This window comes from Aeromonas sp. 5HA1 (assembly GCF_029237245.1).
Classification (GTDB): domain Bacteria; phylum Pseudomonadota; class Gammaproteobacteria; order Enterobacterales; family Aeromonadaceae; genus Aeromonas; species Aeromonas salmonicida.
On sequence record NZ_JAACFW010000007.1, the window covers coordinates 1 to 111,670 of the forward strand.

A 111,670-nucleotide genomic window follows, 5' to 3' on the forward strand; every position below is an offset into this window, starting at 1 on the left:
CTACCGACTGAGCTAACGACCCATCTAAATCATTTTTTTTACAAACTGGTGGTCGTTACTGGGATCGAACCAGTGACCCCCTCCTTGTAAGGGAGGTGCTCTCCCAGCTGAGCTAAACGACCTGGGAATGCTTGTTGCCAAACTGGTGGGTCGTGCTGGGTTCGAACCAGCGACCAATTGATTAAGAGTCAACTGCTCTACCAACTGAGCTAACGACCCCCACCTTTGCCTGGCACTGTTCGCCTTCGGCAAACAGTTTCAACTCTACTCACAAATCTGGTGGTCGTTACTGGGATCGAACCAGTGACCCCCTCCTTGTAAGGGAGGTGCTCTCCCAGCTGAGCTAAACGACCTGGGAATTCTGTCTCCACCTAGTGGAGAAATGGTGGGTCGTGCTGGATTCGAACCAGCGACCAATTGATTAAAAGTCAACTGCTCTACCGACTGAGCTAACGACCCTCACCACGACCAGGACCGGCTGCAATACTGCTCCGGCTCTGACGGCGGCCTATATTACGGATTTATCATCCTGGCGCAATAGAAAATTCTTAAATTAAATCTGTTTGTTCACTGCGCATACAAAGCAGGGCCGTATTTACAAGATTGTTACGAAAACAGTGACCTACGGCAATGTTACAACTTGCTCAGACTCTGCTTGGCCAATTGGGCTGGCGAGGTATTGGGGTAGCCCTTGATCACCTGCTCATAGAAGGTTTTGGCTTCCGCTTTCTTGCCATCGAGTTGTGCCAGCATACCCAGTTTCAGCAGGGCATCGGCCCGCTTGGGAGACTTGCTGAACTTGTTCGCTACCGTGGAGAACTGCGCCGCGGCACCGGTCCTGTCCCCCTTGTTGAACAGCAGTTGACCGAGCCAGTAGTGGGCATTCGGCACATAGCTCGAACTCGGGTACTGCTTGATGAACCCTTCGAAGGCGGGAATGGCCTTGTCGTAGTTCTTGTCCTTGAGCACCATGTTCACGGCCGCATCGTAGGCCTGGTTCTCATCCAGATTGGCAGAGTAGTTTGCCGCAGGGGCTGCACTCGCACCGGCCGCAGGCGTGGCGGGGGCAGCAGCAGGCTTGCTGTTGGCCACCTTGTCCAGCTCTTGATAGAGCTGACGCTGACGCTCTTGCGACTGTTCCATCTGGTAGGTTTGCTGCTCCAGCTGGCCACGCAGTTCAGAGACCTCCCCTTGCAGGGAATCCACCTGTTGCTGCAATTCGGCCTGCAGGCGCAGGCGGGCATTGAGGGTGCGCTCCAGCAAGGCAACCCTGTCTTCCAGGCTGCCTGTGGGCATGATGGCGCCATTGTTGCCGCTGAGGGCCACGCCACCACCGCCATTGCCACTGAGGTCGCTCACAGGCGCAGCCGCCTGAGCACTCAGTGCAAATAAGACGGCCATCACAATAGTCGCTTGCTTATACACGAGCTTCATTCGGAATAAACCTTAGCGTTTAGTGCAAATAAAACGGCCATCGAAATGGCCGCTTGCTTATATACGAATTAAATTCGGATCAAACCTTAGTAAACCAGAACCGCACGGCGGTTTTTGGCAAAGGCATCCTCGGTGTGAGACAGATCCAGCGGCTTCTCTTCGCCATAGCTGACGATGGAGAGCTGCTCAGCCTGCACACCCAGGGTTTGCAGATACTTGGCAACAGCCTTGGCACGACGCTCGCCCAACGCGATGTTGTATTCCGGAGTACCGCGCTCATCGGCGTGGCCTTCGATCAACACCTTGACGGACGGACGCTCACGCAGGTAGCTGGCATGTGCATCCAGCAGGTCGGCGTACTGACCCTGAATGTCATAACCATCAAACGGGAAGTAGATCACGTTGTCACGTTGCAGTGCTTCAAACTTCTGACGCATCTGCTCTTCCGGGGACAACATACCGTTGGCGCCACCGGTTTGTACACCGCCCATGCCGTCGGTCATACCTGACTCGGCGCCAGCGGCGTCAGAATCAGAAGAGGAGCTACAAGCGGCCAGGGTGAACAGTGGCAGTGCGATGGCCAAACCCTTGAGCAGTTTATTGAGTTGCATGCTATTTCCTTAAACCTTTATAACAAAACAAAAAACAATCGAATTTTTATCAATTCAAGAAGGGCGACCAAGCTGGTGCACGAATTTCACCGCTACTGGTCGGAAGGACCGCCTTGAAACGACCATCGGTCGATACCAACGCCAGGCTCTTGCGACCTTGATAGATGGTGGCATAAATGATCATGCTGCCATTGGGAGCCACACTTGGCGACTCATCCAGAGCACTCTGGGTCAATACCAACATTGCTCCGCTTTCCATATCTTGACGAGCGATGCGATATTGTCCCTGAACCCGGGTCACCATCACCATGGACTTGCCGTCCGGCGTGACAGAGGCACCCTGGTTGGATTCTCCTTCCCAGGTCATCCGGCGAGTGACGCCAGTCGCCAAATTTACGCTATAAATCTGGGGTTTGCCACCACGTTCAGAGGTGAAAATCAAAGTTTGCCCGTCAGGCATCCAGGCCGGTTCAGTATCGATCACCCGGGTATTTGTTACCCTTGTCAGCTGCTTGCTTGCAACATCAATGACATAGATATCAGGCTGACCATCTTTGGACAGCACAATAGCCAATCGACGACCATCCGGAGACCACTTTGGCGCCCCGTTGATACCGCGGAAACTGGAGATCAGGCTGCGCTGCTGGTTGTAGATGTCCTGCACATAGATTTCAGACTTCTGGTTCTCGAAACTCACGTAAGCCAGCTTGCTGCCGTCCGGCGACCAGGCCGGCGACATCAGCGGCTCGCGGGAGCGCAGCAGCGTCTTCTCGTTGTAGCCGTCGTAATCGGAGATACGCAGCTGATACGGGAACTGGGCCCCCTGCTCGATCGAGACATAGGCAATCCGGGTCAGGAAGGCACCACGCTCGCCCGTCAGACGCTCATAGACGATGTCGGAGATACGGTGAGCAAATTGGCGCATCTGGGCACCCGGTATGGTCGCCATCCGGCTGTCCAGAATGTAACCGTTGCTCTCCCCGCCCTGAGTCTTGGCCAGCTGGCCCTTCAGTACGTCGACCAGCTCGAAGTTGATCTTGTAAGTACCGTCGCCGACGGCAGCAATGGAACCGACCACGACGGCCTCGACCCCCTGGGACGCCCAGGGTGCGAAGTTGATCTCGCCACTTGAGCTAGGGGTTTGCGGCATCTGGCCACGGGCCAGCGGTTTGAACTTGCCACTGCGCATCAGGTCGTTGGAGACCACTTCCGCGATATCCTGCGGCAACTGGCCATTGCCTTCCCACTTGAAGGGTGCAATGGCAATGGGTCGCGCACTGTCGATACCGCCAGTGATGACGATGTCCAAGGCCGCCTGAGCACTCTGGCTCAGCAACAAGCAGCCAACCAAAGCAAAAAACACTTTTCTTATCATGGCTTAAATACTCGGTTCCAATAAAAATGAGAGGTTACATTCCATTCTCAGCAAGACACTGCCAACCACAGTATATGACCCCGTTTTCTCATGCCTAGATGTTCGGTTCCAACTTGAGGTTGAATTCCTTCAACATCTCGAAAGCCGCAGGATCCTTCGGTACCGGCAGTTGATTGGCCTTCAATACGGCCGCTTTGCCGGAACGACATACTGCCGGGTCACCCTGACCGTTATCTACCGAGATGACAAAACCAGTGCTGGCAAGCCGTACGCCGATAGTACATGTTTTGCCTCGCATGGTAGGGTCCAAAATCATATAACGCTCAACAGTGGCCTTGATGAGAGCCGCATATTTGTCGACCTCACCTTGCGCTGCCGCCGATGCCGCCTGACTGCGAGCATTGGCCTCAGCCGCCAGCTGCTGCTGCATCATGTCTTCCATCTCTTTTTGCAACTTGGCTTGCTCGGCTGCTTTACGCTTGCGCTCGGCCGCTATCTTGGCCTGTTTGTCGGCTTCAGCCTTGGCTTTCTTCTCTGCGTCAGCTTTTGCCTTCTTGGCAGCTTCTTCCTTGGCCTCCTTGGCTTTCTTGTCCGCTTCCGCCTTGGCCTTTTTCTCGGCCTCTGCTTTGGCTTTCTTGTCCGCTTCGGCCTTGGCTTTCTGCTCGGCCTCCTGCTTGGCCTTCTTGTCCGCTTCTGCTTTCTTGGCCGCCTCAGCCTTGGCTTGCTTCTCCTCGGCCTCTTTCTTCTCTTGTTCCTTTTTCTTCTTCAGCGCCAGCGCCTTGCTCTCGGCTTCTGCCGCCTTGCGTTCAGCCTCCGCTTGCTTGGTTTTCTGCTCTTCCAGCTTGCGGGTTTCCTCGGCTTTCTGCGCCCTCTCTTCCGCCAGCTTCTGCTCGGCGACTTTTTTCTGCTTCTCAGCCTCGGCCTTGCGGGTCGCCTCTTCGGCTTCCTTGCGCTTGGTCTCGGCGATACGCAGCCGCTCCTGCTGCTGGGCCAGCTCACGCTTGGCGAGGTCCGTGTCTTCCTTATCCTGCTCTTTCTCTACCTTCTGGGGCTTGGGCTGAGACTTCTGCTGCTGGATCTGCTTGGCCTGTTCGTTGAGGAAGTTCTCGTCAAGCATGACGGCATTGATGATCTGCCCCTTGGACTCTGGCCGCTTCGGTTTGCTGAAGTCGACCCCGACCAGCAAAATGATGCCGACGATCAGGTGCAGCAGCAGCGACGCGATGAGATAACCGGAAATACCACGCTTCACATCCATCTCCGTCAGTTCACCGGATCTGTCATCAGGCCAACCTGAGGCACGCCCGCATTCTTGAGGGCCACCATCAGCAGTATCACCTCTTCGTAGCGCACGGACTTGTCACCCGCCACCACGACGGGGGCGTTCTGGTTGATGGCCAGATAGCCCATGGCCTTTTCGGTGATGTATTGCTGCATCGCCTCGGGCGTTCCGGCAGGCACCGGCTCATCGTCGGCCTCACCGGCCTTGATGACGTACTCGCCTTCGGTATTGACGCTGACGATGAAGGGGGGCTTGGCATCTTCCGGCAACTGCTCGGATTCTGCCTGCGGCAGGTCAACCTTGACCCCTTGCGTGATCACCGGCGTCACCGCCATGAAGATGATAAGCAGCACCAGCATGACGTCGATATAGGGAACCACGTTGATCTCGCACACCTTCTTGCGCCGGATCCGCTGATAGGTTTGCATTACTGATCACCCTGCTGCTGTGCAATTTGACGGTTCAGTATGGTGGTGAACTCGTCCATGAAGTTGGCGTAGGCGTTCTCCAGCTTCTCTACCTTGTTGGTAAACCGGTTATAGAAAATAACCGCAGGAATGGCGGCAAACAGGCCCATGGCGGTCGCGATCAGCGCTTCCGCGATACCCGGTGCCACCATCTGCAAGGTAGCCTGCTGCACCTGGCCCAGGGCGATAAAGGCGTTCATGATGCCCCATACGGTACCAAACAGGCCGATATAGGGGCTGATGGAGCCGACGGTTGCCAGCACTGGCAGGTTGGATTCCAGCTCGTCCACCGCGCGGGAAAGCGATACCCGCATGGCACGATAGGTACCGTCCATCACCGCATCCTGGCCACGGGCGCCCGCCTTGAGCAGGCGAGCATACTCCTTGAAGCCGGAATAGAAGATGTCTTCCATGCCTTCGATATCATCGCGGCGGGAGGAAGACTCCTGATAGAGGCGGTTGAGATCGACACCGGACCAGAAGCGGTCTTCAAACTGCTCGGATGCCAGATTGGCCGCCTTGATGACCTTGGAGCGTTGAAAGATCAGCGCCCAGGAGACAACCGACATCCCCATCAGGGTCATCATGACCAGTTTTACCAACAGGCTGGCTTGCCAAAACAGGCCAATAAACGAAATTTCAGCGTGCACTTAACAGCACTCCCTTCACATTTTCTGGTATTGCAACAGGTTTCATATGCGGATGACTGACACAGGCTATCTGTACCATGGCCTGGGTGACCAGTCGTCCATCAGCCGCCAGGATCTGCTGTGAGAAGCGCATGGATGCACGTTTCACTTCAGTCACTTGCGTTATTACGGTCAACAATTCATTAAAACGGGCCGCCGAGCGGAAATCGATCTCTGTTCGACTCACCACAAACGCGAATCCGGCTTGCAGCAAGACATCCTGTTCGATGCCGCCGCTGCGCAGAAACTCGGTGCGAGCACGTTCCATAAACTTGAGATAATTGGCGTTGTAGACGATGCCCCCGGCGTCAGTGTCTTCGTAGTAGACACGTACCGGAAACTCAGAGACTTCCCCCATAAAAATCTGTGATCCATTCGACAGTCAGATGGGGGGCTATCATAGCGCAGGGCTGAATAGGAAAGAAGCAGGGGGAGACAGGGAAATCCTGCCTCCCCCCGTTTTTTATGAAAGGAAATAGCCTTGGGTCAACCAGAGCCCATACAACAAACTGGGCAAGGCGAGCCAGGGGCAAAACAGCACTCGGCCAATGAGGCTGCGGGGATGAAATCCCAGCCCGTGCATGACGCCGCAACAGACCGCCCACATCAGCCAGGGAGCGAGCAACAGCCCGTGCTCACTGGTGTTGGCGGCCACCAGGTTGGGGGCCTGTAAAATAGCGACGGCCAACAGGGCCGCCGCTACCAACATCAACCCCTGCCAGGGTTGGCGCTCCAGAGGAGCGGCCAACCGGGCGAGCCGATCACTTGTCTTCATCGATCTGACGATCCATGTTCTCGCTGTGTTCCAGCCAGAGCGCATTGATGATGCCAAATGAACACGCCAGCAACAGACCCAGGATCCAGGTGAAATACCACATATCAGGGCACCTTCTTAGTAGAGCGATTGTTGGTTGTCTTCGATGTGCTTGCTGGTCACCCGACCAAACATCTTGACGTAGGTCCAGATGGTATAAGCCAGCACAATCGGTACCAAGATAGCTGCCGCCACCGTCATCACCTTCAGGGTGTTGAACGATGCGGTGGCATCCCACATGGTCAGGCTCAGTGACGGCTCGAGGCTCGAGGGCATCACGAACGGGAACATGGAGAAGCCTGCGGTCAGGATCACGCCGGCAACCGCCAATGAAGAACAGGTAAACGCCACCCAGCCTTTATTCAGCTTGGCAAACAGCGCAGTGAGCAGGCTCATGGAGAGGCCCAGTAACGGCGCGGCTATCATCCAGGGATAGAGGGCGTAGTTGTTCATCCAGGCACCGGCCTGGCGCACCACTTCCTTGTTCATGGGATTGGAGACCGCATCGGTCGCAGCCGCCTTGACGACCACGTAGCCGTCCATGCCACTCACCCACCAGCCAGCCAGGCCGAACAGCACCAGGGTCAGCAGGGAGCAGATCATGGCAGCAGTGCGGGAACGCGCCAGCACCTCACCATCGGTCTTCATCATCAGCCAGGTCGCACCCTGAGTGACCAGCATGAACAGACTCACCAGACCTGCCAGAATGCCGAATGGATTGAGCAGGCCGAAGAAGTTGCCGTGATAGGTCAGCATCATGAACTGGTTGAATTCGAACGGCACGCCCTGCAGCAAGTTGCCAAAGGCCACCCCGAACACTATGGGGGGAACCGCACTACCGGCGAACAGTGCCCAGTCCCAGTTGCTGCGCCACTTGGCGTCTTCACGCAGGGAGCGATACTTGAAACCGACCGGACGGAAGAAGAGCGCCATCAGGGTCAGGATCATGGCGATGTAGAAGCCCGAGAAGGCCGCCGCATAGACCATGGGCCAGGCCGCGAACAGGGCACCGCCCGCCGTGACCAGCCATACCTGGTTGCCTTCCCAGTGCGGGCCCATGGTGTTGAGCATCACCCGACGCTCCACATCCTTCTTGCCGACGAAGGGGAGCAGTGCGCCCACCCCCATATCGAAACCGTCGGTGATGGCAAAGCCGATCAGCAAGACGCCAACCAGTACCCACCAGACCAGACGCAACATTTCGTAATCAAACATGGGTTACTCTCCTTATACCTTGCTCTGTTCGAAGTGGTACTTGCCCGTCTTCAGGCTGCTTGGGCCCAGACGCGCATACTTGAACATCAGGTACATCTCGATGATCAGCAGTACGGTATAGAACAGGAAGATCCCGATCAGGGAGAACCAGATCTCGGACGCAGGCACGTTGGATGCAGAGAGCGAGGTCGGCAGCACTTCGGCTATGGTCCAGGGTTGACGGCCATACTCGGCGACAAACCAGCCCGCCTCGATGGCGATCCAGGGCAGCGGGATACCCCACAGCAGGGCTTTGAGCAGCCACTTGCGCTCACCAATACGGTGACGAGCACTGTCATAGAAGGCCAGACCGATCAGTACCAGCATCAGCATGCCGCAGGCAACCATGATGCGGAAGGCGAAGAACAGCGGCAGAACCTGCGGGATGGAGTCATCCACGGCGGCCTTGATCTGTTCGTCGGTCGCGTCTGTCACATTGCTGGTGTAACGCTTGAGCAGCAGACCGTAGCCGAGATCCTGTTTCACTTCATCGAAGCGTGCCAGGGTATCTTCGGACTTGTCGCCGGATTGCAGCTTGGTCAGCAGGTCGTAAGCGTTCATGCCGTTACGCACACGCAGCTCGTGCTCGCTCTTCAGATCCTTGAGGCCGGTCACCTGGCCGTCCAGAGAGCGGGTAGCAATGATGCCGAGCGCATAGGGGATCTTGATGGCGTAATCGGTACGCATCTCTTCCTGATTCGGGATGCCGAACAGGGTAAATGCAGCCGGTGCAGGTTCTGTGTCCCACTCGGCTTCGATGGCCGCCAACTTCACCTTCTGCACTTCACCTGTCTCGTAGCCGGACTCGTCACCCAGGATCAGCACAGAGAGGATGGAGGCCATACCGAAGGCAGCTGCGATGGCGAAGGAGCGACGGGCGAAGGCCACATCACGATTCTTCAGCAGGTAGTAAGAAGAGATGCCCAGCACGAACATGGCGCCCGTGGTGTAGCCAGCCGCGACCGTATGGACGAACTTGACCTGAGCGACCGGGTTGAAGACCAGCTCGGCGAAGCTCACCATCTCCATCCGCATGGACTCGAAGTTGAACTCGGCACCGACCGGGTTCTGCATCCAGCCGTTGGCAACCAGGATCCAGAGGGCGGAAAGGTTGGTTCCCAGCGCCATCAACCAGGTTGCAGCCAGATGCTGACGCTTGGTCAGGCGGTCCCAACCAAAGAAGAACATGCCGACAAAGGTGGATTCCAGGAAGAACGCCATCAGCCCTTCGATGGCCAGCGGGGCCCCGAAGATATCGCCGACATAGTGGGAGTAGTAAGCCCAGTTGGTACCGAACTGAAACTCCATGGTCAGCCCTGTGGTAACCCCGAGGGCGAAGTTAATACCAAACAACTTGCCCCAGAACTTGGTCATGTCCCGGTAGACAGTGTTGTTGGTCATCACATAGACAGATTCCATGATCGCCAGAATGAAGGCCATTCCGAGCGTCAGGGGCACAAACAGGAAGTGATAAAGGGCCGTCGCAGCAAATTGGAACCGCGATAGGTCTACCACATGCTCAGCAATCATGATGTTTCCTCACCGATTATTGGCACGGCTATTTTAAGTTTTAAGGACAAAGCTTCCGTTGGAAGTCCCCGAATGATCGGTCATGTTCCAGTTTGCACTGACGACCGGTTTCGACTGCTACCAGCATTAACAATAAGGCAATATCGAGGAACAAAAAAAGCTAATGTTTAACAATTGCAAAACAATCTAGCTTGCTTTATTCCTGCCCATAATGACCGGTGTTTTATATCACCTTTATTTGATTGAAATCAATGTAAAACCACCATGAATACATGCCTTTTAAAGGCATTTTCACGCTCAATTCCATTTAATTTGGAGAGCTGTGTCACAAAAAACTGAAAATCACAAATCATTGATTTAAATCAATTTTATTCTCTCGATCAATAAGTGGCAGTTCTGTTAAAAAATGACTTCCAACGTGAATTTCATTATGTTTCCCTCGCCTGCCAGCGCTGCCAACCAACTCAATTTAAAACCAGTAAAAACGCATTTTCATGCTAATTGAACAGACCAGATAAATGATTAGTTAATCTAATCTGACATGCTCAATTTTTCTTGTTTGTCCGAGTCAGACAGAGCCCCTACAATGCGCCTCGCAGTGAGGGCATCCCCTTGGATACAGGCCGGTCAATCCGGGTTCCCGGCACGTATTCGATGAACATTTCGAACCTGTCTATTGGAATTTAAGATGAAAAAGTTTGTTGCTAAAACCATCCGTTACTACAAGCTTTCGTTCGTTCAGCTCTATCAAATGAACCGACTCTGAGGCCTCGCGACGGCTCCTCTGTTTTTTCCGGTCTGTGTCCAGACGCACTCACTGTCTGTGAACATCCATCCTGAATTGTCTTTGCCCACCGCCTGTGCCGTGGGCTTTTTTATGTCCGGATAACAAAAAACCGCCCTTGATGGCGGTTTTTTTGTTCAAACAGCTGTTTTCACCTTTCATCTGGCCGTTGCAGGCCAAAATGTGCATAAGCTCTTGGTGTCGCCATCCGCCCTCTGGGTGTACGTTGCAGGTAGCCCTGCTGGATCAAATAAGGTTCCAGTACATCCTCGATAGTATCTTTTTCTTCACCTATGGCAGCCGCCAGGTTATCGAGACCCACAGGGCCCCCCATAAACTTGTCTATGACAGCCAACAATAGCTTGCGGTCCATGAAGTCGAAACCTTCATTGTCCACGTCCAGCATGTCCATGGCACGGGCCGCTATGGGTCCATCGATCCGGCCATCAGACTTGACCTGGGCAAAGTCGCGCACCCGGCGCAACAAGCGGTTAGCAATACGCGGCGTACCGCGAGAGCGACGGGCCAACTCCAGGGCGCCGTCACCTGTCATCTCCAGTCCCAGACAGCGGGCACTGCGAGAGACGATATCGGTCAGATCCTTGACGTTGTAAAACTCCAGCCGCTGGACGATGCCGAAACGATCCCGCAGCGGGCTGGTCAGGGAGCCGGCCCGGGTGGTGGCCCCGATCAGGGTAAAGGGTGGCAAGTCGAGCTTGATGGAGCGAGCGGCAGGGCCCTCCCCTATCATGATGTCGAGCTGGTAATCCTCCATCGCCGGATAGAGTACCTCCTCCACCACAGGGCTGAGACGGTGGATCTCATCGATGAACAAGACGTCGTTCGGTTCGAGGTTGGTGAGCAGGGCCGCCAGATCACCGGCTTTCTCCAACACAGGGCCCGAGGTGGTCTTGATGTTGACCCCCATCTCGTTGGCGACTATGTTCGCAAGCGTTGTCTTGCCCAGACCCGGCGGGCCGAAGATCAACAGGTGATCGAGTGCCTCACCACGCTGGCGGGCCGCCTCGATGAAAATCTCCATCTGCTCGCAGACGGGATCCTGACCTGTGTAATCGGCCAGCATCTTTGGCCGTATGGCCCTATCGATGATCTCATCCTCACGCACGCCAGTGGCAGAAATGAGACGGTCCGCTTCAATCATTGCCTACCTCACACCAGACTACGCAGGGATTCACGGATGATATCTTCCACCGACATTCCCTCTTTGGCTATCTTGCTGACGATCTGGCTGGCCTGCTGCGGCTTGTAGCCAAGCGCCACCAGTGCACTGGCCGCCTCTTCGCTCGAATCCGGAGCACGCAGGACGCTCTCCCTGGCTGGCAGGCTGATCTCGGCCGGCGAGAAGAGATCGTGGCTGACCCAGCCCTTGAGCCTGTCCTTCATCTCCACCACCAGCCGCTCGGCGGTCTTCTTGCCCACGCCTGGCAACTTGATCAGGGAGCTTATCTCCTCACGCTCGACACTCAGCACAAACTGGGTGGCGGTCATGCCGGAGAGAATGGCCAGCGCCAGCTTGGGGCCGACGCCATTGGTTTTGATCAGCTCGCGAAACAGCGCCCGCTCCTGCTTGTGATTGAAGCCATACAGCAGCTGGGCATCTTCACGTACCACGAAGTGAGTGTGGATGGTCACTTCCTTGCCGATCTCGGGCAGATCATAGAAGCAGCTCATGGGCATCTGTACTTCATAACCCAGGCCCCCGACTTCCAGCAGCACCTCGGGGGGTTGTTTCTCAATGACTACGCCTCTCAAGCGACCAATCACGGCTCTCTCCTCGCCAAACCATCTATCTGTAAATTGGGTCATAGCATAAAGAATAACTGGATAAGTATCCAGCATAGGGCGGTGACGGATGACAGAGGATTCTCGGCATTCTGGCGCTTTCGGAGCCATGCTTGGATCGGATCTGGGCAGTAACTTTATTTTCCACCGGGAATGGCGGATCTTGGCCATTGATAGAACACTGAGTTGGGTTTGTTCGGAACCAAGGAAGGTCCTGCATCATGAAAATTGTCACTACATCGAATCTTGGGCTGACTATCCTGCTCAGTTGCACACTGGGCATGGGCGCGATCGGCTGGTATGGCAGCCAGCGGCTAGCCGACTTGCTCTCCTATGTATTGGGCGCCGCCTGGCAAACCGCCGATGGCGCCATGGAGGGATCCATCGAGCTGGGCAACCAGTCCCTGTATATCCAGAAAATGCTCAGAGGCATGCCCCTTGACGAGCCCGAGCTGCAGCGAGCCAAACAGGCAGCCACCGAGGCCCTGCAACGGGTTGAGGAAGGCAAGCTCATCGATGCGACGGCCATCAATGCCATGAACCAGCATGAGCAGACGTATCAGCAACAGCAGGAAAAACTGCTGACGCTCTACCGCACCTTTACCGGTATCGATCAGGCACTGCGCGCCAGTTCGGAGCGCATGTCACGCCTCTCAACCCAGCTGGAGGTGATCGGTGATGGCGCGGTCGAGAGCCTCACCCAGTCCCCTGATCAGGCCATCAGCTGGAACGGCGGCCTCTCCACCCGCTGGCAGGCGGCCGACGGCGGCATGGAGGCCAACATAGGTTTCCTGCGTCAGCTCTATGCCCTGGAGAAGATGCAGAGTGAAGGCCCCACCCCCGCCATCCAGGCCGAACTGGCGGAGGCAAACCGCTTCTATCAGGAAGCGGTGGACGGCATGCTGGCGACCGGCCTGTTCGATGTGCCCGGTGAAGGGGAGTTTGCCGGCCAGTCGCTCTCCACTCAGTACCGCGCCCTGCTGGCCGACAGCACGCGGCTGACAAGTGAGTGGATCGCGGCCCTGACCGATTACCAGCGCCAGCTGGCTCTTTATGAGAGCAGTGCCGAACAACTCAAACAGGCGCTGGTCGAGGTCGAGACCCAGGGCGATGCGACCGTCGAGGATCAGGTGAACCAGCTCAATACCATCATCGGTTATACCAAAAACCTGATCCTGAGCGGTCTGGTGCTGAGCCTGCTGATTGTCACTCTGTGTGGCTTCTGGCTGGTACGCACCATAGTCAACCCCCTGCTACAAGTTGACAAACGCATGCAGGACATAGCCGCGGGCGACGGGGATCTCAATGCTCGCATCAACCTCAAGCGGGACGACGAGCTAGGCTCGCTGGCGGGCAGCGTGGATCGCTTCATCGAAAAGCTGCAAAAGATGATCAGCTCCACCATGGACAACAATCAGCACATCAGCGACCACGTACACACCTCGGTCAACCGGGTCGAGGCCATCAGCCAGAGCAGCCGTCAGACCGCCGAGCATGCCCAGGCGTTGCACCACGACAGCGAGCAGATGGTACAGGTCGCCACCTCCATCTCGGATAACTGCAGTCTGGCCGCGCAAAATGCCAATCAGGTCCGTCAGCTGACCACACAGAGCAGTCAGTATGTGGCCTCTGCCAGCGCAGGCATGCAGCGAGTGGTGGTGGAAGTGGGGGAATGTGCCAATGCCATCAACGCCCTCAAGGAGCAGGCGGGCCAGATTGGCCAGATCATCTCCACCATCAGCAGTATCTCGGAGCAGACCAACCTGCTGGCCCTCAACGCCGCCATCGAGGCAGCCCGAGCCGGCGAAATGGGCCGGGGCTTTGCCGTGGTGGCGGACGAGGTACGCACCCTGGCCAACCGCACCGCCGCCTCCAGCGCCGAGATAACCGAGGTGATCAACAGCATTCAACAGCAGACCGAGAAAGCTTATCTGATGATGCAGCGCAACCTGAAAACCGTGGAATCGGGGATGGAGGACTCCGACAACACCAAGCAAATCCTGTTCAAGGTGGAGGAGGCCATCGACCATCTGGCCGACATGGTGCAGCAGGTGGCGGATGCCACAGGTCAGCTCTCCCACACCCTGAGCCACACCTCGGACAAGGTCTCCGGCATCAGCCTGCAGGCCCAGACAGGGGAGCAGGAGGCGCAGGAGTGCCTGCAGCTCGCCTCCTCCCTCCATCAGGCCAGCCTGCTGCAACAGCGACTGCTGTCGCAATTTCGGGTCTGACACAGGCGGGGGCCCCGCCCCCGCTTTCTCCCGCTGCGCTAAATTTAGCCCTTGGGCCACAGGGCCCTCCCTGTTAAAATTCCGCTCTTGAATTTATCCAGGGCCCCGCGGCCCGTCTTATCTAAGGTCACGAGCGATGCGTACCAGCCAATACCTGCTTTCCACTCTCAAGGAAACCCCGTCCGACGCCGAAGTCGTCAGTCATCAGCTGATGCTGCGCGCCGGCATGATCCGCAAACTGGCCTCCGGCATGTATGCCTGGCTGCCGTCCGGCCTGCGGGTACTAAAAAAGATCGAGAACATTGTTCGCGAAGAGATGAACAATGCTGGCGCCATCGAAGTCTCCATGCCGGTGGTACAACCCGCCGAGCTGTGGCAGGAGTCCGGCCGCTGGGACGACTACGGCCCCGAGCTGTGCCGCCTGACCGACCGCCACAACCGTCCCTTCGTGCTGGGTCCGACCCACGAAGAGGTGATCACCTCCCTGGTCCGTTACGAAGTGAACAGCTACAAGCAGCTGCCGCTCAACCTCTACCAGATCCAGACCAAGTTCCGCGATGAAGTGCGTCCCCGTTTCGGCGTGATGCGCGGTCGCGAGTTCCTGATGAAGGACGCCTACTCCTTCCACATCGACAAGGCCTCGCTGATCGAGACCTACGAGCGGATGCACGCCGCCTACTGCGCCGCTTTTACCCGCATGGGGCTGAACTTCCGTCCTGTACAGGCCGATACCGGCTCCATCGGCGGCACCGGCTCTCACGAATTCCAGGTACTGGCCGAGAGCGGTGAAGACTTGATTGCCTTCTCCGATACCTCAGATTACGCCGCTAACATAGAGATGGCCGAAGCGCTGGCACCCGTTGGCGCGCGTCCTGCCGCCACCGCAGCCCTGAGCAAGGTTGCCACTCCAAACGTCCACACCATCGACGACGTCGCTGCTTTCCTGAGCGTGGCCCCGACTGCCATCGCCAAGACCCTGCTGGTACTGGCCGAAGCGGACGAGCACGGCAAGCAGGCCGTCATCGCCCTGGTGCTGCGTGGCGATCACGAGCTGAACGAGATCAAGGCCGAGAAGCTCCCGGGTGTTGCCAACCCGCTGACCTTCGCCAACGACGAGCAGATCAAGGCTGCCGCCGGTTGCGATGCGGGCTCCATCGGTCCGGTCGGCTTTGCCGGTCGCATCATTGCCGATCGCAGCGCCGCCCATCTGGCGGACTTCGTCTGCGGCGCCAACGAAACCGGCTTCCACCTGACCGGTGCCAACTGGGATCGCGATATCGCCACCTTTGACGTTGCCGACCTGCGCAACGTGGTGGAAGGCGACCCGAGCCCGTGCGGCCAGGGCAAGCTGCTGCTCAAGCGCGGTATCGAAGTGGGCCATATCTTCCAGCTGGGTACCAAGTACTCCGAAGCCATGAAGGCGAGCGTGCTGAACGAAGGCGGCAAGTCCGTCACCATGGAGATGGGTTGCTACGGTATCGGGGTCTCTCGTCTGGTGGCGGCTGCCATCGAGCAGAACAACGACCAGTACGGCATCATCTGGCCGGACGCCATAGCCCCGTTCGAAGTGGCCATAGTGCCGATGAACATGCACAAATCCGAGCGCGTGGCCGAGCAGGCACAACAGTTCTACGCCGAGCTGAAAGCCGCCGGTGTGGACGTGCTGTTCGATGACCGCAAGGAGCGCCCGGGCGTGATGTTCGCCGACATGGAGCTGCTGGGTGTGCCACACGCCATCGTCATCGGCGATCGCGGTCTGGACAACGGCGTGGTGGAATACAAGTGCCGCCGCTCAGGCGAGAAGCAGGAAGTGGCGATCACAGAGATCATTGCCATGCTCAAGGCCAAGCTGGGTCGTTAATCCCACGCTGCCACTGCTGGTATAAAAAAGCGCGCCAATCGGCGCGCTTTTTGTTTTCTGCTGACCCTGAGCCTGACAGGCCGAAGGGCCATCAGATCCCCCTACGACTCAGGCGCGCAGGGCCGTCATCAGCTGGGTGACGACGCCATCGAGCAGGGCGCGGTCGGGGCGGCACTGGGCGAAGGTGACCAGCCCCTGGATATTGATCAGCAGGAAGGCGGTCAGAGTCGGGATGTCGCGGTCGGCCATCAGCTCCCTGCGCTGCTGGGCGAGAGTCAGGATCTGCGCCAGATCGGCGTCCAGCTCGGCATAGATGGCCTTGAGCCGCAGGTGCAGCTCTTCGTCCTGCTCCGCCAGCTCCATCAGGGTACGCGTCACCAAACAGGTGCCGCACAGGGCATCGTTCACTATCTGGCTGAGGTAGGCCTGTACCCCCGCCAGCGGGCTCTGGCCGGCAAAGAAACCACGGCGCAGCGCGCTTTTTTCCTGCACATAGTGATCGACCGCCGCCAGCAGCAGGCCGCGTTTGTTGCCAAACGCCGCGTAGAGGCTGCCCGGATGCAACCCGGTCGCCGCCACCAGCTCCTGCATGGTGGTCTTGGCGTAACCCTTGGCCCGAAATGCCTCCATGGCATTTCGCAAGACGTCGTCCCGGTTGAACTCGGCGCTGCGCATGGTTTCTCCGTTGAAAAAGCGATCATCGGCGCAGAGCCGATGAGGGGGAACAAAAAGGGCGGCAAGTTTACCCCAGCTGGCAGGCAAGACCAACCCATGTTGAATGCTCGTTCAAAAAAGACTTGCACACAAAACAAAAAACGTCTTGAATGCACGTTCAAGAACAACTCCCTCAGGACAGACGATCATGAATACCCTGTTTCAGCCCTATCGCCTCAACGACACCCTCACCCTCGCGAATCGCTTCATGATGGCACCGCTCACCCGTTGCATGGCCGGTCCGGGCCTGGTGCCCACCGAACAGATGGCCGCCTATTACGCCCGTCGTGCCGATATCGGCCTCATCATCTCCGAAGCCACCATCATTCGCCCGGATGGCCAGGGCTATCCCAATACCCCCGGACTCTACAGCCCGGAGCAGATCGAAGGCTGGAAAAAAGTCACCAGCGCCATACACGCCAATGGCGGCAAGATCTTCGCCCAACTGTGGCACGTGGGCCGCCTCTCCCACCCTTTCTTCCATCATGGCGAAGTGCTGGCACCGTCAGCCGTAGCCCATGAGGGGACTGTACCGCGCATGCGCGAGCTGGAGTATCAGGTGCCCCGTCCCCTGACCGTGGCCGAGATAGGCCAGCTGGCCGAGGATTACGCCCAGGCCGCTGCCAACGCCATTGAAGCAGGTTTTGACGGGGTTGAGATCCACGGTGCCAACGGCTACCTCATCGACCAGTTCCTGCACCATTCGAGCAACCTGCGTACCGATCAGTACGGCGGCAGCCCGGAAAACATGAGCCGCTTCGCACTGGAAGTAGTGGATGCGGTCAACGCCCGCATCGGGGCAGATCGAGTGGGACTGCGTCTCTCCCCCGGCGCCTATGTGCATCTGGAAGGTGACAAGCGGGATCGCGCCGTGTTCGATTATCTGCTGGCCGAGCTGAACCAGCGCGCCCTGGCCTATGTGCATCTGGGCATCTTCGATGACAGCCTCACCTTTGACTATCTGGATGGCCGCGCCTCCGACTACCTGCGCGCCCACTACGACGGTCATCTGGTCGGAGTTGGCAACTACAGCGCCGACACCGCTCTGGATGCCATCAAGGCCAACCGGTTCGACCTCATCGCCATTGGCCGCCCGCTGATCGCCAACCCGGACTATCTCGCCAAAGTGCAGAAGGGCGAGGTACTGACCCCTTATGCCGACGCCATGCTGACAGAGCTGGTGTAAACACGCCGGTTCATGACCAACCAAGGATGGGATCCGCGCCCACGGGCGCGGGTTTCCAATGTTTGGGCCCCTTTCGGGCCCTTTTTTATGTCCGGCCTCTCCTTGTCCGCCTCATGATCCACCACTCAACCCCCATAAAAAGGTTGCCAGTGACAACTAGTTGGCTATATTGGTTGTTGAAGACAACCAAATAGGAAGCCCTGATATGGATCCCCGTCCCCTGCGCGCCCTGTCGCGCGATCTGGTTCGCGAACTCGGCATGCTCTCCCAGCAGTGTGGCGAGCTGGCACTGACCCCGCTCGAAGCCCATCTGCTGATCGAACTGGAGAGCGGCCCCGCCACCAACCAGCAACTGGCCGAGCGGCTGCGCATCGACAAGTCCAATGCCAGCCGCCCGCTGGCCCGCCTCGCCGAACGGGAGCTCATCAGCTGGCACCCCCATCCGTCCGATGGCCGCAGCAAGGAGGCGCGCCTCACCATCGCCGGCCAGGCCCAACTGCTGGATCTGCATCAGGAGATGGACAGCGCCATGGAAGAGACCCTGGCCCAGCTCACCCTGAGCGAGCGCGAGCAACTGTGGGCCGGTCTGCGCCTCTATCGCAGCGCCCTCTCCCGCGCCCGCCGTCAGCAGGGCTACCGCATCCGTTCCATCACTGCCGCCGACAATCCCCATATCGCCGCTGTGGTGCGCGCTGTCTCCGCCGAATACGGCCTCACCGCCGACAAGGGCTACGGGGTGGCCGACCCTGACCTCGATCGGCTGTACGAGACCTATCTGGGCGAGAAGAGCCGCTACTGGGTGATCGAAGGGCCTGATGGCACCATCCTCGGCGGCGGAGGCATAGCGCCGCTGGCGGGGGAAGAGGAGCAGGTCTGCGAGCTGCAGAAGATGTACTTCATGCCCTCCCTGCGCGGGTTGGGGCTGGGTCGACGGCTGGTGCTGCAGGCGTTGGACGAGGCGCGCGCGCTCGGTTATCAGCGCTGCTACCTGGAGACCACCGCCGTGCTGCGCGAGGCCACCGCGCTCTACGAATCCCTCGGCTTCGAGCATCTGCCTGGGCCGCTTGGCTGCACCGGCCACGATGCCTGCGAGATCTGCATGGTGCTGGAGCTGATGCCGGCAGAGTAAATGTGAGCTCCTATCCCCCTCATCCCCAGCCCTTCTCCCGCGAGGGGAGAAGGGAGCAAACAAGTTGCCTATAAACGGTGCCCTCTGCCTCACCTAAACCCGTTGGGTGTAGTGATCAAAGGCGATGACCTTCTGATATCCCTCTGATTCGTAGAGCGATTTGGCAGGATGATTGGATACGGCTGTGGCCAGCTTTACAGTCAGCGCATCTGTCTCTTTGGCAAAACTTGCCACCCGTTTTAACAGGGCTCGCGCCACTCCCTGCTGGCGGGCTGACTCGATGACAAAGAGATCGTTGAGATACCACATCCACTTCATGGCAATGGAAGAGAATGCCGGGTAAAGCTGGGTAAAACCGATGCTTTCACCCATCTCATTGCGAGCAAGAAAGATAACTGAATCGGCATCCTCGAGGCGATCGGCGATAAACCCGGTTGCGGCACTCTGATCCGGCGCCTGCCCATAAAACTGCCGATAGGCATCAAACAGGCAACTGATTTCTTCAAGATGATCCGGGGTGGCCTGGATAATGTGCATTCAATGTCCTTATTGCAGTTTTTCCGAAATCCCATAACCAAGAGGAACCATATATTGGCGCCGTATGGAGAAATAGTTAGATATTCGTATCAAGAGGGGAAATAGAACCAGGCTGTCTGGATAAGGCCGTCCTTCACCTCGAACACCGCCACGCTCTCGATGGGCTCAGGGGAGAGACCATAAATCAGCTCGTGATCGAACACCTTGTTGCCGAGCAGGGTTCTGGAAAGCAGCTCGGCCCGCAAGGCCGGGTTGTTGAATCTGTGCTCGGCATAGAAGCTACGGAGCGCCCCCTTGCCGACTGTGCTCGGGGTCTCGGTCGGCATGCGATAGCCTTTGAAATCCTCGGCGAAACAGGCCAGGAAGGCGTCGAGGTCGTGGGCATTGTAGGCGGCAAACTGCGCCTCGACAGGCAGAGTGACGGACATATTCATCTCCATTAATGAAATTTAAATCACTTATCCGTTATTTTTATTCACACATCAAGCCCCGGATGGGGATAGCCTCCCGAAAGCGCACATAACAAAAGACCCCGCCGAAGCGGGGTCTCTCTTGTCATCAGCCACCCGCAGGGCGCGGGCGGGGTGATCAATGCTCGCGAGTCTGACGGAAGTGAACGTCCGGATGACGTTCCTGAGACAGACGCAGGTTGACCATGGTCGGTGCTATGTAGGTGAGGTTGTCACCGCCATCCAGCGCCAGGTTCAGCTCGTTCTTGCGCTTGAACTCTTCGAACTTCTTGACGTCAGTCCCTTCCACCCAGCGGGCAGTGGAAACGTTGACCGCCTCGTACAGGGCTTCGACGTTGTATTCGCTCTTCAGACGCGAAACTACTACGTCAAACTGCAGCACACCGACCGCGCCGACGATGAGATCGTTGCTGATGAGCGGACGGAACACCTGCACAGCCCCCTCTTCAGAGAGCTGGACCAGTCCCTTGAGCAGCTGCTTCTGCTTGAGCGGATCGCGCAGGCGGATGCGGCGGAACAGCTCGGGCGCAAAGTTCGGGATGCCGGTGAACTTGAGATCTTCGCCCTGGGTGAAGGTGTCGCCGATCTGTATGGTGCCGTGGTTGTGCAGACCTATGATGTCACCGGCACACGCCTCCACGGCCTGCTCGCGATCACCTGCCATAAAGGTGACGGCGTCGGAGATGTTCACATCCTTGCCGATGCGCACGTGGCGCATCTTCATGCCCTTGCAGTAAGTGCCTGACACTATGCGCATAAAGGCGATACGGTCCCGGTGTTTCGGATCCATGTTCGCCTGGATCTTGAACACGAAGCCGGAGAACTTCTCCTCGGTCGCTTCAACGATGCGGCTCTCGGCCTTGCGCGGCATGGGGGCCGGAGCCCAGTCGGTCAGGCCGTCCAGCATGTGGTCGACACCGAAGTTACCCAACGCAGTACCGAAGAAGACTGGCGTCATCTCGCCCGCGATGAAGGCCTCGTGATCGAACTCGGGAGAGGCGCCCTGCACCAGCTCCAGTTCACCACGCAGCTGGGCTGCCAGATCTTCACCGATGGCGGCGTCCAGATCCGGGTTGTGCAGGCCCTTGACCACCCGCTTCTCCTGGATGGTATGGCCCTGACCGGTCTGATACAGATAGGTCTCATCCTTGTAGAGGTGATAGACACCCTTGAAGGATTTGCCGCAGCCGATGGGCCAGGTGATGGGAGCACACATGATCTTCAGCTCGCGTTCCACCTCGTCCATCACTTCCATGGGATCGCGCACTTCGCGGTCCAGCTTGTTCATGAAGGTGAGGATGGGGGTATCGCGCAGCCGGGTCACTTCCATCAGCTTGCGAGTACGATCTTCGACACCCTTGGCGGCATCGATGACCATCAGGCAGCAGTCGACCGCCGTCAGAGTACGGTAGGTATCTTCGGAGAAGTCCTCGTGACCCGGGGTATCGAGCAGGTTGACCAGGCAATCCGCATAGGGAAACTGCATCACAGAGGTGGTGATGGAGATACCACGCTGCTTCTCCATCTCCATCCAGTCGGATTTGGCGTGCTGGCCCGAGCCACGGCCCTTGACGGTACCGGCGCGCTGAATGGCATGTCCGAACAGCAGGACCTTTTCGGTGATGGTGGTTTTACCCGCATCCGGGTGCGAGATGATCGCAAAAGTGCGTCTCTTGGAGACTTCACTCAGAAATTCAGCTGACATAATTCAACGTTCTTCTATTGGGCGGCGGCCTTGGCCACCGTGGGAATAAATACGGGATGCCGCTCACGGCACATGTATACGCAACAAAAGCCACGCCAGCTGGCGTTTTGCCAACCCGGTGGAGAGAGGGAGGAGGGCTGCGTTACATGGGTCTTCTCGCCTGAGTCAAAGCAAAATTGCGCGACATTATACCCGCGCGAGTGAAAAATACCCAGCCCGGCTTAGAGCCGTTCGCGAAGGGTGCCAGATCGCCCTATTCGGCCCGCATTACCTGGTTGCGACCGGCCTGCTTGGCTCTGTACATGGCCTCATCGGCCCGTTTGATCAGATCCCCCAGAGTCTCATCGAGCAGGCTGCATTCGGCACAGCCGATGCTGACATGCACCGGATGGCCCTCCGGCATCTCCTCTATGTGCAACCGGGAGACCTCATGACGGATCCGCTCAGCCACTTCGAGTGCCTCCTCCATACGGGTATCAGGCAGCAGCACCAGAAACTCTTCGCCACCGTGCCGCCCGACCCTGTCCAGATGACGCATCTGGGCGCCGATGCACCTGGCCACGGCAGTCAGCACCCTGTCTCCCATGTGGTGACCCAGGGTGTCATTGACCTGCTTGAAGTGGTCTATGTCCAGGATCAGCACGCACAGTGGCTTGCCATTGTCTCTGGCCTGCCTGAACCACACCTCTCCCTTGGCCTGGATCTGGCGACGATTGTGGATGCCGGTCAGCTCGTCGGTCATGGCAAGCTGACGCAGCTTGCGGGAGCGATTTAACAGGTAGAGCGCCAGCATCCCCATAACGACCAGCAACAGTACCACCACGATATATTGCCACTGGCGCCGTTCCTGCAACTGCTTCAACCGCTCGGCCTGAACCAGCTGCCGGGTCTTGAGGGTCTGGTTCTCCAGCTCCTTGCGCGCCAGATCGAACTCCAGACGGATCTGGGCCGAACGCTGTTCGTTCAGCAAGCGATCCAGCTCGCTCTTTATCTGCACATACTGCTGGAGCGCCGCCAGCGCACCATTGACCTGACCCTGCTGCTCAAGAATTCTGGCCCTTGCCTGATAGATCCAGGCGAGAAAGCGCTGGTTCTGCTCCTGACTGAAGATGGACTCGGCCCTGGCCAGATAGTGCAGGGCCTTGTCCCACTCCTTTTTGGCATCCAGCGTCAATCCCATCACCAGTTGCCATAGCCCCAGCGTCGCCTCGTCCGTATCTTTTTCATGTCGATACAGAACAGGTTTCGCCTGCTCCAGCTTGGTCAGCGCCTCGTCAACCCGCTTCAGATTCAGCAGGCACCAGGACAACTCGACCCTGAGCCAGGCGAGATCCATCTCTCTCTGCTGCTGACGGTAATAACGCTCCCCCGCTTCTAGCAGGGGCAGGGCTTGCTCGTAACGGCCCTGATCGGTATAGAGGATGGCCAGCTGGGTACCGACATCGATCAGGTTGCTCTGATCGTGCCGTTGCAGATAGGCCTCCATCAGCTCTTCAAAATACTCATGGGCTCGCGCGTATATCCCCATTCGCCGGTAGGTGTTGGCAATCTGGGCCAACACCTGCAGCCTCATCCCCTCCAGTCCCAGCGCAACATAGCCGTCATAGGCGGCGAGCAGGTCTATCAAGCCCTGTGCCAATGCCCCCTGATAGGCAAACATATCGCCCCGATAACTGAGTGCATCGCTCTTCAGACGAGGATCCTCGAGAGCCTCAGCCAGTACCAGGGCGGCATCATAATCCGCCTTGGCCTGGGTCATATTGCCCAGCATCTGCTGATTGAAGCCCCGGCAGATAAAGAGCCCGGCCTCCGTCTCTCTGTCCTGCTGCTTGCGAGCCGACGCCAACTGCTCACTGGCAAACGCAATGGTCGCCTCATATTCGCTGGTACGCTCGGAATCGCGCGCCCAGCACTGCAACCGGGCGATGCGTCCCTGCAACTGTGGTGAGTAGCTCTCCCTGTGGGCCGCCAAGGCGGCAACCCGCAACCGGAAGACTCGAGGGGGAAGAGCATCATTTTCCAACTGGCTCAGCTCCCCGACGAGCACAGGTTCCGGCAAGGGGCCACGGGCTGCCCACACCGGCGCGGCCCACCCTGCGAGCAGGAGCAGCGGCATCAGACAAAGTGAAGCCATTTTAGGAATCATGAGAGGAAACAAGCTCATTGCGGCGCAAACATGGACTTATCATATCGCTCCTTGGGTAGCTCGCCAGCAAAACCTGTCCATGCGGTACCACTCACGGGCGATCAGCCCCGACCAGAAGCTTTGCGGAGTGCAAGACGAGAGGAGGGTTGCATTATCGTTTTGTCGCACTTTACAGGCTCACAGTCAGCATCGACTATAGGCCGCAACGACCACAGGGAAGAACGAGTTCATGACATACGAGGAGCTGCAGGCCGCCTATGACAAGCTGCTGCAGGAGAATGAGCGCCTGAAGCGGGTGGCCGACGATGCGCGGGAGAAACTGGATGCCGCCATGGACGGCACTGGCCTGTGTATCTGGCAGAATCACCTTCCCACCGGCAAGCTCATCATCTTCAACCGACGCTGGGGGGCCATGCTCGGCTACCAGCCCAAGGAGCTGTCGGCCCACTTCGATGTGTGGCGTGAACACCTGCATCCGGAAGACAGGGAGCGGGTACTGCAGGCCTTCTTCGATCATCTGAGCGGCAAAAGCCCCTTCTATCAGGTGATGCACCGCATGATCGCCAAGGATGGCAAGACCACCTGGGTGCTGGACAGGGGCCGGGTGGTGGAGTGGGATGAGCAGGGCAAACCGCTGCGGGTGATGGGTACCCACATCGACATCACCCATGAGAAGGAGTACGAACAGCAGCTCGCCCAGCTCGCCCATCGGGATCCTCTCACTGGCCTGCTCAATCGCACTGCATTGCAACGCCAGTTCCCGCAGGAGTTCAGGGCCATCTGCTTCATCGATCTCGATAACTTCAAGCAGGTGAACGACAACCTGGGCCACAGGGCAGGTGATGAGCTGCTGATCGCCCTCACCCAGCGGATCAAGGCCTGTTGTGACGAAGGGGTGAAGCTGGGCCGCCTCGGCGGGGATGAGTTCGTGTTGCTGCTGCCCTGGCACAGTGACGATCCCCGCACCCATCACCTGGCCCACCAGTGCGTCAATGCCATCTCGACTCCGTTCGAGCTGCCCAACGGCGAGGCCGAGGTGGGATTGAGCATGGGGATAGCGCAGATCCGGCCACAGGATGACTTCAGCACGGCGCTGGCCAGAGCCGATCAGGCCATGTACCGGGTCAAGCGCAGCGGCAAGCGGGGTTTTTATGTCTCCCAGCCCAGCGGCCAGCCCCTGCTGGATCAGGATCAGGTCAACGAGCGGGGACTCGGCCACCAGCCCGGCGCCTGAAAAAGGTCAAATGGGCAGCGGCCCCATCACCTTGACCGCGCGAATGGCGAAGTGGCTGCTGATGTCATTGACCATGTCCTGGGACTGCAATCGTCTGATCCACTGCTCATAGGCGGGCAGATCCGGCACCACCACCTCCAGCAGATAGTCGTAATTGCCGGAGACGGTGTGGCAGCTGATCACCTCAGCCATGGCCGCCACCGCCTGCTCGAAGGCATCTACCAAGGGCTCCTTGTGCTGGCTGAGCCGCACGTTGACGAAGATGGTGATGCCAAGGCCCAGTTTCTCCCGCGCCAGCACGGCACGATACCCCTGAATGTGTCCCTCCCCCTCCAGTCGCCTCAGGCGCCGCGCACAGGGGGAGGCTGACAAACCAACCTGCTCCGCCAGCTCCACTGTGGAGAGGCGACCATCCTGTTGCAGCAACCGCAGCAGATGTAAATCAATTCTGTCGAGCATCTTGGCGATATCCGGTAAAAATCCCTGTTGGATTGGCTGAAACTAGCAACTACATCCGGATTTCTCAAACAGTTTGCCCTGAAACACCCTCCCTCCCGGCCGGATAATGGTGCAGGACATTCCATGGAGGGAGCTCTTATGTCATTCACCCTGTCACCCCGTTGCAGCGGCTGGGCCGCCGCCCTCGCCACTGTGCTGCTCTGGTCCGGTTTCTTCCTCTCCCTGCGCCTTGGTGCCGAGGAAAAACTCCCGCCACAGGCGCTGGCGCTGCTCCGATTTGGGATCCCCGCCTTGCTGCTGCTTCCCTACTACTGGCGCCACCGCACCCGGCTGCACAGCGTTCCCCTGCGTTGGCAGCTGGCCATGCTGACCGGGGCCGGTCTGCCCTTCTTCTGGCTCGGCGCCACCGGCATGCAGCTGGCTCCGGTCGCCCAGGGCAGCGCCCTGATACCGGGCACAGCCCCCCTCATGGTCAGCCTGCTGGGCCTGCTGCTGTGGCGCGAACCTTGCCCCGCCCAACGGCGCTGCGGGCTCTCCCTCATCGCCCTGGCCACGGCGACCCTGCTGCTGAGCGGGGAGCCCGGTTTATGGCAGGGGCAAGTCTGTTTTCTGGGGGCGGCCCTGCTGTGGGCCCTGTTTACCCTGGCAGTCAGGCATAGCGGACTCACGGCTCTGGATGCCGCCGCCCTGGTGGCGGTGCCCTCAGCCCTGTTGCTGCTGCCGACACTCCTGTGGAGCCCCTTGCCCACAGTGAGTCATGCCAGCATCTGGTTATGGCAGGGTTTGTTGCAGGGAATTGGGGCCGGTTTGCTGGCGGCGCTCTGTTACGCCCACGCCATTCGCACCCTGGGGGCCGAGGTCAGCTCGGCACTCGGCTCCCTGACGCCTGTGATGGCGGCCATGCTGGCCTGGTGGCTGCTGGGAGAGACCCTCTCCCAGCCGGTATGGCTGGCCATGGGCCTCTTGTGTGTCGGCGTTGTGCTGGCCAGTCTGCCAGTATGGCGCGGATCAGGGGGGTCAATATCAGCTACGCAACCAGCGGCGCAGCAGGCGACCGCGCAGACCGCAGTCGAGTAGCCAGCTTTTGTCAAACACCCGCAGCAGGGCCGGCTTGGCGTGACGGGACATGGCAACGGCGTTGAATCGGGTGCCACGGCCACGCTGGCGGTCCATCAGCTCCACCAGCGAAGCGGGCAGACGCTGGGCAATGAAGTCGGAGATCACCAGCACATCCGCCAGCTCGAAACCGGGCGCCTGTAACTGTTGCAGGGTGGCGCTCAGGCAGGGCAGCAGATCCGTGCCGCCATTGAAGGTCATGGCCAGAAAACGCTGAGCCTCATCGAGGCCGTTGGCATCGGTCAGCTCGAAGGTCGCCACATCGGTGGAGAAGAGCATCACGAAGCAGCGCCGCTGCTCGGTCAAGGCAAGCTGCAACAGCGCCAGCGCCAGCGCCTTGGCACACTGCTCAGGGTAACCCCCCATGGAGCCGGACGTGTCGATACAGACAATCACTGGCCCCATGGGCTGCAACTCCTGATCACCCCGATCCGTGGTACGAGGCAGCAACTGATGCCTCGGCAGGGTGCCTCTGGCCTGATAGCTGAGCAGGCGCCGCTCCAGATAGCGGCGGTAAAACTCCAGCTCCAGCTCGGGCACCCCCAGCATGACGGCCTCACTCGGCAGCATTCTCATCAGATCATTGGCCGGGTGGATCCCGACCAGATCATCGGGCACATCGTCACTTAACACCGGCTCCTGGATCAGGGTGGGCTGCGGCGGCTGGGGCCGCTGCAACTGCTCGCTATCGTGCAGACTGCGCCCCATGCTGTCTGCGATCTCCTGCAACATGGGCTCTTTGCGCAGCATGGCGGCATATTGGCGGATCAGCACCAGAGAGGCAGGCTGCCAGCGTCCCTGAGCCAGGTTCCACAAGCCACCGGCCGTGCGCCGCTGGGGATCCAGCACTTGTTCCAGCTCCTCGCTGGCGCCGATCTGTTCCTCCAGCTCCTGCTGCAACCTGAGCCGCTCAGCCTCGGCCAGCTCCTGCTGCAAACGCAGCAAAGCGCCCACCAGGCTGGCTCGCCACTTCTCAAGCATCAGCCGCCTGGCACCCTCGGTGGGATGATCCACCAACTGATGGGCCAGCTGTCGCCCCTCATCGGCAAAGTCGCTACCCCGCTCCAGAGCACTGAGCAGGGTAGGCAACTCGGCCACAAGGCGAGCGAGGGAAAGGGAGATAAAGTGCTGATAGAGCAGAAATTCCTGTTCCAGCACGGGAGGCACAGGGGTATGGGCTATGGTGTCGTTCACCTGATGGCGCCAGCGCTGCAGCCGCTGTTTCAGGGAACGCCCCTGTGCCTTGCCTATCCGGATGAAGCGGGAGATCTGGGTACTGGCCAGCAGGGCGACCACCATCTCGGACACCATCTCTCCCTCCGAGATCGCCAGCAAGGCGCTCATAGTGCCAATTTCGATCATTTACCCCTGCTCCCCGCACAGCAGTGGCAGGCGCTGCTGCCACTGGGCCAGTTGCTCAGCCGTTTGATCAAGTTCACGGGCCAGGGTGAAGAAGCCCTCCTCGATGGCAACCAGCCAGCGCGAGGCGATGAAATGGTGGGGTTGGTGGTCATCAAAACGATGACGCTGGCGACGCAGCTCGGTGCGCAAGGCCGCCAGCTGGTCATTGAGATTGGCAAGGGTCTTGTACCAGGGGGCGCTTATCAGACCAGGCAAGGGCTCACGGCACACCAGCACCAGAGGAATGGGGTGGCGCTGGCTGTCGAGCAGATTGAGACGCTGGCCGCTGTCGAGCTCAAGCTCCAGCGTCAATCCTGTCTTGCTGCCAACGGGATGGAACATCACCTTGTCGCCACCGAACTGCCAGTGACCTAGCACCACCTTGTCACACTCCAGTGTCTCTACCAGCAGATCCGGCTCCTCCGGGCTGAGTCGGGCCGGGGTAAGCAGGTGCAGCTGGATTTGCAGTCCCCGCTCCCCCTGCTTGCGGGCCTCCTCCAGGGGCAATTGCCAGCCCTTGCTGCGCTTGCCCAGCATCCCCTTGTGGGGATCAGCCTTGAGCGCCAGCCGGATACTCATCTGCTGTTGCAACTCCTGCAAGGCCGAGGTGACGGCCATATGACGGGAAATCAATGCCTGCTGCCGGTAGCAGTGCAGGCGGGCAAACTCCTCCATCAGCGTCAGCAGGGCGGTGCGGCTCTCTTCGTTATGCCAGAGACAATCTTTCAGCAGCAGCAGATCCAGAGGCGCTACCTCCCGCCGGCCATGGAAGAAGGCACTGGCCTTGCACAGGCGCACCGCCTTTTTCCAGCGCCGATCCGAGACATAGCAGGGTTCGTCGCCCATGCTGTCGAGCCGCTGTCGCAGCTGATAGACAAGCTCGAATACCTCGTCGGGCAACACCACCTGCTCGATCTGCCGTTGCCACAGCAGGTATTCCTCGCTTTGCACCTGCAGGGCGGGAGAGAGGTGACGGGGGGAGGCGCCATCACTGGACAACATGGCCTGGAAGTTGGATTTCTCTTGCACCCTGTCCATCCAGACACGCACCAGCATGCGGTCATAGAGCGCATCCAGCCCGCTGTCCGGGGCGGGCAGCTCGTTGGAGGCGCTGATCAGCAGACGCATCGGAATGGGGAGTGTCTCGTCACCGTTACGGAACTGACGCTCGTTGATGGCAGTCAGCAGGGTGTTGAGGATGGCCGGGCCCGCCTTCCAGATCTCGTCGAGAAAGACCACCTCGGCCTGGGGCAGATATCCGGCGGTCAGGCGCAGGTACTTGCCATCTTCCTTCAGGGCCTGGATAGATAAGGGGCCAAACACCTCCTCCGGCGTGCTGAAGCGGGTCATCAGGTACTCGAAGTGACGGGCTTCATGGAAGGCAAGCTTGAGACGACGGGCAATCAGGCTCTTGGCAATCCCGGGGGGACCCAGCAGAAACACGCTCTCGCCGCTCAGTGCCGCCAGCAGGCCTAGCCGCAAGGCATCCTGGCGTTCATAAAGCCCCTCGCCGAGGGCGGCCAGCAGGTTGGGCAGGCGTTCATGAATGGGCACGGCACGGGCAGAACTGTGAGCAGATAATGACATAGAGAGCATTCCGAAGCTGGGATCACGATAATTCCGGGTCACGTCATGACGATCAGATTGCCCGGGGTTGGTTTTATTATGATGTTGTCTGTTATGGTCTGCCTGCCAACCCCATCCCGACTGACCGGACTGGAAGCACAGCAGAATGGCAAAGAGTGCAGAAAAAGGCGTTCGAGTGTACCCTTCGCAGCACATTTTTCACCAACTCAGATCAAGAGTGAGTCATCATCCATGCAAGATCCCGTTCGCCAGCACATCTTGGCCAGAATCGGTATTCAAGGCTGGCAACTCAGGCGCCCCCAGTTACTGGCTGGCTCTCGTGATGAGGCAGCACAGACCGGGCAGCCAGACCCCCGGCCTCATGCCGACCTGCCCACCGGCAAGCTCTGGGTGCGGGCACCGGCGCTGCCGGATACCGCTCTGCTCCATGACATCTGCCAGTTGCTGGGGATTGCCCCCCATGAGGTGAGCCTGCTGCAGGAGATGCCCGAACAAGCTGCCCCCCCGCTGCTCTGGCTCACCGAGCCGGATCCTCGCTGGCCAGAGGCGCTGATCTGTTCGCTCTCTCCCGATGCGCCCCACAAACGGGCGCTGTGGCAACAGTTGCGCCAACGGGCGCCATCCAGCCAAGAACAGGGCTCATTGTGATCGGCTCCGGGCCGCAATGCAGCCCGGCCATCTCATCTTTACCAAACTTTACATTTGGCCGACCGGGCCAGCCGTCCCCGCATTAACCGGAGTGATCATGCACCTCTTTCGCCCCCTGCTCGAATCCGACTTCGAGCTTGTCTATCCCATAGAACAAGCCGCCCACAAGGAGCCCTGGAGCCAGGCCAATCTGCTCTCCTGTTTCGGGCCGCGCTATCTCAATGGTTTGATGCTGGTGGATGGACGGCCTGCGGGGTTCTACATCTCGGATCTGGTGGCGGGCGACAGTTCGCTGATGAACATCTGCGTGCACCCCGATTTTCAGGGCAAGGGGCTGGGACGGGCACTGCTGAAGGAGTATCTCGCCCGCAGCAAGGAAAAGAGAGCCGAGGCCTGGTTTCTGGAGGTGCGCGCCAGCAACAAGACAGCCATCGGCCTCTACGAGAGTGAAGGGTTTGCAGAGTATTGCCGCCGGGTCGACTACTACGGCACCGGCAACGAGCGGGAAGATGCCGTGCTCATGTCCCGCCTGTTCGACTTCAGCTGATACGGGCTGTCATTCCAGCGGCGCATTGTTTACCGCAGGATCTTGCAACGCAAGCGTAGTGTGGACCACAGCAGCGAAAGCCGCCGGAGAGAGCGGCATGAAATAACCTCTCTGCCAGGTCACACCGGGCATCCAGACCTGCTGGATATCTGGGACTATCTTGATGGGTTTGAAAGGGCCACCACTCTCTTGCAAGTAAACGCCAGGCAAGGTGGTCGTTTTGGGGAAATAGCTCAAGACCAGTTCACTGCCATCTTTATTGTCAGCCTTGAGCCGCACCCTGACCACCTCCCCATACACCTTCGCCATGGCAGGATCACGCCACAGCAGCTTGTCCAGCAGCTCGCATCTACGGCATTTTTTACCTTCCAGAAGATAGAGCAACGGCTTGCCACTGCTTGCTGCCTGCTGTTGGGCCTGATTGTATCCCTTGATGCCGTAGTACCAGGGCGAGGTCACCTGACGATTTGCCCAGAGCCACCAGGTGACCCCAACCATCAATAATGACACCACCACCACAACCGCAACGACTATCACTACCAGCCGGCCTTTCAATATCATCATCTGCTCCCGTTAACCGGATCCTTATGGTTATCAAGCATCATGCCTCAGCTCGCCCTGGTTGGCGACTTTGTGATCCAGGACAAACAGCGAACACTTGTAAGCTGTAATGTTGGAGTTTAAACTCTAGCGCGAATTTTAGTGCCCTCGCGGGCGTACAACTGTTACTTGAGGATGTTTGACTGATGCCGAAACTCCATCTGGTTCGACTGATGCGTGAACGTATTGCCCGGCTTGGCAACAAGGCCGCCCTGCGCGTACAACAGGATGGCCAGTGGCGCGCCATCGGCTGGCGTACCCTGGGACAGGCCATGGACTACTGTGCCCAGGCGCTGATCCGCGCCGGTCACCAGCCAACCGAAATGGTCGGTCTCTACGCCCGCAACATGCCGGAGTGGACCCAGGCAGATCTCGGCATCCTCGCCGCCCGCGGCGTCAGCGTGCCCATCTACCCCACCAGTACCCTTGAGCAACTCAGGTACATAGTGCGCGATGCCAGTATCGGCCTGCTGTTCGTCGGTGAGCAGCCCCAGTTCGATCAGGCGCTGACCTTGTTGAATGATGGCGAGATCCGCCAGATTGTCGCCCTCGATGGCAAGGTCAATCTGCGCGGCTGCGCCCAGGCCAGCCACTTTCAGGAGTTTCTCGCTTCCGGCAACCATCAGGCCAGCGAGCAGGAGCTGCGGGTACGGGAAAGCCAGTACCGGATGGATGACCTGCTGACCCTGATCTACACCTCGGGCACCACGGGCGAACCCAAGGGGGTCATGCTCGATTTTGCCAACATCGCCGCCTGTTTCGAGATGCACAACAGCCGCCTGGACCTCAACGAGCAAGATGTGTCGCTCTGCATGCTGCCGCTGAGCCATGTGTTCGAACGCGCCTGGACCTACTATGTGCTCTACTGCGGCGCCGAGAACGTCTACATTCGCGACCCGCAGAAGGTGATGGACGTCATCGGCGAGGTGCAGCCGACCGTGATGTGCGCCGTCCCGCGCCTCTACGAGAAGGCCTACGCCATGATCCAGGCCAGGGTTGCCCAGGCGCCGCGCCTGCGCCGCGCCCTGTTTGGCTGGGCCACCCACGTCGGCAAGCAGATGGTGGCGACCCGTCAGGCGGGCAAATCAGCCTCTCCCCTGCTCTGTGCCCAGCTCGCGCTGGCGGAGCGACTGGTGTTTCGCAAGCTGCGCGCCCGCTTTGGCGGCCATACCCGCTTCCTACCGGTGGCCGGCGCTCGTCTGGCCGACGACGTGAATCTCTTCTTCCAGGCCATGGGGCTCAACCTCAAGTACGGCTATGGCATGACGGAGACCACGGCTACCGTCTGCTGCTACGAAGATCAACAATTCAAGCTGGGCTCTATCGGCACCGCCCTGAATGGCATCGAAGTGAAGCTGGGGGAGAACAACGAGCTGCTGGTGCGCTCACCGACAGTGATGCGCGGCTACTACAACAAGCCGGAAGCCACTGCCGAGGTGATGACCGCAGATGGCTTTCTCTGTACCGGTGATGCAGGCGAGCTGGACAAGGACGGCAACATCTACTTCACCGAACGGCTGAAGGAGCTGATGAAAACCTCCAACGGCAAATACGTGGCACCGCAACTGGTGGAAGGGACCATCGGCAAGGATCGCTTCATCGAGCAGATCGCCATCGTCGCCGATGCCCGCCACTTCGTCTCGGCGCTGATAGTGCCCTGCTTCGAGTCGCTGGAAGAGTACGCCCGCTCCATCAACCTGCAGTACCAGTGCAAGACGGAGCTGCTGCGCAACTCCCGGGTGATGGAGTTCTTCGATGCCCGCATCCAGGATCTGCAAAAGGAGCTGGCCAAGTTCGAGCAGGTGAAGAAGTTCACCCTGCTGCCGAGCGCCTTCTCCATGGAGCTGGGAGAGATCACCCCCACCATGAAGCTGCGCCGCAAGATCATTGAATCCAAGTATCAAAGCGAGATCGAGGCCATGTACAACCATGTCTGAGTACAACCACGTCTGATCCCGCCCGCCATGAAATCAAAAAGCCGCTCATCGAGCGGCTTTTTGCTGTCTGTCTGACAAGTGATCAGGGCAGTTTGACCAGTGGCAGCTCGCGCATCTCGGTGGGACGGCCCCCCTGGATCTTGTCGACCTCTGCCAGCGCCTGCTTCACCTCATCCCCATTGCGCAGCAGACGATAGGTCAGATCGAAGGTCTTGGTCTCGCCCGGCTGGATCTTGGGCACCAGCCCCAGCGGACGCTGGTACTTGGTGCTGTAGGCATAGCTGGTGCCAGGCTCGATACCCGTCACATACCCCTGGGCCCGGGTGTCGGTGTTCTTCCACAGGGTCAGCACGGGCAACTGGTGGGTGTTGTAGGCCACCGCCACACCGGCGCTGCCCTGCCGGTTGTTGAGCACAGCCAGCGTATTGCCATCGGCATCGCTGTAAGGCACCAGGTTGAACACCATCTCGTCGAAGCCCTTGGTCGGCCCCAGATAGGTTTGCCAGCTCTTCAGGCCCGCCTTGGCGTAGTCGTTGAACGGGGATATCTGCTTCACCGGCGTGCTGACTTGCGCCCCCTCTTCCAGGATCGGCGCCCCGAAGTTGCTGTGGTAGATGATCTGGTACTCGTTCTCATAATCCGCGTGGTTGGTCAGCTTGTCCTGCAGGGAAAATTCCGCCTGACCGGGCACTACGCTCAGCTGGGTCCAGGTAACCAGCTCGCTCATCTTGAAGGTGCGCTCATCCACCCGACCCAGCACATGAATGGCATAGGGCGGCTCCTCATCTATGGTCACGCTGACCACGGATGCCGGTATGTTCTGCACCCGGCCATGCAGGCTCTTGAGTCGGCCGTCATCGTCCACCCCGGGGTGGCCTGTCCACTCGTAACCGCAGCGCACCAGCATCTCGTTGAAGCCATCGAGCCAGCCGAGACCGGCGCGGCTCTCCAGATCGATGAAGGCCGGGTTGACCACCTCCTTGACGGGAGAATCCCAGCCAAGGCGCAGATCGGCCCCCTTGACCTCCTTGATCCCCATGCCTCGGGTCGGCACCAGGGTAATCTTCATCACGCCGTTGTCGACGATCAGCAGATCCACCCCCTCCTGCCGTCCGCCGTGCAGCCGCTTCTTCTCGATGGAGAAGGGGACCGGACTCTTGATACCCAGCTTGTCGCTGCTTATCTTCCAGTCCCCCACATCCAGCCCCTGCTGGGAGTCGGTCAACAGGAATTCGGCGGCCTGGCCCGAGCTCGCGCCCAGGGCGAGCAGAATGGCAATGGAGAGTTTCTTCAACATGGATTTATCCTCGTGTCTCTTGTTCTTGTGAATGGTTTTTGCGAAAGCTGAATCGTTTCAGTTACCGAGACGTTAGGCCCCCATCCCACAAGACTCAAGCTGCAAAAGGGCGAAATGTGAGCCGATTGACAATAAAAGCACCACAGGCCCTGCTGAAGTGAAGGCTGACTCACACTTATTTTCGGGTACTTTTTGGACGCTTTGGCGTGCTGGCTGGAATGACAAACCGCGCAATAAAAAGCCGCTCCCGGGAGCGGCTTGCAAACAGAGAAGCAGAGGGATCAGGTCGTGGTCTGACGGATACCGAAGTAGTCGGCCAGGAAGTCATCAAACGACAGGCTGTCGCTGCGTTCACGTTCCCGCTGCTTGGCCAGGGATTCCCGCGCCTCGGCGGCGAAATAGGCTTGATCCCAGTACTGCAGCTCACCGGCCAGCATCTCTTCCCGGTAGCGGCTCGCCAGCTCGTCGCCGAAGCAGCCGTTGTCCTGGCCGCTCGAAAGCAACTGCTTGAGCAGACGGGCAGAGTAGGTCAGATCCGGGTTGAGCAGCTTCTCCCTGTGCATCGCAAGGGTCTCGCGGTAGCGATTGCGGCCACAGCAGCGATCCAGCAGCTCGGCCACCTGGGCCAGCTCGTCAAACAGCTGGAGGCCGAACTCCTTGAGGCCGATGGCGTTGCCCTGCTCATCTTCCAGTTCCAGGCCGGGGCGACGCCCTTCCAGCACTACCTTGTTCTGGTTACGGCGATTGCGGGCAATCTCCTCGTCCCCCAGCACGGGAGACGGGCGCAGCAGACACCAGACCAGGAAGAGGTCGAAGAAGCGGATCTGATCCGCATCGATACCGAATGGCGTGAAGGGGTTCACGTCCACGGTGCGCAGCTCGATATATTCGATGCCACGCTGCTCGAGCGCATCTGAGGGCTTCTCGCCACTACGCGGTGTGCGCTTGGGCCGGATCGGGGCGTACAGCTCGTTCTCCAGCTGCAACACATTGTCGTTGAGCTGACGGTACTCGCCGTTCACCTTGACCCCAATCTTGGCGAAGTCGGGATCATGGGTGTTGATGGCACGACGCAGGCTGCTCACATAGTCGGGCAGGCTATCGTGGCTTATCTTCAAGCCTGCCTGAGCGCTGTTGGTGTAGCCGAGATCGGATAACCGCAGCGCTGTGGCGTAAGGCAGATAGAGGGTGCCCTTGCCGGTTTTCTGGAACGGCAGGCTGCTCTTGCGCCCCTTGAGGAAAGAGTCGCAGATGGCCGGCGAGGCGCCAAACAGATAGGGTACCAGCCAGCCGAAGCGGTAGACGTTGCGAATAAGCCCCATGTACTTGTCGGAGATGAAGCGCTGGCTGCAGCAGCCCTCACCCACCAGATCCTGCCACTCGCACCAGAAGCTGTCCGGCATGGAGAAGTTGAAGTGTACCCCGGCAATCACCTGCATCAGGCTGCCGTAACGGTTCTTCAGCCCCTGCCGGTAGAGGGTCTTCATCCGCCCTATGTTGGAGCTGCCGTACTGGGCCAGCCGTATGCTCTCCTCGTCGCCGACGAAGCAGGGCATGGAGAGCGGCCAGATCCGCTCATCACCGAGATGGTGGATGGCGTGACGATGAATGTCGCCCAACTGCTCCATCAGGCTGTCGATGGAGTCGGTCGCCGGTGTGATGAACTCCAGCAGGCTCTCGGAGTAGTCGGTAGTGATGTTGGCATGGGTCAGCGCAGAGCCCAGACTCCTGGGGTGATCCGTCTGGGAGAGAGTCCCTTGCGGGGTAATGCGCAGACATTCACGTTCGATCCCGCGCCGGATCCCCTTGAGGGCCGTCAGCCGATCAGGCGAACCCAGGGCGGTCAACAACTCGGTGAGTGACAAGCTAGTCGTAGTCATATTCACGGCTCATGTGTGGCCGCCCCTCAGGGGGGCGACACTATTTTTATGAAGCGCCCTCAGGGCAACTGCAACGGATAGATGGGAAGATGAAGCTCCTTCAGGGGTTTTTCAAGCTTTTGCTTGTCCCCCACCACCACAATCACCATGTCAGCCGGATCGAGCCAACGGGCGGCACTGGCTTTGAGCACCTCTGGTGACACCGTTTTGATCAGCTGGTTCTGGGCCTGCACATAGTCCGGCTTCAGGTCATACATGATCATCTGCAGCAGGAAACCGGCCTTCTGGCCGAGGGTTTCGTAGGAGAGGGCATCCTGCTGGGAGACGGCACTGCGCATATAGGCCAGCTCCACCGGCGTCGGGCCGCTGTTGCGATAGTTGTCCATCTCTTTGAGGAACTGACGGATGGCATCCACGGTCGCATCGGCCCGCACATTGGCGCCGGTGGCGAAGGTACCCACCTCACGATTGGCGGAGAAGCCCGAGCTGGCGCCATAGGTGTAGCCCTTGTCTTCCCGCAGATTGAGGTTGATACGGCTGTTGAAGTTGCCCCCCAAGTTGAAGTTCATCAGCCCGGCGGTGAAGTAATCCCCCGTGGTATCAAACGGCATGGCGCGACGGCCAATGCGGATCACCGACTGGGGAGCCCCGGGCTTGTCCACCAGATAGATACCCGGCTTGGCCTGCTCACCCTCGGGCTTGAGGCTGCCAAGGGTGGGCGCTGCCCCCTTCCACTGGGTCAGGAAGCCAAGTTGCTCCTCCACCTGCTGCTGGGCTACGTCACCCACCACTACCACCTTGGCGTTGGTCGGGTTGTAGTAGTTCTGATAGAAGCGCTTCACATCCGCCAAAGTCAGCTTCTCGACATCGGCCAGCACGCCGTCGCCCGGTTGACCGAGGCGGTTCTCCTTGCCATAGACCAGCTCACGGAAGGCCTGGCCTGCCAGCCACTCGGGTTGCTGCTGGCTCTGCTTCATGCCTTGCAGCATCTGCGCCTTGACCCGCTCGAAGTCAGCCTCCCGCATGCCGGGGCGCTCGAATACCTCGCGTACCAGACCCAGGGTCTGGGGCAGCTTGTCCGTCAGGCTGCTGATGGTGACCAGATTGCTGTACTGGGCGCTGGAGACGCTGACGCTGGAACCGAGCTTTTGCAGCTCGTCGCTGAGCTGGGCCTCGGTCAGGCGCACCGAGCCCTGACCCAGCATGCTGGCGGTGAGGCTGGCGAGCCCAAGCTCTCCCTTGCCCTCGGCACGCATGCCACCCGGCAGGGCGATCATGATGGAGACGGCCGGGATCTCGTCACTCTGGGTCCCGATGATCTCGATGTTCTTGTCGAGCTTGCCGTGCCAGATGGCAGGTACCTTGACGCTGACCGCCTCGCTCGCCTTGGGCTGCACACTGCGATCGAAGTTGTCCTTGACCGGACGCAGCGCCAGCGGTTCATCGTGCTGGCTGTAATCCGGCAACACCCGCTTGGCAGGGATGAAGTTCGGCTTGGCCACCTGCCAATCCGTCTTGCCCTTGGGCACGACGCTCAGCACTACCGCCGGCTTGCCCAGGATGAACTTGTCGTAGGCCGCCTTGACCTGCTCAGGTGTCACCTTGCCGATGGCATCCAGGCTCTTGAACACATAGTTGGGGTCCTGGGCAAACACCTGGCCCATGGCGAGCTGGCTCACCTTGCCGGAGACGCTGTCGAGCCCCCAGATGGCGGAGGCACGGTAGCTGCTGATGGCCTTTTCCAGGTCCTCCGGTTTGAGGCCGCGACCGGCAAACTCGCCGATCACCTTGTCCACTTCCCCCTTGAGGGTCTTGAGGCTGCCATCTACCGTAGGGTTGGGATAGGCATAGACAGTCAGGGTGCAGGCCAGCTCCTCGCAGTAGTGGGAAGCGCCCACGTCTATGGCCTTGCCGGTTTTCACCAGCGACTGATAGAGCATGGAGCTGGCGGAGCCGCCGAGCACGTCGGCAAACATGTCCAGCGCCGGCTCCTGCGGGTCACCGAGCGACACGGTCGGATAGCTGATATAGAGCAGCGGCAGGTGAACCTTGTCTTCCAGCGTCACGTAGCGGGTCTCGGGCAGGGTCACGGGGGCTGGGGTCGGCTCTGCCACGTCAGGGCCACGGGGAATGGAGCCAAAGTATTGCTCAATCCAGGCCAGCGCCTGCTTGGTATCGAAGTCGCCCCCCAGGGTCAGGGTGGCATTGTTGGGGCCGTACCAGCGCAGGAAGAACTGCTTGAGGTCATCTACCCCGACCCGGTCCAGATCCTCCACATAACCGATGGGCTGCCAGGAGTAGGGATGGGTGCGCGGATAGAGCGCCTCCCCCACTTTCTCGCTCACCAGACCGTAGGGTTGGTTGTCAATGCGCTGGGCCCGCTCGTTCTTGACGGTGGCGCGCTGGATCTCGAACTTCTTCTGACTGACCGCATCGAGCAGAAAGCCCATGCGATCCGCCTCAAGCCAGAGCACCTTTTCCAGCTGATTGGCTGGCACAGTCTCGAAATAGTTGGTTCTGTCCTTGTTGGTGGTGCCGTTCATGCTGCCACCCGCCTCGTTGATGATCCGCATATGCTCCTGATCACCGACGTGCTTCGAGCCCTGGAACATCATGTGTTCGAAGAAATGGGCGAAGCCGGATTTGCCCACCTGTTCACGGGCCGAGCCTACGTGATAGGTCACATCCAGGTGTACCAGGGGATCGGACTTGTCGGGCGCCAGGATCACGGTCAGGCCGTTGTCCAGCTTGTACATCTGATAAGGAATACCGAGCTTGCCCTCTTCCTTGACCTGCTCCGACACCAGGGTAGGTGCCGCGAGCACCGGCAGGGTGAAGCCCAGAAGAATGCTGAATGGAATGAGTTTGTTCACGGTTACCTCGTGAGTGAAGAAAAGGGCTAGAAAATATGACTGGCCAGCAGAAAAATCAGGGCATAACGCAACAATTTGCCAAGCCCGATCAGGATAAGAGAGCGCCAGAAGGAGAGACGCAGCCAACCGGCCAGCAGACAGAGACCATCGCCGACCACGGGTGTCCAGGCCAGCAGCAGACACCAATGACCATGTTGTTTGAGCCAGCCGAGGGCTTTTTGTTCCCCACGGCCTTGAAAATCTTCCGGTTTTTTCTTGAAGGTGGCGAGCCAGCCAAGCCACCAGGTGGTCATGGAGCCGAGGGTATTGCCCAGGGTCGCCCACAGCAGCAGGCTGGTCATGCTCCATTGTCCCTTGGCAGCCATGGCCCCCAGCAAGACCTCCGAGCTGCCAGGCAGCAGGGTGGCGGAGGTGAAGGCGCTCAAAAACAGCCAGCCCAGCCCCATCTCCATCAGGTCATTCATGGGAGATCACCATAGGCAGCAAACTGGCGACGCTGGGTGGCCCAGTCGGCCATCAGGCACGGCCGCCATCATGACCTTCCTATGAGGTCGTGTTCGGCCGCAGGCATGCGCAGCAGCAGCTTGCCACGAACATGGCCCTCCTCGATGGCCTGATGGGCCAGCCCGCCGTCTGCCAGTGCAAACTCGGCAGAGACGGTCACCTGTACCTGCCCCTGACGCAGCAGGATCAGTATCTTGGCCAGTTGCTCGCTGTCGGGGTGCACCAGCATGCCGAGTACCTCAACGCCAGATCCCGCCGCCGCCTCCTTGATCTGCTGGGCCGTGATGGTGGGTACAGTCACCAGTTTGCCACCGGGCTTGATGCAGGCCAGCGCCGCCTTGCCGCTCTCGCCCCCCATCAGATCCAGCACCAGATCAACCTGACCGGTGTGATCGACGATCTGGGCAACCCAGTCAGGGTCGTGATAATCCACCATCTGACTGGCTCCCAGACTATGGAGAAAACTGTGATTGTCGCGGCTGGCCGTTGCCACCACCTCGGCACCATCGGCAGCAGCAAACTGCACAGCCAGATGGCCCACGCCGCCCGCACCGGCCAGGATCAGCACTCGCTGTCCCGGCTTGAGGCCACCGTGCTCAAACAACCCTTGCCAGGCGGTGAGGCCCGCCAGCGGCAAGGCAGCCCCTTGTCCCAGGGGCACGCCATCGAGCTTGATCAGCTCCCCCTCACTCGCCACGACGGATTCGGCATAGGCGCCCCCTGCCAGCGGAAAACCCACCATGCCGCACACTAGATCACCCTCTACCAGTGAAGTGACGCCAGGGCCGACTTTCTCTATCACGCCCGCCACATCATAGCCGGGTGTCCAGGGCAACTTGTCCTTGTTTTCGGCCGCCGCCCAGCCAAGGCCGGCGCGGGTCTTGGCATCGATGGGATTGACCCCCGCAAAGCAGATGCGCACCCGGACCTCCCCTTCTGCCGGCACCTTATCGAGGGAAGGGTTGAGCTTGAGTACCGAGGGGTCGCCGAATGCGGTAATCTGTAGCTGCGTCATTGCACAATCCATCCTGTTGATTGATCAAGGGTCAACAGAATAACAGCGAGGACACCATGGCTCGAATGTTTCTTATTCCTCTGTTGCTGGCTCTGGGGTGGTGGGCCTTGCTGCTCTACTTCCGCATCCCGCTCAAACAGGGGGCCAAGGGGTTTTACTGGATCATCGGCATAGGTGGCGGACTGGCCGCTTTCCTCAGCCTGATGATGGTACTGACTCACTAGCCAGGCGCCGCTCACGTCGCAAAATAAGGGCCACCCCGAGGTGGCCCTGATTTCAACCGGCTTGCGAGCTGAGATGGTAGTGGCGGTTGCTGCCCTGCCCCAACACCCCCTCCGCCAGCAGATGCTGGAATACCTTGTCCACCTCCTCCAGCGACAGCGAAAGGGCCTGCGCCACCGAGCGCTTGCTGCACTTGAGCTCGCCGCTCTCCAGCACGGAGCGCACCTGGGCCACCACAGCCGCCAGGCTGCTCATCAGCCCCAGCATGGAGGATTGCTCGTTGACCGGCTTGGCGTCACGCTCCTGGCGCAACTCATCCTGCTGCAACCTGAGCTTGGTGTTGGCCTGCTGCAAGCCGCTGACGCCGCTGGAGATCCGCGCCATCTCTATGTACTTGCGCGCCGCCTCCTCGTTGAGCTGGATCTGGCGCTCTATGCTGGCGATCTGCTCGTCGAAACGGGCCAGCTCCCGCTCATGTCGCGCCTGCTGACTCAGCACAGTGTTGGTGGCACTGTTGATGCCGCCTATGCTGCCGCCGATGGAGATGGCCGCCAGCACGCTGTAGAACAGCAGCGACCAGAAGGCACCGCCGAGATCCCGCCGCGCTTTGCACTCGCCATATTCGTACCAGACATAAAACTTGCCCAGCTCGAAGATGATGGCCAGGCCGCCGAACAGCCACTTCATCAACGGGTTGTCATCGATGGAGAGAAACAGCAGCAGAGAGAAGACGATGGAGGCCAGAATGGCCAACCCGGTAAAACTGTACACCGTGGTCAGTGCGAACCACCCCTTGGGGTAGCGCAATACGGCAGAAGCCTGTGTGGTCATAATGAAGAGGGGATGCCGTGCAGGAAAAGTTGGCTGCCGATTATAGTCGCCGGACTCACAGAGAGAAGGGCAAACTCTTGAATTCCTTCAGATAGAGAACCAGCTGCCCAGAGTGCGACCAAATCGAACAAATCGGCAACAGAGACGCGCTACAATCGTTCCTCTGACTTAATCCCGTTATGCGGTTATATGCGGTTCCGCCCAGGTTCAGCCCGGCAGAGCTACACTGATCCGCTACTGTCACTACCCGAGGCCATCATGAACAAAACGACCACTATGCTGCTGTCCCTACTGCTGGTGAGCGGTGCCCCCGCTGCGCAACAATCACAGGATAATGGCGGTTCAACCTTCTCTGTTGATGAGCTGTCATTCAATCTGGACTGGGACGACAAGCAGTTCAACTGGTCGCAAACTGACTGCCTCGATCTGGGAATGGGGGACGCGCGCGCTACCGATTGCAAACGGGTAAGGCTCAATCTGGACGATCAGGAAAACCGCAACCAGCCCCCCAGCACCAACGAGATGCCGGCCAACCAGCAGAGTGGCCAGTAACAATGGGAGTATTCTTGCCATGAATCCATTCAAGCGCCACCCCACGATTAACCGCAGCGCACTGCTGCTCTCCCTGCTCGTAGTGCAGGGCACCGCTCTTGCTGCGCCCCCCTCCAAAGGAGGCGACGGCATCAACATCTCCGGCAATGACATCAAGATCGATCTCGACTGGGATGACAAAGAGTACGACTGGTGGCAGAACCACTGCCTTGATCTCGATATTGGCGATGGCCGCATCAAACTCAACTGCGACAAGATGGATGGCAAGTACCGGGATCACTACAACCGCAGCATCCACAGCGGCAACAACCCGGGACAAGGTCACGACAAACACAAGGACAAGAGCAAGGGCAACGGCAAGAAGAACTGAAGTCCCTCTCCTGATGCAGCAGGGGCCTGATGCCCCTGTGCTCATTTCGTTACCAGTAATTCTCCGCACTGATGTTGCCGGGGGCTCGCCGCAGGTTCTTGGCCAGCCCGAGTTCCAGCAAGGTCTGCTGGGTCTCCTTCACCATGGCCGGATTGCCACAGATAAGCACCTGGCTCTGCTCGGGTGAAAATGCGACCCCGACTCGCGCCTGCAGTCGCCCGTCGGCGATGGCCGCCGGGATCCTGCCAGCCATTGCCCCTGGCCACCCTTCACGACTGACGAAGGGAACATAATGAAAGCGCGCCCCGTGCTGCTCGGCAAAGCTGGCGATCAGCCCCTGGTAGCTAAGCTCTTCTCCTCTTCTCACCCCGTGCACCAGCACCAGGTTTTCGAAGCGGTCGAAGGCCTCGCCATCCGCCAGCATGGAGAGAAACGGGCCTATGGCAGTGCCGGTGGAGAGCAACCAGAGATCGCGACCGGACGGCACCTCGTCAAGGACCAGAAAGCCGGTGGCCTGGGATTGCACCAGCAGGGTGTCGCCCTCCTGCAGAGAGCCAAGAGATGGCGTCAGCTCACCGTCCGGGATCTCGACCAGATAGAATTCGTGATAGGGGGCTGAAGGGGGATTGACGAAGGAGTAGGCTCGCTGGATGCGGCGCTCGCCCTGCGCGAGGGCCAGTTTGGTAAATTGTCCTGCCTTGTAGGGGGCAAGCTCTGCCGCCACGCGCAGGGAAAACAGGGTGGGGGTCCATTCGATGCGCTCGATGACCCGACCTTCGACCCAGGCTGCCATAGGGATCTCCTCAAGAGGAACAGAGCTTCACTCTACCCTTTGATCCCAAAATAAAAAACCCGCGCAAATGCGCGGGTTTTTTTGCAACAGCGAATCGCTATTACAGGGCAACAACCTGAACTTGTACGGTTGCTTTGACGTCAGCGTGCAGCTGAACAACAACTTCGTACTCGCCGGTGTTACGCAGAACGTTGCCCATGCGGACCTCGCTCTTGGCAACAGCAACGCCGGCAGCAGTGATGGCATCAGCCACGTCACGGGTACCGATGGAACCGAACAGCTTGCCTTCATCGCCAGCTTTGGAGGCGATAACAACAGCAGCCAGTTCACCCAGCTTGGCAGCGCGCTCTTCAGCGGCAGCTTTACCGGCAGCCAGTTTGGCTTCCAGTTCAGCACGGCGAGCATCGAAAGTCTCGATGTTGGCCTTGGTAGCCATAACGGCTTTGCCTTGCGGGATCAGATAGTTACGGGCGTAGCCAGCTTTAACAGCGACTTGATCACCCAGACCGCCCAGTTTGGCGATTTTGTCGAGCAGGATAACTTGCATTACCTTTCCTCTATGGAAGTTGAGTTAGGCTTAAGTGCCGGGCCGATTCTTACTTGTTGTGCAGATCGGTGTACGGCAGCAGAGCCAGGTAACGAGCACGCTTGATGGCGCGTGCCAGCTGACGCTGATACTTGGCGCGGGTACCGGTGATACGGCTCGGTACGATCTTGCCAGATTCAGTGACGTAGTTTTTCAGAGTAACGATATCTTTGTAGTCGATCTCGGTAACGTTCTCGGCAGTGAAGCGGCAGAACTTACGACGACGGAAATAACGTGCCATGGCCTTTATCCTCTATTCAGTGATCCAGAATTACTCTTCGGAAGACGCTGCTTCAACAGTATCTTCGCGGCGCTCGTCGTCACGACGGACGAAGCGCTCTTCCTTGGCCTTGGCCATCGGAGAAACTTCAGTCACGGCGTGCTTGGTGCGCATGATCATGTTGCGGATAACGGCATCGTTGAAGCGGAAGTTGGTTTCCAGTTCATCGATAACGGCTTGCTCTGCTTCCACGTTCATCAGAACGTAGTGAGCTTTGTGCAGCTTGTCGATCGGGTAAGCCAGTTGACGACGGCCCCAATCTTCCATGCGATGGATAGTACCACCCGCGGTGGTGATAGCACCGGTGTAACGCTCGATCATACCGGGTACTTGCTCGCTCTGGTCCGGATGAACCATGAAGACGATTTCGTAATGACGCATTTTAGCTCCTTACGGATTAATTCAGCCTCCGCCCAGGTGCAGCCAGACCTCGGAGGCAAGGAACGTATGGTGTGTTTAGACGCTGCTTTCTAGGGCGGCGTATTGTACGAAATCACATCCCTCACTGCAACTGGCCACCACAGATGTTTTTATCTATGGGTATGATACAAAACATCAATTGATAACAATTATCATTTAGATCTATTCTATCTCCATAATCTTATGGAGGGTGTTTCCATGCAACCCGCGCTGACCACGGCCATTCCGGCCCGCAAATTCAAGCTTACCCTGCTCGGGCCCGCCTTTATCGCCGCCATCGGCTATATAGACCCGGGCAACTTCGCCACCAATATCCAGGCAGGCTCCACCTTCGGTTATCAGCTGCTGTGGGTGGTGGTATGGGCCAATCTGATGGCTATGCTGGTGCAGACCCTCTCCGCCAAGCTCGGTATCGTTACCGGCAAGAATCTGGCTGAACACATACGCGACAGGCTGCCCAAACCGGCGGTCTGGGCCTACTGGGTACAGGCGGAGATCATCGCCATGGCGACCGATCTGGCCGAATTCATCGGCGCAGCGGTCGGCTTCAAGCTGCTGCTCGGCGTCACCCTGCTGGAAGGCGCCGGCATCACGGCCGTGGTGACCTGGGGCATTCTCATGCTACAGAGCCGCGGCCAGAAGCCACTTGAGTTCGTGGTTGGCGGCCTGTTGCTGTTCGTGGCGGCGGCCTATATCGTCGAGCTGGTATTCTCCCGCCCCCACCTGCCGAGCCTGCTGGAAGGGGCTCTCTTCCCCGGCCTGCCCAACAGCGATGCCGTCTACCTAGCCGCTGGCGTGCTTGGTGCAACAGTCATGCCTCACGTCATCTACCTGCACTCGGCGCTGACCCAGCACACCCAGGATCAGGGCACAGTGCCTCAGCGGCTTCACACCACACGGGTAGACGTAGCCATTGCCATGACCATAGCCGGCTTCGTCAACTTGGCCATGATGGCGATGGCGGCCGCCGCCTTTCACAGTTCTGGCAACCAGCAGGTGGCCGAACTCGAATCTGCCTACCAGACTCTCACTCCCTTGCTCGGGCAGGCCGCCGCCACCCTGTTCGGCCTGTCCCTGGTGGCCTCGGGCATCTCCTCCACAGTGGTCGGGACCCTGGCAGGACAAGTAGTAATGCAGGGTTTCGTGCGTTTCACCATACCGCTCTGGCTACGCCGTGCCATCACAATGGCTCCCGCCTTCGTGGTGATCGCCATGGGGCTCAATACCACCGAGATCCTGGTGCTGAGCCAGGTGGTGCTCAGTTTTGGTATAGCGCTGGCACTCATTCCGCTGCTGATCCTGACCGGCGATCGGGCGCTGATGGGAGAGTATCGCAACCATCCGGTGACTCAGGCTGTCGGTCGCCTTATCGTCGCACTGGTGATCGGCCTCAACGCCTACCTGCTGGTCGCCATGATCTAGCGCTCACGACCCGCTACTCAGGCCGGTTCATTAACCCAGGTTAATGAGCCGGCCTGCCCTTTGGCGTATGCTGCTCTCTTTTCATCTGCGATTAGCGGGAGCCATCCATGGAACATACCCGAGCCAGCTTCGTGCTGGGCCATCATCATGAACCGGCCAGCGTGGTCTTCTGCCAGAGCGGCGATACCAGCCTGCTGGTCACCGACCTTACCCCCTTTCATCCGCAAAGCCACCTCTGGCCCGATCAACCGGGGGATGTGGGCACGGTTTGCTGGGATGGCGGTGACGCCAGTGTAGGCCCCTGCCGGATGGGCGCCATCAGCCCGGAGGGCGAACTGTTCGTGGACAAGGATATACCGGTCAAGCGGGGCGCCGAAGGGTGGGCCTTCGTGGTGGTGCACCCCTTGGCAGGCCATCACACTCTGGCCGTAGGCTCCCGGGTTGAACTGAAGGTGGATGCCGCTGCCCGCCACTCCTTAAGCCTGGGTCACAGCGGCTGCCATCTGGCGGCGCTGGCCCTCAATCGGATGCTGACCCCCTACTGGCGCAAAGAGGTGAGCGAGCGCGATGCACTCGATCAGCCCGACTTTGACCGCCTCGCCATTCAGACCTCGCGAGTCGAGCCCATGGGCTCCCGGGAGCAGTACCGTATCGGCAAGAGTCTGCGCAAGAAGGGGGTCAATAATGACGCTTTGTTGGCGGAACTGGCGCAGATAGAGACCAGCGTAAACCAGCAGCTGGCAGACTGGCTGGCGGCCAATGGCGAGATCCGCCGCAGCTGGGCTGGCGAGGCCATCATAGACTCGCGCTACTGGCACTGCATGCTTGAAGGTAAAGAGGTGACCATTCCCTGCGGCGGCACCCATGTGGCCACACTGGCCGAACTGGGCAAGGTGCGGGTACAGCTCGCCCCCTGCGAGGAGGGCTTTACCCTGACGACTCTGGTCACCCCTTGAGTCAAACATCAGGCCGGGCGGCGCCCGGTCTGATGCAGCCAGGGATCAGGCAAAACGGATCAACAAGATACCGCAGAGGATCACCAAGGCGGCGCACAGTCGTACCCGCCCCAGTTTCTCCCCCAGCCAGCACCAGGAGAGCAGCACGGCAAACAGCACGCTGCTCTCGCGCAGCGCCGCCACCAGCCCGATGGGCGCCTGGGTCATGGCCCAGATGACGATGCCGTAGGCAAGCAGTGACAAAGCGCCGCCGAGCGCACCGGTACGCCACGCCGCAAGATCAAGCGCACGCCAGGCGGTGCGACTCTGCCAGCGCATCAGCAGTGGCATCATCAGCGCAGTCAGGGCAAACAGCCAGAGAGTGTAACGCAGCGGCTCACCGGCCGAGCGGGCACCCGCACCGTCCGAGAGGGTGTAGGCTGCAGTAAACAGCGCCGTGATCAGCACGGCGCTCAGGGCCCCAGACGCCAGTTTGATGCCGCCGCGCCAGGCCATCAGCAACACACCGCTCACCAGCACCAGGGCGCCTGCTACCGCCAGCACTCCCGGCACCTCCCCCAATAACAAGGCCCCGAACAGCAAAGTCACCAAGGGCGCACTGCCACGCGCCAGCGGGTAGATCTGGCCGAATTCCCCCAGCCGATAGGCCCGACCGAGAAACAGACAATAGCCACAATGCAGCAGGATGGAGAGCGCCAGCCAGGGGTATTCGGCAGGCACAGGCAGCCCGACCAGCGGCAAGAAAGGGGCGGCAAACAACCCGGAACAGAGGGAGACAAGAAGCACGCTGACACGCCCCTCGGCCTGGCGTTTGGCCAGCGCATTCCAGAGGGCGTGCAGGAGCGCGGCCAGCAAGATGGCCGCAAAGATGGTTGGCGTCATGACAGGGTTCCGATAATCACAAGCCGCCAAGCCTAACCGATTTCCTGTGCGGCAACCGAGACAGGCTTCATAAGCTGCCCATATGACAAACCGGCCATCCGCCGGTTTGTCATATGGAGTCAAGTTGACTGGGCTAGCGCAAACGCCGCTGCCAATGGATGGCCAGCAAGATGAAACTCACCCCGACCCAGAGGTTCCAGGCCGGGATCTCGCCAAACAGCCAGATCCCCATCAGTACCACGAACATCAGTCCTGAGTATTCGGTTGCCGCAATACGGTTGGCCTCCACCTGCCGATAGGCGTAGATGCAGCTGGCATGATAGAGCAGTTGCATCACGCCGCTGCCACCGATCAGTGCCAGCAGGTGCCAGTCCACAGGTTGCCATTGATTCACCGCCAACCCAGCCGTCAATGGCAGCGCCAGCAAGTTTGCCCAGAACAGGGTCGCCACCACAGAGATACCCGCTGGCAGCTTGCGGCCGGTGACATTGAACAGCGCCAGAGTGAAGGCGGTCACCAGCGCGCCCAGACCCGCCAGATGGAAATCTCCCGGCTTGAGCACGAACACGACACCAAGCAGCCCCATGCCCCCCAGCAGCCAGACCCGGGAGTTGATCTTCTCCTTGAGCAACCAGGCCGCCAGCGGCAATGTCAGCAAGGGTGAGACATAGAAGATGGCGTTGGCCGTGGCCAGCGGCAGCTGGGTCAGCGCCAGCATCATGCCGCCACCACCGAGCAGGCAGAGGTGACCACGCAGCAGGTGCCATTTCCAGGCACCCAGTCCCCAGGCCGCCCTCGGCACCCGCAGCATGAAGGGCAGCAGCACCAGCAGGGTCAGCAGCTGGCGCAGGAACATGTATTGGAAGGGGCTGAAACCGGGGCCGATCAGCTTGACCAACACATCGGAGAAGGCCTGGGCCAGATTGCCCAGTACCAGAGTGATGATGGCGAAGGTTTGCAGGTCCAGAGCGAACCGCTTGCGCAACAACTCCATCAGCGACAGCCACTCGAGTGACGAACGCAGATAAAATGGCTCAACGGCTTAATTGCTGAATCTTGTTTTGTATTAATGGGATAAAAAACCATTTTTAAACCTATCCATCAACGGTTGCCGATTAATCACTCAAAGGGTACCCAGTAATATGGCGTCGAGCACCCGTTTTCTTTACTACCTCAAGACATAATAATTTCATTGTTATGCTTTAAAGGTATTAAGACGAGGTCATGCCAATGTGGGGAATGTCATCTTCCAGATAGGGTTCGCCCACGGCGGTGAAGCCATGGCGACCATAAAAACCCTGCAGATGGGCCTGGGCTCCCAGATAGATGCCGACCCCAGGCCACAATTGTTTGCACTCCACCAACGCCTGCTGCATCAGTCGATGACCGAGACCGTCGCCTCTGGCCTCCGGCGATGTCACCACCCGTCCGATCACCACCTGGTGCGCCTTGGCCACATCAGGCGCCATCAGTCTGGCGTAGGCCACCAGCTCACCATCCTGCCAGCCGAGCAGGTGCAGCACGTCGGGACGCTTATCGACGCCATCTAGATCGAGGAAGACGCAAGTCTGCTCCACCACGAAAACGCGGGATCTCAGCACGAGCAATTCATAAAGCTCATTGACGTCGAGTTGTTCAAAAGATTTGAGGGACCAGTTCATGGGAACTCCTTGCTCATCGAGAAGGGCAGCATAGCCAGCCGCGCGGGCACAGGCATTAACCTTTGTTAAGATCCTTCAGCCGCTTGCGAATGCGGCTCAAGCTGATGGGGGTGATGCCCAGATAAGCGGCGATCTGATGATCCGGCACCCTGGCATCCAGCGCGGGGAAACATTGCAGGAAGTGTTGATAACGGGCCTGGGGGCTCTCGGTCAACAGCAGCAACTCTTTCTCTTCCTTGATACGCAACTGCACCGCCAGCAAGTGGTGATACCAGGCGGACCAGCAAGGGAGCTGACGCAAATCCCTCAGATTGAAGAGTTGCAGGCGGCATGGCTCCAGCGCCTCCACACTGTAGCGGGCGGGTTCACCACTGAGCAGATGGTGGAAGTCGATAAACTCGTCCCCCTCCCAATAGAACTCCTTGATGTACTCGCGGCCATCCGCCAGCACCACCTTGGCTCGCAGCAGCCCCTGCTCCACCTTGACCAGCAGATCGGGCTTGTCACCGGCATGCCAGAGGCAAGTGCGAGGGCTCAGGGTCAAAGGCCGGGCAAAAGAGAGGAGGCGCTCGGCCTCCTGCTCATTTGTGACCTGATCCCGACTGAACGGGGGTCTGTCCATCCCGTTCCCTTAAGCGCGACGCTGACGCACGGCTTCGAACAGACAGACACCGGTCGCCACCGAGACGTTGAGACTGGATACAGCCCCCGCCATCGGAATGCTGACCAGCTCGTCGCAGTGTTCGCGAGTCAGGCGACGCATGCCCTTGCCTTCGGCACCCATGACCAGCGCCATGGGGCCGGTCAGCTTGGCCTGATAGACATCGTGATCCGCCTCACCGGCAGTACCGACGATCCAGACTCCGCGATCCTTCAACTCCCGCAGACTGCGGGCCAGATTGGTGACTTGGATAAGCGGCACCACTTCGGCGGCGCCACAGGCAACCTTGCGCACCACCGAGGTCAGGCCGCTGGCCTTGTCACGCGGCACTATCACCGCATGGACCCCTGCCGCATCGGCACTGCGCAGGCAGGCGCCGAGGTTGTGCGGATCTGTCACCCCGTCCAGCACCAGCAGGAAGGGTTGAGCCTTTTGCTCGGCCAAGTTGTCCAGCAGGCTGGCCAAGTCGTGCTCGGCCAGCTTGGGCGCCTCTATCACCTTGGCCATGATGCCCTGGTGATTGTTGCCTTCCGCTTTGTCATCAAGGGTCTTGCGGTTCACGCTCTGCACCTTGAGGCCGAGAGATTCCATCTCGGCCAACAGGGGGTGCAGCCGGTCGTCATCCCGGCCCTTGAGGGCCCACACTTCGATGAAACGCTCCGGGGTGCGCTCAAGCAGCGCGGATACAGCGTGAATGCCGTAGATCAGTTCAGTACTCATTTAGTGCTCTTGGCCTTATCGTGAGCCTTTTTGCTCGGTCGTCTGTTGCTGGGCTTGGCACGGCCACCCTTGTCGGATTTGCCGATATTCTTGCCCTCTTTGCGTTTTTCGTGGCGCTGGGCGCTCTTGGCTTTCTCGCTCTTGATCTCGGCCTGCTTGCGCGCCATCTCTTTGGCGTTCTTGCCGGTGGCCTGGAGCGGCTCTTCCACCATCACGAAGTCGATCTTGCGATCGTCCAGGTTCACGCCCATCACCTTGACGCGTACCTTGTCACCCAGACGGTAGCGACGGCGGAAGTTCTCGCCGATCAGCTGCATGTGCAGGGGATCAAACTGGTAGTAGTCGTTGGTCAGGGTGCTGACGTGGACCAGACCGTCGATGTGGATTTCCGCCAGACGGACGAAGAAACCAAAGCCGGTGACGCTGGCGATGACGCCGTCAAACTCGTCACCCACGTGATCCAGCATGTACTCGCACTTGAGCCAGTCGGCCACGTCGCGGGTCGCATCGTCGGCACGGCGCTCGGTCATGGAGCAGTGCTCGCCCATGGGATCCACTTCTTCCAGCTGGTAGTGATAACCACCGCTCGGGGTCCACTTGTGGCGCAGGTTGGGCTGCTGCTCCTTGGCCGCCTGATACTTGATGGCACGGTGCAGGATAAGGTCGGGGTAACGACGGATCGGCGAGGTGAAGTGGGCATAGGACTTCAATGCCAGACCGAAGTGGCCGATATTGTCTGCCTGATAAACCGCCTGACGCATGGAGCGCAGCAGCATGGTGGAGAGCAGCTCGGCATCCGGGCGCCCTTCAAACTTGGCGGCCAGCTCGGCAAAATCTTTCGGCTCGGGCTCGAGGCCGCCCTTGAGCTCCAGACCCAGTTCGGCCAGGAAATCACGGAAACCGGTCAGGCGCTCTTCACCCGGACGGTCGTGCACCCGGAACAGGGCTGAGGCTTCGTTCTTCTCGATGTAACGGGCCGCAGCCACGTTCGCCTGGATCATGCACTCTTCGATGATCTTGTGGGCGTCGTTGCGCACCAGCGGCACTATCTGGTCGATCTTGCGCTGGGCGTTGAAGATGAAGCGGGTCTCTTCGCTCTCGAACTCCACCGCGCCACGCTGGTGACGGGCGTGCTTGAGCGCCTTGTAGAGGTTGTTGAGCTCTTCGATGTGGCCCACCAGCGGGTCATATTGCTGACGCAGCTTGGGATCCCCATCCAGAATGGCCGCGACCTTGCTGTAGGTCATGCGGGCATGGGAGTTCATCACGGCTTCGTAGAACTTGTAACCGGACATGCGACCGGCGGCGGAGATAGTCATCTCGCACACCATGCACAGACGGTCGACCTGCGGGTTCAGGGAACACAGACCGTTGGAGAGCACCTCCGGCAGCATGGGCACCACGAACTCGGGGAAATAGACGGAGTTGCCGCGCTGATACGCTTCGGCATCCAGTGCAGTGCCGGGCTTCACATAGGCAGAAACATCCGCAATGGCAACCCACAGACGCCAGCCGCCACCGCGCTTGGCTTCACAGAAGACGGCGTCATCGAAGTCGCGGGCATCTTCCCCATCGATAGTGACCAGCGGCAGGGCGCGCAGATCGATACGACCCTCTTTGGCCTTTTCCGGCACCTGTTCGCCGAGACCGGCAACCTCTTTGGTCACCTCTTCCGGCCAGGTATGCGGGATACCGTGAGTACGCAGGGCGATTTCAATCTCCATGCCCGGCGCCATGTTCTCGCCCAGCACGTCCAGCACGGTACCGACCGCGTTGATGCGGGAGTTGGCGCGCTGGTTGATGCGCACCACCACGACCTGGCTCTGGCGAGCTCCCTTGTTTTCCCCTTCCGGGATTATGATGTCCTGGCCGATACGGCTGTCATCCGGCACCACGAAACCCACGCCATTTTCGACGAAGTAACGGCCGACGATATCCGCTTCACGAGACTTGAGCAGACGTACCAGTCGCGCTTCCTGACGACCTTTGCGATCGATCTCGGTCGGTTGCACCAGCGCATAGTCGCCATGCATCAGGCGCTGCATCTCGCGGTTGTTCAAATAAAGATCCGGTCCACCACCTTCCGGGCGCAGAAAACCGAAACCATCTTTGTGGCCGAGTACATACCCTTTTACCAGATTCAGACGATCCGGCAGGGCGTAACATTGGTTGCGAGTGAATACCAGTTGCCCATCGCGCTCCATGGCGCGCAGACGACGGCGCAAGGCTTCCAACGGCTCTTCGTCGGTCAGCTTGAGGGCCTTGGCCAACTCCTCACGGGTCATGGGTTTTTCATGACCCTTGATGAGCTCCAGCAGCATCTCGCGACTGGCGATGGGGTTTTCGTATTTTTCGGCCTCGCGTTGGAGGAAAGGATCTTTTTGAGACATAAGCAGGCCTTAGGGTAGGTAGTAACGCAGACATTATATCGAAGGGGGGAGCTAATGGCATCCATCGACTGCCTTTTGGCCAATCTCTCTGTCATACTATGCAAAGTTTGCAGGCATGATGAGACACGGAACTCATGAGCAAGGACTCGTTCGCGCAATCCGCCGCCTATCTTAAGCAGGCGGTTCCACTGATGATCAAGTATCAAATTCCCACGACGCCGGATAACTATACCCTTTGGTATAACTACGTGTCGGCCAGCATGCCAGAGCTCAATCAGGCCATCGATCAGGCGATCAAGCTGCAGGGCACCTGCTCACTCACCACCTGCGAGCGGCTCTATCATCAGCACCTCGCCGCCCAGGATGAGCAACAGATGGAGGCCATGAAACTCAGTCTGGCCGCCATGGCCAACGAGCTCGGCCACACCATGCAAGACGCCATTTCCGACACCGGCATGTTTCAGGAGATGCTCGACAAGAGCTTCGATCGACTGAGTCTCATCGACGATGAAGGGCTTAGCCTTGACGACACCATGGGCATCTTGCGGGATCTGGTACGCGAATCGCGAGATGTGCGCATGTCGACCATGCACTTTCGCAATCAGCTCAGCAATGCAGAGAAAGAGATCAAAGAGCTACGTGAGGCACTGAACGAAACCCGCAAGCTGGCCAACGAGGATGCCCTCACCTCCCTGCTCAATCGCCGCGCCTTCGATCTGGAGATCGATGGCTTGATCCGCAGCAAGCAGCCCTTCTCCCTCATTCTGTCGGACATCGACCGCTTCAAGAATTTCAACGATGAATATGGTCACCTGCTTGGGGATCAGGTACTGCGTGCCTTCAGCAAGCGGCTGCGGGAAACGTGCAAGGAGGGCGTCACCGCCTATCGGCTCGGTGGTGAGGAGTTCGCCCTGCTGGTGCCCATGCGCAACCTGGCCCTGAGCCGCCAGATGGCCGAGAGTCTGCGCCGTGCCATAGAGAAGATGTCCATCCTGGATCGCAAGTCCGGCCGCCGCATCGACCACATCACAGCCTCGTTCGGAGTGGGTGAGTACAATGGTCAGGAAACAGGCGATGCGCTGGTCGAGCGCACCGACAAACTGCTCTACAAGGCAAAAGAGCTGGGTCGCAACCGGGTCATGCCCTTGCCGTCCTGAATCCTCCAGACAACAAAAGGCCGGTCAATGACCGGCCTTTTTCATTTTTGCCATGCACAACCTAGAGGCTTTTCAGCTTCTCTTCCGGCAGTGCCAGCTCGTCGTTGTGGTTGACGCCGATACCACGCGCCAGCACGTTACGAGCGATCTCATGGGCTTCCTCCAGCGAATGCATGCTGAAGGTGCCGCACTGATATTCGTTCAGCTCCGGGATCTTGGCCTGCTCCTGCACGGCCAACACATCGCTCATGGCAGCCTGCCAGGCGGCGCCCACACGGGCTTCGTCCGGTGCGCCAATCAGGCTCATGTAGAAACCGGTACGGCACCCCATGGGGGAGATGTCGATGATCTCCACACCATTGCCGTTCAGGTGATCACGCATGAAACCGGCAAAGAGGTGCTCGAGGGTGTGAATGCCGCGTTCGGAGAGGATCTCCTGGTTCGGCACACAGAAACGCAGATCGAACACGGTTATGGTGTCCTTGCTCGGGGTCTGCATAGTCTTGGCCACGCGCACTGCAGGCGCTTCCATACGTGTGTGGTCAACGGTAAAACTGTCCAATAACGGCATTTCTGACTCCTGATTTGGTTACCAGAACCAGCCCCCGCTGGAGAGCTGATCCTTGCATTGTCGATACTGGGCGCCGTAGCGCTGGGCACGCGCCTCTACCTTGCGGGAGGTCTTCATCAGCCACCCCTTGCTGCGGTAGCTGCCACGCCGGTAGCCACCCCACCCTTCGTGATAGTTGAGATACTGGCCATAGGCATCCCACTTGGAAGTGCCATTCAGCCGCTGGGCCTTGTTAGTGTACCAGCCCATGAAATCGATGGCGTCGGCAAAGTCGTCGCGGCTGCTCCAGCTGTTGCCGGTTTCCCGTTGGTAATCGTCCCAGGTCTCATCTTTCACCTGGGCATAACCATAGGCGGAGCTGGCTCGCCCGGTCGGAATGAAGAGGAAGTAGCCCATTGGCGGCTGGGCATCGTGTACGAAGGAGGACTCCTGATACATCATGGCCATCACCACCTGAACAGGTGTACCCCACTTTTCGTTCATCTTGAGCGCCGCCTTGTGCCAGTCGGGCTTTTCCCGAAAGATCTGGCATAGATTTTCCGGCTGGGCCGGCGGGCGGGTACTGCAGGCGGTCAGACCAATCAGCAGGCCCGCCGCCACGAAGAGGCGCATCCATGACATCTGAAGGTTTGTCTCTTCGTTCTCCTGGTCGATACGAGGCACATCCATCACATCAAATCGCGTCTTCGTTCTCTTCGCCGGTACGGATACGAATGACACGCTCCACCTCGCAAACGAAGATCTTGCCGTCACCAATCTTGCCGGTACGGGCCGTGTTCTGGATGGCTTCGATGCAGGCATCCAGATCCTCATCCTGCACCACCAGCTCCACCTTCACCTTCGGCAGGAAATCCACCATGTACTCGGCGCCGCGATAGAGCTCGGTATGCCCCTTCTGACGGCCGAAGCCTTTGACTTCGGATACCGTCATGCCGTTGATGCCGATCTCGGCCAGGGCCTCGCGCACATCGTCCAGCTTGAACGGTTTGATGATGGCTTCAATCTTCTTCATGGTGACTCCTTACCAGTTCTGTTTGCCGAACCCGGATGTGATGGGGTAACGACGATCCTTACCAAAGTTGCGGGCCGTGATTCGGGGCCCGACGGCAGCCTGACGGCGTTTGTACTCGTTGAGATCCACCAACCGGATCACCTTGCGCACCACTCCCTCTTCAAATCCTTCTGCCACCATGTCGGCGACAGAGGCATCCTCTTCCACATAGCGCTTGAGGATGGCATCCAGGATGTCGTAAGGGGGCAGGCTGTCCTGATCCACCTGATCCGGCGCCAATTCTGCCGAAGGAGGACGGTCGATGACCCGCTGCGGGATCACATAATCGACTGAATTGCGATATTCGCACAGCTTGAAGACCAGGGTCTTGGGTACGTCTTTGAGCACATCAAAACCGCCAGCCATGTCACCATACAGGGTGGCATAGCCCACGGCCATCTCGCTCTTGTTGCCCGTGGTCAGCACTATGCGGCGACGCTTGTTTGAGAGCGCCATCAAAAGTACCCCACGGCAGCGTGCCTGCAGGTTCTCTTCTGTCGTATCGCGAGCCGTGCCGGCAAACAGCGGTGCCAGCTGGGTCATAAAGCCTTCAAACATGGGCTCGATGGAGATGATGTCAAACTCGACCCCCATCCGCTCGGCCTGCTCCTTGGCATCCTCCACGCTCATCTGGGCGGTGTAACGGAACGGCATCATCACCGCCTGCACCTTGTCAGCCCCGATGGCGTCAGCAGCGATTGCCAGGGTCAGAGCTGAGTCGATACCACCGGAGAGACCCAATACGGCGCCCTGGAAGCCGTTTTTGGTGATGTAGTCGCGCACCGCCAGCACCAGCGCCTGATAGGTCTCGGCCAATGGCTCGAGCGGGGCGGCCGGTTCACACTCTTTCACCGGTTGACCATCGGCAAAGCGCACCAGGGCCAGCTCTTCGGCAAAAGGGGCCAGCTTGTGGGTCAGCTCACCCTGGCTGTTGAACACCTTGGAACAGCCATCGAAAATCAGTTCGTCCTGGCCGCACACCTGATTGAGGTAGACCAGCGGCAAACCGGTCTGGCTGCAACGCTCCGTCATCAGTTCACGACGGATCCAGGGTTTCTCCTGATCGTAGGGCGAGGCGTTGATGGTGAGCAGCAACTCGGCCCCTGCCGCCTTGGCGGCCAGCACCGGGCCCGGTTGCCACAGATCTTCGCAAATGAGCAGCCCCAGCTTATGACCACGGAACGGCACCACGCAGGTATCCGTGCCCGCGGTGAAATAGCGCTTCTCGTCAAATACGCCGTAGTTGGGCAGATCTTGCTTGAAGTAGCGTGCGACCAGCTTGCCCTGCTCATAGAGGGAAGCGGCGTTATAGAGCGCCGCCCCTTCACGCCAGGGATGCCCCACCAGAATGGCGCAGCTGCCCTGCCAGTTCGCGATGCGAGCCAGCGCAGCGTCGACCCGGATCATCAGGTCGCTGCGCAGCAACAGGTCTTCCGGCGGATAGCCGGTCAAGGCCAGCTCGGAGCACACCAGCAGGTCGGCGCCTTGTTGCTCGGCCTGAGCGGCCGCAGCCAGCACCTTGTCACAGTTATCTTCGATGGCGCCTACCGTCAGATTCAACTGGGCAAGCATCAGAGAGAGGGCTTTTGCCATGGCGATACATCTTAAAATCGAAAATGATGGGGAATGATAAAGAAAAGGGGGGCAATCTGCCAGTTCAAGACGGGTGTTAGCATGTGACAGCAACCACAGGGAGGGATAAGCTGTAAACAGTCACGGAACGACAGGCCCAAGTTCATATGAAACAAGCCGGATTTACCTTGCTGGAGCTGATGATTGCGATTGCCCTGGCCGTCATTCTGCTCGGCATAGGCATTCCTTCCCTCGGCAACCTGCTTCAAGATAACCGCGCCAATTATGAAAGTGAGCGCCTCATGAAACATCTGCGTTTTGCTCGCAATCAGGCGATAAGCGATCAACAGACCGTGACAGCATGCCTGGTCAACACCGGCAATCAATGTGTCACAAACAGTCCAAGCCAATTGCTGGTGTTCACTGACAGCAACAGCAACGCCAGACTTGATAATGGTGAAACCGAGCTATCCAGAACCCCCGTGTTTTCAGCCGATACCACACTCAGTTCGACAAGAACCCGCGTCTTGTTCGCCACTGATGGCACCAGCCTTGGGACAAATATGACCATTTCAATATGCGTCAGCGGGGAACCGACCATTAACCTCGTCATTGCCGCATCAGGGCGCAGCAGCAAAACGGATACCGCCGTCATCTGCCCCTAGCCATTATCTGGGCTGTGACGCCTCCTGCGCTCTGGCTGCCTCCTGGCTGAATGGCTGTTCTGTTGGCTGGCACTCCACTACCCTTCTGACCATTAAAAGCTGCCCATCCATTTCAAATCCTTTCTTTTTAAAGGCGATTTCAGCCCTCTGGCTATCCGTTATCGTCCCCTGAATAACGACATAGATACCATTCTCCAGCTCGACATAGCATTTTCTATCCACTCCAGCATGAACACCGGCTGCGCTCAACAAGGCCATCAGCCACAGGATCCTTTTCATTGGGGCTCATCCTCATACAGGTATATTTTCTTGGGCGTCATATCCATTTCAGCCTCATCCGCCCCCTCCGAACACTCGCCCTCTCCGGTACAGCGCTCAGGCACACCCTCGCCCTCGTCTTTGAGAATGACCTCTTCACCCGGTGCGCCACCAATAATCCGGATCTTCGAATCGTCACCCGCATGGATCACCAGATCGTCGGCCACCTTGTTGTTTACCTCCACATAGCGCTGAGGGGTTTCGTTACCATCCTGGTCCACCACGTATTTGAAAGACGTACCGTAATGCATGTCGACCATATACTGCCGCATGGCACCAATGGACTGGATAGTACACTCCTCGAATGACTGGACCTGCGGCAAGAAAGAAGTGAAATAGAGCTTGCCTTGCAGCACGACCCCTGCCCCCATGGACTTCTCTCCTGACTCCGCCAGCCAATACTTCCAACCCGATTTACTGGTGATGGCCGCTCTCAGGCTGAGCAGGTCATTGGTCGCCGTAACACCGGCCAGAGGATCCACCGATACATCATACAAGTCCGTCATCGTGATGGGAGCAGGAGCCCCGGTGTTGTAATTCTTGGCAACAACCCCGTAGTCACGCAGCATAAAATAGGCGTTTTGCACTGTAGACTCGGACGATGGACGGTTTCGATCACCAGAACCAATCAGCACGGCATCGAATGGCCTCTCCTTGAACGAGAAATAGTCTTCGCCACTGATCACCGTCTTGGTCACTTGCTTGTTAATGGTCCTCACCACCACCGGCTGGGTAAAGAAGCGGCGGTCATTCGCCTGCACATCGTCAGACCCCAGGCTGGCGAACTTGAAAACGCTCCAGGCGCTGGTGCTGGTTGAGGGCATATCCAAACGCCAGATATTACCGCCCGTATCCCCGGCATAAATCCGGTCGGTTCTCCCGTCACCGTCACTGTCGAGTGTGGAAACCGGCCCCGGCATACTGTCGACCATTCCAGTCACCTCCTTGTTGGTACTGGAGCCCGTTCCCGGTGTTGCACTGAATACCAGTGCACCACTATCGGCATCGACCATGTAGAGCCCCATCCCCTTGCTGTCGGAGCTACCGATCCCGACCTTGCTCTTGTTGGCGTCGTAACCACCGGAAAACACCATCACCAGTCGCTTGTTACTCGGGGAGGCATCCCAAGGAACATAGGCTACCTCCGGCACTGACCAGGTTTCGCCGAGCAACGAGAAGCCAGTTGTCTGACTATTGATCACCCACTTCAAGCTGGGCGCATCAGGATTGGTGATATCGAGTGCATAGTAACTACTGCCGCCAGCACGCAAACCGAAGAACAGCCAGACAAAGTCCCCCTCTGATGCCTTGAGGACACCATTGCTATTGGCATCCTTGATCAGCGCCACCGGAGAAGCATCAACGCCGTAGAGATGATCCGCAGACTCGGCATTGAGACGCAGAGCCTCCTGTTTGGGCAGCAGCTCGTAGGGGATCATGGCCCAGCTCTCATCAACCGTACTGCCGAGGTCCTTGAACATGTGCAGGAAACCGGCATTGGTTCCCATCAGGATGCGCAAGTCAGGCGTACAGGTGCTCTGGCCTGAAGGAATGGTACAACCATAGTTGACCACCAATGGACGGGAGTGCAACGGGTCCCCCACTATGTATGGGCGGATGGTGGTACTGTCATCATAATCCTCATCATCCACGTCGACCCCTTTGGTCCAGTCGATCTGGCCGTCGAGTTCGGTGGAACTGGCCAGCTGCATGTAACTGGCAAGGTTGTCGGCAGAGCCGGCAATCGACACAAGATTGGCTTTGTTAAAAGTGTCCAATCGCTTGGGTGATGCAACTGAATTGATCACATAAAGGTTGCGATTGGTCTTCTCGGCCAACATGGCCTGCACGCCGCCCTTGGCAACCGAATTACCATCCCGCTCCGATGACCAGTAGGTCTGAGCCTGCTCCAAAATGGAACCATCCGCCTTGATGGCGGGCAGGCCGTTAACATCCGCCACATACCCATCGCCAGACAGAGTCAGCTTCTTCAAGTTGCCCTTCCAGCGCGGCCCGGTATCTGGCTCGAACATGGCGTAATAGATATTGTTGAGACTGCGAGTCCGGTCAAAATTGTTGGTGGTGATCGCCGGAGACACCAGAGAGGTGTTTATCCGCAAAATGGCCAGCAGGGAAGACCGCAACGCCTGCGTGAGCGCTTCAGCGCTGACCGCCGGGTAGTATTGACCGCCTCCACGCCTCGCCGTCTCTGCCAGCAGATTGCCTGCCCCGGAGATGGCTTCATCACCAAATCCCACGGTAAACGTGGTCACAGTCTGCTTGCCGGGCGATGAAGTGTTCACATCCTTGTTCTTCATGTAACCGGCCATCGCTGCTAGATAGCTCTTGGAGGTGCCAGAACCATATCCCACTGTCGAGCCGTAGGCAGCCCGTTCATCTGCGCTTAGCGAGTCCGTCAACGCCTTTACTGCGCTGTCAGCAGCCGTATCGCTGGTTGGTGCACCATCGGTAACATAGATGACATAGCCGTTATTTGAACATTTGTCATAAGGCGAGGTGTAAGTACCTTCAGGATCTTCGGCGAGCTTGTCCCGCGTCCCGCCTTGTTTGCCATAGAGTACGGGTTGCCCCCCGTAGAAACGGTAGGCTTCATAGAGGGTTTCACACAGTGGCGTATTGGTCGTGGCAGACAGGCCCTCCACTGTATTGAGCAAGTTCTGCTCGGCTGTGATGGTGCCGACCATATCGTCATTGCTGAGGATGCGACGCACCACTCTGCCGCCATTGGTACTGGTACTGTTGTTGGTATTGAAAATGGCCAAACCGAAATCAACCCCGGGAGTGGAGGAGATCACAGACTTGACCGCATCCTTGGCGATGCGCAGACGTGACTCGACGGCGTACCCCGTCGGCCCGTAATACCAGCGGATATAGTTGGCCGTGTAGAGGGTTACACTGGTGTTGCTACCCGATGTGGCGTCATTCGCGTTACCGGTGTAGTACCATTCACCACGAGTGTTGCTGGTTTTGTCGACCGGATAACCGTCACTGACCGACCCCACCTCCAGCGTCCCGCTGAAAGGATTGGCTGGATTGCGGTTCTGAATATCCTGCTTGCAGTCGACGATGGTGATGTCATCTTCGTTCTCGCCAGAGATGGTCTCCCAATCCCCCTGACGAGGCACCCCATTGCGATAGCTTGAATAGACATAGGTCCAGACTTGGGACTGAAAGTAACCTACAGTGCCAAGAGGGGTCTTGGATGAAGCGCAAGCATTGATACTGTCGCGAAAGCGTCGATTGCTGTTGATGGCTGGCACCGAACCGTCGGTCGAGTAATAGACATAATTACGCGAGTTGCCGGTATCCGGATCCCGGTTCAACGATGGATAGACAGTGGCAGGATTGTACTTCTCTCGCTCCAGCTCCATGGTTTCCGCCATACTGCCGGAGTTGTCGAAGATGATCAGCACCTTGGGCCGATAATCCCCCGCTTTCGAGAAGTCATAGATAAACAACTCGGTATCATCCGAGTAGGCATCACTGGCGACAGCAGGCACACTCAGTGCGCACAGGGCCATCAACCACAGTTTTTCATGATGTAACATCGCTGCCGCTCCTATTCAGCCTTCTTTAACAATGGCTGTTCGACCCCAACAGTCCAGGTCATGGGACGTCCCTGTTTCCCGTACGCCTGGCTTGCCTCGAGCTCCACATAACGGCAGGCGGGTATGACGTTCTTGCTGGTTGCGTCAAAGCGTCGCTTGCACACGGTTTCACTTCTATATTGCATGATGGCATTACCCATGGAGCCGCTCACTGTTGACGTCGCAGTCGAAACAGAAGGCATCTGAGCAATCTGGGTGGCGAGCCCTGTTTGCTGCATGGCGCCACCTATGATGCCCTCCACCCTGTGCTCGGCCTGCTGTAACGCTGCCGCCGCCCCACTGGCACGCAGATCCATGCCCCCAGATTGCATCAACACCACGGCGATCAGTGTCAAAGGAGCCAGGATCACCAGCGCAACTATCAATGCCACGCCACGTGAATGCCTCACTGCCCACCTCCCGCCATCATCATGGGATTGCGCAGCACCACAGTGCTTTCTAGAAGCAGGCGGCGAAATCCATCCCCATTTCCGGCCACGCTGACATTACCCAGTTGATAGACATTGTTATTGGTGTAGCGGCTGGATGCCTGCAGCGAGCGCACCAGCAAAAACACACGGACGGCTATCACCCGCCCTTCACCCCACTCTTGCGAGGTGACTGCATCTATGGCAGAAAGCTTGTCGATACGACCATCCGGCACATTGCTGGTGTCGACCCCGAACAGCAGCACCATGCGCTCAATACCATCCACCAAGGCCCCTGATATCAACCAGGAACCACCATCAGCAGTGAGCATTCGCTTGCGCAGTTCAAAACCACCGCTGCCGTTAGGAGAGAGATAATAGACATGGTGCTGGTACTCCCAAATCTGGCGCATCGGCATGGTTGTCTCGGAGGGAGCTGTCTCATTACCTCTGAATAAATGAGCCAGTTGAGTATTGGTAGCCATATAGAAGCGATTGGCATCCAACCCTCCCGTCACCGGATTGCCAATCAGGCGCTTGATGCTGATGACGTCCGTGTTGGCCACGCGAGTAGGGGACGAAATACAGGCAAAACCGCTCATGGTGCCTGCCGTGCTGATATGGGCAACCCAGAGTGGGCGCACCGGGAAGAGGCTGGAGGGAAGGCTCCCTTCATTTCGCTCATCCAGACAATCATTTGCCACGGTAGCCCCGGAAGACAAGGTCAGCTCATCGCCCACAGTCAAAGCCCCCCCCGTGAAATCCCCCCAGAATCCGGCCCAGCGTAAATCCTGGGTGATGAGACGCATGGCAATGCGGCCGTTCTCGAGCAGCTCGCTCTGATCAAAGGACTCATTGGTAGTAGAGCGGGAGGCAACAAAAACAGCCAACACGCCACCCAGCAAAAAGACGCCGATGACCATGGCGATAAGCCATTCAACCAAAGTAAAACCACGACTGTTCACAAGGTGGTCGTCAGAACAAACTGACGCCTCGTCAAATCCAGACCAGCAATTCCGCAAGAAGCGGTAATGGCGGGGTCAACAGCACCGGCAGCCGCACCATCATGGGACGATTCGCGACCCGCCCAGAAGATGGAGACGGTCAACGCATTGTTTGCACCTTTGATAATGCAGCCAGTGGGATTGCGCAGGGTCGTTCCAGCCCCGGATGCCGCACTACCCAGTAGCGACTGTCGCCAGAAATAAAGGTCAAGCGCCAGCAAATCGGCATTGCTGCAACCGCTCATGGTGCCATTCTCATTGGCACAAGATGGCAAGGATGAGGTGCCGCCACTGACAATCCAGGTATTGCTGGCCTGAAGCTCCCATGCCCCACGGTTTACCTTGAGACGCTCAACCATATCATTGGCCAGCCAACTGGCAATGGTTCTCTGTCTTGCCTCATAACTGGAAAACTTTGCTTGTACCTGCATGGCAACCAGCCCCAGCAGACCAAACGAAAGCACTACCGCCGCTATCATTACTTCCAGCAGACTGAATCCAGCCAGGCAAGTTAGCCGTCTCATCACTCAATCCCAACAATCGTTGTTGGTACTGTCGCTGCTATCCAGAGCGCTTCTCGTACCATTTTGATCGATTGAAAACACCACGCAGTCACTATCAGCCCCTTGCGCACCGGATGCTGTTGCTGACAACAGGAAAGAGTTGCCAGCGGCAGACAAAACCAGACGATAGTGGCCAGCATCCGAGCTTTCAGAAAGATTGAGGTCTGCAGCCGAGGAGGTGTATTGATTAAAATCCATGAAGTAGGTTTCCTGCCGGTTGGCAGCGTCCAACAGCATCTTTTTGGCATCGACACGGTGGCTGGTCAGCAGGTACTGCTGATAAGAGGGGTAAGCGATGGTGCCAAGGATCGCCACAATGGCGACGACAATCATCAACTCAACAAGAGAAAAGCCTCGAAAGAACCCAATCATATCCCATCCTTGGTGATTGACCGCGTTATAAGTTTAACGCCGAGCCTGTCACCACGACAAACTCGGCGTCAATATCATCATACTTTATTCTTAAGCCTTCCTGGCTGCATTCAAATAATTCTAAGCTCCGGCGGCACTTCAAACACCACGTTCTCTTCACGACCCGGGTGCTCGACGACCATATTGCCACCCAGCTCGCGCAAGCGGGCGATGACGTTCTGCACCAGCACGTCCGGTGCGGAGGCTCCCGCAGTGACGCCGATCGCCTTGACTCCCTCCAACCAGCCGGTTTCGATCATGGAAGCATCGTCGATAAGATAGGCTGTGCTACCCACCTTCTCGGCCAGCTCGCGCAGACGGTTGGAGTTGGAAGAGTTACGTGACCCGACCACCAGCATGACGTCTACCAGTCCCGCCATCTCCCGCACCGCATCCTGGCGGTTCTGGGTGGCGTAGCAGATGTCGTCCTTGCGTGGCCCCTGGATCTTGGGGAACTGCTTGCGCAGGGCGTCGATCACATCCGAGGTCTCATCGACACTCAGGGTGGTCTGGGTGACGAAGCAGAGATCATCCGGATTCTTCACCTTGAGCCTGGCAACATCGTCTGGCGTCTCCACCAGATACATGCCACCTTCGCGGTTTTCGTACTGGCCCATGGTACCGATCACCTCGGGGTGACCCGCGTGCCCAATGAGCACGGCTTCGGAGCCCTTGCGGCTGGCACGATGGACTTCCATGTGTACCTTGGTCACCAGCGGACAGGTGGCATCGAACACCTTGAGAGCACGGGACTTGGCCATTTCGCGCACCGTTTTGGCCACGCCGTGAGCGGAGAAGATGACGATACTGTCGTCCGGCACCTCGTCCAGCTCCTCAACGAACACGGCCCCCGCCTCTTTCAGCTTGTTCACCACATAACGGTTGTGCACCACTTCATGGCGGACATAGATGGGTGCACCGAACTTCTCAAGCGCGCTCTCGACAATGCTGATGGCGCGATCAACACCGGCACAAAAGCCACGAGGATTAGCCAGCAGTATATCCATCAGTACACCTCACTCATGCCTATGGCGCGATCGAAATCAACACGACAGAAACCGCGAGGATTAGCGAGCAAAATATCCATCAGATCACCTTTTCCTCGTCATCAACGCCCAGGATCTCCACCTCGAAGGTGACGGTATGGCCGGCCAGGGGGTGGTTGAAATCGACCGTCACCGACATGCCTTCTACCGCCCGTATGATACCGGGCAGTTCGCTGCCATTGGGCTGGTCGAACAGAATGATGGTGCCGATCTTGGGCTCCACATCGGCGCCGAACTTGGCTCTGTCCAGATGATAGATGTTGTCGGGATTGGAGAGGCCAAACGCCTGCTCAGGGGCCAGTGTGAAGCTCTTGCTCTCCCCTGTACGCAACCCCAGCAGACACTGCTCGAAGCTGGCAGTCAGGCTGCCATCGCCCATCCGCAGGCGTGCCGGTTTGCCTTGCAGCGCAGTGCTGTCAGCAACTGAACCATCTTCCAGCTTGATGGCAAAGTGGAACAGCACACTGCTGTCAGCGGCTATCTGCTGGCTCATTGCGCCTCCTTCTTCTTTTCGGAGCGGAAGCCTTCCAGCACTATCATGACTGCACCGATGAAGATGAAGCTGTCGGCCAGGTTGAACGCCGGCCAATGGGAACGCTGCCAGTAGAAATCGAGGAAATCGACCACATGGCCCAGTACCAGTCGATCAAACACGTTGCCAAGGGCACCGCCGATGATGAGCGAATAGGCGATACCGCTCCAGCGTTGGGTGACGGATTGCTTGCGCAACCAGTGGATCAGCAAACCACAGATGGCAAACGCCAGCACGGCGAAGAACCAGCGCTGCCAGCCACCTTGATCGGCCAGGAAGCTGAATGCCGCCCCCTTGTTGTAAACGTGGACCAGATTGAAAAAGGGGGTGATCTCCACACCCGGGTAGCCAAATGGCAGCATCTTGACCACAGCGAGCTTGCTCGCCTGGTCCAGTACGAATGCCAGCACCGCCAGCCACAGCCAACGCAGGCCTGTTTTGTTATGGATCGCGTTATGAGTCATCTTCATCAGGCAAATTGACGTGTTTCGCCGTCACCCTCGACGTTGGTGACGCAGCGGCCACAGATCTCTTCGTGACCGGCAATGGTGCCAACGTCTTCCACATGATGCCAGCAGCGGTCGCACTTGGCGGCGGCGGACTGGGCCACGCTCAGCCAGAGGTCAGCACGCTCCGTCGCAACGGAACCTTCCGGTGCGGTGTCAGCAGTGACGACCTTGGCCTTGGAGGTGAGCAGCACGAAGCGCAGCTCATCGGCCAGGGCATTCAGGCGCTCGGCCAACTCCGGCTTGGCGAACAGGGTCAGTTCGGCCTGCAGGGAGCCGCCGATGCGTTTCTCGCCCCGGGCCGCTTCCAGCGCCTTGTTCACTTCACCGCGCACTGTGAGGATCTCGGCCCAGAAGGCATCGTCCATCTGCTCGCCGGCATCCAGCCCGAACAGGCCGTCATACCACTCCTCAGTGAACACGAACTCGCTGCGCTCGCCGGGCAGCAGGGCCCAGATTTCATCAGCGGTAAAGCTCATGATGGGTGCCATCCAGCGCACCATGGCCTGGGCGATGTGATAGAGCGCAGTCTGGCAGGAACGACGAGCCAGGCTGTCTGCCTTGGCGGTGTACTGCCTGTCTTTGATGACGTCCAGATAGAATGAACCCATCTCGATGGAGCAGAACTGCATCAGCTTCTGGGTCACGCCGTGGAAGTTGTACTCTTCAAAGGCCGTCACTATCTCGGCTTGCGCTGCCTTGGCACGACCCACTGCCCAGCGATCTACCACCACCATGTCGGCGGCAGCCACCATGTCGGTTGCCGGATTGAAACCATTCAGGTTGGCCAGCAGGAAGCGGGCTGTGTTGCGAATGCGGCGATAAGCATCGGCAGAGCGCTTGAGGATTTCGTCGGAGACCGTCATCTCGCCGGTGTAATCGGTACTGGCGACCCACAGACGCAGTATGTCGGCACCCAGCTTGTTCATCACATCCTGCGGGCTGACCACGTTGCCGATGGACTTGGACATCTTGCGACCCTGACCATCCACGGTGAAGCCGTGAGTCAGCACCTGGTTGTAGGGAGCCTTGTCTTTCATGGCCACGCCGATCATCAGGGAGGACATGAACCAGCCACGGTGCTGGTCAGAACCTTCCAGATAGAGGTCGGCGGAGTGACCGTTGAACTCGGGACGAGCATCTACCACTGAGGAGTGGGTTGAGCCTGAGTCAAACCAGACGTCCAGGGTGTCAGGCACCTTGTCGTACATGTCTGCGTCGCTGCCCAGCAGCTCGGCCTTGTCCAGATCCCACCAGGCCTGGATGCCGGACTGCTCGACACGCTTGGCGACTTCGTGCATCAGACGCACGGATTCCGGGTGAAGTTGCTGGGTCTCCTTGTGAACGAACAGGGAGATGGGCACACCCCAGGTACGCTGACGAGAGATGCACCAGTCAGGACGGTTCTCGACCATGGCCTGAATGCGGTTCTTGCCCCAGGCAGGTACCCAGCCGCTCTGGCCATGTAGGGCAATTCCATCTTTCTCGATGCGCTCTATCTCTTCCAGCGCGCGCTTGCGCAGACCCTTCTGCTCCATGCTGATGAACCACTGCGGGGTGGCACGGAAGATGATCGGGGTCTTGTGACGCCAGCAGTGCGGGTAGGAGTGGTTGAACACCATGTGGTGCAGCAAGGCGCCGCGCTCGGTCAACACCTCAACCACGGCCGCATTGGCCTTGAACACGTGCTGGCCGGCAAACAGTTCGGTATCCGGCAGGTAAACGCCGTTGCTGCCAACCGGATTGGCCACTTCCAGACCGTACTTCTGACCGACCACGAAGTCTTCCTGACCATGGCCAGGGGCTGTATGAACAGCGCCGGTACCGGCATCGAGGGTGACGTGATCACCCAGAACAACTGGCACATCGAAGCTATAGAAGGGGTGGTTGAAGCGCAGCAGCTCGAGCGCTACGCCCTTGGTGTAACCCAGGTTATGGAACTTCTCGATACCGGCCCTGTCCATCACATCCTTGACCAGCTCGGCGGCCAGGATCAGGCGCTCGGGGTGCTCACCTTCGACTTGCACCAAGGCATAGTCCAGATCGGCGTGCATGGCGATGGCGCGGTTGGCGGGCAGAGTCCAGGGAGTCGTGGTCCAGATCACCGCAGAGATCGGGCCCTTGCCAAGGTGGCCTTCAGGGCAATCAAACTTGGCGGCCACGGTCGCCTCGTCAACGGCCTTGAAGCGCACGTCGATGGAGGGGGAGTTCTTGTCGTAGTACTCCACTTCCGCTTCTGCCAGCGCAGAACCGCAATCGGTACACCAGTGCACTGGCTTGGAGCCTTTGTGCAGATGGCCATTTTCAACGATCTTGGCCATGGAACGGATGATGTTGGCTTCGGTGCCAAAGTCCATGGTCAGGTAGGGATGTTCCCAGTCACCCAGCACACCCAGACGGATGAAGTCAGTCTTCTGCGCTTCGATCTGGGTTTTGGCATATTTGCGACACTCGGCGCGAAACTCGGCAGCGGAGACTTTCTCACCCGGCTTGCCAACCATGCCTTCCACTTTCAGCTCTATGGGCAGACCGTGACAATCCCAGCCAGGCACATAGGGAGAATCGAAGCCGGAGAGGCCCTTGGACTTGATGATGACGTCTTTGAGGATCTTGTTGACCGAGTGACCGATGTGAATGCTGCCGTTCGCGTAGGGGGGGCCATCATGCAGAATGAAAGAAGGCTTGCCCGCTTTGGCGCGGCGAATGGCGCCGTAAAGATCCTGATCGTACCAACGTTTCAGCATGTTGGGTTCGCGTTTGGCCAGATCGCCACGCATCGGAAACTCGGTTTCCGGAAGATTCAGGGTGTGTTTATAGTCGCTCATCAGTCCTGGGTTCCCTTCTTTTCTAAAAGAGTGCTGGGTAAATTGAGTAGTGGCAGCCCGAACCAGGCTCGGGCCGCCAAGGCATCTCGTTCGATCTGCTCTTTCAAGGCGGTGAAAGAGGCAAACTTCTGCTCTTCGCGCAGCTTGTGGCGAAGCAGCACCTTGACCTGCTGACCATATAGATCACCAGAAAAATCAAATAGATGTACTTCCAATCTGGCTTGTGTGCCATTCACTGTCGGCCGTACACCCACATTGGCTACGCCGGGGAAGGTCTTGCCGGAACATAACACTTCCACTGCAAACACGCCACCGACCGGGATGACCTGGCGCTTGAGTGCCAGATTGGCGGTGGGAAAACCTATGGTGCGGCCCAGCTTGTCACCGTGGGCCACCCGACCGCTGATGGTATAAGGGCGGCCGAGCATCATCTCCACCTCCGCCATCCGGCCCGCTTTCAGGGCCTCGCGTACGAGTGTGCTGCTGACCCGCTGCCGTTCGAGCTGGAAGCTCTGGGTACTGATCACCTCGAAACCGAAGCGATGGCCCGCCTCCTCCAGCAGGTGGAAGTCCCCTTCCCGCCCCTTGCCGAAGCGAAAATCATCGCCGACCACCAGATAACGCACCCCCAGTTTTTCGACCAGCAACTGCTCGATGAAGCTGTTGGGGGACTGCTCGGCGAAACGATGGTTGAAACGCACGCAGAGCATGCGGTCGATCTGCATGCTCTTGAGCGCTTCGTATTTCTCCCGCAGCCGGCTGAGGCGAGCAGGCGCAGCCGATCCGGCAAACAATTCCAGTGGCTGGGGCTCGAACAGCATGACGCAGGCTGGCAACTCCAGTTGAACGGCTTTTTCCTGCAAGCGCGCCAACACGGCATGATGACCCTGATGGACCCCATCAAAGTTGCCTATGGTCAATACACATCCCCAGTGACGGGGCTTGATATTGTGAATACCGCGGATAAGCTCCATCAGTGCCTTGTGCGTTGCTGCCATGGAAATCGGCGGATTATATATCAGCCAGCTGGCAGGGTCAGCCCTCATGGCCCGATTTCAGGCATCTTGCCCAGATCCCCTGCCCGCCGAGGCAATCCCGTATGGTGCAGCAGGGTCAGTCCTGCTGCTGACCTGCTTTCAGGTGTCTTGGCCGAATGCCAAGTACCAGCAGGATGACCCCGTACATTCCCCCTCCCAGGCAGAGCAGCATGGTCAGCTGCAAGCTGGCCTTGCCCATGCTCCAGGCAGCCCACTGGGCGAGATCCGGTGACAGATAGGCAAGCACGCCGCCCATCAGCACGGTCGCCACCAGCAACTTGAGGCAGAACAGCCCGGTATTGCGGGACGGACGGTAGACCCCTTGTTGATACAAGCCCTTGAACAACAGAGCCGCATTCAACGAGCCTGAACAGGCGGTGGATAGTGCCAACCCCACATAGCCAAGGGGGAAGATGAAGATGAGGTTGCACACCATGTTGGCGATCATGGACATCACCCCGATCCGCACTGGCGTCCTGGTGTCCTGGCGAGCGTAGTAGCCCGGTGCCAGCACCTTGATCAACATCAGCGACAACAGGCCCGTGGTGGAAGCCAGCAGACTGGCACTGGACATGCTCACCTCATGCATGCCGAACTCGCCGCGCATGAAGAGCACTCGCAGTATGGGCTCGCGCAACACGGCTATCCCCACCATGGCCGGCAGGCCGAGCAGCATCACCATCCGTACCCCCCAGTCCATGGTGCGAGAGAAGTCGGCCGGGTCCGCATCCACATGCTTCTTGGCCAACGCAGGCAAGATAACGGTACTGATGGCCACCGCAAACAGTCCGAGGGGGAACTCCAGTAGACGATCCGAGTAATAGAGATAGCTGATGGCGCCGGTGGCAAGGAAGGATGCGAGCATGGTGTTGATCAGCAGGTTGATCTGACTGACCGACACCCCGAACAGCGCCGGGATCATCAGGGTGCGGATCTTGACCACCCCTGGGTGGCGCCAACCCCACTTGGGCCACACCAGCATGTTGATCTGGCGCAGAAAAGGATACTGGAACAGGAACTGCACCAAACCACCCAGAAAGACACCGATCGCGAGAGCAATCTCAGGTCTCTCCAGCAGGGGAGCTATCCACCAGGCCGCCCCTATCATGGTGAGGTTGAGAAACACAGGGGTAAACGAGGATACAGCGAAACGGCCAAAGGTGTTGAGGATGGCCCCCGCCATGGCGGTAAAAGTGATGAACCAGAGGTAGGGGAAGGTGATTTTGAGCATCAGGCTGGCCAGCTCGAACTTCTCGGCCGCAGGGCCGCCATGCAACCAGTCCCAGAACCAGCCCCAGCCGAACAGCGCCGTCAACACGCCGGAACCCAACACACCCAGCAGGGTCACGACTGTCACTATCCCCCCCAGAGTACCCGCTACCGCGGCCAGCAATTCGCGCACTTCACGCTCGTCGCCATTTTTCTTGTACTCCGTCATCACGGGAACAAAAGCCTGGTTGAAAGCACCTTCGGCGAACAAACGACGCAAAAAGTTGGGAATGCGATTGGCAAAGAAGAAGACGTCTGCGGCTACCCCGGCACCAAGCAGATTGGCGATGACTACATCGCGAACCAAGCCCATCACACGGGACACCAGCGTCATTCCGGACACTATCATGCCGGATTTGATCAATTTCTTACTCAAGACGAGGCCTCTGGAACTGTCAGAATGAAAAGAATGCTGCTAGAATCGGCCGACAGTTTAACCGCCTCCCAACTGACACACCACCGGGGGGCGGTGTTTATTTGCACAAATCATTTGACAATATGTGGTTGAGAAGGCATATTTCCGGGCCTTTTCAATACACTCGCTAAGACAGTTTTAGGAGTTTTACCTTGGCTAATATCAAATCTGCTAAGAAGCGCGCGATTCAATCAGAGAAACGTCGTCAACACAACGCCAGCCGTCGTTCAATGACCCGTACCTATCTGAAGAAAGTAATTGCTGCCATCGCTTCTGGCGACAAAGCTGCTGCCGTTGCTGCTTTTGCTACCGCTCAGCCGATCATGGACCGCATGGCTACCAAAGGCCTGATCCACAAGAACAAAGCTGCTCGTCACAAGAGCCGCCTGTCTGCCCAGATCAAAGCTATGGCTTAATCAGCTCCGGCTGAATAACGCTAAAAAAACCGGCCTTAGTGCCGGTTTTTTATTTATCTGCACTGCAATACAGTCTGTGCAGCAAACCTATCATCTCGCGTACCTCGTGGCTGCGCAGCGAATAGTAGACCGTCTGGGCCTCTTTTCGCGTCTCCACCAACTCATCCCGCCGAAGCACGGCCAAGTGCTGTGACAGGGCTGACTGGCTCAATCCGAGTACCTCGTTAAGCTCCCCCACAGACAGTTCCCTGTCCAGCAGCTGGCACAGAATAAACAGTCTTCGCTCGTTGGCCAGCGCCTTGAGCAGTGCCACAGCACGGCTCGCATTCGCCTCCATCTCTTCCAGTTGCATCTCATCCCCTTTCGCTCGAGGCAAGAATCATACTCTGTGAGCCGTCGATTTAAAATGACAGGGTTGCCGGTTGAATCGTGGCAAAGTCCTCCTGGCCTGCAAACAGGAAGGAGAAGTCACTCTCGCACACCCGTTTTACCGCCGGATGCTGGATCATGCGCTCGGCAAAGATGACGTAATACTCTTCCATCAGATCCTGGGTTTCCCCAATCAGCATTACCTCTTCCCCTTCCAGGATCTCTTCCCGGTAGATGGTCGGCGCCATAAAGATGCCCTGGTTGAAGAAGCCGAACGCCTTCATCAGGGCAGCATCATCGAACTCGCCGAGAATGCTGGGGGAGATCCCCTGCTGTTCGAACCACTGGGTCAGCTGGCGACCCATGGCGGTGCGGCGACCCGGGATCAGCAACTTGCGCTCCTCCAGACAGGCCGGAAAGGCTTTCTCAGGCAAAGGCGCCTTGCAGAAGAAGCTGACGCCACAACCGCCGAGTCGCTTGGAGAGCAGGCCAGCATGCTGGCTGGAATCAACCGGACAGTCGGAGAGGATCATGTCGAGCTTGTGCTCGCTCAACTGCTCCAACAAGAGCTCATGGGTTGATTCGAAGCAGCGCAGGTGGATGGAGCCATCGTTGGGAATGACAGAGAGCAATACCCGGCTTGCGAGGCGCTTGGAGAGTGCATCGGCGATGCCGACGTCAAACAGGATCTGGCTCTCCTTGCGGTAGTTGACGATATCCAGCATCTCGTAGGAGAGGCTGAACATCTTGTCTGCGTAGCGAAACACCAACTGGCCGAGCTCGGTAGCCTCCAGGGATCGCCCCTTTCGCTTCAACAGCTTGCCGCCAAGACGTTGCTCCAGCAGTTTGATCTGACCGGTCACTGTCTGCGGCGTCAAAAAAAGGGCCTCTGCCGCCTGAGTGACAGTGCCCTTCTTCTGAGTCATCCAAAAATAGTAGAGGTGATTGTAGTTAAGGTGTGACATCCGATGGGATTCCCGCTTTACGCGGACTCCGGTAGCAGCTGAGTTCAGCCGCCAGAATGTCATACATGTCGCTGATCGAGTCAACCTTGTTTGCTGCAAACTGCTCCATCAGACTGGCTTTAAGACGGCTCTTGTCAGGCAATCGATCACCACAATAACGCTTATTGGACTGTTTGAATCGCTCTCCCACCCGGCTGCTGAGGGCGCGTTCGGAGAAGGTTTCACCAAATTGGGCTTTGGCCTGCCTGTCACTGAGCAACATTGCACTGTCGACCACACCGTTGAGATAAGCGTTGCATCCGATGGAAACCACATCTTGCTTGCAATCATCAAACGTCTCGGCCTGTAGGCCAAAAGGCGCAAGAAGAGAACACAATATCAGAACCTTTCTCATAATCCCTCCAAAGTCTGGTTGGCAGGTTTATTAGGCAGACTCAAACGCAGGGCTGTGTAACCTGCAAAAGCTGCCAACGTTGACCCCAACAAGATACCGAGGCGCGCATAGTTACCATACTCCATTCCGGAGTGCTGGAAAGCCAGTGATGCGATAAACATCGACATGGTAAATCCGATACCGCACAGCACACTCACTGCAAAGATCTGCTTGAAGTCGGTACCCGCCGGAAGCTTGGCCAGCCCGAGTTTGACCACCAACCAGCTGATGGTAAAAATACCAAGAGGCTTGCCCACGAAGAGCCCGACAATAATGCCAAGGGACACAGGGTTAGTCAGTGCATCGAGCCCCATTCCATCCAGAGAGACCCCAGCGTTGGAAAAGGCAAACAGTGGCAGGATCAAATAGGCACACCAAGGGTTTAGCTGGTGCTCAAGATACTTGAGTGGAGACTCGGTACGTTCTCCTTTGAGCGGGATCATAAAGGCCACGACCACACCGGCCAGTGTCGCATGTACCCCAGACTTGAGTACCGCCACCCAGGCAATCAGACCAATCAGCATATAAAAGGAGAGACGCTCTACCTTCATGCGATTGAACAGGAACAACACCACAGTGGCTGCTGCAGCAACGCCGATAGCGGAGAGCGAGAGCTGCTGGGTATAGAAGAGCGCAATGATGATGATGACGCCCAAGTCATCCATGATTGCCAGCGCCAGCAGGAAGACTTTGAGGCTGGTAGGAACCCGTTTGCCAAGCAACGCCATGACGCCCAACGCAAAAGCGATATCAGTGGCGGCAGGAATAGCCCAGCCAGCACGAGTCACCTCGTTGTCATAGTTAAAGAAGGCGTAAAGCAGCGCCGGCGCCAGCATGCCTCCCACCGCAGCAATCGCAGGAAAAGTGGCCTGCTCGCGACTGGACAAGGCACCTTCCATCATTTCGCGCTTCACTTCCAGACCGATGAAAAGGAAGAAGAGGGCCATCAGACCATCGTTGATCCAGAGCAGCAAAGGCTTGTCGATATCCAGACTGGCAATGCGCATCTGGACGGGTGTATCGAGGAAAGCGTGATAGAGAGAGGCGAGACCGCTGTTGGCCAGGACCATGGCCAAAATAGCAGAGATGATCAGAATAATGCCGGAGGCACTCTCCATTTTCAGAAATTTTTTCATGGTTTCGCTCATATTAAAACAGTCCTGTTGCAATCAAGAAGGGCAGTCTATGGCAGTATCTAGAGTAATGAAAAATCGTTTCTAATTACCCAATGCATCGAAAAAACCGAACAATCAAGCATTTAACCCAGATCATATCGATACCAACAGTAAACTGACTGAGTATAGTACGAACAATAAAGGCGCCTCTTGGCGCCTTTATTGTTGAGCTTCTCCGACTCAGATTGCAACCGGAGCTTTTATTCCAGGATGGGGGTCATACCCCAGGATTTCGAAATCCTCGAACCGATAGTCGAAGATGGAATCGGGCTTTCGCTTGATCGCCAACTGTGGCAAGGGCCTTGGCTCACGAGAGAGCTGCAGCGCAGTCTGCTCCATATGGTTGGAGTAGAGGTGCACATCCCCCCCGGTCCAGACGAAGTCGCCCACTTCCAGGTCACACTGCTGAGCCATCATGTGAGTCAACAGAGCATAGCTGGCGATGTTGAACGGCAGGCCGAGGAAGACATCACAGCTGCGCTGGTAGAGCTGACACGAGAGCTTGCCGTCCGCCACGTAGAACTGGAAGAAAGCGTGGCAGGGAGCCAGCGCCATTTTGTCCAGCTCACCCACGTTCCAGGCCGAGACTATGATGCGGCGCGAATCCGGATTGTGCTTGATGTCATCTACAGCGCGCTGGATCTGATCGATGACAGCGCCATCGGCCGCCGGCCAGGAGCGCCACTGAGCGCCATAAACCGGGCCCAGATCGCCATTCTCGTCGGCCCACTCATCCCAGATGCTGACACCCTGCTCTTTCAGATAGGCGGTATTGGTGTCGCCATTGAGGAACCAGAGCAGCTCGTGAATGATGGAACGCAGGTGACATTTCTTGGTGGTGACCAGCGGGAAACCGTGCGCCAGATTGAAGCGCATCTGATGACCGAACAAGGAGACGGTACCAGTGCCAGTCCTATCGGACTTGACGGTGCCCTCATCCAGGATCTTCTGCATCAGGTCGAGATAGGCTCTCATTGCTTGACCTCCTTCCCGGCATTACCGAACAACTGCGGACGCTTGTAAGCAGCCCAGACCATCAGAGCTCCGGCGACGATCATGGGCATAGACAGGATTTGGCCCATGCTGATCTCCTGAAAATAGAGACCAAGCTGGCTGTCCGGTTGGCGTACAAACTCCACCAGGAAGCGGAACAGACCGTAACAGAACAGGAACAGGCCGGAGATGGCGCCACGGGGCGGGTTTTTGCGCCAGAAGATATTCAGGATAATGAAAAGCACGACCCCTTCCAGCGCGAACTGATAGAGCTGGGAGGGATGGCGCGGCTCGGGCCCAGCCTCCGGAAATATGATGGCCCAGGGCACATCGGTCACTCGGCCCCACAGCTCACCGTTAAGGAAGTTGCCGACACGGCCCACACCCAGACCAAACGGAATGAGCGGCGCCACAAAGTCGGCCACAGTAAAGAAGTGACGCTTGGTTTTGTGGGCAAACCAGATCATGGCGGTGATGACACCGATCAGGCCACCGTGGAACGACATGCCACCGGTCCAGATCTTGAACAGGTAGAGGGGGTCGGCCAGGAACATGTCGAAGTTGTAAAACAGTACATAACCAACCCGGCCACCGAGGATCACCCCGAGGAAGCCGTAAAACAGCAGGTCAGAGACCTCGTTGCGGGTCCAGCCGCTGTTCGGTGCATCGGCGCGACGTCCCGCCAGCCACATGGCGAAGGCGAAACCAAACAGATACATGAGACCATACCAGCGTACCGATAGTGGCCCCAAACTGAATGCTACAGGATCAACCTGCGAGAAAACCCAATATCCATCGTGCTGCATATGCGGCCCCAGTCATTAGAAAAGCCGCATTTTCCGATCATTCGTCAGCAGGGACAAGGCATGATTATCAATCAGTCTGTTTCGTTTTGTGACCGGCCCGCAGCAAGCCGCCCAGACCGTGCTCTTCCAGATAACGAGCGAACAGGCCACGCAGCACGTGGGGATTGTCGTGCTTCAGGCCATCAGCCATCAGCACGGTCAACTCGCTCAGGCTGGATTGACGCAGCACGTACTTGATTCTGGCGATGTTGTGGGTGTTCATACTGAAGCGGCGATACCCCATGGCCAGCAACAGCAGTACGCCAACAGGATCGCCCGCCAGCTCGCCGCACACGGACACAGGTTTCTGGTAACGATGGGATGCATCGACCAGCAGTTGCAGGGCGCGGATCACAGCAGGATGGAAAGCATCATAGATATTGGCAACACGGGCATTGTTGCGATCCACTGCCAGCAGATATTGGGTCAGATCGTTGCTGCCCACCGACCAGAAGTCGATGAGTGGCGCCATCTCCGGCAGGATATAGAGAGCGGAGGGTACCTCTATCATCACCCCCAGGCTGGGGTAGCGGATCACCGCATCGCGGCTGGCCGCCTCTTCAGATACTTCCCGCCAAGCTTGATCGAGCAGCCGGCGGGAGGCCTTGATTTCACTGACGCTGCTGATCATCGGCAACATGATGGCCAGATTGTCCAGCCCTTCGCTGGCCCGCAGCATGGCCTTGAGCTGTACCAGGAACAGTTCGGGGTGATCCAGCGTGAGCCGGATCCCCCGCCAGCCAAGGAAGGGATTTTCCTCGACGATGGGGAAATAGGGCAGTTGCTTGTCCCCCCCCACGTCCAGAGTCCGCATGCAGACAGGGCGGTTTCGATAGGTTTCCAGAATGCCGCGATAGCGCGCCGTCTGCTCCCACTCGGAGGGGAAGCTGTCTTGCAGCATGAAGGGGATCTCGGTGCGATAAAGCCCGACCCCATCCGCCAGATGATTGAGGGAGATCTCGGTATCGGCGCTAAGTCCCGCATTGAGCAGCAAGGAGACAGGAGTGCCGTCAGCCGTCTCCGAGGGTTGGTTGTCGACGCTGCGCACCAGTGTATCCAGCGCCCGCTCCTCATTGAGCAGTTGCCGATACTCGGTCAGGATCACCTGATTGGGCTCGATGAAGAGATCGCCGCTGTAGCCATCGACCACCAGCATGCGACCGCCGATGTCGCCGAGCGGTAGATCCACCCCCATGATGGCCGCCACCCCCATGGCGCGGGCCAGTATGGCGGCATGGGAGTTGGTACCGCCCTTGAGCGATACCACACCGGTCAGGAACTCTCGCGGCACCTCGGCGAGTATGGTGGCCGTCACCTCGTCGGCCACCAGCACCACAGGTTCGCCGACCGTGATGTGCTCGGGTTCATTCTGCACCAGTCGGCTGATGAGCCGCTGGGCTATGTCCTTCACATCGGTGGATCGCTCCTGCAGATAGGGGTCTTTCATCCCCTTGAACTGCTCGATCAGCCGGTCACTGATGAGCTTCACCGCTGACACGGCCGTCCAGTGCTCTTTGCTGACCTTGTTGCGGATGGGCTTGATGTAACCGGGATCGTTGAGCAGATGCAGATAGATGTCGAAGATGGCGACCGAGTCCTGGCTGTAGCTCTCGCGAAAACGCAGGGCCAGACTCTCCAGATCGTGGCGCACCTCTTCCACCGCAAGCTCCAGTCGGGCCAGCTGCTTGCCGTGGTCCTCGTCCTTGCGCGGGGTGATGCTGTTGAGCGCCTTGCGAGGCCGCCACACCCAGGCCTTGGCCATGGCGATGCCACTGGCGCCGGCGATACCGCGCAGTGGCTTGCTCCAGTCGGTTTTCTGCAACCAGCCCTTGGCCTGGGCCTGGGCGATGCGCGCGGCCAGCTGGGCTGCCAGCGTCACCATGAAGGACTCCTCCCCCTCATCGAAACGGCGACTGTCTTTTTGTTGCACCACCAAAATGCCCACCACCTGGCGCTGATGCATGATGGGAGCGCCGAGGAAGGAGCGGAACGCCTCTTCCGCAACATCGGGCAGGAACTTGAAACTGGGGTGGGAGGGAGCATCGGCCAGGTTGATCAGCTCTTCGCGCTGGCCCACCAGGCCGACGATACCCTGCTCGAACGGCAGGGTTGCCTTGCCTACCGCCGACTCGGCCAGACCATCGGTCGCAGCCAGTCGGTAGCGGCGCATGTCCGGCTCGGACACATAGACGGAACAGCAGTCCACCGTCATGGCCCGCCGGGTCTGGCTGACCAATGCCTGCAAAGCCAACTCCAGAGTGTTGGCTTCGGCCATGCTTTCGACGATGCGTCTGAGATCCGTCAGCAACGAATGTGCTCCTTAGCGAGAGCGGTTGCGCCGCCCATCTTTCCGATTTACTTGCACCACAGGCACTGGCATCGCCAACGGGGCAAACTCCGTCATCACCCGTCGATAGACTTCCCGTTTGAAGGAGACAACCTGGCGTACTGGGTACCAGAAACTGACCCAACGCCAATCATCAAACTCGGGGTGACCATGACAGCCGAACTGGATCCTGGACTCCCTGCCCGGATCCAGCTGTAGCAAGAACCATTTTTGTTTTTGGCCAATACAGACCGGTGAACTGTCCCAACGAACAAGGCGTTTTGGCAAGCGGTACTTCAGCCAGTTGCGACTGGTGGCCATGATGGTCACATCCTCGGGCTTGAGGCCTATCTCCTCATATAGCTCACGATACATGGCCTGCTCCGGCGTCTCACCATCATCAACCCCTCCCTGCGGAAACTGCCAGGAGTGCTGCCCATAGCGCTTAGCCCACAATACTTGTCCGTCACGGTTACAGATCACGATTCCGACATTGGGACGAAACCCGTCGCCATCTATCACGTGATCACCTTATAAAGGCTGAATCTATAAGGGGATTGTTCCACATTCACCTCGTGGCAGCAAACAGGGACTGCGATCCCCCACTCATGAATAACTTTCAATTTCAAGCCTACTTATAAACAAATCCAAGGATCAACTGGACCAAGTTGCCCACCCAGACTGTGCATAAGCCTGTGAGCAAGCAGGTATATACAGTAGTTTCATTTATCTGATCCAAACCAGGCGACAGCATACCCCATGTTGATAAAAACAGAATATGCATTTAAATACATGACGTTAAACAATCAATGCTGGATCAAGATCCATGTCTTTCACGGCCGGCGATCCGGGATCTCGATTGTGAACAAGTTCGACTGTTCAAAGATCCACCACGGCTATTTTATCCACAGGAGTGGCACACTATCTGCTCTGGAATCGCCGTTGAAATCGGTGCTGTTTCACATTTTTTTGTAACAATGAGCCAACTATTAGCTCTTGCCAGCAGTTATCCAAGATTTCTGTGGATAACTGTGTGCAACAGCATGAGCAAACCCTTGGACAACTATTTCAACTCGGGATCCTGTGCCGGAAAGATCTGCACCATCAAGACAAATTCGTTTAAAATCATTATGATAAGTCATCACCTACAAAACGCCCCCCCCTGTGCAGCCCCCTGCCAGGAACGGTTATAAAAACAGCGTTCCTCATCAGGGATCAGACTTGCTAAAATAATTCCCCTTTGCAGGAGTCATTCATGCCCACCAATCCCCAGTCAGAACAGGAACTGCTGGCCCGTGCCGACGCCATGGCTGGCTTCTCGCTGGCACAGCTGGCCACCGATGCAGGCATTGCTGTCCCTCGCGATTTGAGGCGGGACAAGGGCTGGGTCGGTCAACTTATCGAGTGGCAACTGGGGGCCAGCGCAGGCAGCAAGCCGGAGCAGGACTTCCCCGAGCTCGGCATCGAGCTCAAGACGATCCCCATCGATCCTTATGGCAAGCCGCTGGAAACCACTTTCGTTTGCGTAGCACCACTGATCGGCGTCAGCGGTCAGCGCTGGGAAGAGTCGAATGTGCGTAACAAGCTCTCGCGGGTACTCTGGATCCCGGTGGAGGGTAGCCGTGACATCCCCGTAGGAGAGCGCCGGATCGGCATGCCGCTGATGTGGAGCCCGAGTGAAGAGGAAGATAAATTGCTGCGCCAGGACTGGGAAGAGTTGATGGACATGATAGTGCTGGGAGAGGTCGAGCAGATAAGTGCTCGCCATGGTCAGGTGATGCAGTTACGCCCCAAGGCAGCCAACAACAAGGCGCTGACCCGTGCCATCGGCCGCAATGGTCAGCCAATTTTGACACTGCCACGAGGCTTTTACCTCAAGATAGGGTTCACTCATGGCCTGCTGCAACGACACTTTGCCCTGCCCCTTTGATCTCCGTTATAAACATCCTTGTCATAAAGTGATATAAAAATAGCCAACAGCTATTACTTCGCAATCAATGACAAGGAGGCGTCATGCCGATCAACAAGCAATTTCTCAAGTCCCGCCCCGAGGTCAAGGTGACCTTCGCGGTGGAAAAAGAGGCTGCAGGTGAAGCCGAGCAGGTATTGCTGCTGGGAGAGTTCAGCCAGTGGCAACCCATAGAGCTCAAACGGATGAAGAGCGGGGAGTTCAGGACCACTCTCAACCTGCCCACCGATGGCCCCAGCCATTTCGAATACTGCTACCAGCTGGTGAAACCGAACGGAGAGACGCTCTACGACAACGACTGGGAGGCGGACGACTATGTACCAGGCCCCTTCGGACGGGACAACTCTGTGGTACGGGTCAATCAGTAAGCTGCGGTCAGAACGCTGGCGTACGGTCAGGATCCTGAACAGCGGACACAAAAAAGGCTCGCCATTGGCGAGCCTTTTCACTACCTGTCGAGCTATTTGCCGACATATCGACACCAATTCGAATCGAATTAGTTGAGCTTCTCTTTGATACGAGCAGCTTTACCGGACAGGTTGCGCAGGTAGTACAGTTTGGCGCGGCGAACATCACCACGACGCTTCAGTTCTACACTGTGGATCAGCGGAGAGTGAGTCTGGAATACACGCTCAACACCTTCGCCGTTGGAGATCTTGCGAACGGTGAAAGCAGAGTGCAGACCGCGGTTACGCTTGGCAATAACGATGCCTTCGAAAGCCTGCAGACGCTCTTTGCCACCTTCTTTAACACGAACTTGAACACGTACGGTGTCGCCCTGGGCAAATGCCGGGATGTCGGTACGCAGTTGCTCTTGTTCAAGCTGCTGAATAATCTTGCTCATTGTCTTTCCTTACCTAGGATAAACTGAAAACTCTACTTAACGCTGTCACGCACTTCGCGGACATACTCGGCAAGAAGTGATTCTTGCTCGTCAGTCAGAGCTAGGTTGTTAATAAGTTCCGGCCTTCTTTGCCAGGTTCGTCCGAGCGACTGTTTGAGACGCCAGCGCCTGATCACTTCGTGATTGCCGCTTGTCAGCGCCTCGGGCACCGCCAATCCATCCAACAACTCCGGCCGAGTGTAGTGGGGATGATCCAGCAAGCCATCCGTAAAGGAGTCTTGCTCGGCACTGGCCTGATCGCCCAAAACCCCCGGGACCAGACGCGAAACCGCATCGATCAGGGTCATGGCAGGCAACTCGCCACCACTTAACACGTAATCCCCGATAGACCACTCTTCGTCGACTTCGGTTTGTATCACGCGTTCATCGATACCTTCGTATCGACCGGCTACCAGAATCAGTTTCTGATTCGTCGCCAACTCGGTCACGCCCGCTTGAGTCAGCTTGCGCCCCTGAGGAGAGAGATAGATGACTTTCGCCCCGTCTCCCGCCGCTTGCTTGGCTGCATGAATCGCGTCACGCAGCGGCTGAACCATCATTAACATGCCGGGCCCACCACCATAAGGACGATCATCGACCGTACGGTGTTTGTCGTGGGTAAAGTCCCGGGGGTTCCAGCACTCAATCTGCAGCAGGCCACTCTTGACGGCCCGACCCGTTACCCCGTGCTCGGTAATGGCTCGGAACATTTCCGGGAAGAGGCTAATCACCCCAATCCACATAAGAAACCTCCGGCACTCGTGTTACCGCGGGAAACTAGAAACCAGGATCCCAATCAACTTCGATTGTTCGAGCAGTCAGATCAATATGCTTGATCACCTGCTCTTCCAGGAACGGAATCAACCGCTCCTTCGCGCCAAAGGCATCTTTTACATTGGCCTCAACCACCAACACATCGTTGGAGCCGGTTTCCATCAATTCGGTCACCTTGCCCAGGTCGTATCCCTTGGTGGTCGATACCGAGCAACCAATCAGGTCACGCCAGTAAAACTCACCTTCAGGCAACGCAGGCAACAGATCGGCAGGTACGCCAATCTCGACATTGGTCAATGCCAAGGCATCTTCACGCAGATCGATACCATCGATCTTGCAAATCAGACCCTTGTTGTGACGTTTCCAGGCCGAGACCTTGAGTTCACGCCACGCCCCGTTCTGATTGATCATCCAGGGGTTGTAATCGAAAATCGCTTCGGCAACATCGGTGAAGGAGTTCACTTTAAGCCAGCCCTTGATGCCATAAACGGTACCCAGAGTGCCCAGAACTACAGGTTTTTCCACCTTAACTCCTTACCGTTGGGCTGATTAAGCAGCTTTGGCAGCGTCTTTGATCAGCTTGGCAACGCGGTCAGAAACAGCGGCACCAGTAGCAACCCAATGCTCGATACGAGCCAGGTCCAGATTCAGCTTTTCAGCAGAACCAGAAGCGACCGGGTTGAAGAAACCAACGCGCTCGATGAAGCGACCGTCACGGGCGCAACGGCTGTCAGAAACTACTACCTGGTAAAACGGACGCTTTTTCGCGCCACCACGTTGTAAACGAATGGTTACCATATCGTCCTCATAAACATCTAATGAACAAGGCCTGCAAATACGCAGACCCTAGCTTAAAATAAGCCGCATAATTCTACTTGGATTCGTAATAATTGCAACCAAGCCAGCTATTTTTTGCGCAAGGGTTGGCATGAAAAAGGCTCACCTCGGTGAGCCTTTCTGCCTGACAAGCAGGAATATCAGAACGGACCGCGACCACCGCCACCAAATCCGGGCGGCAGCATGTTCTTCATCTGCCCCATCATCTTGCGCATGCCGCCCTTGCCGGACATCTTTTTCATCATGCGCTGCATTTCGGTGAACTGCTTGAGCAGCTTGTTCACATCCTGCACCTGCATGCCGGAGCCCGCAGCGATGCGGCGCTTGCGGGAACCCTTGATGAGATCAGGATGGGCACGCTCCTTGGGCGTCATGGAGCTGATGATGGCCTCCATCCGCACTGTAAGCTTGTCATCCATCTGATCTTTCACGTTATCCGGCAGGCCGGACATGCCCGGCAGCTTGTCGAGCATGCCCATCATGCCACCCATGTTGCGCATCTGGGCCAGCTGTTCACGGAAGTCTTCCAGATCGAAGCCCTTGCCACTCTTGACCTTGTTGGCCAGTTTGGCGGCCTTCTCCTTGTCGACCGTGCGCTCCACTTCCTCGATAAGCGACAGCACATCGCCCATGCCGAGGATGCGGGAAGCGAGGCGATCCGGATGGAATGGCTCAAGCGCGTCTGTCTTCTCACCCATACCGATGAACTTGACCGGCTTGCCGGTGATATGGCGCACGGAAAGGGCGGCACCACCACGGGCATCACCGTCAGCCTTGGTGAGGATCACACCAGTGAGCGGCAGCGCCTCGTTGAACGCCTTGGCAGTGTTGGCGGCATCCTGACCCGTCATGGCATCCACCACGAACAGGGTCTCGACCGGCTTGATGGTGGCGTGGAGATGGATGATCTCGTCCATCATGTCGCTGTCGACGTGCAGACGGCCGGCGGTATCCACGATCACAACGTCATAGAACTTCTTGCGCGCCTGATCGATGGCCGCGGTGGCGATATCGACCGGTTTCTGGCTGGCATCACTCGGGAAGAAGTCAACGCCGACGTCGCTTGCCAAGGTTTCCAGCTGCTTGATCGCCGCAGGGCGATAGACGTCGGCACTGACGACCAGCACCTTCTTCTTGCTTCGTTCTTTGAGCAACTTGGCCAGTTTACCAACCGTAGTGGTCTTACCGGCCCCCTGCAGACCCGCCATCAGTATGATGGCGGGCGGCTGGGCAGCCAGGTTGAGCTGTTCATTGGCCTCCCCCATCACAGAGACCAGCTCGCCGTGCACTATCTTGATGAAGGCCTGGCCCGGGCTCAGGGACTTGGCTACTTCCTGGCCCACGGCACGTTCTTTCACGCGGGCAACGAAGTCACGCACTACCGGCAGGGCAACGTCCGCCTCGAGCAGCGCCATGCGCACTTCGCGCAAGGTATCCTTGATGTTTTCTTCGGTCAGCCGGCCACGGCCACTGACATTGCGCAAGGTGCGCGAGAGTCGTTCAGTCAAATTCTCAAACATGACGCATTCCGGTTCTTGGCGTAACAAATGGGGGGATTATACCCCAGTCAGCCCTGTGAGGACGATTATTCACCGCTCGTGGCGGTCATCAGCCAGCTAACGGGCAAGCTGAACAAATGGGGGCATTATAATACCTCAGCCAGCGTGAGGTAGCGCTGGGGGACAATTATTCACCGCGCAAAGCGGTCGCCTGCTGCCTATATATGGGCAGATCGGAGGTAGCACAACTGGCGAGCATATCTTGTGCAAGGTATACTGCCACTCCTGTTCCAACCGCTTGTTCAACAACGACCTGGTTATGATCGTGATCTCTATTCTGGCCCTGGCATTCTATCTGCTCGCCATCGTCGCATCGCTGCACCTGCTGCTCAATGCCAAACAAGTCGGGCAAGCGCCCCTGTTTGCCTGCATAGGACTGGCTCTGGTCACCCATGGCGCGTCGGTGGCCAGCGAAGTGCTGGTGACCCATTCCGGCCAGAATCTCAGCATGCTCAACGTCGCGTCTCTGGTCAGCCTTATCATCAGTTGCTTCATGACCTGCGTCACCCGTCGCTTCAACGGCTGGATCCTGCTGCCCGTGGTCTACAGTTTTTCCGCCCTGCTGCTGGCCGCCAGTGCTCTGATACCAGGTCGCTATATTACCCATCTGGAAGCTCACCCCCAGTTGCTGCTGCACATAGGTCTCGCGCTGATGGCCTATTCGGTGCTGATGATCGCCGGTCTTTTTGCACTGCAGCTTGCTTGTCTGGACCGTCAGTTGAAGTCCCGCAAGATCAGCCAGCTACCGTCCATGCCCCCCTTGATGACGGTAGAGAAGCGTCTGTTCCAGCTCATCTCGGCGGGTCTGTTCCTGCTGACGCTTTCCATCGCCTCCGGTCTGTTCTTTCTGGAGGACATGTTCGCCCAGGGTAAATCCCACAAGGCAATCCTCTCGATCCTTGCCTGGTGCGTCTACGTATTGCTGTTATGGGGTCACCATACTCGTGGTTGGCGTGGCCGCAGGGTCATTACCCTGAGTTTTGTCGGCAGTGTCATCCTGACGCTGGCCTATTTCGGCAGCCGCTTCGTGAAAGAAGTGCTGCTGAGCTGATATTCACTTTTACTCACCTAGCCCCAACAGGAGCCCTTTTTGGACAGCATCTCAACGAGTACACTACTGATTGTCCTCGTTATCTTGATCTTTCTATCCGCTTTCTTCTCCAGCTCCGAAACCGGCCTGATGTCCATCAACCGCTACAAGTTGCGGCATCTGGCACAGACCAAACACAAAGCCGCACGCCGTGTCGAGCAACTGCTCGCCCGACCTGATCGTCTGCTGGGCCTGATCCTGATAGGCAACAACCTGGTCAACATCTTCGCCTCGGCCATCGCCACTATTGTCTGTATCCGGCTGTTTGGCGATCTGGGTGTTGCCATCGCCACCTTCGGTCTGACCCTGGTCGTGCTGGTATTTGGCGAAGTCACCCCCAAAACCCTGGCGGCCATGTTCCCCGAAAGAATTGCCTACCCCGCCTCCTGGATCCTCAAGGGGCTGATGGTGCCGCTCTACCCCTTCGTCTGGCTGATCAATGGCATCACCAGCGGCCTGCTCAAGCTGCTGCGAGTCACTCCCAACAAGAATGATGCTCTCAATACCGAGGAGCTGCGCACCATAGTCAACGAGGCCGGAAGTCTCATCCCCCAGCGCCATCAGGAGATGCTGCTCAGTATCCTGGACCTGGACAAGATGACGGTGGAGCACATCATGGTGCCACGCAGCGAGATCTACGCCATCGACATCAACGATGACTGGAAAAGCATACTGCGCCAGCTGGCCCACGGCGCCCACACCAAAATACTGCTCTATCGAGACAACATCGATGACGTGGTGGGCTTTCTGCACGCCCGCGATGCGCTGCGGCTGATGGCCAGGGATCAGTTCAACAAGTCGAGCCTGCTGCGGGAAGTGGACGAGATCTACTTCATCCCGGAGGGGACGCCGCTCAACGTGCAACTGGCCAAGTTCCAGCGCAACAAGGAGCGGATCGGCCTCATTGTGGATGAGTACGGTGACATTCAGGGGCTGATCACCCTGGACGACATCCTGGAGGAGATAGTGGGCGATTTCACCACCACCATTACTCCCGCGCCCAGCGAAGAGATCCATCCTCAACCGGACGGTTCTTTCCTGGTGGAAGGATCGGCCAGCATCCGCGAGCTGAACAAGGAGATGAACTGGCAACTGCCCATCGACGGGCCGAGAACCCTCAATGGCGCAATTCTGGAATATCTGGAGGAGATCCCCCAGCCCAACATCAGCCTGCGGCTGGCTGGCTACCCCATTGAGATCATGGAAGTAGAGAACAACATGGTGAAGATGGCGCGGATCATGCCCGATTTATACCGCAACGTATCGGGTTTCGAAGATTGAAAAAAGGCTGCCGATGGCAGCCTTTTTTATCTCACTCATTCTCGTCGTCAGGCTCTGGTTCCAGCACCAGGGTCGGGATCAGCTCACCGAACACCTTCTGCAGCTCGTCGCGATTGGCCAGCAGGTCTTGCAGCGTGTAGCTGTCCATCACCGCCAGGAAGGCGTTCATCGCCTCCTTCAGGGCGCTTTTCAGCAGACAGACAGAGACAATATGGCAAACGGGCGAGTTGCAGTCGATGCCGTCCAGGTTGCCCTCCAGCGCACGGATCACCTGGCCGATATTGACTGTCTCTGGCGCGCAAGCCATGCGGATCCCGCCATTCTTGCCCCGCTGTGACTGCAGATAACCCAGCTTCACCAGCTGATTCACCACCTTCACCATGTGGTTGCGAGAGACGTCATACAAGGCGGAAACCTTGGCCACGCTCGACAATTCCCCCTGTGGCAAGGTCGCCAGATAGAGCAGGGCTCTCAATCCAAAATCGGTATAGCTAGTTAGTCTCATAGGGCCTGTGTCGCATCACGCGGAAAATTGATTATTGATCCAGATCAAATAAACATCTAGGATGCAGCTTATTAAGTGACATTTTAAATGTTTAATTAGAAAGGACCCCTTATGTTAGATCAAGCCACCATCGCCGTCATCAAAAGCACCATACCTTTGCTCGAATCGGCGGGCCCTGCACTCACCCAGCACTTCTATCAGCGCATGTTCAGTCACAACCCCGAGCTGAAGGATATTTTCAACCTGGCTCACCAGCGCAGCGGCGGCCAACCGCTGGCCCTGTTCAACGCAGTGGCGGCTTATGCCAAGAACATCGACAACTTGGGGGCCCTGGCAGGTGCAGTAGAACGTATCGCCCACAAACACACGGGCTTCATGATCCAGCCGGAACAATATCACATTGTAGGTAGTCATCTCTTGGCCACGCTCAAAGAATTGGGCGGAAATGCAGTCACCGACGAAGTGCTGGATGCCTGGGGCAAGGCTTATGGGGTACTGGCCAGTATTTTCATCGGCCGGGAGAGCGAGATCTATCAGGAGAAGGCGAGCGAGATCGGTGGCTGGCAAGGCCCCCGCCCCTTCATCATCAAAGAGAAGCGGGTCGAGAGCGAGCTCATCACTTCCTTCATGCTGGCGCCGATCGATGGCAAACCCGCGCTGCATTTCAAGCCGGGCCAGTACCTCAGCATCCAGCTCAACCACCCGGAACTGGAATATCAGGAGATCCGTCAGTACTCCCTCTCCGATGCCCCCAATGGTCGCGATTACCGTATCAGCGTCAAGCGCGAGCCGCAGGGTCAGGTTTCCAACCTGCTGCATGACCATCTGCAAGTCGGTGACAAGGTGGATCTGATGCCGCCAACCGGTGATTTCTTCCTGCAAGCCAGCGCCAGCATCCCAGTGGTGCTGCTCTCCGCCGGCGTGGGCCTCACCCCCATGCTGAGCATGCTCAACCAACTGCTGAGCGCGGGCCATGATGCGGATATCTGCTGGCTGCACGCTTGTGAACGGGGTTCGCTGCATGCCTTCAAGGAGGATATCCAGCGCAAACGCCAACAGCACCACAAGCTGCAGAGCCGGGTCTGGTATCGGGAGCCAAGTGATCAGGATGAGCAAGGGAAGGACTATGACTTCAGCGGCATCATGGACTTGAGTCAGGTATCCGAGTTGCTGGTACCGCAGGCCCACTACTACTTCTGCGGCCCGCTCGGCTTCATGCAGGGGATCAAGACACAACTCATCGCGGCGGGTATCCCGACCGAACAGTTGCACTACGAAGTTTTTGGCCCCCACCAGGATCTTTAATCGGGGTTGCACCATATAAAGCAATGAGGACCCGGCCTGTCATGGCACGGCGGCCGGATCCGGACCCACAGGTGAAAACTTGTGGGTCATTTTTATTTAACGCATCGCCTTGGCACGGGCAATGGCGTTGGCAGGCATGCGGTTGCCCAGTCGATTCAGCAGGCTGGTCGCCTTCTGATGCAAGGCCTTGTCACCAATGACAGTGCTGTGCAGCCAGTGATACGCCTCTTCATAATCCAGCGGGCTGCCCAGCCCCTGCAGCAACATCTCGACCCACTCTATCTGTGCCCGCTGAAACCCCAGACTGGCCGCTTCACGCATCAGGGTTTCGGCCTTGAGCAGATCTTTTTGCACCAGGGTGCCCTTCCAGTAATAACGGCCCAGCTGTTCCAGCGCAGGTGCCAACCCCTGATTGGCTGCATCCCACATGAATTTGACCCCGAGCTCCGCATTGGGCTTGATGCACACTCCCCAGGCCAGCATGTCTCCCCACAGGAACTGATAGGCAGGCACCTTCATCACCTCGGCCCGCACCTCGATATCCTGGGTGAGCTGGCATCTGTCCTGTTTTACCTGCTGTAAATGACGCCCCTGCTCAATCCAGTTGAGCAGCTCGTCCTGGCGATAGAGGGGCACAGCCTGCAGGTTGCCGCTGTCATCTGCACCGCTCGTCGGCGTGCTGGTCATGGGTTGACTGGTTGGAGAGAGCCCGCCATCCGACGCTGTGGCAGACGCGGCTGATGAGGCAGCCGCAGCTGGCTGCGCCATTGAAGGAGCGACTGGCAGTGGTGCTGCTGGCCCGGCTGCAGACACCTCAGGCTGATATGACGCGACCGGTCCGGCGGCGGAAAGCGCAGGCTGAGATACAGCCACCGGCTCTGCAGCGGAAACCGCAGGCGGGGATGCGATCGCTGACTCTGCCAGGGAAACTGCACTGCTTGCCGTAGGTGCAGCGGCGGATACCTGTGGCTCCGCGCCCTGTGTCTGGGTCGTCAGCAAACAAGCAAGGCCAAAAAGGGTAAGGGGTTTCATCATAAGGTTCTCCTGCTGCTCTCTGTTATCGGCAGCCAGGCCCATCCCCTTAGCCCGTCACCGTCAGCACCCTGCAGCAATGACAAAGGGGAGCCGAAGCTCCCCTTGTTGTCAGCCATGCGGCTTACTTGACGAACTCGACACCCAGCTGGATATCGGCTTTCAGAGTGGCCAGCATGCCCTCCATCGCCTCTTGCTCGAAGGCACTCAGCTTGCCGTAGTCCAGCACGGTTTCGACGCCGTTCTTGCCCAGCAAGATGGGCTGCGCGAAGAAGGTAGCGTGCTTGCCATCCCCTTCCACATAAGCGCACTCGATGACGTTGGCTTCGCCCTGCAGACCCTTGATGAGGGACAGGCCAAAACGGCAGGCAGCCTGACCCATGGAGAGGGTGGCAGAACCGCCACCGGCCTTGGCTTCAACCACTTCGGTGCCAGCGTTCTGGATGCGCTTGGTCATGGCTGCCACTTCTTCTGCAGAGAAGGAAGCCCCTTCGATCTGGGACAGCAGCGGCAGTATGGTCACGCCACTGTGGCCGCCGATCACGTTGACACGCACCTTGTCGACATTCAGACCCTTGGCGTCGGCCACGAAGGTCTCGGCGCGGATCACATCCAGGGTGGTGACGCCAAACAGGCGACGCTTGTCGTAGACACCGGCTTTTTTCAGCACTTCAGCCGCGATGGCGACCGTGGTGTTGACCGGGTTGGTGATGATGCCGATCAGCGCTTTCGGACAAGAGGCGGCACATTTTTCGACCAGATTCTTGACGATACCGGCGTTGATATTGAACAGATCGGAACGATCCATGCCGGGCTTGCGCGCCACACCGGCGGAGATCAGCACCACATCGGCGCCGACCAGAGCCGGGCTCGGATCTTCACCGCAGAAACCTTTTACTTTCACGTCAGTCGGGATATGGCTCAGATCGACCGCCACACCCGGAGTGACCGGGGCTATGTCATACAGGCTCAGTTCGGAACCAGCAGGAAGGCGATTTTTCAACAGCAGAGCGAGGGCTTGGCCGATGCCACCGGCGGCACCCAGAACGGCAACTTTCATGATCAACTCCATGTTTAAGCGTAGGTTTAAGGTTGTTTCTTGTTGTGGGCCCAACCTTAATGGATCCCCCCATAAAAAACAATCTGATAACAGTTGCAATCACGGGTTCTGTGAGCCAATAAACAGGCGGCGCATAAAAATGGGGGGAAATGCAAAAAATCAGAGGAGAAGCACAGATTTCCCGCATTTATACCTACCACAAAGAGGTAGTTCTACCGAGCTCAGGCCTGGAATGCCAGGGCTCGCCGTTCACACCAGCGAAACCCAATTGTTAACAATCCGTTCATGGTCAGGTAAAGCGCACCGGCCACAGTAAACACAGCCAGGGTGTCATAGGTCTGGGCGTTGAGGCGCTGGGCCAGGCCCATCACATCCATGATGGTGATGGTGCTGGCGAGCGAACTCCCCTTGAGCACCAGGATCACCTCGTTGGAATAGGCGGGCACCAGTCGCCGGGCGGCGTGGCGCACCTTCATCCACAGGGTCTGCCCGGCCGAAAAGCCGAGGGCGCGGCAGGCCTCCACCTCGCCGGACGGAATGGCATCGAGCGCCCCCTTGAACAAGCGGGTTGAATAGGCCGCAGTGTTGAAACCAAGGGCCAGCACGGCGCAGAACCAGGGCTGCTTGAGCAGCGGCCAGAGCGGCCCGGATTTGAGCCACTCGAACTGTCCCGGCCCGTAGTAGATAAGGAAGATCTGGATCAGCAGCGGCGTGCCGGTGAAGATCAGCACCCACAGCTGTACCAGCTGGGTCGCCACCGGAATGCGCTGCTCCAGCACCCATGTCATGGCAGCCGCCATCAGTACACCGAGCAGCAGACTGAGGGCGGTTAATTGCAAGGTGATCGCCAGACCACCCAGCAGGGTCATGAAATAGTCCTGCATGGTCAACCTCCGTAGCGGCGGGTATAGCGGGCAGCCTGCTTGAGGCCGAATTCACTCACCAAGCTGATGGCAAGATAGATGAGGGCCGCGGCGGCATACCAGGTAAAGGGTTCATAGGTGCTGGCCGAGGCCATCTGGGCCTGACGCATCATCTCGTTCACCCCTATGAGGGAGACCAGCGCAGTGTCTTTCAGCAGCACCAGCCACTGGTTGCCGAGGCCCGGCAGGGCATGACGCCAGGCTTGGGGCAACACGATGCGAAAGAAGATGTGCCCCTTGCCAAGACCGAGCGCCAGCGCCGCCAATCGCTGTCCGGCGGGCACCGCATTGAGCGCCGCCCGCAGAGTCTGGGTGGCATAGCTGGCAAACAGCAGAGAGAGTGCGAGCACGCCACAGGCGAACGGGCTGAACTCCACATACTCGCCTGTGATGAGAAACAGCACCTGGGTCGATCCGAAGTAGATGAACAGCACCACCAACAGCTCGGGCAAGCCACGGATCAAGGTGGTCAGTGTAGCCACAGGCCACACCAGCCAAGGCTGTTTACTCAGCTCGGCGGCGCTCAATCCCAGCGCCAATACCATGCCACCGACCAGTGATGCCAAGGCCAGCCCGAGGGTCATCCAGGCTGCATCCAACAACAGGCTCAACATGGCTTACTGCGCGAAGTATTTGTCGAAGATTTTCTGATAGGTGCCGTTGGCCTTGATCTCGGCCAGCCCCTTGTTCAGCTGGGTCAGCAGCTCCAGGTTGCCCTTGGCCACTGCGATGCCAAAGCCGGTACCGAAGTACTTGGTATCGGTCACAGGCGCACCGATCACGACGTACTCCTTGTGCTGCTTGAGCCAGTCGGCCGCCACGGCAGTATCGGCAAAGACACCATCGGTACGGCCATTCATCATGTCGAGGAAGGCACTCTGGTAGCTGGCATAGGGCACGGTCAGCAAGCCTTTGCTGATCCAGTTATCCACCAGATAGGACTGATGGGAGGAACCATTCTGCACGCCGACCGTCTTGTCGACCAAGTCTTCCGGTCCCTTGAAGGTCCCTTTCTTGGCCACGAACACGGCTGAGTTCTCGTAATAGATGTCGGAGAAGTCGACCTGGGCTGCCCGCTCCGGGGTCACATCCATGGCTGCGATGGCAGCGTCATAGCGACGGAATTTGAGGCTGGGGATCAGGCTGTCGAAGGCCTGGTTGTGGAAGCTGCACTCCAGCTTGACCTGGGTACAGATGGCACGGGCCAGGTCGATGTCAAAGCCCTGAAACTCGTTTTTGTCGTCCAGGTATTCGAACGGTGCATAAGTCGCCTCGGTGGCGAACTTGATCTCTTTGGCCAGCACAGAGGTGCTCAGCAAACCCATGGCAGCAACCAGCAACAGACTCTTTTTCATGACAGCTTCCTTATCGATTTGAATATCAATGCATCAAGAATTCGGCAAACCGGCTGGTTTGCGGGGATTGGAAAATAGCGGCGGTACCGGACTCGATGATCCGCCCCTTTTCCAGATAAATCACCTGACTGGCCACCTTGCGGGCAAACTCCACCTCGTGGGTCACCACCACTTGGGTAATACCAGTCTGGCCCAGATTGCGGATGATCTCGGCCACCTCTTTGGTGATCTCGGGATCGAGTGCAGCCGTCGGCTCGTCAAACAGCAGCACTTGCGGATCCATCATCAGGGTACGGGCAATGGCCACCCGTTGCTGTTGACCACCCGAGAGGCGGGCAGGCCAGGCATCACGCTTGTCGGCCAGTTGCAACTGGGTCAACAGGTAGGCGCCCTTCTCGATGGCCGCGGCCTTGCTCATGCCGAGCAACTTGACGGGTGCCTCTATGAGATTCTCCATCACGGTCAGATGTGGCCAGAGATTGTACTGCTGGAACACCATGCCCACCTTGCGACGCAGTGCCTGTGCCTGACGGTTGAATTCGGCAGCAGACAGGCCGGACGGGAAAGAAAATTCACTTTCACCGATGCGCAATACGCCGGCATCCGGCGTGTCCAGCAAGTTCATCATGCGTAGCAGCGAGCTCTTGCCAGCACCGCTCGGGCCCAGCAGCACCAAGGTTTCACCGGGCTCAGTCCGAAAGCTGACATCTTGCAGTACCGGCACCTTGTGCCAGGATTTTGCGATACCGATTAGTTCAATACCCATACAGCCCAATTGAATAAGTTTTCAAAATTTCGTCCCGATTTTAGCCCCAACATGGGGGGATGCAAGCTAATTTTGAATCAATATGCAGAACAACCGCCGCTTCCTTGCAAAAATAGGCACATGAATGCAAAATGGGCACGCTGTTCATATCTGCCGCCTGAGCGTGACAGGCAGCCACACCTCCTCATTCGTGAGTCCAAGATGAAACACAACGACAAGCAAGAAAAACTGGCCAAGGCCTTTAAAGCCTTGCTGAAAGAAGAACGATTTGGCTCCCAGGCAGAGATAGTGACTGCCCTGCAAGAGATGGGCTTCGAAAACATCAACCAGTCCAAGGTATCGCGCATGCTGAGCCGCTTCGGCGCCGTTCGCACCCGCAATGCCAAGATGGAGATGGTTTACTGCCTGCCGGTGGAACTGGGTGTACCCACTACTTCCAGCCCGCTCAAGAACCTGGTACTCGACGTCGACCACAACGGCGCTCTGGTCGTGATCCACACCAGCCCGGGTGCAGCCCAGCTGATCGCCCGCCTGCTCGACTCACTCGGCAAGGCAGAAGGGATCCTTGGCACCATCGCCGGTGATGACACCATCTTCATCACTCCGACCAGCGACACCGATATCGAAGAGCTCTATCTCTCCGCCCTCGAGCTGTTCGAACAGACCCCTTAATGTCAGCCAATGCGCAGGGCACCGCCTCTTGGCGGTACCGCCAGAACGCAAAATCCCGGCCAAGGCCGGGATTTTTGTTTTCTGCGCACCGGTAAATGCTGACTTATTGACCCTGTGCCACCAGAAAATCTTCCGAGGGGGCAAAGAAGGCCGCACCAGTCACTGCCGTGGTGAAGCGCAGCAGGTGATCGAAATGGCCGCCCTCCCCCTTGTACATGCTGGCCATCATGGCATTGAAGTGCAACGGAGTGCGGCAGCAGGAGATGAAATAGAGTCCCTGCTCCGTCATGGTTCCCCAGGGCATGCTCTGACGCAGTATCTCCATGGATTCACCTTTGGGCGTCTTGAGGTTGACCCGCTTGATATGGGAGGTCAGCGGCTTGTCGGCCGACTCGTATTCGATATTGTCGCGCTTGGTGCGGCCAATGATATCTTCCTGCTCCTTCAGGGCGAGCTTCTCCCAGTCGCTCATGGCATGTACCCAGCGCTGCACATGGACATAGGAGCCACCGGCAAACTCGCCACCCTCAAGCAAGGCCACCTCAGCGCGGTGTTCATCTTGCGGGTTCTCGGTGCCGTCGACGAAGCCGGTCAGGTCCCGGCAATCCAGATTGCGGAAACCACGTACCTCTTCCACCAGCGCCACCAGTCCCGCCAGCAGCGCCATCACCCTTTGACCGGCGTGATGCAAAACATCGACCCGATCGGCACGCAATTGCACGAAGAGGTCGAACGGCGTATTTGGCGCCTGCTGACCGTTGGCTGATTGCGTCATAAAGCCGCGAAACTGGGGCGGACGGGCCACAGGGTAGAGGTCATCCCAGGCATCGGCGCCGACGGCGACCAGGCCGGTGAAACCGGCATCGGGGAAATCGGCGGCAACCGCTTCCCACAGGGCAGGCAAGCTGGCCAGACGGGCAACCAGTGCGGTCGCCTCTCCTGTGCGATTGAACATCAGATAGAGGGCGTGCAGATTCGGCTCTGCGCAGATCCCGGCTTGGGCTTTCATTTGTCTCTCCCCTGTATAGGCATTAGCGTGGCGAGATTATAAACCAGAGTGAATTCAATTCATTGATTTCATAACGATATCAAGTTGTTCACTGCACTGGTTCAAACAACACCAACCCATGGGGAGCGACCTTGACCCGAGCGCGATCCCCGCCGAGTGGCTCACCTATGCTCGCCTCCAGTCGCTGATCGCCACACTCGAACAACACCCGACAGTGATGACCGAGAAACTGCTGCTCCAGCACAGTCAGTTCGCCGTCCACGACGGCCTCCAGCAACAGTTGCTGGGGTCTGAGCATCAGTTGCAGCAGCTCGCCTAGGTTGCGACCATGAGGCTCGCTGCCACAGATAACCCCGAGCGCCGTCTGCACGCAGTGACTGTCCACCACCTCGGCGGCCAGATAGTTCACCCCGCCCAAAAACTCGGCAACGAAGCGGTTCTGCGGGCGGCGATAAAGCTGCTCCGGCTGTCCCACCTGCTCGATATGGCCCGCCCGAAACAGGGCCAGCCGGTCGGCGAAGGCAAACGCCTCCTCCTTGCTGTGGCTGACGAAGATGGCGCCGATCCCCTGCTGCTTGAGCAGGGTGCGGATCTCGAGGATCAGCTTCATCCGCACCTGGGTATCGATGTTCGAGAAGGGCTCATCCAGCAGCATCAACTTCGGCTTGCACACCAGAGCGCGAGCGATGGCAACCCTTTGCTGCTGCCCGCCAGAGAGTTGATGGGGATAGCGATCTCCCAGCCCCTGCAGCTTGACCAGCGTCAGCGCCTCCTCCACCTGCTGCTGACGGGCGGAGCGGTCAAGGCGAGTCAGCCCGAAACCGACGTTGTCGGCCACGGTCAGATGGGGGAAGAGGGCGTAATCCTGGAAGATCATACCTATGTTGCGCGCCTCGGGTGGCACGCTGGCGCCCGGCCCATCCAGCAGGGTAGCACCGAGGCGGATCTCTCCTTCGGCCAGCGGCAACAGGCCTGCAATGGCCTTGAGCAGCGTGGTTTTACCGCAGCCACTTGCCCCCAGCAGACAGACAATCTCGTTGTCGGCCACCGACAGAGACAACTGCTCCAGCACATTGCGACCGTTATAACGGCAACTGACGTTCTCAACCTGCAAGCAAGACACGGCTGACTTCCTCATATTCTTTTGATTCAGGCCGACCTGCGCCGGACAACAATTCAGGGAGTGATTTGCAGACTCAGTGCCCCTGGCTATCCAGGCTGCGGTTGACCCAGATGAGCGGCAACAGTCCTACCAGCACGATAACGATGGCCCCCAGGGCGCCGCGTTCCAGCATCTCGTCCGAGACAAATTGATAGACGTGGGTCGCCAGGGTATCGAAATTGAACGGCCGCAGCAGCAGGGCGGCGGGCAGCTCCTTCATGGATTCGATGAATACCAGCATGGCACCGGCAAACAGACCCCGTCGCACCAGCGGCAGATGAACCCGCCGCAGCATACCGCCATCTCCCTGTCCCAGGGAACGGGCCGCCATGTCGAGGCTGGGGGAGATCTTGCCCATGCTGCTCTCCACAGAACCGATGGCAATGGCCACGAAGCGTACCAGATAGCCAAATACGATGGCAGTGAGGGTACCGGTCAGCAGCAAGCCAGGCCCCTGCCCCCCAAGCCACTCGGCCAGATCATTGATACCAAAATCGAGGGCTGTCAGCGGCACCAGCACGCCGATGGCAAGCACGGTACCCGGCATGGCGTATCCCATGGCGGCGATGCGCAGAGGCAGCAGGCTCTTGACCCCGCCATCGAGGCGGCGGAAGAAACCGAGCAGCAGGGCGATACCCATGGCCAGCAGGGCTGTCAGCGCCGAGATGAGCAGACTGTTGCCGGCGAAGCGGACAAACTCCGGCGTCCAGGAGAGTTCGAAATAGCGCACGCCGTAATCGAGCAGGATGACAAATGGCAGGCCGAAACCCGCCAGCACCAGTCCCCAGCACCAGAGTCCGGCCAGCCAACGGCTGACTCCCTTGAGTGGATAACGCAGCGGCTGCTCATGACCCATGGATTTCTGAAACACCTGCTGACGCTGGCGGGAGCGGCGCTCCAGCGCGATGAGCAGCACCACGGCCAGCAGCATCATGCAGGAGAGCTTGGCAGCGGTGGCCAGGCTGCCATAGCCGAGCCAGGTATCATAAACCGCAGTGGTCAGGGTGTTGATGGCGAAGAAGTGGACAGTGGCAAAGTCGGCCAGGGTCTCCATCGCCACCAGGGAAACCGCCACCATGATGGCGGGGCGTGCCAGTGGCAAACTGAGGCGGCGAAAGCTCTGCCAGGGGGTGCATCCCAGCAAGCGGCTGGAGTGGATCAGGCTGACCGACTGCTCCAAGAACGAGGCGCGGGCCAGCAGATAGACGTAGGGAAAGAGCACCAGCGCCAGTACCCAGGCGGCGCCGCCCAGGGATCGAATGGCCGGGAACCAGTAATCCGCCGGTCTGCTCCACTCAAACAGGGTGCGCAGCCCCGCCTGCAGCGGCCCCGAGTAGTCAAGCAGGTCGGTGTAGACGTAGGCAACGATGTAGGAGGGCATGGCCATGGGCAGCATCAGCGCCCACTGCAGGGCTCGGCGCCCCGGTACCTGACACATGGCTACCAGCCAGGCGGTAGGTACGCCGAACAACAGGCTGAGCAGCACCACACCCACTACCAGTCCCAGCGTATTGGCAAGGTAGTCGAACAGCACAGTATCGGCGAGGTGACGAAACAGGTCTCCGTCTGCCGAGAAGGCTGAGAAGATCAGGGCGAGTACCGGCAAACCCAGCAGCAGGGCGGTGGCCCAGCTGCTGACAATCCATCCACAATTTTTCATGAGACCACAGAAGTGGATGGGGCCCTTGGCCCCATCTGATTACAAGTCGAATTTTACTTCATCCAGCAACTGCAAGGCATCCTTGCGGTGCTTGGCGTACTCGCTGACCGGCATGGGATCAGACTTGAAACTGCCCCAGGACTTGACCATGGCGGAAGGCTCGACCCCGACCTTGACCGGGTACTCGGCATTCACGTCCGCATACATGTGCTGGGCAGTATCGCCAGCCAGGAACTCCATCAGCTTCTGGGCGGCTTCCTTGTTCTTGGCATGCTTGGTCATGGCCACGCCGCTCACGTTGACGTGGGCGCCACGGTCAGCCTGGTTCGGGAAGTTGATGTAGACAGCATCAGCCCAGGACTTCTGAGCCGGATCTTTCAACATGGCACCCAGGTAGTAGCTGTTGCCGAGGGACAGATCGCAGATGCCATCCTTGATCGCCTTGACCTGATCCCTGTCGTTGCCTTGCGGCTTGCGCGCCAGGTTGGCCTTGACCCCTTCCAGCCAGGTTTTTGCATCCGCCATGCCGTGATGGGCGATCATGGAGGAGACCAGCGCCACATTGTACTCATGCTTGCCGCTACGGGTACAAATTTTCCCTTTGAATTCAGGCTTTACCAGATCTTCGTAGCTGATGGTGTCGAGTTTGCCGAGGCGTTCCTTGCTCGAATAGATGGCACGCACTCGGGTGGTCAGGGCAAACCAGCGATTCTCCGGGTCACGATAGATGGAAGGGATATTCTCCTGCAGTATCTTGCTGTCCACCGGCTGCACCAGCCCCTTGTCCACCAGATCGGTCAGACGGCTGATGTCCACGGTCAGCATGAGATCGGCCGGGGAAAGCTTGCCTTCCCGCTCCAGACGCTCGTTCAGCCCCTCTTTGGCGAACACCACGTTGACCTTGATACCCGATTCCTTCTCGAACTGCTGGATGATGGGCTTGATCAGTTCATCCTGACGGTTGGAGTAGACATTCACCTCTCCTGCCGCAAACGCAGCCTGAGCAGCCAGGGTAGAAAAAGCCAGTGCCAGCATCTTCATTTTCATCATCCATTCCTTGAGTTGCTATATCGAGTGATAACCATTGCTGTTTGTATTTTGCATTGGCCTCGCCAACCGGATCAAGAAAACATCGAGTGCGGGATCACATATTTAAACACCGTTCAAACAAAAGGGCCGGATAGAATCCTATCCAGCCCCACCATGGAGTCAATCAGCGACTACCTGTCGGCAACCCGCCCGGTCTGGCAATCCGAAACAGGGTTACCCATGCTCAAGCCGCCAGGACACCCGAGCGATCAGAGCGCCTCGTCATCGCTCTCACCGGTACGAATACGCACCGCCTGCAACAAATCGTAGACAAAAATCTTGCCATCGCCGATCTTGCCGGTGTAGGCCGCCTTGCAGATCGCCTCTATGACCCCTTCGACGTTGTCATCGGCCGTCGCAATTTCCAGCTTCACTTTGGGTAAGAAGTCGACCTGGTACTCGGCTCCCCGGTATAATTCGGTGTGCCCTTTCTGGCGGCCAAACCCCTTGACCTCGGACACTGTCAGTCCTTCGACTCCCAGGCTGGCGACGGCTTCACGCACATCGTCCAACTTGAAGGGTTTGATAATCGCAGTAATCAGCTTCATCTGGTTGCTCCCAATCCATGGTATGTGATGAATTGGGTATCAATTCTTGTGCCAAGTCTTTTTATTGTTTAATTTCAAAAAGATAGCCTTTATGCCCTGGATGAATCCCCCCCGGCATCACCAAGGGAGCACATCTCGCCCCATAATGAGGCACCAAGCTGAACCAGCCTCTCCCTATGCACCAAACAAGAGCACAGCAGTATGCTAGTCATCTCCAACAGCGTCACCCTCCCCTGGCATGAGCTGCAGTTTCAGGCTATGCGGGCCCAGGGGGCCGGCGGCCAGCACGTCAACAAGACTGACTCCGCCGTCTGGTTGCGCTTTGATTACCGCAGCTCTCCCAGTCTGCCCCCGCTCTACAAAGAGGGGCTCGACAAGCTGAGCGACAGCCGGGTACACGATGGTTTTATTCAGATCCGGGTCGAGACCCATCGCAGCCAGGACATGAACCGAAAAGAGGCCATGAGCCGTCTGGTGGAGCTGCTCAAGAAAGCCGCCTGGCGCCCCAAGGCCCGTCATGCCACCAAGCCGACCCGCAGCTCCCAGCGCAAGCGGATCGACGCCAAGAAGCGCAAGGGCGACATCAAGTCGGCCCGCGGCAAACCCGTGCTGGAGTGATGCTGCCAGCCTTACGACTTGCCCACGCCAAGGATGAGAGAAGATGAGATACAGTTTTTGCGACAGCGCCCACGGCCCCCTGCTCATCGCCATCGATCGGGATGGCCTGCGCCACGTGGAGTTCATGCAGGGCGAGCGCCCCATAATGCCAACCCAGCAGTGGCGTCAGGATGATCTGGCTCTGGCCCCTTACGTCGAGCAGTTTGCCGCCTATTTCGCCGGCCGTCTGCAACGCTTCGATCTGCCGCTCGCCGCCAAGGGAACTCCCTTCCAGCAGTCCGTGTGGCGCGCTCTGTGCGACATTCCCTACGGCAAGACCGTCAGCTATCTCGAAATAGCCCAGTCCATCGGCAACCACAAGGCGGTGCGAGCCGTGGGTGCGGCCAATGGCCGCAATCCTCTCAGCATCATAGTGCCCTGTCACAGGGTGATAGGGCGCAGCGGCGAGCTGACCGGTTATGCCGGCGGCATCCCCATCAAGCGCTGGTTGCTGGCGCTGGAACAACAGAACGCCAGTTCGTTCGAGTTGACTCCTTGATAGTGGCGACATCCCTGTAAAACACTCACTTCAGCCATTGGCACAGCAGAGATCCGGCTTGTTCGAGTGGCGCTGTTTTGCGTTTATAAACATGAACATAGTATGAAGAATCGCCTCAGAAGGGCTTCAGACAGGGTCAGGCATCATGGCTTCACACTTGGATGGCATGGCTCATCCCTCATTCAAGTGGCACCCATGTGACGCTTCCAATCTGTCTTTTTCCCCGCGCCTCCTCTGAGGCGCTTTTTTTGTCTGAAAAACAACCACAAAAAGCCCGCCGAAGCGGGCTCTGACCGGAAGGTGCCAGCTTCGAGGTCAATCAGAGGGCGAGGAACAGCCCCGCCAGCGAGGCGCTCATCAGGTTCGCCAGCACACCCGCCAGTATGGCGCGCATGCCGTAACGGGCGATGAAGGATTTACGCTCCGGCACCATGGCGCCCAGGCCACCGATGAGGATCGCCATGGAGGAGATGTTGGCGAAACCGCACAGGGCGAAGGTGACGATGGCCTTGCTCGATTCGTTCAGGGTCTGATCCTGCACCAGGGCGATGAAAGCAACGAATTCGTTGATGACTATCTTGGTCCCGATCAGGGCGCCAGCCGCCTGGGCCTGATCCCAGGGCACACCGATCAGCCAGGAGACGGGGGCGAACAGCCATCCCAGTATGATCTGGAAGCTCAGCTCCAGTCCCACCAGATCACCGGCCCAGCCTAGCAGGCCGTTGAGCATGGCGATCACCCCGACAAAAGCCAGCAGAGTCGCGCCGACCGCGACCGCTATGTTGAGGCCTGCCATGGCGCCATCGGCCGCCGCTTCGATCACATTGGTCGCACGGGGGATCTCCACGTCCTGACAGTGGTCAACGTCTTCGGCCGCAGGCGGCACCAGGATCTTGGCCATGGCCAGACCGGCAGGCGCCGACATGAAGGCCGCCGCTATCAGGTACTTGAGCTCAACCCCGATACTGGCGTAGCCCACCAGGGTGCCGCCAGCCACGGAGGCGAGACCGCAGCTCATCACGGCGAAGAACTGGGAGTCGGACATCTTGGAGAGGTAGGGCTTGACCACCAGCGGCGCTTCCACCATGCCGACGAAGATGTTGGCGGTGGCGGAGAGGCTCTCGGCACGGCCGGTACCCAGCAGCTTCTGCAGACCGCCGCCGAGCAGGGCGATGACCCGCGGCATCAGGCCTATGTGATAGAGGATCGCGATCACCGCAGAGAAGAAGATTATGACCGGCAGCACGTTGAACGCAAAGATGAAGCCCAGCTTGAACTTGGCCAGATCCCCGAACAGAAAGGCGATCCCCTCCTGACCGTAACCGATCACGCTGCTGACGCTCTCGCTGACCCCATTCAGCACGTGCTGACCGGCAGGCAGCCAGAGCACCAGACCGGCAAAGAGGACTTGCAGGCAGAGGGCGAGACCCACTGTTCTCAACGGGATACGACGACGATTATCAGAGCAGAGTACGGCCAGGGCCAGGATACTCAGTATGCCGAGCAGGGCAATCATAGGGACTCCATCAGGTGAGGCAAAAGATGGGCGCGGATTCTGCTCTCCCCGCCCCACTACTGCAAGCCCGCCTGGTTACAGCCCTGTTAGCAAAAACGTTTGCACGATATCGGTTGCGCCAACCCGCTGATTTGGTTCAATTTTGGTATCATGCGAAAGCCAGTGTTCTTATATGGAAACGATTATTCCTCTGTGCCGGACAATTTGCCGCCAAGCCAGGGGGCAAGTCGCTGCTCCCAATAGGGATTGGGGCCGAAGCTCTCCTTGAGGAAATCGATGAAGAGACGGATCTTGGGATCCAGATGTTCGCGCCTGGCGTAGACGGCGTGCACCGCCATCTTCTGGTTCGGCCGCCACTGGGGCAGCAGGGGGATCAGCTGACCGGACTGCAACTCCTTGTCCAGCAAGTAGTTGGCGACATAGGCGATGCCGAGCCCGGCCAGGGCGGCATCGCGCACCGCCTCCGCCAGATCCACCCGGTAGTTGCCGGCCACCTGCACCGTCTGGCGTTCCTTGCCCTGGCGAAACGACCACTCGTGGTAGCGCCGCTCCCGGCTCTGGTAGGTGATGCAGTTGTGCTGGGCCAGATCTTTCGGGTGCAAGGGTGTGCCGTGGCTCAGCAGATAGTCCGGCGAGGCCACCAGCACGAAGTGGATATCCGCCAGCCGCTGCCCCACCAGCGCTTCGGGCTTGTCTTCATAGGTGGTGATCCAGAGATCCAGCCCCTCATCCACCAGGTTGGTTCTGTGATCGAACAGGGAGACTTCCAGCTCCAGCTCGGGGTAGCGATCCTGAAACGCCTTGAGGCGCGGGATCACGTGCAGCCGGCCAAACGACTGGCCCACCCCAAGATGAAGCACGCCACTCACCTTGCCACGGCGCTCCGCCACCATGGAGTCCGCCTCCAGCGCCACCGCCACCAAAGCGCGGCAGTGACGGGCATACTCCTGACCGAGTTCGGTCAGGGAGAAGCGGCGAGTGGTGCGCTGCACCAGCTGGGCACCGAGTTCGGCCTCAAGCTGGGCCAGCTGTTTGCTGATGTGGGATTTGGAGACGCCGAGCCGCCGTGCGGCCGCCGAGATGCCCTGTTCACGGACCAGGGCATCGAAGATCACCATTTGGGGCAGACGTTGCAGCACAGAGTTACCAGACAGGAAAGCGGGCCTCCATTATTCCAGAGCGGCCCGCAGCGCGGTAGACCTAAAGTCCGAGCGCCCGTTTGACCTCTTTTTGCAGAGGATCGTCGGCCGGATTCTGGTTCGCACCATAGCTTGCGATCAGCTTGCCATCGCGACCTATCAGGTACTTGTGAAAGTTCCAGCCCGGCGCCTCGCCCGCGGCCGCGGCCAACCCCTTGTAGAGCGGGCTCGCATCGTCACCGCGTACCGCCAGCCGGTTGAACATGGGGAAGGTCACCCCGTAGTCACGGCGGCAAACAGCGGCGGTTTTGTCCTCATCCCCCGACTCCTGCCAGAAGTCGTTGGACGGAAAACCCAGCACTATCAGCCCCTTGTCCTTGTAGGTCTGATAAAGCGTCTCCAGATCCCCAAACTGGCCGCGATAACCGCAATAAGACGCAGTGTTTACCACCAGCACCACCTTGCCTTCGGTCAACTGGCAGAGGTTGTGGCGCTGGGTGCTGTTGAGCTCCCGTTGCTCCACATTGAAATAATCAGGGCAGGCGGCAGAGGCCGTCCCGACACCAAGCAGCAATAACAAAGTGAACCATTTCATCGGGCAACTCCTTTTAAACAGATGAGCGTCATACGCACAGGTGGCGCAGTCGGTTCATCCCCATCATTTAGCGCAAGGGTATGCCGGTCAGCCAGCCATGACCCCAGAAGATCAAGATAGCCGTGACCGCAAGTCCAGCTCCCACGCTGATACCAGTACCAACCCAGTTTGCTGCGGGACGGGGATGACGCTGCCAGTCCCGCACCGAAATCCAGATGATGCTGACCAGGGCCCACAGACCGATACCGCCGAACAACACCAGGGAGCGGGCCTCGCTGTTGACCGCAAGATGGGCGCCAGCCCAGAGCAGGGTACCAAGCAGCTGGGGATGAACCAGCCAGCGCCGGAAGTGGTTGGGCCCCTGGCCCGAGAAGAAAAGAATGAGCGCGACTGGCATCACGCCCATCACCAGAGCCGGGCCCCAGGCGGGCGGAAAATAGAGCGGCATGGGGCTGGACGAACGCCAGCCAGCCAGAATCAAGCCGAAAGCGACGAACACCAGCAGCGAGAAGAGTCCCTTGTAACGGTTCTCCCCCAACCGGTCGCGCAGGCGGGTTCTATGGGCCGCAGCGAAGCAGGGATAGAGATGGATAAGGGTAAACAGCAGTACCCCCAGGGTCAGCAAGATCATGGGTGGCTCCTTGTACTATGGGGGATCACTATGCCGCAAAGTGGTCGGCCAAAATATAGAAACCGTAGAAAAGCGATGGAGATACAGCAAGATAATGAAAAAAGCCGATCGGGAGATCGCCAAGGTATTGCGGTCAGATCTGCCACAAAGACAGGTCATCACCGCGACACGGGGCAGGGTAAAGCCGGTGCCAGGCACCGGCCAAAAGAGGATCAGCGTCGCAGCATATAGAGCGCGGCCACGTTGCGGGCCGTGAGCTGCAGGTTGGTGGTGGCTGTCGCCAATGCCTCCGGCAGGGACATGGCGCGGTTGACCACGGCGAACACCGCATCCAGCCCGTGCTCATGCACCACACCGTAGTCGTCGGTGAGACACCCTGAAATACCTATCACCGGCTTGCCAAACTGCTTGGCACAGCGTGCGACACCGATTGGCGTTTTGCCGTAAATTGTCTGGCTGTCGATACGCCCCTCCCCCGTGATGACGAGATCCGCATCGGCCACAGCCTCGGCCAGTTTCAACGCCGCTATGACGATCTCGATGCCGGGCTTGAGCTCGGCGCCGAGCAGGCCCACCAGGGCCGCCCCCATGCCACCGGCGGCGCCCGCCCCCGGGATTTCTCTCACCTGTTTGCCAAGGACCTGCTCGATGCAGTCGGCGTAGCGGGAGAGGTTGGCATCGAGTTGGGCCACCATGTCGGCGTTGGCCCCTTTTTGCGGGCCAAACACGGCGGAGGCGCCTTTCGGGCCGCACAGCGGATTGTCCACGTCACAGGCCACCTCTATGGTGATTCTGCTCAGACGGGAATCCAGATCGCTCAGATCTATGGTGGCCAGATCCGCCAGCCCGGCGCCGCCCGGCGCTATGGGGGTGCCATCGCATTTGAGCAGCTTGCCGCCGAGCGCCTGTATCATGCCGGCACCGCCATCGTTGGTGGCACTGCCGCCTATGCCGAGGATCAGGTGCTTCACCCCCATGTCGAGGGCCGCCAGGATCAGCTCACCGGTACCGAAGCTGGAGGTGTGCAGCGGATTGCGCAGCTCGGGGGGGACAAGATGCAGGCCGGAGGCCGCCGCCATCTCGATGACGGCGCGCTCGCCATCCCTCAGCAGGCCGACGAAGCCCTGCACCTGGTTGCCGAGCGGCGCTGTCACATAAAACGGCAGTATGCGACCCCCGGTGGCATCCACCAGGGATTGTACTGTGCCCTCGCCGCCATCGGCCATGGGCAGCTTGATGTAGGTGGCCTCTGGCAACACCTGCTTGAAACCCGCCTCGATGGCATCGGCCACAGCCATGGCGCTCAGGCTCTCCTTGAATGAATCCGGTGCGATAACAATTTTCATATCAGTTCCTCAGGCGAGACCAAACACGCCAAACATCAGGGTGGAGACGGCTGCTATGGTCAGACCGACGGCTGTTTCATAAGGGATGAGCTTGAGGCGCTCCCCCACGCCCATGTGGACGCTGCCACCGGTGGCATGGAAGAAGGAGCCATGGGGCATGTGGTCAAACACGGTAGCACCGGCATGGATCATGGCGGCCCCCGCCAGACTGCTGATGCCGAGCTCAATCAGGGTGGAGCTGAACACGTTGGAAGCCACCACTGTCCCGGCCGTGGTCGAGGCGGTCGCCAGCGACATCAGGGCACCCGAGATGGGGGCCAGCAGGTAGGAGGGCAGACCGGAGGCGGTCAGGCCGCTGATCAGCACATCCTTCAGACCCGAGTTGGCAATGATGCCCGCCAGGGTACCAGTACCCAGCAGCATGATGGCCACCGGCGCCATGCGGGCCAGACCCGAGACCGCAAACTGGTTCACCTTGCTGAACTTGCCCATCATAAGGGCCCCGACCAGGCCGCCGAGGGGCAGGGCAATGAGCGGATCCACGACGATACCGGCCAGTGGGCGCAGGGCAAGCAGCAGTATGGCAACCAGGGGCGCACTGATGGCGGCGCCAAAGCCGGGCAGCTTGCTGCCACTGAAGATCACCACCTCGTCGGCCGCGACCTTGCTGCCCTTGTTGTTCAGACGTTTGGCCAGCCAGTAGGCCATCACCAGCCCGAACAGGCCAGGTATGATGCCGGCCGCCATGACGGAGGTGAGCGGCAGGTGGAAGGCGTCGGACGCGGCGATGGCGTTCGGGTTGGGGGACATGACGTTACCCGCCTTGCCGCCGCCTATCATGGCCAGCAGAATGGCCGCCTTGGAGAGGTCGGCACGGCGCGCTATGGCAAGCGCTATGGGGGCAACCGTGATGACGGCCACGTCCACAAAGACGCCGACTGCAGTCAGGATCAGAGTGGCCAGTGCCAGCGCCAGCAGGGCGCGGGTCTCGCCGAGCTTCTTGACTATGGTCTCGGCGATGGTGGTGGCGGCGCCCGATTCGATCAGCACACCTGCCAGCACACCGGCCGCCAGGATCCGCATCACCGCAGTGGTGATCCCCTGGGCGCCACCTATCATCAGGGCGACGGTCTGGGTCAGATCGGCCCCGCCGATCAGGCCACCGGCCAGGGCGCCGACTATCATGCCGTAGGCGGGCGGCACCTTCTTCAGAATGAGGAAGATGGCGATGGAGAGCGCGGCGAGAGCGCCGAGCGCGGATACAGGGATCATGACGGGCACCTTGAATGGGAGTGAGTGGTGGCCATTATGGTGATCCGGGATCGGAATGCGTTGGCTGAAAAGCCAAATAAAGCCTATTTAAAGAGAGGTTTTTTGTTCATTACAACAAATCAGTTGTCGAGATTGAGCCCGAGGTAGAGCAAGAACTTGTCGTCTAACTTGTTGAAATTCAACCCAGTTATCTGCTCGATCCGGGTCAGCCGATAGCGCAGTGTATTGGGGTGGATGAAGAGCGCCTCGGCACAGGGATGCAGATCACAATCCTGCAAGAAATATTGGCGCAGCGTCTTTTGCAGCGTTCCCTTTGTGTCCTCCTGCGCCAGCCTGAGCAGGGGCGCCCGCAACTGATCCGCCTGCCAGGAGTCCGCCAGACTGCCGAGCAGTACCGGCAACCGGTAATCCTCGAAGAAGTAGACTTGCTTGCGCGGAGCCTGCCGCATGCCCCGGCGCAGAGTATTCCGCGCCGTCTGGTAGGAGCGCGCCAGACCATCTATGCCGCCGAAGTAATCACCCACCCCTATCCGTACCTTGAAGTGGGGAATGCGGGCCAGCAACTGCTTGATGCGGCTGCGCTCCTGCTCCGATTGCCAGACGCCGCCGCTCAGCTGGGCCGGTTTGAGCACCACTATCTCGTCGAGGCCGTTGATGGCCACCAGATTGTCCCGCTCCGGATTTTCCAGCAGATGCACCAGCTCCCGCAGGCGGGCGGGATCCGCCTCCTCCAGCGCCAGTACCGCCACCACCCGAGGCTGGGCCAGATCCAGCTCGAGGAAACGGGCCGCCTGTTGCAGTTGATCGACCCGCCCCTCGCCGCGAATGAGCTGCAGTACCAGCTCCTCCTTGTGGCGCTTGTCCCACTGCAACTGCTCGGTGAGCGCCGCCTGCTCCAGAATGAGCTCGGCCGTCATGCGCACCAGCTCGGCGTAAGCACGCACTATGTCCGGATCGCCCGAGATACCGATGACCCCGAGCAATTCCCCCTGATAGGCGATGGGCAGGTTGATGCCAGGGCGCACCCCCTTGAGCTGCTGGGCGGTCGCCTCGCTTATCTCCACCACCCGGTTCTCGGTCAGCGCCAGCACGGCACCCTCGTGGCGCTGATGGAGGCGCTCGGGATTGCCGGATGCAATGATCAAACCGTGTTCATCCATCACGTTGACCGAGAACGACAGTATCTTCATCGCCCTGCTCACTATCTGACGGGCCAGGGTATCGTTTAGCTGCATAACATCTCCGGACAACAAGCTGGCATGACGCCTGGTGGCCCACAATCACAGGGGCCGACGTGCAAAGATCCCACATCATCAAGACAAGCGCGGGAGGGATCGCTAGAATAGGCCACTTTACGCTATGTGTGACCCACCATGGATCATGGATCTGACGCTATGCCAGTCCGCTTTGTGGTGGCCTCATCCTTCCGATATGGACTCCGCTATGGACTATGAATTTCGCCGCGACCCGTTCGGTGGCTATCGCGCCCGGTTCTCCATGGGTCATGAGGCCATCGGTCAGTGGTTGATCGATGAAGTTGGCAAGGATGAGGAGAAGCTCGATGAGCTCTTCTCCATCATCGACCAGCTGTCCAATCGCACCCGCACAGAGTACCAGCTGCACGGCGGTGACTATTCACTGCTGCTCACCCATGAGGAAGCCGAGGTGAAAGCCAACGTCCTCAATATCGAACAGGATGAGGATCTCGACGATCTCGCCTACTACGATGATGAGCAGCTGGCCATGTGCGGGCTGGAAGACTTTGCCCAGGTGCTAGGCTCCTGGCGCGCCTTTATCCGCAATGAGGATATGGGCTGAATACCCACATTTAGGGCGAGCATGCCCCTTGCAACCCAACAGGATTGACTATGTCTATTTACGATTTTGACGGCGAACAACCAGAACAGCCGGAAGACGAGCAGGACCAGACCAAACAAGCCGTGCCTGCCAAGAAGAAAAGCAAGCAGGTGATGAACACTCAGGTCAACCTGAGCCCGCGCGATGCCAGCCGTCTGAACGGTCTGCACGTCGAAGCCATCACCACCCTGGACGATGTCAGCCTGCCGAAGAACGTCATCTTCAAGGCCGGCCTCATCGCCCTGGGCGAGCTGGAAGCCACCAAGCGCGCCGACATCATAGCCCGCGTCATCGCCGAATCCGGTCGATAAAT

113 protein-coding genes and 4 tRNA genes are annotated in these 111,670 nt (G+C 58.4%); 27 read left to right on the top strand and 90 right to left on the bottom strand.

Going from position 1 to position 111,670, the window contains the following annotated elements:
- Positions 1–46 precede the first annotated feature (46 nt).
- From GWQ27_RS07955 to ruvA, 17 genes are all read right to left on the bottom strand, one after another.
- A tRNA-Val gene (locus GWQ27_RS07955) sits at positions 47–122 on the bottom strand.
- A gap of 21 nt (positions 123–143) precedes the next feature.
- Positions 144–219 (bottom strand) — tRNA-Lys (locus GWQ27_RS07960).
- 58 nt (positions 220–277) lie between these two features.
- Positions 278–353 (bottom strand) — tRNA-Val (locus GWQ27_RS07965).
- Between the two features lie 30 nt (positions 354–383).
- Positions 384–459: transfer RNA gene (locus GWQ27_RS07970), tRNA-Lys, on the bottom strand.
- Between the two features lie 174 nt (positions 460–633).
- Positions 634–1,434: a tol-pal system protein YbgF gene (ybgF, locus tag GWQ27_RS07975; protein WP_017412184.1), complete on the bottom strand. Its 801-nt coding sequence runs from the start codon at positions 1,432–1,434 to the stop codon at positions 634–636.
- Between the two features lie 86 nt (positions 1,435–1,520).
- A complete protein-coding gene (pal, locus tag GWQ27_RS07980; protein ID WP_005313284.1) occupies positions 1,521–2,045 on the bottom strand; it encodes a peptidoglycan-associated lipoprotein Pal in 525 nt (174 codons plus the stop codon).
- Between the two features lie 49 nt (positions 2,046–2,094).
- Positions 2,095–3,420, bottom strand: coding sequence for a Tol-Pal system beta propeller repeat protein TolB (gene tolB / locus GWQ27_RS07985; protein WP_011898362.1), 1,326 nt, complete (start codon positions 3,418–3,420; stop codon positions 2,095–2,097).
- 94 nt (positions 3,421–3,514) lie between these two features.
- Positions 3,515–4,678, bottom strand: a complete 1,164-nt coding sequence (gene tolA / locus GWQ27_RS07990; protein WP_275907093.1) for a cell envelope integrity protein TolA — start codon at positions 4,676–4,678, stop codon at positions 3,515–3,517.
- A gap of 5 nt (positions 4,679–4,683) precedes the next feature.
- Positions 4,684–5,130, bottom strand: coding sequence for a protein TolR (gene tolR / locus GWQ27_RS07995; RefSeq protein WP_005313291.1), 447 nt, complete (start codon positions 5,128–5,130; stop codon positions 4,684–4,686).
- Complete coding sequence (tolQ, locus tag GWQ27_RS08000) at positions 5,130–5,819, bottom strand: protein TolQ (RefSeq protein WP_005313294.1); 690 nt, start codon at positions 5,817–5,819, stop codon at positions 5,130–5,132. The genes tolR and tolQ overlap by 1 nt, the downstream gene beginning before the upstream one ends.
- Entirely contained in the window at positions 5,809–6,216 is a 408-nt protein-coding gene (ybgC, locus tag GWQ27_RS08005) for a tol-pal system-associated acyl-CoA thioesterase (RefSeq protein WP_111587972.1), read from the bottom strand. The genes tolQ and ybgC overlap by 11 nt, the downstream gene beginning before the upstream one ends.
- Before the next feature lie 105 nt (positions 6,217–6,321).
- Positions 6,322–6,633: a cyd operon YbgE family protein gene (locus GWQ27_RS08010; RefSeq protein ID WP_005313299.1), complete on the bottom strand. Its 312-nt coding sequence runs from the start codon at positions 6,631–6,633 to the stop codon at positions 6,322–6,324.
- Positions 6,620–6,736 (bottom strand): cytochrome bd-I oxidase subunit CydX, encoded by a 117-nt coding sequence (gene cydX / locus GWQ27_RS08015; protein ID WP_005313303.1) that lies wholly within the window; start codon positions 6,734–6,736, stop codon positions 6,620–6,622. The genes GWQ27_RS08010 and cydX overlap by 14 nt, the downstream gene beginning before the upstream one ends.
- 14 nt (positions 6,737–6,750) lie before the next feature.
- Complete coding sequence (gene cydB, locus GWQ27_RS08020; RefSeq protein ID WP_099991635.1) at positions 6,751–7,887, bottom strand: cytochrome d ubiquinol oxidase subunit II; 1,137 nt, start codon at positions 7,885–7,887, stop codon at positions 6,751–6,753.
- A 12-nt stretch (positions 7,888–7,899) separates the two neighbouring features.
- Entirely contained in the window at positions 7,900–9,456 is a 1,557-nt protein-coding gene (locus GWQ27_RS08025) for a cytochrome ubiquinol oxidase subunit I (protein ID WP_005313307.1), read from the bottom strand.
- Between the two features lie 935 nt (positions 9,457–10,391).
- A complete protein-coding gene (gene ruvB / locus GWQ27_RS08030) occupies positions 10,392–11,402 on the bottom strand; it encodes a Holliday junction branch migration DNA helicase RuvB (RefSeq protein WP_005313309.1) in 1,011 nt (336 codons plus the stop codon).
- A gap of 8 nt (positions 11,403–11,410) precedes the next feature.
- Positions 11,411–12,025, bottom strand: coding sequence for a Holliday junction branch migration protein RuvA (gene ruvA / locus GWQ27_RS08035; protein WP_005313314.1), 615 nt, complete (start codon positions 12,023–12,025; stop codon positions 11,411–11,413).
- Positions 12,026–12,264: 239 nt separating this feature from the next.
- Between ruvA and GWQ27_RS08040 the strand changes: the two genes are divergently transcribed.
- Together GWQ27_RS08040 and GWQ27_RS08045 are read left to right on the top strand one after the other, a co-directional pair.
- A complete protein-coding gene (locus GWQ27_RS08040; protein WP_275907094.1) occupies positions 12,265–14,274 on the top strand; it encodes a methyl-accepting chemotaxis protein in 2,010 nt (669 codons plus the stop codon).
- 136 nt (positions 14,275–14,410) lie between these two features.
- Positions 14,411–16,135, top strand: coding sequence for a proline--tRNA ligase (locus tag GWQ27_RS08045; protein ID WP_111587975.1), 1,725 nt, complete (start codon positions 14,411–14,413; stop codon positions 16,133–16,135).
- A gap of 108 nt (positions 16,136–16,243) precedes the next feature.
- On the opposite strand, the gene GWQ27_RS08050 is transcribed toward GWQ27_RS08045, so the two are convergent.
- Positions 16,244–16,810, bottom strand: a complete 567-nt coding sequence (locus GWQ27_RS08050; RefSeq protein WP_275907095.1) for a TetR/AcrR family transcriptional regulator — start codon at positions 16,808–16,810, stop codon at positions 16,244–16,246.
- A gap of 187 nt (positions 16,811–16,997) precedes the next feature.
- Here GWQ27_RS08050 and GWQ27_RS08055 point away from each other — a divergent pair, with 187 nt between their 5' ends.
- On the top strand, positions 16,998–18,035 hold the full coding sequence (locus tag GWQ27_RS08055) for an alkene reductase (protein WP_275907096.1): 1,038 nt from the start codon (positions 16,998–17,000) through the stop codon (positions 18,033–18,035).
- Positions 18,036–18,240: 205 nt separating this feature from the next.
- Entirely contained in the window at positions 18,241–19,164 is a 924-nt protein-coding gene (locus GWQ27_RS08060; RefSeq protein ID WP_275907097.1) for a bifunctional helix-turn-helix transcriptional regulator/GNAT family N-acetyltransferase, read from the top strand.
- A gap of 93 nt (positions 19,165–19,257) precedes the next feature.
- On the opposite strand, the gene GWQ27_RS08065 is transcribed toward GWQ27_RS08060, so the two are convergent.
- The 4 genes from GWQ27_RS08065 to GWQ27_RS08080 all read right to left on the bottom strand — a co-directional run bounded on the left by GWQ27_RS08065 (position 19,258) and on the right by GWQ27_RS08080 (position 24,010).
- Complete coding sequence (locus GWQ27_RS08065) at positions 19,258–19,701, bottom strand: GNAT family N-acetyltransferase (protein ID WP_275907098.1); 444 nt, start codon at positions 19,699–19,701, stop codon at positions 19,258–19,260.
- Positions 19,702–19,790: 89 nt separating this feature from the next.
- Positions 19,791–20,129 (bottom strand): nuclear transport factor 2 family protein, encoded by a 339-nt coding sequence (locus tag GWQ27_RS08070; protein WP_058394971.1) that lies wholly within the window; start codon positions 20,127–20,129, stop codon positions 19,791–19,793.
- Between the two features lie 160 nt (positions 20,130–20,289).
- Positions 20,290–21,879 carry a peptide chain release factor 3 gene (gene prfC, locus GWQ27_RS08075; RefSeq protein ID WP_275907168.1) on the bottom strand — a complete coding sequence of 530 codons (1,590 nt, stop codon included), beginning with the start codon at positions 21,877–21,879 and terminating at the stop codon, positions 20,290–20,292.
- A 250-nt stretch (positions 21,880–22,129) separates the two neighbouring features.
- On the bottom strand, positions 22,130–24,010 hold the full coding sequence (locus GWQ27_RS08080) for a diguanylate cyclase (protein WP_275907099.1): 1,881 nt from the start codon (positions 24,008–24,010) through the stop codon (positions 22,130–22,132).
- Between the two features lie 241 nt (positions 24,011–24,251).
- On the opposite strand from GWQ27_RS08080, the gene GWQ27_RS08085 reads away from it, so the two are divergent.
- Positions 24,252–25,256, top strand: a complete 1,005-nt coding sequence (locus GWQ27_RS08085; RefSeq protein WP_275907100.1) for a sensor domain-containing diguanylate cyclase — start codon at positions 24,252–24,254, stop codon at positions 25,254–25,256.
- A gap of 6 nt (positions 25,257–25,262) precedes the next feature.
- On the opposite strand, the gene GWQ27_RS08090 is transcribed toward GWQ27_RS08085, so the two are convergent.
- Positions 25,263–25,715 (bottom strand): Lrp/AsnC family transcriptional regulator, encoded by a 453-nt coding sequence (locus tag GWQ27_RS08090; RefSeq protein WP_021138620.1) that lies wholly within the window; start codon positions 25,713–25,715, stop codon positions 25,263–25,265.
- Between the two features lie 138 nt (positions 25,716–25,853).
- On the opposite strand from GWQ27_RS08090, the gene GWQ27_RS08095 reads away from it, so the two are divergent.
- Entirely contained in the window at positions 25,854–26,792 is a 939-nt protein-coding gene (locus GWQ27_RS08095) for a DMT family transporter (RefSeq protein ID WP_219598377.1), read from the top strand.
- Here GWQ27_RS08095 and viaA read toward each other — a convergent pair.
- Both viaA and GWQ27_RS08105 read right to left on the bottom strand, forming a co-directional pair.
- Positions 26,739–28,193, bottom strand: coding sequence for an ATPase RavA stimulator ViaA (gene viaA, locus GWQ27_RS08100; protein WP_005313338.1), 1,455 nt, complete (start codon positions 28,191–28,193; stop codon positions 26,739–26,741). The two genes, GWQ27_RS08095 and viaA, sit on opposite strands and share 54 nt — an antisense overlap.
- A complete protein-coding gene (locus tag GWQ27_RS08105) occupies positions 28,194–29,819 on the bottom strand; it encodes an ATPase RavA domain-containing protein (protein ID WP_275907101.1) in 1,626 nt (541 codons plus the stop codon).
- A gap of 231 nt (positions 29,820–30,050) precedes the next feature.
- Between GWQ27_RS08105 and GWQ27_RS08110 the strand changes: the two genes are divergently transcribed.
- Positions 30,051–30,467 carry a DNA polymerase III subunit psi gene (locus GWQ27_RS08110; RefSeq protein ID WP_275907102.1) on the top strand — a complete coding sequence of 139 codons (417 nt, stop codon included), beginning with the start codon at positions 30,051–30,053 and terminating at the stop codon, positions 30,465–30,467.
- A 97-nt stretch (positions 30,468–30,564) separates the two neighbouring features.
- Complete coding sequence (gene rimI / locus GWQ27_RS08115) at positions 30,565–31,014, top strand: ribosomal protein S18-alanine N-acetyltransferase (protein ID WP_005313345.1); 450 nt, start codon at positions 30,565–30,567, stop codon at positions 31,012–31,014.
- A 9-nt stretch (positions 31,015–31,023) separates the two neighbouring features.
- Here the strand turns inward: rimI and GWQ27_RS08120 are convergent, their stop codons facing one another.
- On the bottom strand, positions 31,024–31,512 hold the full coding sequence (locus tag GWQ27_RS08120; protein WP_336244488.1) for a thioredoxin family protein: 489 nt from the start codon (positions 31,510–31,512) through the stop codon (positions 31,024–31,026).
- A 248-nt stretch (positions 31,513–31,760) separates the two neighbouring features.
- Here GWQ27_RS08120 and GWQ27_RS08125 point away from each other — a divergent pair, with 248 nt between their 5' ends.
- On the top strand, positions 31,761–33,551 hold the full coding sequence (locus GWQ27_RS08125; RefSeq protein WP_111587984.1) for a long-chain fatty acid--CoA ligase: 1,791 nt from the start codon (positions 31,761–31,763) through the stop codon (positions 33,549–33,551).
- A gap of 82 nt (positions 33,552–33,633) precedes the next feature.
- Here the strand turns inward: GWQ27_RS08125 and GWQ27_RS08130 are convergent, their stop codons facing one another.
- The 5 genes from GWQ27_RS08130 to GWQ27_RS08150 all read right to left on the bottom strand — a co-directional run bounded on the left by GWQ27_RS08130 (position 33,634) and on the right by GWQ27_RS08150 (position 41,132).
- Positions 33,634–34,848: an aldose 1-epimerase family protein gene (locus GWQ27_RS08130; protein WP_111587985.1), complete on the bottom strand. Its 1,215-nt coding sequence runs from the start codon at positions 34,846–34,848 to the stop codon at positions 33,634–33,636.
- A 281-nt stretch (positions 34,849–35,129) separates the two neighbouring features.
- On the bottom strand, positions 35,130–36,728 hold the full coding sequence (gene gshA, locus GWQ27_RS08135; protein ID WP_169046761.1) for a glutamate--cysteine ligase: 1,599 nt from the start codon (positions 36,726–36,728) through the stop codon (positions 35,130–35,132).
- 59 nt (positions 36,729–36,787) lie between these two features.
- Positions 36,788–39,601, bottom strand: a complete 2,814-nt coding sequence (locus tag GWQ27_RS08140; protein WP_265422219.1) for a pitrilysin family protein — start codon at positions 39,599–39,601, stop codon at positions 36,788–36,790.
- A 26-nt stretch (positions 39,602–39,627) separates the two neighbouring features.
- Positions 39,628–40,065: a VTT domain-containing protein gene (locus tag GWQ27_RS08145; protein ID WP_021138609.1), complete on the bottom strand. Its 438-nt coding sequence runs from the start codon at positions 40,063–40,065 to the stop codon at positions 39,628–39,630.
- A gap of 68 nt (positions 40,066–40,133) precedes the next feature.
- Positions 40,134–41,132 (bottom strand): NADP-dependent oxidoreductase, encoded by a 999-nt coding sequence (locus GWQ27_RS08150; RefSeq protein WP_155602295.1) that lies wholly within the window; start codon positions 41,130–41,132, stop codon positions 40,134–40,136.
- A gap of 44 nt (positions 41,133–41,176) precedes the next feature.
- Between GWQ27_RS08150 and GWQ27_RS08155 the strand changes: the two genes are divergently transcribed.
- Positions 41,177–41,344, top strand: coding sequence for a hypothetical protein (locus tag GWQ27_RS08155; RefSeq protein ID WP_162265158.1), 168 nt, complete (start codon positions 41,177–41,179; stop codon positions 41,342–41,344).
- A 52-nt stretch (positions 41,345–41,396) separates the two neighbouring features.
- Here the strand turns inward: GWQ27_RS08155 and GWQ27_RS08160 are convergent, their stop codons facing one another.
- On the bottom strand, positions 41,397–42,173 hold the full coding sequence (locus GWQ27_RS08160; protein ID WP_275907103.1) for a hypothetical protein: 777 nt from the start codon (positions 42,171–42,173) through the stop codon (positions 41,397–41,399).
- A 258-nt stretch (positions 42,174–42,431) separates the two neighbouring features.
- Here GWQ27_RS08160 and GWQ27_RS08165 point away from each other — a divergent pair, with 258 nt between their 5' ends.
- Together GWQ27_RS08165 and GWQ27_RS08170 are read left to right on the top strand one after the other, a co-directional pair.
- Entirely contained in the window at positions 42,432–42,725 is a 294-nt protein-coding gene (locus GWQ27_RS08165; protein ID WP_238583092.1) for a hypothetical protein, read from the top strand.
- A gap of 19 nt (positions 42,726–42,744) precedes the next feature.
- A complete protein-coding gene (locus GWQ27_RS08170) occupies positions 42,745–43,095 on the top strand; it encodes a hypothetical protein (protein WP_265422216.1) in 351 nt (116 codons plus the stop codon).
- Between the two features lie 49 nt (positions 43,096–43,144).
- Here GWQ27_RS08170 and GWQ27_RS08175 read toward each other — a convergent pair whose 3' ends face one another.
- The 4 genes from GWQ27_RS08175 to rpsF all read right to left on the bottom strand — a co-directional run bounded on the left by GWQ27_RS08175 (position 43,145) and on the right by rpsF (position 45,135).
- The gene (locus GWQ27_RS08175) at positions 43,145–43,888 is read right to left on the bottom strand and encodes a ferredoxin--NADP reductase (protein WP_265422215.1); all 744 of its coding nucleotides are present in this window, start codon (positions 43,886–43,888) and stop codon (positions 43,145–43,147) included.
- 100 nt (positions 43,889–43,988) lie between these two features.
- A complete protein-coding gene (gene rplI, locus GWQ27_RS08180; protein ID WP_005313386.1) occupies positions 43,989–44,435 on the bottom strand; it encodes a 50S ribosomal protein L9 in 447 nt (148 codons plus the stop codon).
- A 49-nt stretch (positions 44,436–44,484) separates the two neighbouring features.
- Positions 44,485–44,715, bottom strand: coding sequence for a 30S ribosomal protein S18 (gene rpsR / locus GWQ27_RS08185; protein ID WP_005313392.1), 231 nt, complete (start codon positions 44,713–44,715; stop codon positions 44,485–44,487).
- Positions 44,716–44,745: 30 nt separating this feature from the next.
- On the bottom strand, positions 44,746–45,135 hold the full coding sequence (gene rpsF / locus GWQ27_RS08190) for a 30S ribosomal protein S6 (protein ID WP_005313395.1): 390 nt from the start codon (positions 45,133–45,135) through the stop codon (positions 44,746–44,748).
- Positions 45,136–45,372: 237 nt separating this feature from the next.
- Between rpsF and GWQ27_RS08195 the strand changes: the two genes are divergently transcribed.
- A complete protein-coding gene (locus tag GWQ27_RS08195) occupies positions 45,373–46,596 on the top strand; it encodes an Nramp family divalent metal transporter (RefSeq protein WP_021138602.1) in 1,224 nt (407 codons plus the stop codon).
- 107 nt (positions 46,597–46,703) lie between these two features.
- Complete coding sequence (locus GWQ27_RS08200; RefSeq protein ID WP_275907104.1) at positions 46,704–47,552, top strand: hypothetical protein; 849 nt, start codon at positions 46,704–46,706, stop codon at positions 47,550–47,552.
- Positions 47,553–47,597: 45 nt separating this feature from the next.
- Here GWQ27_RS08200 and GWQ27_RS08205 read toward each other — a convergent pair whose 3' ends face one another.
- The 6 genes from GWQ27_RS08205 to rnr form a co-directional block, all read right to left on the bottom strand.
- Positions 47,598–48,434: a DMT family transporter gene (locus GWQ27_RS08205; protein ID WP_275907105.1), complete on the bottom strand. Its 837-nt coding sequence runs from the start codon at positions 48,432–48,434 to the stop codon at positions 47,598–47,600.
- Positions 48,435–48,567: 133 nt separating this feature from the next.
- The gene (locus GWQ27_RS08210; protein WP_017411977.1) at positions 48,568–49,428 is read right to left on the bottom strand and encodes a DMT family transporter; all 861 of its coding nucleotides are present in this window, start codon (positions 49,426–49,428) and stop codon (positions 48,568–48,570) included.
- A gap of 217 nt (positions 49,429–49,645) precedes the next feature.
- Positions 49,646–50,095, bottom strand: a complete 450-nt coding sequence (locus GWQ27_RS08215) for a GNAT family N-acetyltransferase (protein WP_275907106.1) — start codon at positions 50,093–50,095, stop codon at positions 49,646–49,648.
- A gap of 55 nt (positions 50,096–50,150) precedes the next feature.
- On the bottom strand, positions 50,151–50,717 hold the full coding sequence (locus GWQ27_RS08220; protein ID WP_234578568.1) for a Crp/Fnr family transcriptional regulator: 567 nt from the start codon (positions 50,715–50,717) through the stop codon (positions 50,151–50,153).
- 9 nt (positions 50,718–50,726) lie between these two features.
- Positions 50,727–51,476 (bottom strand): 23S rRNA (guanosine(2251)-2'-O)-methyltransferase RlmB, encoded by a 750-nt coding sequence (rlmB, locus tag GWQ27_RS08225; RefSeq protein WP_005313416.1) that lies wholly within the window; start codon positions 51,474–51,476, stop codon positions 50,727–50,729.
- Positions 51,473–53,866, bottom strand: coding sequence for a ribonuclease R (rnr, locus tag GWQ27_RS08230; protein WP_021138596.1), 2,394 nt, complete (start codon positions 53,864–53,866; stop codon positions 51,473–51,475). The genes rlmB and rnr overlap by 4 nt, the downstream gene beginning before the upstream one ends.
- 134 nt (positions 53,867–54,000) lie before the next feature.
- Between rnr and GWQ27_RS08235 the strand changes: the two genes are divergently transcribed.
- Entirely contained in the window at positions 54,001–55,023 is a 1,023-nt protein-coding gene (locus tag GWQ27_RS08235) for a GGDEF domain-containing protein (protein ID WP_201302785.1), read from the top strand.
- A 61-nt stretch (positions 55,024–55,084) separates the two neighbouring features.
- Here the strand turns inward: GWQ27_RS08235 and luxS are convergent, their stop codons facing one another.
- The 4 genes from luxS to GWQ27_RS08255 form a co-directional block, all read right to left on the bottom strand.
- Positions 55,085–55,594 carry an S-ribosylhomocysteine lyase gene (luxS, locus tag GWQ27_RS08240; RefSeq protein ID WP_159165591.1) on the bottom strand — a complete coding sequence of 170 codons (510 nt, stop codon included), beginning with the start codon at positions 55,592–55,594 and terminating at the stop codon, positions 55,085–55,087.
- Positions 55,595–55,612: 18 nt separating this feature from the next.
- On the bottom strand, positions 55,613–56,206 hold the full coding sequence (locus GWQ27_RS08245) for a transglycosylase SLT domain-containing protein (RefSeq protein ID WP_005313426.1): 594 nt from the start codon (positions 56,204–56,206) through the stop codon (positions 55,613–55,615).
- A gap of 61 nt (positions 56,207–56,267) precedes the next feature.
- Complete coding sequence (glnB, locus tag GWQ27_RS08250) at positions 56,268–56,606, bottom strand: nitrogen regulatory protein P-II (RefSeq protein WP_005313429.1); 339 nt, start codon at positions 56,604–56,606, stop codon at positions 56,268–56,270.
- A gap of 9 nt (positions 56,607–56,615) precedes the next feature.
- Positions 56,616–58,238, bottom strand: a complete 1,623-nt coding sequence (locus GWQ27_RS08255) for an NAD+ synthase (RefSeq protein WP_275907107.1) — start codon at positions 58,236–58,238, stop codon at positions 56,616–56,618.
- A gap of 146 nt (positions 58,239–58,384) precedes the next feature.
- On the opposite strand from GWQ27_RS08255, the gene tppE reads away from it, so the two are divergent.
- Positions 58,385–58,882 (top strand): type IVa pilus pseudopilin TppE, encoded by a 498-nt coding sequence (gene tppE / locus GWQ27_RS08260; protein WP_219615122.1) that lies wholly within the window; start codon positions 58,385–58,387, stop codon positions 58,880–58,882.
- Between the two features lie 3 nt (positions 58,883–58,885).
- Here tppE and tapY2 read toward each other — a convergent pair whose 3' ends face one another.
- The 12 genes from tapY2 to murJ form a co-directional block, all read right to left on the bottom strand.
- The gene (gene tapY2, locus GWQ27_RS08265) at positions 58,886–59,161 is read right to left on the bottom strand and encodes a type IVa secretion system protein TapY2 (protein ID WP_275907108.1); all 276 of its coding nucleotides are present in this window, start codon (positions 59,159–59,161) and stop codon (positions 58,886–58,888) included.
- A complete protein-coding gene (locus tag GWQ27_RS08270) occupies positions 59,158–62,769 on the bottom strand; it encodes a PilC/PilY family type IV pilus protein (protein ID WP_219615120.1) in 3,612 nt (1,203 codons plus the stop codon). The genes tapY2 and GWQ27_RS08270 overlap by 4 nt, the downstream gene beginning before the upstream one ends.
- A gap of 11 nt (positions 62,770–62,780) precedes the next feature.
- Positions 62,781–63,218 carry a type IVa pilus pseudopilin TppD gene (tppD, locus tag GWQ27_RS08275; protein WP_275907109.1) on the bottom strand — a complete coding sequence of 146 codons (438 nt, stop codon included), beginning with the start codon at positions 63,216–63,218 and terminating at the stop codon, positions 62,781–62,783.
- Positions 63,215–64,201, bottom strand: a complete 987-nt coding sequence (gene tppC, locus GWQ27_RS08280) for a type IVa pilus pseudopilin TppC (RefSeq protein ID WP_275907110.1) — start codon at positions 64,199–64,201, stop codon at positions 63,215–63,217. The genes tppD and tppC overlap by 4 nt, the downstream gene beginning before the upstream one ends.
- Positions 64,198–64,764, bottom strand: coding sequence for a type IVa pilus pseudopilin TppB (gene tppB, locus GWQ27_RS08285; protein WP_219598364.1), 567 nt, complete (start codon positions 64,762–64,764; stop codon positions 64,198–64,200). Before tppB ends, tppC begins: the two co-directional genes overlap by 4 nt.
- A gap of 3 nt (positions 64,765–64,767) precedes the next feature.
- Complete coding sequence (gene tppA / locus GWQ27_RS08290; RefSeq protein WP_275907111.1) at positions 64,768–65,175, bottom strand: type IVa pilus pseudopilin TppA; 408 nt, start codon at positions 65,173–65,175, stop codon at positions 64,768–64,770.
- Positions 65,176–65,285: 110 nt separating this feature from the next.
- Positions 65,286–66,221, bottom strand: a complete 936-nt coding sequence (ispH, locus tag GWQ27_RS08295) for a 4-hydroxy-3-methylbut-2-enyl diphosphate reductase (protein ID WP_275907112.1) — start codon at positions 66,219–66,221, stop codon at positions 65,286–65,288.
- 79 nt (positions 66,222–66,300) lie between these two features.
- The gene (gene fkpB, locus GWQ27_RS08300; protein WP_096119709.1) at positions 66,301–66,753 is read right to left on the bottom strand and encodes an FKBP-type peptidyl-prolyl cis-trans isomerase; all 453 of its coding nucleotides are present in this window, start codon (positions 66,751–66,753) and stop codon (positions 66,301–66,303) included.
- Positions 66,750–67,262, bottom strand: a complete 513-nt coding sequence (gene lspA, locus GWQ27_RS08305) for a signal peptidase II (RefSeq protein WP_275907113.1) — start codon at positions 67,260–67,262, stop codon at positions 66,750–66,752. The genes fkpB and lspA overlap by 4 nt, the downstream gene beginning before the upstream one ends.
- A complete protein-coding gene (ileS, locus tag GWQ27_RS08310; protein ID WP_275907114.1) occupies positions 67,262–70,123 on the bottom strand; it encodes an isoleucine--tRNA ligase in 2,862 nt (953 codons plus the stop codon). Before ileS ends, lspA begins: the two co-directional genes overlap by 1 nt.
- Entirely contained in the window at positions 70,123–71,097 is a 975-nt protein-coding gene (gene ribF, locus GWQ27_RS08315) for a bifunctional riboflavin kinase/FAD synthetase (RefSeq protein WP_275907169.1), read from the bottom strand. The genes ileS and ribF overlap by 1 nt, the downstream gene beginning before the upstream one ends.
- Before the next feature lie 139 nt (positions 71,098–71,236).
- Complete coding sequence (murJ, locus tag GWQ27_RS08320) at positions 71,237–72,805, bottom strand: murein biosynthesis integral membrane protein MurJ (protein ID WP_021138579.1); 1,569 nt, start codon at positions 72,803–72,805, stop codon at positions 71,237–71,239.
- A 191-nt stretch (positions 72,806–72,996) separates the two neighbouring features.
- On the opposite strand from murJ, the gene rpsT reads away from it, so the two are divergent.
- Positions 72,997–73,260 (top strand): 30S ribosomal protein S20, encoded by a 264-nt coding sequence (rpsT, locus tag GWQ27_RS08325; protein WP_005892298.1) that lies wholly within the window; start codon positions 72,997–72,999, stop codon positions 73,258–73,260.
- 49 nt (positions 73,261–73,309) lie between these two features.
- Here the strand turns inward: rpsT and GWQ27_RS08330 are convergent, their stop codons facing one another.
- The 8 genes from GWQ27_RS08330 to rppH form a co-directional block, all read right to left on the bottom strand.
- Entirely contained in the window at positions 73,310–73,612 is a 303-nt protein-coding gene (locus tag GWQ27_RS08330; protein ID WP_005313481.1) for a metalloregulator ArsR/SmtB family transcription factor, read from the bottom strand.
- Between the two features lie 49 nt (positions 73,613–73,661).
- On the bottom strand, positions 73,662–74,594 hold the full coding sequence (nhaR, locus tag GWQ27_RS08335) for a transcriptional activator NhaR (RefSeq protein WP_021138578.1): 933 nt from the start codon (positions 74,592–74,594) through the stop codon (positions 73,662–73,664).
- Positions 74,581–74,988: a hypothetical protein gene (locus GWQ27_RS08340; protein WP_021138577.1), complete on the bottom strand. Its 408-nt coding sequence runs from the start codon at positions 74,986–74,988 to the stop codon at positions 74,581–74,583. Before GWQ27_RS08340 ends, nhaR begins: the two co-directional genes overlap by 14 nt.
- Complete coding sequence (gene nhaA, locus GWQ27_RS08345; RefSeq protein ID WP_059111734.1) at positions 74,985–76,175, bottom strand: Na+/H+ antiporter NhaA; 1,191 nt, start codon at positions 76,173–76,175, stop codon at positions 74,985–74,987. Before nhaA ends, GWQ27_RS08340 begins: the two co-directional genes overlap by 4 nt.
- Before the next feature lie 207 nt (positions 76,176–76,382).
- Positions 76,383–77,177, bottom strand: a complete 795-nt coding sequence (gene thyA / locus GWQ27_RS08350) for a thymidylate synthase (protein WP_275907115.1) — start codon at positions 77,175–77,177, stop codon at positions 76,383–76,385.
- Entirely contained in the window at positions 77,174–78,001 is an 828-nt protein-coding gene (gene lgt / locus GWQ27_RS08355; RefSeq protein WP_111588009.1) for a prolipoprotein diacylglyceryl transferase, read from the bottom strand. Before lgt ends, thyA begins: the two co-directional genes overlap by 4 nt.
- 67 nt (positions 78,002–78,068) lie before the next feature.
- The gene (ptsP, locus tag GWQ27_RS08360; protein ID WP_275907116.1) at positions 78,069–80,348 is read right to left on the bottom strand and encodes a phosphoenolpyruvate--protein phosphotransferase; all 2,280 of its coding nucleotides are present in this window, start codon (positions 80,346–80,348) and stop codon (positions 78,069–78,071) included.
- Between the two features lie 12 nt (positions 80,349–80,360).
- Positions 80,361–80,888 (bottom strand): RNA pyrophosphohydrolase, encoded by a 528-nt coding sequence (gene rppH / locus GWQ27_RS08365; protein ID WP_005313497.1) that lies wholly within the window; start codon positions 80,886–80,888, stop codon positions 80,361–80,363.
- A 733-nt stretch (positions 80,889–81,621) separates the two neighbouring features.
- Between rppH and mutH the strand changes: the two genes are divergently transcribed.
- Both mutH and GWQ27_RS08375 read left to right on the top strand, forming a co-directional pair.
- Positions 81,622–82,296, top strand: coding sequence for a DNA mismatch repair endonuclease MutH (gene mutH / locus GWQ27_RS08370; RefSeq protein WP_113720987.1), 675 nt, complete (start codon positions 81,622–81,624; stop codon positions 82,294–82,296).
- Between the two features lie 83 nt (positions 82,297–82,379).
- Positions 82,380–82,703 carry an isoamylase early set domain-containing protein gene (locus GWQ27_RS08375; RefSeq protein ID WP_005313501.1) on the top strand — a complete coding sequence of 108 codons (324 nt, stop codon included), beginning with the start codon at positions 82,380–82,382 and terminating at the stop codon, positions 82,701–82,703.
- 128 nt (positions 82,704–82,831) lie between these two features.
- Here the strand turns inward: GWQ27_RS08375 and rplS are convergent, their stop codons facing one another.
- The 5 genes from rplS to ffh form a co-directional block, all read right to left on the bottom strand.
- Positions 82,832–83,179 (bottom strand): 50S ribosomal protein L19, encoded by a 348-nt coding sequence (gene rplS, locus GWQ27_RS08380; RefSeq protein ID WP_005313505.1) that lies wholly within the window; start codon positions 83,177–83,179, stop codon positions 82,832–82,834.
- 32 nt (positions 83,180–83,211) lie between these two features.
- On the bottom strand, positions 83,212–83,961 hold the full coding sequence (trmD, locus tag GWQ27_RS08385) for a tRNA (guanosine(37)-N1)-methyltransferase TrmD (protein ID WP_011704631.1): 750 nt from the start codon (positions 83,959–83,961) through the stop codon (positions 83,212–83,214).
- Between the two features lie 34 nt (positions 83,962–83,995).
- On the bottom strand, positions 83,996–84,517 hold the full coding sequence (gene rimM / locus GWQ27_RS08390; protein WP_275907117.1) for a ribosome maturation factor RimM: 522 nt from the start codon (positions 84,515–84,517) through the stop codon (positions 83,996–83,998).
- 24 nt (positions 84,518–84,541) lie between these two features.
- The gene (gene rpsP, locus GWQ27_RS08395; RefSeq protein ID WP_021141082.1) at positions 84,542–84,790 is read right to left on the bottom strand and encodes a 30S ribosomal protein S16; all 249 of its coding nucleotides are present in this window, start codon (positions 84,788–84,790) and stop codon (positions 84,542–84,544) included.
- 179 nt (positions 84,791–84,969) lie between these two features.
- Positions 84,970–86,349, bottom strand: a complete 1,380-nt coding sequence (ffh, locus tag GWQ27_RS08400; RefSeq protein ID WP_042467608.1) for a signal recognition particle protein — start codon at positions 86,347–86,349, stop codon at positions 84,970–84,972.
- Between the two features lie 298 nt (positions 86,350–86,647).
- Here ffh and ccsA point away from each other — a divergent pair, with 298 nt between their 5' ends.
- Together ccsA and GWQ27_RS08410 are read left to right on the top strand one after the other, a co-directional pair.
- Positions 86,648–87,439, top strand: coding sequence for a cytochrome c biogenesis protein CcsA (gene ccsA, locus GWQ27_RS08405; protein ID WP_275907118.1), 792 nt, complete (start codon positions 86,648–86,650; stop codon positions 87,437–87,439).
- A gap of 39 nt (positions 87,440–87,478) precedes the next feature.
- Complete coding sequence (locus GWQ27_RS08410) at positions 87,479–88,759, top strand: CNNM domain-containing protein (RefSeq protein WP_021138818.1); 1,281 nt, start codon at positions 87,479–87,481, stop codon at positions 88,757–88,759.
- 31 nt (positions 88,760–88,790) lie between these two features.
- Here GWQ27_RS08410 and GWQ27_RS08415 read toward each other — a convergent pair whose 3' ends face one another.
- A complete protein-coding gene (locus GWQ27_RS08415) occupies positions 88,791–89,264 on the bottom strand; it encodes an Rrf2 family transcriptional regulator (RefSeq protein ID WP_034523613.1) in 474 nt (157 codons plus the stop codon).
- Between the two features lie 111 nt (positions 89,265–89,375).
- On the opposite strand from GWQ27_RS08415, the gene hmpA reads away from it, so the two are divergent.
- Positions 89,376–90,569 (top strand): NO-inducible flavohemoprotein, encoded by a 1,194-nt coding sequence (gene hmpA, locus GWQ27_RS08420; RefSeq protein ID WP_275907119.1) that lies wholly within the window; start codon positions 89,376–89,378, stop codon positions 90,567–90,569.
- Between the two features lie 96 nt (positions 90,570–90,665).
- Here the strand turns inward: hmpA and GWQ27_RS08425 are convergent, their stop codons facing one another.
- The 6 genes from GWQ27_RS08425 to GWQ27_RS08450 form a co-directional block, all read right to left on the bottom strand.
- On the bottom strand, positions 90,666–91,256 hold the full coding sequence (locus GWQ27_RS08425) for an SEL1-like repeat protein (RefSeq protein ID WP_021138821.1): 591 nt from the start codon (positions 91,254–91,256) through the stop codon (positions 90,666–90,668).
- 469 nt (positions 91,257–91,725) lie between these two features.
- On the bottom strand, positions 91,726–92,661 hold the full coding sequence (mdh, locus tag GWQ27_RS08430) for a malate dehydrogenase (protein WP_017411604.1): 936 nt from the start codon (positions 92,659–92,661) through the stop codon (positions 91,726–91,728).
- A 221-nt stretch (positions 92,662–92,882) separates the two neighbouring features.
- A complete protein-coding gene (gene artM, locus GWQ27_RS08435; protein WP_005313537.1) occupies positions 92,883–93,545 on the bottom strand; it encodes an arginine ABC transporter permease ArtM in 663 nt (220 codons plus the stop codon).
- Positions 93,546–93,547: 2 nt separating this feature from the next.
- A complete protein-coding gene (gene artQ, locus GWQ27_RS08440; RefSeq protein WP_017411605.1) occupies positions 93,548–94,198 on the bottom strand; it encodes an arginine ABC transporter permease ArtQ in 651 nt (216 codons plus the stop codon).
- A 3-nt stretch (positions 94,199–94,201) separates the two neighbouring features.
- Positions 94,202–94,939 (bottom strand): transporter substrate-binding domain-containing protein, encoded by a 738-nt coding sequence (locus GWQ27_RS08445; RefSeq protein WP_099991597.1) that lies wholly within the window; start codon positions 94,937–94,939, stop codon positions 94,202–94,204.
- A 25-nt stretch (positions 94,940–94,964) separates the two neighbouring features.
- A complete protein-coding gene (locus GWQ27_RS08450) occupies positions 94,965–95,705 on the bottom strand; it encodes an ATP-binding cassette domain-containing protein (protein WP_005313549.1) in 741 nt (246 codons plus the stop codon).
- Between the two features lie 201 nt (positions 95,706–95,906).
- On the opposite strand from GWQ27_RS08450, the gene argR reads away from it, so the two are divergent.
- A complete protein-coding gene (argR, locus tag GWQ27_RS08455) occupies positions 95,907–96,377 on the top strand; it encodes a transcriptional regulator ArgR (RefSeq protein ID WP_005308670.1) in 471 nt (156 codons plus the stop codon).
- Between the two features lie 103 nt (positions 96,378–96,480).
- Here the strand turns inward: argR and GWQ27_RS08460 are convergent, their stop codons facing one another.
- The 5 genes from GWQ27_RS08460 to glnK form a co-directional block, all read right to left on the bottom strand.
- Positions 96,481–97,386 carry a Dyp-type peroxidase gene (locus GWQ27_RS08460; RefSeq protein ID WP_099991596.1) on the bottom strand — a complete coding sequence of 302 codons (906 nt, stop codon included), beginning with the start codon at positions 97,384–97,386 and terminating at the stop codon, positions 96,481–96,483.
- Positions 97,387–97,474: 88 nt separating this feature from the next.
- Entirely contained in the window at positions 97,475–98,509 is a 1,035-nt protein-coding gene (locus GWQ27_RS08465; protein ID WP_099991595.1) for an ABC transporter ATP-binding protein, read from the bottom strand.
- 73 nt (positions 98,510–98,582) lie between these two features.
- On the bottom strand, positions 98,583–100,208 hold the full coding sequence (locus GWQ27_RS08470) for an iron ABC transporter permease (RefSeq protein ID WP_059111744.1): 1,626 nt from the start codon (positions 100,206–100,208) through the stop codon (positions 98,583–98,585).
- A 39-nt stretch (positions 100,209–100,247) separates the two neighbouring features.
- Positions 100,248–101,255 (bottom strand): Fe(3+) ABC transporter substrate-binding protein, encoded by a 1,008-nt coding sequence (locus tag GWQ27_RS08475; RefSeq protein ID WP_275907120.1) that lies wholly within the window; start codon positions 101,253–101,255, stop codon positions 100,248–100,250.
- Positions 101,256–101,506: 251 nt separating this feature from the next.
- Positions 101,507–101,845, bottom strand: coding sequence for a P-II family nitrogen regulator (glnK, locus tag GWQ27_RS08480; RefSeq protein ID WP_005313561.1), 339 nt, complete (start codon positions 101,843–101,845; stop codon positions 101,507–101,509).
- A gap of 201 nt (positions 101,846–102,046) precedes the next feature.
- Here glnK and arfB point away from each other — a divergent pair, with 201 nt between their 5' ends.
- Both arfB and GWQ27_RS08490 read left to right on the top strand, forming a co-directional pair.
- Complete coding sequence (arfB, locus tag GWQ27_RS08485; protein ID WP_005313563.1) at positions 102,047–102,463, top strand: alternative ribosome rescue aminoacyl-tRNA hydrolase ArfB; 417 nt, start codon at positions 102,047–102,049, stop codon at positions 102,461–102,463.
- Positions 102,464–102,506: 43 nt separating this feature from the next.
- On the top strand, positions 102,507–103,001 hold the full coding sequence (locus tag GWQ27_RS08490) for a methylated-DNA--[protein]-cysteine S-methyltransferase (protein WP_059168758.1): 495 nt from the start codon (positions 102,507–102,509) through the stop codon (positions 102,999–103,001).
- Between the two features lie 319 nt (positions 103,002–103,320).
- On the opposite strand, the gene GWQ27_RS08495 is transcribed toward GWQ27_RS08490, so the two are convergent.
- From GWQ27_RS08495 to GWQ27_RS08525, 7 genes are all read right to left on the bottom strand, one after another.
- Entirely contained in the window at positions 103,321–104,517 is a 1,197-nt protein-coding gene (locus GWQ27_RS08495) for a NupC/NupG family nucleoside CNT transporter (RefSeq protein ID WP_059111745.1), read from the bottom strand.
- 182 nt (positions 104,518–104,699) lie between these two features.
- Positions 104,700–105,635, bottom strand: a complete 936-nt coding sequence (locus GWQ27_RS08500; RefSeq protein ID WP_059111818.1) for a LysR family transcriptional regulator — start codon at positions 105,633–105,635, stop codon at positions 104,700–104,702.
- An 82-nt stretch (positions 105,636–105,717) separates the two neighbouring features.
- Complete coding sequence (locus GWQ27_RS08505; protein ID WP_058394924.1) at positions 105,718–106,251, bottom strand: glutathione peroxidase; 534 nt, start codon at positions 106,249–106,251, stop codon at positions 105,718–105,720.
- A gap of 67 nt (positions 106,252–106,318) precedes the next feature.
- Complete coding sequence (locus tag GWQ27_RS08510) at positions 106,319–106,882, bottom strand: NnrU family protein (RefSeq protein WP_059168756.1); 564 nt, start codon at positions 106,880–106,882, stop codon at positions 106,319–106,321.
- A 212-nt stretch (positions 106,883–107,094) separates the two neighbouring features.
- Entirely contained in the window at positions 107,095–108,228 is a 1,134-nt protein-coding gene (locus GWQ27_RS08515) for a glycerate kinase (protein ID WP_275907121.1), read from the bottom strand.
- A 9-nt stretch (positions 108,229–108,237) separates the two neighbouring features.
- Positions 108,238–109,500, bottom strand: coding sequence for a GntP family permease (locus GWQ27_RS08520; RefSeq protein WP_275907122.1), 1,263 nt, complete (start codon positions 109,498–109,500; stop codon positions 108,238–108,240).
- A 119-nt stretch (positions 109,501–109,619) separates the two neighbouring features.
- Entirely contained in the window at positions 109,620–110,735 is a 1,116-nt protein-coding gene (locus GWQ27_RS08525; protein ID WP_275907123.1) for a sugar diacid recognition domain-containing protein, read from the bottom strand.
- A 208-nt stretch (positions 110,736–110,943) separates the two neighbouring features.
- Here GWQ27_RS08525 and GWQ27_RS08530 point away from each other — a divergent pair, with 208 nt between their 5' ends.
- On the top strand, positions 110,944–111,318 hold the full coding sequence (locus GWQ27_RS08530; protein ID WP_005313595.1) for a YacL family protein: 375 nt from the start codon (positions 110,944–110,946) through the stop codon (positions 111,316–111,318).
- A gap of 50 nt (positions 111,319–111,368) precedes the next feature.
- Complete coding sequence (locus GWQ27_RS08535; RefSeq protein WP_275907124.1) at positions 111,369–111,668, top strand: hypothetical protein; 300 nt, start codon at positions 111,369–111,371, stop codon at positions 111,666–111,668.
- Positions 111,669–111,670: the final 2 nt, after the last annotated feature.

What these genes read in the sequence shown, in the direction of transcription:
- ybgF (WP_017412184.1), bottom strand. Translation starts at nt 1,434, where the DNA reads ATGAAGCTCGTGTATAAGCAAGCGACTATTGTGATGGCCGTCTTATTT.
- pal (WP_005313284.1), bottom strand. Translation starts at nt 2,045, where the DNA reads ATGCAACTCAATAAACTGCTCAAGGGTTTGGCCATCGCACTGCCACTG.
- tolB (WP_011898362.1), bottom strand. Translation starts at nt 3,420, where the DNA reads ATGATAAGAAAAGTGTTTTTTGCTTTGGTTGGCTGCTTGTTGCTGAGC.
- tolA (WP_275907093.1), bottom strand. Translation starts at nt 4,678, where the DNA reads ATGGATGTGAAGCGTGGTATTTCCGGTTATCTCATCGCGTCGCTGCTG.
- tolR (WP_005313291.1), bottom strand. Translation starts at nt 5,130, where the DNA reads ATGCAAACCTATCAGCGGATCCGGCGCAAGAAGGTGTGCGAGATCAAC.
- ybgC (WP_111587972.1), bottom strand. Translation starts at nt 6,216, where the DNA reads ATGGGGGAAGTCTCTGAGTTTCCGGTACGTGTCTACTACGAAGACACT.
- GWQ27_RS08010 (WP_005313299.1), bottom strand. Translation starts at nt 6,633, where the DNA reads ATGAAGACAAGTGATCGGCTCGCCCGGTTGGCCGCTCCTCTGGAGCGC.
- cydX (WP_005313303.1), bottom strand. Translation starts at nt 6,736, where the DNA reads ATGTGGTATTTCACCTGGATCCTGGGTCTGTTGCTGGCGTGTTCATTT.
- cydB (WP_099991635.1), bottom strand. Translation starts at nt 7,887, where the DNA reads ATGTTTGATTACGAAATGTTGCGTCTGGTCTGGTGGGTACTGGTTGGC.
- GWQ27_RS08025 (WP_005313307.1), bottom strand. Translation starts at nt 9,456, where the DNA reads ATGATTGCTGAGCATGTGGTAGACCTATCGCGGTTCCAATTTGCTGCG.
- ruvB (WP_005313309.1), bottom strand. Translation starts at nt 11,402, where the DNA reads ATGATTGAAGCGGACCGTCTCATTTCTGCCACTGGCGTGCGTGAGGAT.
- GWQ27_RS08040 (WP_275907094.1), top strand. Translation starts at nt 12,265, where the DNA reads ATGAAAATTGTCACTACATCGAATCTTGGGCTGACTATCCTGCTCAGT.
- GWQ27_RS08045 (WP_111587975.1), top strand. Translation starts at nt 14,411, where the DNA reads ATGCGTACCAGCCAATACCTGCTTTCCACTCTCAAGGAAACCCCGTCC.
- GWQ27_RS08050 (WP_275907095.1), bottom strand. Translation starts at nt 16,810, where the DNA reads ATGCGCAGCGCCGAGTTCAACCGGGACGACGTCTTGCGAAATGCCATG.
- GWQ27_RS08055 (WP_275907096.1), top strand. Translation starts at nt 16,998, where the DNA reads ATGAATACCCTGTTTCAGCCCTATCGCCTCAACGACACCCTCACCCTC.
- GWQ27_RS08060 (WP_275907097.1), top strand. Translation starts at nt 18,241, where the DNA reads ATGGATCCCCGTCCCCTGCGCGCCCTGTCGCGCGATCTGGTTCGCGAA.
- GWQ27_RS08065 (WP_275907098.1), bottom strand. Translation starts at nt 19,701, where the DNA reads ATGCACATTATCCAGGCCACCCCGGATCATCTTGAAGAAATCAGTTGC.
- GWQ27_RS08070 (WP_058394971.1), bottom strand. Translation starts at nt 20,129, where the DNA reads ATGTCCGTCACTCTGCCTGTCGAGGCGCAGTTTGCCGCCTACAATGCC.
- GWQ27_RS08080 (WP_275907099.1), bottom strand. Translation starts at nt 24,010, where the DNA reads ATGGCTTCACTTTGTCTGATGCCGCTGCTCCTGCTCGCAGGGTGGGCC.
- GWQ27_RS08085 (WP_275907100.1), top strand. Translation starts at nt 24,252, where the DNA reads ATGACATACGAGGAGCTGCAGGCCGCCTATGACAAGCTGCTGCAGGAG.
- GWQ27_RS08090 (WP_021138620.1), bottom strand. Translation starts at nt 25,715, where the DNA reads ATGCTCGACAGAATTGATTTACATCTGCTGCGGTTGCTGCAACAGGAT.
- GWQ27_RS08095 (WP_219598377.1), top strand. Translation starts at nt 25,854, where the DNA reads ATGTCATTCACCCTGTCACCCCGTTGCAGCGGCTGGGCCGCCGCCCTC.
- viaA (WP_005313338.1), bottom strand. Translation starts at nt 28,193, where the DNA reads ATGATCGAAATTGGCACTATGAGCGCCTTGCTGGCGATCTCGGAGGGA.
- GWQ27_RS08105 (WP_275907101.1), bottom strand. Translation starts at nt 29,819, where the DNA reads ATGTCATTATCTGCTCACAGTTCTGCCCGTGCCGTGCCCATTCATGAA.
- GWQ27_RS08110 (WP_275907102.1), top strand. Translation starts at nt 30,051, where the DNA reads ATGCAAGATCCCGTTCGCCAGCACATCTTGGCCAGAATCGGTATTCAA.
- rimI (WP_005313345.1), top strand. Translation starts at nt 30,565, where the DNA reads ATGCACCTCTTTCGCCCCCTGCTCGAATCCGACTTCGAGCTTGTCTAT.
- GWQ27_RS08120 (WP_336244488.1), bottom strand. Translation starts at nt 31,512, where the DNA reads ATGGTTGGGGTCACCTGGTGGCTCTGGGCAAATCGTCAGGTGACCTCG.
- GWQ27_RS08125 (WP_111587984.1), top strand. Translation starts at nt 31,761, where the DNA reads ATGCCGAAACTCCATCTGGTTCGACTGATGCGTGAACGTATTGCCCGG.
- GWQ27_RS08130 (WP_111587985.1), bottom strand. Translation starts at nt 34,848, where the DNA reads ATGTTGAAGAAACTCTCCATTGCCATTCTGCTCGCCCTGGGCGCGAGC.
- gshA (WP_169046761.1), bottom strand. Translation starts at nt 36,728, where the DNA reads ATGACTACGACTAGCTTGTCACTCACCGAGTTGTTGACCGCCCTGGGT.
- GWQ27_RS08145 (WP_021138609.1), bottom strand. Translation starts at nt 40,065, where the DNA reads ATGAATGACCTGATGGAGATGGGGCTGGGCTGGCTGTTTTTGAGCGCC.
- GWQ27_RS08150 (WP_155602295.1), bottom strand. Translation starts at nt 41,132, where the DNA reads ATGGATTGTGCAATGACGCAGCTACAGATTACCGCATTCGGCGACCCC.
- GWQ27_RS08155 (WP_162265158.1), top strand. Translation starts at nt 41,177, where the DNA reads ATGGCTCGAATGTTTCTTATTCCTCTGTTGCTGGCTCTGGGGTGGTGG.
- GWQ27_RS08160 (WP_275907103.1), bottom strand. Translation starts at nt 42,173, where the DNA reads ATGACCACACAGGCTTCTGCCGTATTGCGCTACCCCAAGGGGTGGTTC.
- GWQ27_RS08165 (WP_238583092.1), top strand. Translation starts at nt 42,432, where the DNA reads ATGAACAAAACGACCACTATGCTGCTGTCCCTACTGCTGGTGAGCGGT.
- GWQ27_RS08170 (WP_265422216.1), top strand. Translation starts at nt 42,745, where the DNA reads ATGAATCCATTCAAGCGCCACCCCACGATTAACCGCAGCGCACTGCTG.
- GWQ27_RS08175 (WP_265422215.1), bottom strand. Translation starts at nt 43,888, where the DNA reads ATGGCAGCCTGGGTCGAAGGTCGGGTCATCGAGCGCATCGAATGGACC.
- rplI (WP_005313386.1), bottom strand. Translation starts at nt 44,435, where the DNA reads ATGCAAGTTATCCTGCTCGACAAAATCGCCAAACTGGGCGGTCTGGGT.
- rpsR (WP_005313392.1), bottom strand. Translation starts at nt 44,715, where the DNA reads ATGGCACGTTATTTCCGTCGTCGTAAGTTCTGCCGCTTCACTGCCGAG.
- rpsF (WP_005313395.1), bottom strand. Translation starts at nt 45,135, where the DNA reads ATGCGTCATTACGAAATCGTCTTCATGGTTCATCCGGACCAGAGCGAG.
- GWQ27_RS08195 (WP_021138602.1), top strand. Translation starts at nt 45,373, where the DNA reads ATGCAACCCGCGCTGACCACGGCCATTCCGGCCCGCAAATTCAAGCTT.
- GWQ27_RS08200 (WP_275907104.1), top strand. Translation starts at nt 46,704, where the DNA reads ATGGAACATACCCGAGCCAGCTTCGTGCTGGGCCATCATCATGAACCG.
- GWQ27_RS08205 (WP_275907105.1), bottom strand. Translation starts at nt 48,434, where the DNA reads ATGACGCCAACCATCTTTGCGGCCATCTTGCTGGCCGCGCTCCTGCAC.
- GWQ27_RS08210 (WP_017411977.1), bottom strand. Translation starts at nt 49,428, where the DNA reads ATGGAGTTGTTGCGCAAGCGGTTCGCTCTGGACCTGCAAACCTTCGCC.
- GWQ27_RS08215 (WP_275907106.1), bottom strand. Translation starts at nt 50,095, where the DNA reads ATGAACTGGTCCCTCAAATCTTTTGAACAACTCGACGTCAATGAGCTT.
- GWQ27_RS08220 (WP_234578568.1), bottom strand. Translation starts at nt 50,717, where the DNA reads ATGGACAGACCCCCGTTCAGTCGGGATCAGGTCACAAATGAGCAGGAG.
- rlmB (WP_005313416.1), bottom strand. Translation starts at nt 51,476, where the DNA reads ATGAGTACTGAACTGATCTACGGCATTCACGCTGTATCCGCGCTGCTT.
- rnr (WP_021138596.1), bottom strand. Translation starts at nt 53,866, where the DNA reads ATGTCTCAAAAAGATCCTTTCCTCCAACGCGAGGCCGAAAAATACGAA.
- GWQ27_RS08235 (WP_201302785.1), top strand. Translation starts at nt 54,001, where the DNA reads ATGAGCAAGGACTCGTTCGCGCAATCCGCCGCCTATCTTAAGCAGGCG.
- luxS (WP_159165591.1), bottom strand. Translation starts at nt 55,594, where the DNA reads ATGCCGTTATTGGACAGTTTTACCGTTGACCACACACGTATGGAAGCG.
- GWQ27_RS08245 (WP_005313426.1), bottom strand. Translation starts at nt 56,206, where the DNA reads ATGCGCCTCTTCGTGGCGGCGGGCCTGCTGATTGGTCTGACCGCCTGC.
- glnB (WP_005313429.1), bottom strand. Translation starts at nt 56,606, where the DNA reads ATGAAGAAGATTGAAGCCATCATCAAACCGTTCAAGCTGGACGATGTG.
- GWQ27_RS08255 (WP_275907107.1), bottom strand. Translation starts at nt 58,238, where the DNA reads ATGGCAAAAGCCCTCTCTCTGATGCTTGCCCAGTTGAATCTGACGGTA.
- tppE (WP_219615122.1), top strand. Translation starts at nt 58,385, where the DNA reads ATGAAACAAGCCGGATTTACCTTGCTGGAGCTGATGATTGCGATTGCC.
- tapY2 (WP_275907108.1), bottom strand. Translation starts at nt 59,161, where the DNA reads ATGAAAAGGATCCTGTGGCTGATGGCCTTGTTGAGCGCAGCCGGTGTT.
- GWQ27_RS08270 (WP_219615120.1), bottom strand. Translation starts at nt 62,769, where the DNA reads ATGTTACATCATGAAAAACTGTGGTTGATGGCCCTGTGCGCACTGAGT.
- tppB (WP_219598364.1), bottom strand. Translation starts at nt 64,764, where the DNA reads ATGAGACGGCTAACTTGCCTGGCTGGATTCAGTCTGCTGGAAGTAATG.
- tppA (WP_275907111.1), bottom strand. Translation starts at nt 65,175, where the DNA reads ATGATTGGGTTCTTTCGAGGCTTTTCTCTTGTTGAGTTGATGATTGTC.
- ispH (WP_275907112.1), bottom strand. Translation starts at nt 66,221, where the DNA reads ATGGATATACTGCTGGCTAATCCTCGTGGCTTTTGTGCCGGTGTTGAT.
- fkpB (WP_096119709.1), bottom strand. Translation starts at nt 66,753, where the DNA reads ATGAGCCAGCAGATAGCCGCTGACAGCAGTGTGCTGTTCCACTTTGCC.
- lspA (WP_275907113.1), bottom strand. Translation starts at nt 67,262, where the DNA reads ATGAAGATGACTCATAACGCGATCCATAACAAAACAGGCCTGCGTTGG.
- ileS (WP_275907114.1), bottom strand. Translation starts at nt 70,123, where the DNA reads ATGAGCGACTATAAACACACCCTGAATCTTCCGGAAACCGAGTTTCCG.
- ribF (WP_275907169.1), bottom strand. Translation starts at nt 71,097, where the DNA reads ATGGAGCTTATCCGCGGTATTCACAATATCAAGCCCCGTCACTGGGGA.
- GWQ27_RS08330 (WP_005313481.1), bottom strand. Translation starts at nt 73,612, where the DNA reads ATGCAACTGGAAGAGATGGAGGCGAATGCGAGCCGTGCTGTGGCACTG.
- nhaR (WP_021138578.1), bottom strand. Translation starts at nt 74,594, where the DNA reads ATGTCACACCTTAACTACAATCACCTCTACTATTTTTGGATGACTCAG.
- GWQ27_RS08340 (WP_021138577.1), bottom strand. Translation starts at nt 74,988, where the DNA reads ATGAGAAAGGTTCTGATATTGTGTTCTCTTCTTGCGCCTTTTGGCCTA.
- nhaA (WP_059111734.1), bottom strand. Translation starts at nt 76,175, where the DNA reads ATGAGCGAAACCATGAAAAAATTTCTGAAAATGGAGAGTGCCTCCGGC.
- thyA (WP_275907115.1), bottom strand. Translation starts at nt 77,177, where the DNA reads ATGAGAGCCTATCTCGACCTGATGCAGAAGATCCTGGATGAGGGCACC.
- lgt (WP_111588009.1), bottom strand. Translation starts at nt 78,001, where the DNA reads ATGCAGCACGATGGATATTGGGTTTTCTCGCAGGTTGATCCTGTAGCA.
- mutH (WP_113720987.1), top strand. Translation starts at nt 81,622, where the DNA reads ATGCCCACCAATCCCCAGTCAGAACAGGAACTGCTGGCCCGTGCCGAC.
- GWQ27_RS08375 (WP_005313501.1), top strand. Translation starts at nt 82,380, where the DNA reads ATGCCGATCAACAAGCAATTTCTCAAGTCCCGCCCCGAGGTCAAGGTG.
- rplS (WP_005313505.1), bottom strand. Translation starts at nt 83,179, where the DNA reads ATGAGCAAGATTATTCAGCAGCTTGAACAAGAGCAACTGCGTACCGAC.
- trmD (WP_011704631.1), bottom strand. Translation starts at nt 83,961, where the DNA reads ATGTGGATTGGGGTGATTAGCCTCTTCCCGGAAATGTTCCGAGCCATT.
- rpsP (WP_021141082.1), bottom strand. Translation starts at nt 84,790, where the DNA reads ATGGTAACCATTCGTTTACAACGTGGTGGCGCGAAAAAGCGTCCGTTT.
- ffh (WP_042467608.1), bottom strand. Translation starts at nt 86,349, where the DNA reads ATGTTTGAGAATTTGACTGAACGACTCTCGCGCACCTTGCGCAATGTC.
- ccsA (WP_275907118.1), top strand. Translation starts at nt 86,648, where the DNA reads ATGATCGTGATCTCTATTCTGGCCCTGGCATTCTATCTGCTCGCCATC.
- GWQ27_RS08415 (WP_034523613.1), bottom strand. Translation starts at nt 89,264, where the DNA reads ATGAGACTAACTAGCTATACCGATTTTGGATTGAGAGCCCTGCTCTAT.
- hmpA (WP_275907119.1), top strand. Translation starts at nt 89,376, where the DNA reads ATGTTAGATCAAGCCACCATCGCCGTCATCAAAAGCACCATACCTTTG.
- GWQ27_RS08425 (WP_021138821.1), bottom strand. Translation starts at nt 91,256, where the DNA reads ATGACCAGCACGCCGACGAGCGGTGCAGATGACAGCGGCAACCTGCAG.
- mdh (WP_017411604.1), bottom strand. Translation starts at nt 92,661, where the DNA reads ATGAAAGTTGCCGTTCTGGGTGCCGCCGGTGGCATCGGCCAAGCCCTC.
- artM (WP_005313537.1), bottom strand. Translation starts at nt 93,545, where the DNA reads ATGCAGGACTATTTCATGACCCTGCTGGGTGGTCTGGCGATCACCTTG.
- artQ (WP_017411605.1), bottom strand. Translation starts at nt 94,198, where the DNA reads ATGTTGAGCCTGTTGTTGGATGCAGCCTGGATGACCCTCGGGCTGGCC.
- GWQ27_RS08445 (WP_099991597.1), bottom strand. Translation starts at nt 94,939, where the DNA reads ATGAAAAAGAGTCTGTTGCTGGTTGCTGCCATGGGTTTGCTGAGCACC.
- GWQ27_RS08450 (WP_005313549.1), bottom strand. Translation starts at nt 95,705, where the DNA reads ATGGGTATTGAACTAATCGGTATCGCAAAATCCTGGCACAAGGTGCCG.
- argR (WP_005308670.1), top strand. Translation starts at nt 95,907, where the DNA reads ATGAAACACAACGACAAGCAAGAAAAACTGGCCAAGGCCTTTAAAGCC.
- GWQ27_RS08460 (WP_099991596.1), bottom strand. Translation starts at nt 97,386, where the DNA reads ATGAAAGCCCAAGCCGGGATCTGCGCAGAGCCGAATCTGCACGCCCTC.
- GWQ27_RS08470 (WP_059111744.1), bottom strand. Translation starts at nt 100,208, where the DNA reads ATGAAAAATTGTGGATGGATTGTCAGCAGCTGGGCCACCGCCCTGCTG.
- GWQ27_RS08475 (WP_275907120.1), bottom strand. Translation starts at nt 101,255, where the DNA reads ATGAAAATGAAGATGCTGGCACTGGCTTTTTCTACCCTGGCTGCTCAG.
- glnK (WP_005313561.1), bottom strand. Translation starts at nt 101,845, where the DNA reads ATGAAGCTGATTACTGCGATTATCAAACCCTTCAAGTTGGACGATGTG.
- arfB (WP_005313563.1), top strand. Translation starts at nt 102,047, where the DNA reads ATGCTAGTCATCTCCAACAGCGTCACCCTCCCCTGGCATGAGCTGCAG.
- GWQ27_RS08490 (WP_059168758.1), top strand. Translation starts at nt 102,507, where the DNA reads ATGAGATACAGTTTTTGCGACAGCGCCCACGGCCCCCTGCTCATCGCC.
- GWQ27_RS08495 (WP_059111745.1), bottom strand. Translation starts at nt 104,517, where the DNA reads ATGATTGCCCTGCTCGGCATACTGAGTATCCTGGCCCTGGCCGTACTC.
- GWQ27_RS08500 (WP_059111818.1), bottom strand. Translation starts at nt 105,635, where the DNA reads ATGGTGATCTTCGATGCCCTGGTCCGTGAACAGGGCATCTCGGCGGCC.
- GWQ27_RS08505 (WP_058394924.1), bottom strand. Translation starts at nt 106,251, where the DNA reads ATGAAATGGTTCACTTTGTTATTGCTGCTTGGTGTCGGGACGGCCTCT.
- GWQ27_RS08510 (WP_059168756.1), bottom strand. Translation starts at nt 106,882, where the DNA reads ATGATCTTGCTGACCCTGGGGGTACTGCTGTTTACCCTTATCCATCTC.
- GWQ27_RS08515 (WP_275907121.1), bottom strand. Translation starts at nt 108,228, where the DNA reads ATGAAAATTGTTATCGCACCGGATTCATTCAAGGAGAGCCTGAGCGCC.
- GWQ27_RS08520 (WP_275907122.1), bottom strand. Translation starts at nt 109,500, where the DNA reads ATGATCCCTGTATCCGCGCTCGGCGCTCTCGCCGCGCTCTCCATCGCC.
- GWQ27_RS08525 (WP_275907123.1), bottom strand. Translation starts at nt 110,735, where the DNA reads ATGCAGCTAAACGATACCCTGGCCCGTCAGATAGTGAGCAGGGCGATG.
- GWQ27_RS08530 (WP_005313595.1), top strand. Translation starts at nt 110,944, where the DNA reads ATGGACTATGAATTTCGCCGCGACCCGTTCGGTGGCTATCGCGCCCGG.
- GWQ27_RS08535 (WP_275907124.1), top strand. Translation starts at nt 111,369, where the DNA reads ATGTCTATTTACGATTTTGACGGCGAACAACCAGAACAGCCGGAAGAC.